Below are 112,162 nucleotides of genomic sequence, written 5' to 3'. Positions count from 1 at the left end.
CCCGGCAGGCCCGCGACCGGGTCCTCACCCTCTTCCCCCGGCTCGCCGAACGCGCCCACCAGCCCGCGGGCCTGCTCTCCGGCGGGGAACAGCAGATGCTCGCCATCGGCCGTGCCCTGATGGCGACACCCCGGCTGCTGCTCCTGGACGAACCGTCGCTCGGTCTGGCGCCGCGGATGGTGCAGCGGATCGCCGAGGTCGTCCGCGAGATCCACGCCCAGGGCACGGCCGTGCTGCTGGTCGAGCAGAACGCCGGCATGGCGCTCTCCCTGGCCGGCCACGCCTACGTCCTGGAGGTCGGCGAGGTCCGGCTGTCCGGCCCGGCCGGCGAACTGGCCCGCACCGACGCCGTACGGCGGCTCTACCTGGGCGACACGGCCGGCACCGGCCCTGCGCCCGCCCTGGACCAGGAGGCCATGTGAACGCCCGCACCACCCGCTCGCGCACCCCCGTCGCCCGATCCCGGCCCGGCGCGCCACCACCCGCGCTCCACGTGCGCGACGTCACCGTGCGCTTCGCCGGTCTCACCGCGCTCGACGAGGTCTCCTTCACCGTGGCACCGGGCTCGGTGCACGCGCTCATCGGGCCCAACGGGGCGGGGAAGTCGACCTGCTTCAACGTGCTGTCGGGCCTGTGCCGCCCGGTGAGCGGCACCGTCACGCTCGGCACCGACGAGCTGACCCGGCTCGCCCCGCACCGCGTCGCGGCGCTCGGCGTGGCCCGCACGTTCCAGAACATCGTCACCACCCGGGGCACGGTCGCCGACAACCTGATGCTCGGCCGGCACGCGCTGTCCCGCGCCGGGTTCACGGCGAGCGCCCTGCGGCTGCCGCGAGCGGTGCGCGAACAGCGCGAACACCTGGCCCGGGTACGGGAGATCGCCGAACTCACCGGTCTGGCCGGGCACCTGGACACACCGGTGGGCCTGCTGTCCTACGGCGACCGCAAACGGGTCGAGTTCGCCCGCGCCCTGTGCCTGGAACCGCGCGTGCTGCTGCTCGACGAACCCGTGGCCGGCATGAACGCGGCCGAACGGGCCCGTACCGCACAGGTCGTCCGGGACGTGCGCGCGCACCTGGGCCTGTCGCTGCTGCTGGTGGAGCACGACATGGGGCTGGTGATGCGGCTCGCCGACGAGGTCACCGTCCTGGACTTCGGACGCCGCATCGCCCGGGGCACCCCCGACGAGGTCCGCCGGGACCCGGAGGTGCTGCGGGCCTATCTGGGCACCGTGGCGGCGGGGGAGGACGCGGCATGACGACCCTCCTCGACACCCTCGTCGGCGGCCTCGCCCTCGGTTCCGTCTACGCGCTGGTCGCCCTCGGCTTCGTCATCGTCTTCAAGGCGTCCGGCGTACTCAACTTCGCCCACGGCTCGCTGCTGCTGCTCGGCGGCTACCTCACCGCCGTCCTGCACGACCGCCTCGGCTTCGCCGGGGCGCTGGCCGCCGCGGTGCTGCTGACGGCGGCCGTGGCCGGCGTCATGGACCGGCTGGTGCTGCGCGGCGGGGGACAGGACGCCGAGTCCGCCCACGTGCGCACCATCGCCACCATCGGGATCGACATCGTCCTGGTGACCGATCTGTCCCGGCGCATCGGGGGCGACCTGCTCTCCCTGGGCGATCCCTGGGGCGATACGGTGACCCGGCTGGGACCGGTGACGGTCGCCGACAGCCGGATCGCCGCGGTCGCCGTGTCGGCCGTGACCATCGGCGCGGTCTTCGCCCTCTTCCGGTTCACCGGCTGGGGCCTGGCCCTGCGGGCCGCCGCCGAGGACGTGGAGGCGGCCGCACTGATGGGCGTACGGCTCGTCCGGGTGCGCACGCTCGCCTGGTGCCTGGCCGGGGCGCTCGCCGCGCTGGCCGCCGTCTTCCTCGCCGCGTTCCCGGCACCCGGCCTGGAGCGGGCCACCGGGCAGATCGCCCTCAAGGCCTTCCCCGCGGCGGTCCTCGGCGGCATGGCGTCACCGGCGGGCGCGCTGGCGGGCAGCCTGCTGATCGGCCTGACCGAGTCCTTCGTCGTCGGCTACCAGGACGAACTGCACGTCCTGGGCGACGGGTTCGGCGACGTCGCCCCGTACGCGGTGATGCTCGTGGTGCTCCTGGTACGGCCGTCCGGGCTGTTCGGCGCGAAGGGAGCGGCCCGTGTCTGAGACCGCCTCGCGGCGCCGGTTCCCCCGCCGGACCGTGACCGCCCTGGCCGCCGCCCTGTGCTGCGCGCTGCCGTTCTACCTCGACGCCTTCTGGCTGCGCGTCGGCCTCTTCTCCATGGCGGCCGCCATCGGCGCCGTCGGACTCGGCCTGCTGACCGGGACCGCCGGACAGCTCTCCCTGGGCCACGCCTTCTTCCTCGCGGTCGGCGCCTACGGGTACGTGTGGCTGGCCGGCGATCCCGGAGCGGGGCTGCCGCCGGCCCTCGCCCTGGTGCTGGCCGTGCTCCTCACCGGGCTGGCCGGGGGGCTGTTCAGCCCGGTCGCCGGACGCGTGCGCGGCGTCTACCTCGGGGTGGCCACCCTCGCGCTGGTCTTCCTCGGCCACCACCTGCTGCTGACCGCGGACTCCGTCACCGGCGGCTTCAACGGCCGCTCGGTCCCGCCGCTGACCCTGGGCGGCTTCGCGTTCAGCTCCGACGACGCCGGCCTCGTCGTCCTGGGCGTGCCCTTCGGCGCCGAGGAACGGCTGTGGTACCTCGGCCTGGCCCTGTTCGCCCTGACCTGGTTCACCGCGCGCGGCCTGCTGCGCGGACGCCCCGGCCGGGCCCTCGCCGCCCTGCGCGACAGCGAGACGGCGGCCGCGGTGATGGGCGTCGACGTCGCCCGCCACCGCGCGGCGGTGTTCGTGGTGTCCTCGATGTACGCGGGCCTGGCCGGGGCGCTGCTGGCGCTGGTCTTCCGCCGCGTCGTCCCCGACTACTTCGGCCTCGCGCTCTCCGTCGACTACCTCGCCATGATCGTGCTGGGCGGTCTGGGCTCGGTCACCGGGGCCGCCGCCGGAGCCGTCTTCGTCACCGCGCTGCCGCTGCTGATGACGCGGTACGCCGACCACCTGCCCCTGGTGACGGCCCCCGGCACCGGCCCGGAGGGCGGGGTCGGCCCCACCGAGGCGGCCCGCTACGTCTACGGAGCCGCGATCGTCCTGGTCCTGCTGTACGCCCCCGCCGGCCTGCACACCCTGCCCGGCCGCCTCCGCGCCCGCGTCGCCCGCCGGCGCCCGCGCGCCCCCGTCCCCGCCCCCGGGTCCGGCCCCGCCGAGCACCCGCCCGCCCCGCCCGCACGAACCAAGGAGCACACCCCGTGAACGTCACACCCCCCGGACGCCTGCGCGCGGCCCTCACCGCCGGCGTGGCGGCCCTGCTGCTGCTCGCGGGCACCGCCTGCAGCTCGAAGGCGGACGGCAAGAGCGCCGCGAGCGCCGCGGACGGCGTCAAGGGCGGCCCCGGCGTCACCGCGACGGCCATCCGGCTGGGCGCGCTGACCGACCTGTCCGGCCCGTACGCCACCCTCGGCAAGAGCATCGTCCAGGCCCAGCAGATGTGGGCCGACCAGACCAACGCCAAGGGCGGCATCTGCGGCCGCACGGTGCACATCGTCGTCAAGGACCACGGCTACGACGTGCAGAAGGCCGTCACCGCCTACGCCGACATCTCCTCCGACGTCGTCGCGCTGCCCCAGGTGATCGGGTCACCGGTCATGGCGGCCCTCCTCGACGACATCGACCGCGACCACATGCTGACCTTCCCGCAGGCCTGGGCCGCCTCCCTGCTCGGCAAGGACTCCGTCCAGGTCCTCGGCACCACCTACGACATCGACATGATCGCCGCGGTGGACTACCTGACCCGGACCCGGAAGGTCGACAAGGGTGACGCGATCGGGCACGTGTACTTCGAGGGCGACTACGGCGCCAACGCCCTGGAGGGCTCCACCTGGGCCGCGAAGCGGGCGGGCCTGAAGGTCGTGGGCCGGCGGATCAAGGCGACCGACACCGACCTGACCGCCCAGGTGTCGGCGCTGCGCAAGGCGAAGGTGAAGGCGGTCCTGATCAGCGCCGGGCCCGCCCAGACGGCCTCGCTGGCCGGTGTGGCGGCCTCCCGCGGGCTGCGCGTGCCGATCGTGAGCAGCGCGCCCGGGTACGCCCCGCAGCTGATGAAGACCCCCGCGGCGGCGGCGCTGAAGGCGATGCTGCACGTGGTGAGCGCGGCCCCGGCCGTCAGCTCCGACCTGCCCGGGGTGCGGCGGATGGTCGCCGCGTACCAGAAGAAGTACCCGGGATCGCTGGTCGACTCCGGTGTCCTCTCCGGCTACAACGCGGCGGAACTGCTCGGCGCCGACCTCAAGAAGGCCTGTGCCGGCGGCAGTCTGGCCCGGGAGGACGTCGTCAGGGCGCACCGTTCCACCCCGCGCGCGGACACCGGCCTCGGCACCCCGCAGGACTTCTCGGACGCCGGCCGCCCGTCGAGCACCCGGACCTACGTGCTGCGGCCGGACGCGAAGGCCGTGGGCGCCGTGGTCGGCGAGGAGGACGCCCACCCGGTGCCGGGAGCCGACGAGTACCTCGCGGCGCACGGCTCCTGACGGTTCGCCGGCCCGGGCGGGGACGTGTCCGCCCGGGCCGGCGAGTGGCCTGGTGACAGCGCCGGTCCGGCGCCGGAGCGTGCGCCGCGGCCGCGGATCGTGAGGAATTCAAGAAGTTCGGTCGACGATGTTGACGTGGCGTTTCGGCGGACGCACATTACTTATCGGTAGAACCGCGCGGTAATCCGCCACCGGTGATCCGCGGCCGCCGGCGTGCGCTGTCCTGCCACGCTCCGGCAGCCGGCACCTGCCCTTCCGCTCGAGCCGCCGCATTCTCGCGAACCAGCAAGCCCGCGGGCCGCCACCGGCCCGCCCGCTCCGCGTCCTCGTCCCGAGAAGAGAGAGCACCCGCCCATGCCTGCTTTTCGTCGTGTCATGACCGCATCAATCGCCGCCGCCGGTGCGCTGACCCTGGGTCTCACCGCGCCCTCCGCCCAGGCCACCACCAGGCTCGACTACGCCGCCCTCGGCGACAGCTACAGCGCCGGCTCCGGCGTGCTGCCGGTCGACGTGAGCAACCTGCTCTGTCTGCGCTCCACGGCCAACTACCCCCACGTCCTCGCCGCCCGCACCGGGGCCCGGCTGACGGACGTCACCTGCGGCGCCGCCCAGACCAAGGACTTCACCGCGTCCCAGTACCCGGGCGTCGCCCCCCAGGTGAACGCCCTCGACGCCGGCACCGACCTGGTGACCCTGACCATCGGCGGCAACGACAACAACACCTTCATCAACGCCGTCCTGTCCTGCGGCACCGCGGGCCTGCTCACCGCCGGACACGGCAGCCCCTGCAAGGACACGTACGGCACCTCGTTCGACGACGCGATCGACGCGAACACCTACCCCGCGCTGCGGTCGGCCCTGGGCAGCGTCCGCGCCAAGGCTCCCAACGCGCGCGTGGCGGTGCTGGGGTATCCCTGGATCACCCCGGCCACCGCCGACCCGTCGTGCTTCGTCAAGCTGCCCATCGCCGCCGGCGACGTGCCCTATCTGCGCGCCCTGCAGACCCACCTCAACGCCGTCGTCCGGCGCGCCGCCGAGGAGAGCGGAGCCGCCTACGTCGACTTCGCGCAGGCGTCCGAGGGACACGACGCGTGCGCGCCGTCCGGCACCAGATGGATAGAACCGCTCCTGTTCGGCCAGAACGTCGTCCCGGTCCACCCCAACACCCTCGGGGAGCAGCGCATGGCCGAGCGCACCATCAGCGTCCTCGGCCTCGGCTGACCTGGCCCACGCCCGCCCCGGACCAGGACATGCGAGAGGGGTGCGGCCCACCGGACGGTAGGCCGCACCCCCCAGGGATGTGCGTGGTGGGCGGTGTCATCCGCCTACGTACCAGCTGAAGCCGCCGTTGCTCGCGGCGACGGCCAGCAGCACCAGCCACAGGACCACGTCGACGATGCCCAGGATGACGCCGGCCTTCGCCATGCCGGCCCCGTTCCTGGCCGACGCCTGGCGCAGCGCGACGGCGCCGAAGACGATGGCCAGCGGGCCCAGGACGATGTTCAGGAAGAACAGCCCGATGATGCCGCAGCACAGGCTCGCGATCGCCAGGCCGTTGGTGCGCGCCCCGGTCGAAGCGGAAGAGGAACCACCGTAACTCGTCATGACCACTCCAGATCGACGGTAGTACGGACCCTGCGGACCGCACGCTCCTTGGTTGTCGCTCGACCGTCCGGATGCCCCTCGGGGGCACTTCCATGTCAACGGTCCGTCAAGTCCGCGTGCGCCCCGCGGCGTTGTCCGCCCGTCGGCGGGCCGCCCTCAGCCGGCCTCGTGCTCGACGCGCATCCGCACCTGCTCCTCCAGGCGCCGCAGGCTGCCGTCGAGGGCCTCGCACACCGCCTGCTCGCCCGGGTCGTGGCTCCCCTCGAAGAACGACAGGTGCACCGTCACCTCGCTGGCCCCGCTGTCGATGCCGGCGACCTGGAGCCAGCCGGCGTAACTGCCCTGCGCGCGGGTGCCCCACTCGATCCGCATCTGATCGCTCTGGGCGCGCATCAGCGCCGGGGTGTCCTGGTCGGTGTGGTCCTCGTGCACCGTGACGGCGGGCGGATCGTCCACCCGCACGTGCAGGGCGCCGGGCAGCCAGGTGTCGAGCTGCCCCGGGTTCGCCGCCTGATCGAAGACGTGCTCGGGCTGGGCGGGCATCGTGCGGGAACGTTCGTACTCGGCCATCGCGGAACCGCTCCTCCGGTCGGGATCGATACCCCGCACGCGTGCCCATTCGGCCACGCCCGAAAAGTCCCGTCACGCGCCGCCTTCGGGCACCGGGGCGAGGGCGCCGGCGCCGAGGCGGGAGCGCAGCCGGGACACCGACGCCGCCGCGGCGTACGCCCCCGCACACGGGGCCGGCAGGTACACCGCCGGCATCGGCGCGCTGCCCGACAGCAGGGCCGGACCCCAGGCCCGGGCCGGGTTCGCGGCGCCGCCGGTCAGCCCGCCGAACGCGGCGATCTGGGCGGTGATCATGGCACCGACCGCCCACGGGGTGAAGCGCGCGAACCCGGGGCGCAGGACACCGGCACCCACCACGGTGACGATCACGAACATGGTGGCCGCCCGCCTCCGGTCGATCCGCGCTGCCGGTCGATTCGACCACACCCGCGCGGGTGCCGGGTGACCGGTGCCGGGCGACAGCGACGGGTTACGGGTTACGGGTGACGGGTGGTGGGCGCGGTGGTCGGTGCCGGTCAGTGGACCGCGGGCCGGTCGCCGAGCGGGGTGAGCCGGGCGTGCCGGCCCCGGCGGCAGTGCACCAGCCGCTCCTCCAGTCCCAGCCCGCGCGCCTCGGTCAGGAAGTCCTCGAGCGGCGAGCGGAAGACCGTGTAGTCGTCGTAGTGGACCGGCAGGATGTGCCGGGGATCGAGACGCCGGGCGAGTTCGGCGCCCTGCGCGCCGTCCATGGTGACCACGAACCCGCCGGGGAGCTGGGTGCCCCCGAGGTGCAGCACCGCCAGGTCGGCGGCCGGGAAGCGCCGGCCGATCTCCTCCAGGCCGTCGTACAGCAGGGTGTCGCCGGAGACGTACAGCCGCAGGCGCACCGGCCCGCCCGCGGGGCCGAACTCCAGCATGCTGCCCATGACCGGCGGTATCAGCCGCCGCAACACGGGCTGGAGGGCGTGCCGTCCGGGCAGCGAGGTCACGCGCACCTGCTGACCGCCCTGCCGCAGGGTGCAGCTCTCCCAGGTGCGCAGGCCGCCCGCCCGGTGGAAGCCCTGCCAGGTACGCAGGTGCCGTGCGGCGTGCGGCGTGGTGACGACCGGCACCGAGCGGTCCAGGCCCGCGCGGGCCCGGCGGTCCCAGTGGTCGCCGTGCAGGTGGGACAGGACGATCCCGTCCAGGCGCGGCAGGTCTCCCGGGTCGAGGGCGGGCTCGGTGAGCCGGCGGCTGACCAGCCCGTATCCCAGGTGCGCGCGCTCACCCCGGTGCAGGAAGTTCGGGTCGGTCAGCAGGGTCAGCTCGCCGTAGCGCAGCAGGACCGTCGCGTTGCCGATGAAGTGGAGGTCCAGCGTGTCGTCGAGGTCGGTCATGGCGGCGGTCCTTGCCCGACGGGTCCGCGGGCCCGTCTGTCGTCGTCGGCACTCGTTCCCTGGGCCCGGGGTACCCCACCCCACCGCTCCGCATACGCGCCGGCCGCCCCCCGCCTCCGCCCGCCCCACCCGCCCCGCGGGCACCGGCGTCCGCTGCTGGCCTGGACGGCGTACTTGCGCTCGGAAGGGGTGCCTGGGCAACCGTTGGGCGGGAACACCCCTCGGGAGACCGGGGCACGACGACGAGGACGACAACAGGAGAAGGAGGCCGGCGATGGCGGCAACCGTGGACGGGGCCCGGGCGGCGACGGCGGCGCCACGGAGCATCCGGCTGCCGGGGATCGTGCTGGGGGTGGGGCTGGGCGGATTCGTCGACGGCATCCTGCTGCACCAGCTCCTGCAGTGGCACCACATGCTCAGCAGCACCAACCACGACCGCATCGGGGTCACGTACTACGACCCCAAGTCCGTCTCCGGCCTGGAGATGAACACCGTGTGGGACGGCGTCTTCCACACCGTCTGCTGGCTCGCCGTGCTGTCGGGCCTCGCCATCCTGTACTCCCGGGTCACCCACAACCGCCGCCGCGTGTGGACCTCACGGGTGCTGTGGGGCTGGACGCTGGTCGGCTGGGGCCTGTTCAACCTCGTCGAGGGCCTGCTGGACCACCAGATCCTCGGCATCCACCACGTCCACGCCGGCCCTCACCAGGCGTGGTGGGACGCCGCCTTCCTGGTCCTGGGCGCCCTGCTGGTCGCGGGCGGCCACCTGCTCCAGCGCGGCGGGCAGTTCTTCGACCCCGACGCCCCGGCCGCGCCGCGTGCGCCCCGGGCCACCTGATGCACCACCACATGTCCGGCCACCATATGTCCGGCCACCACATGTACGACCAGCACATGTCCGGCCACTCCATGGGCGGCACGCTCGCGGAGACGGGCCTGCCCGCGCTCGGCCTGTCGCTCCTCGCCGCCGCCTACCTCCTGCTCGCCCGCCGGGCCCGGCGCCGCAATTCCGCGCAGGGGTGGGCGCCCGCCCGGACGGCGAGCTTCCTCACCGGCCTCGCCCTGACGGCGGCCGCGCTGCTGCCCCCGCTGGGCCCGTGGGCGCACGACGACTTCCGCGGCCACATGACCCAGCACATGCTCCTGGGCATGTACGCGCCGCTCGCCCTGGTCCTGGGAGCCCCGGTCACCCTGCTGCTGCGCACCCTGCCGACCGCGCACGCCCGGCGCCTGTCCGCCGTACTGCACACCCGGCCGGCGCGGTTCCTGGCCCACCCGGGCACCGCGCTGGCACTGTCCACCGGCAGTATGGCGGTGCTGTACTTCACCCCGCTGTACAACGCGGGGCTGCACCATCCAGCCGCCCACTGGCTGCTGCACGCGCACTTCGTGCTGTCCGGCTGCCTGTTCGCCCACGCCGTCGCCGGACCCGACCCGGCCCCCTCCCGGCCGGGCGTCCGGGCCCGCCTGGTCTACCTGGGCGTCGCCGTCGCGGCGCACGCCGTGATCGCCCAGCTCATGTACGGCGGCTTCTGGGCCGACATCCACGCCCCCGTCGACCAGGTGCGGGGCGGCGCGGAGATCATGTACTACGGCGGCGACACGGCCGAACTCCTGCTGGCCGCGGCCCTGGTCTCCACCTGGCGCCCCACCCGCCGGCCACGCCCGCGGCCGCTCGCCGTCCCCGTCCGGTCCTGAACACCGGTCCCCGGGGCAGCGCCCGCTACCTGGATTCCGCGGCGGGCTCCCGTGACACCGGCCGGCCCGGGGCGTCGGCCGGTGCGGCGGCGCGCAGGGCTGCCTCGACGTGGCGGTTGCCGGTCATGGTCGAGGTGACGGCGGTCATGGTGAGCAGGAGGCCGGCGGCGGCGTACAGCGGGGTGCGTACGCCGTAGGCGGTGGCCAGCCAGCCGCCGAGGAAGGCGCCGAACGGGGCGGCGCACATGGCGAGCATGCGCGAGGTGGAGGCGACCCGGCCCATCAGGTGGGCGGGGACGATCGCCTGCCGGAGGGAGGGGCCGAGCACCATCGTGGCGCCCATGCCCGCACCGCAGACGGCGAGCGCCAGGCCGGCGACGTACGGGTCCGGGGCGGCGGCGAGGCCCAGAATGGCGAGTCCCTCGACCGCGGCCGTGCAGGTCAGCGCGGCGCCGGTGCCGAGCCGCCGGCCGAGGAAGGAGGCGATGCCCGCGCCGAGCAGACCGCCGGTCGCCTCCGCCGTGAGGAGCAGGCCGAAGCCGAAGGAGCCGACGCCGAGACGGTCGTGCGCGAACAGGGCGAGGACGGTCTCCACGGCGAGGAAGGCGATGTTCCCGACCGCCGGGCGCAGTGCGAGCCCGAGCAGCAGCCGGTCCCGGAACACGTACGAGGCGCCGGCCCGCGCCTGCCTCAGCAGCGACTCACGGGCCTGCGGTACCGGCCGGGGCGCCGCGGGCAGCGACCGTACGAGCACCGCGGAGAGCGCGAAGGACACCGCGTCGGCGAGCAGCGGGACCGCCCGCCCGAGCGCGAGCAGGGCACTGCCCGCGGGTGGCCCGGCGAAGCCGGACGCGGCGGTCTGGGCGCCGCGCAGACGGGAGTTGGCGCGCTCCAGGAGCGCGGGGTCGCGGCCGAGCAGGTCCGGCAGGTAGGCCGTGGCGGCCGTGTCGAAGAAGAGTCCGCCGAGGCCGAGCAGGAAGGCGACGACCGCGAGCAGCGGAATGCTGAGCACGTCGAGTCCGGCGGCCGCCGCCGGTGTCGCGAGCAGCACCGCACGCGCCGCGTCCATCACCCACATCGTGCGCCGGCGGTCCCAGCGGTCCACCAGCGCACCGCCGAGCACCCCGAACAGCAGCCACGGCAGCGTTCCGGCGGCCGTGACGACGGCGAGCGCCATCGGCTCCCGCGTCAGCGTCAGCGCGAGCAGCGGCAGCGCGGCGTGCGACACCCCGTCACCCAGGGAGGACACCGTCTGCGCGGTCCACAGCCGTCCGAACCCGGTCGTCAACTTGCGTGTCACTAAGCTCACTCGGTCTCCCCTTCGGTCTGCTGGCGCGGCGCCGGACGGAACAGCGCGAAGACGAGCGACGCGTCCGGCAGGGACGGATCGGACAGCTCCCGGTACTCGTCCGCCAGTGCCCGCAGCCGCGCCCCCAGCTCCGTGAACCGCTCCGCGGTGAGCCGGAGATGCGCCATCCCCACGTGCCGCTCGCCGTCGGCCGGAGCCGCCTCCAGGTCCGCCACCGCGTGCCGCATCAGCACGTCCGGCCCTCCCTCGCCCGGGTCCGGCAGCACGATCGACCGCGCGGCCATGGCGTAGTACCGCTCGGTGACTCCCCGGACCTTCCGCGTGCGGACCACCTTCACCAGGCCGGCCCGTTCGAGCAGCCGGACGTGGTAGCTGGAACTCCCTTTCGCGAGGCCCACCTTCTCGGCGATCTGGGTGATCGTCGCGGGCTCGAAGCGGAGCACGGCCATGATCCGGTGACGCGTGAGATTGGAGACCGCGCGCAACTGCTCGTCCGTGGTGACGTGGAACGTCTCGGGTGGCTCATCGGTTGGCATGCCCTAATGGTCAACGATTCTTGACCATTGCGCAATTGCTGTGCGCGCTCGGCTTCGCGAAGGCAACTGCGAGCGGCAGGCGGGCAGTTCGGGGTGCGTCTCGCACCGGCCAGGTGGTGAGGGGTCCGGGCTCACCGCCGCGACGCCCCGGCGCCGGGCGAGCCGCAGTACGGCCGCGGTGTGGAGCAGCATCATCGCGATGTCGAGGGCCGCCCCCGCGGGGCCGTACTGGGGGAACGTCGTGCCGGACAGGATGACGAGCCCGGTGGCCGGCCCGGGCCGTGGGTGCGGTGGGTCAGCCTATGACCAGCGGTAACAGGACAAACGCCTTGCTGGTTGCGGGCGCCGGACGCGGACACGATGGGCGGGCGGGACAGGCCGGGCACGCCGCCGACGGCGCGTGCCGCCGTCCCGCCCCGGGCCCGCACGGCCCGGGCCCCCGATGAACCGCCCTACCCCGCCCCCCCACGAAAGGCAGTGATCCCCTGTGAGCCGGAGCGGACGTCCCGATCCATCCGCCGAGCCCGCGGCCGAACCGCAGCGGGAGCCGCTCGGCCGGTGGCGCTACGCCGGTGTCTTCCTGCTGCTGTTCCTGTTCGGCACGGAGACCTTCCTCGTCTCCCCGCTGCTGCCGACCATCGCCCACGACATCGACGTGTCCGAGTCGGCCGCCGCCCAGAGCGTCACCGCGTACGTCCTCGTCTACGCCGTCAGCGCCCCCTTCCTCGGGCTGCTCAGCGACCGCTTCGGGCGCCGCCGCACCCTGCTCGCCGGCACCGCGGTGTTCCTGCTGTCCAACGGCGCCGCCGCCCTGTCCACCGGCCTGGCCCTGCTGATCGCCTCGCGGGCGCTGGCGGGACTCGCGGCGGCCGCGGCGGGCCCGGCCATCTGGGCGCACATCGCCGAGACCGCCCCCGAGAAGGTGCGCGGCCGGGCGCTCGGGCTGGGCATGGCCCTGTTCTCCTGCGGCCAGGTCGTCGGCGTGCCGCTCGGCGGCCTGCTGGCCGGGGTCGCGGGCTGGCGGTCGGCGTTCCTCGCCCTCGCCATCGGCACCGCGCTGGCCGTTCCGCTGCTGCTGCGTCAGGTGGGCGCCACCGCCCCGGCCGCGACCCAGCCGGGTGGGACCGCGCTCGGCGCCGTGTTCGCGGCGTGGGGCCACCCCGGCCTGCGCAAGGCACTCGGGGTGAACACGCTCTTCCACGCCGCCAACCTGGGCGCGTACACCTTCCTGGGCGTGGTGCTCGGCGACCGGTTCGATCTGTCGGTGTCCGCGCTCGGCCTCGTCGGCGTCCTGGTGGGGGCGGGCAGTGTGGCCGGCTCGCTGCTCGGCGGCCGGCTCGGTGACCGGGCCCGGGAGGCGGGCCGCGACCACCTGCCGCTGCTGCCGGTGTGGGGCCTGCTCCTCGCGGTGGGCATCGCGCTCTCGGCCAAGGGACCCGGCATCGTGCTCGCCCTGGCGGGCGTGGTCGTCTGGTTCGTGGCGAGCGGTGGGTTCGTCACCGACCAGCAGACCCTGGCGGGGACCGCGGCGCCCGACCTGCGGGCCACCTCCAGCGCCTGGCTGACCTCCACGATGTACGCCGGTACGGGCCTGGGCGCCTGGGCCGTCGGCGCCTTCGCGGACGCCGGCACCGGAACCCTCGTCGTCGGCGCGGGCCTCGCCCTGGTGGCGGCCCTCGCGGCCCTCGCCGTCACCGGCGGCCTGCGCCGCACCGCCGGGACGCCGGCCCCGGCCGCCGTGGCGGACCCGGCGGTCGAGCAGCCCGCCCGGCCCTGACGGCGTCCGGCGCTCCGGCGCGGCGGCAGGCGGGGATCAGCCCGCCTGCCGCTCCGCCGCGTCCGGGCCCACCGCCCGCAGCGGCCGCTCGCACAGCGCCGCCATCCGGCCCCGGTCCTGCTCCGTCAGTGGCGTGAACAGCAGCACCAGCGCCGACGGGTCGTCCACCGGGTGGAAGGACGACAGCGACAGCGTCATGGGCGCGGAGCCCGGCGGCCGAACCGTCACCGAACGGGCCGTCAGCTCCGCCACCGAGTGGCAGCCCCACCAGTGGCGCAGCTCCGGCGCGTCCTCCTCGAGCCGCTCGTAGAGTTCCCCGGTGCGCGGGTCGGCGAGCGCCGGGCCCGCCTGGGCGCGGAAGTGCTGGAAGATGTTCATCGCCAGCGGTTCCCAGTCGTGCAGCACGGTCCGCAGCCGGGGGTCGGCGACCATCAGCCACATCAGGTTGCGCCGGTCGGCCGGCACCGACTCCGGGCTGCCCCACAGGGCGCTCCAGGGGGCGTTCCAGGCGAGCAGGTCGAAGTGGCGGTCCAGCAGCGCCGCCGGGCTGCTCGGCCAGGAGTCCAGCACGGGGCGGACGGTGGCGGCCAGCCCGTCCGGCTCGGCGTCGAAGGCGGCCGGTTCGTGGTGTCCCGCCAGCCGCATCGCGTGCCGCAGGCCCGCCGCGTCCAGGCGCAGCGCCTTGGCGACGGCGGTCAGCACCTGCCGGGAGGCGGTGACCCGGCCCTGCTCCAGCCAGGTGTACCAGGCCAGTCCGACGCCGGAGAGCGAGGCGACCTCCTCACGGCGCAGACCGGGGGTGCGCCGGCGCGGCGTGGCCGTCAGGCCCACGTCCGCGGGTTTGAGCAGTTCGCGGTGGGCTCGCAGGAAGGCACCCAGTTCCAGGCTGGGTCCGGGTTCGGGCGTGGACATGGCGACGGCTCCTCGGCCTGCGTCGGACGGTCGGCGGTGGGTGGTCGGTGGGCGGCGGGTGCGGGCGTGCGTGGTGGACGGGCGCGGACAGCGGTGCGCGGGTCCGGACGGCGCCCGTCCGGACCCGCGCTGTTCTCTCACTCTAGGCGGTGCCGCCGGTACGCGGGGTGAGCTTCCACAGCCGCACCGGCATCGCGCTCACCCGGCCCCGCTCGCTCTGCCGGGCCCAGGCCACGCGGCCGACGGCCTCGAAGAACGCGGCCCGCCGGCCCGGTTCGAGCACGGAAGCGTAGTAGTCGCCGAAGGTCGCCGCGTGGAAGTGCTCGTACTGCGCCGCGTCCCGCACGGTGACCACCGCCTCCCGCTCCCACTGGTCCTCGATGACGAAGAACTCCTCCAGGACGGCGGCGAGTTCCGCCGTGGTGCGGGTCCGGGTGGCGATGGGCAGGACGTCGTGGTCGGCGAGCAGCCGGGGCGCGTCGTCGCGGGCGACGCCGAGTTCGGCCAGCGCGTCCCGCACGATCTCGTCCTCCCCGCCGAAGCCTTGCTCGTCGCGCGCCGGGTGATACGTCGTCAGCAGGAAGGAGCCCCCCGGCGCCAGCTGCTCGCGCACCCAGCCCAGGATGCGGTGCTCCACCGGGTACAGCCAGTGCAGCACCGACGTCATGGTCACCACGTCCGCGCGGTAGGGCAGCGGCGCGGGCGCGGTCAGGTCCGCGTGGTGCAGGACGACCCGGCCGCCGTAGGACCGCAGCCGCTCGCCGGCCTCGGCGATGCGGTGCTGCGAACGCTCCAGACCGACCGCCAGCCGCAGCGACGGGTGCCGCTCCAGAGCGGCCTCCAGCAGCTGGCCGATGCCGCTGCCGAGGTCGACGAGCACCTCCGGCTCCCCGGTGACCCGGTCCAGGACCCAGTCGCGGTCGTGCACCTGGCGCAGCCGGCTGGCGTCGTCGTACCCGCCGAGGGTGCGGGCCTGGGCTTCGATGTCGGACAGGGTCACGGGCGCTCCTCGGAGGTGCTGGTGGCGGAGTACGGCGTGGCGATGAAGTCCTCGACGCGGCGCCGTACGTCACTCTGGTCGTACCGCTTGAACAGGTTGATCCGGTTGCGGGCCAGGTCGCCGCGGTGGACGAGCTCGTACAGGTGCTGGCGCTGGCCGAAGCCGTCGCCGGTCAGCTCCCAGGCCAGGCGCAGCAGCCGGGACTTGCGCTCGGCGTCGATGCCGCGCCCGCGCATGTATCGGTCGAGCAGCGGCCGCAGCCGGGGACTGGCGAGGTCCCTCTCGGTGGGCTGCATCAGCAGTCCCGAGGCGCCGATGCGGCGCACGACGTCCACGGCGCTGTCGGCGACCTCCGCGGACCAGACCCGGCTCGCCGCGGTGTCGCCGGGCGCCAGCAGCCCGCCGTCGGTGACGCCGGCGCGGGCCTCGGCGGCGTCGAGGAAGAGTTCCGTCAGCTCCGCGTACGACGCCAGCCGGCCCAGGTCCTCCTGGATGTTGCGGAAGCTGTCCACCCCGATACTCTCGGCGACCAGCGTGGCCGTGGCCAGCAGGGTGCGCAGCCGCTCCCGGTAGCGGACGTGGCCGATGTACGCGGACCAGGCGTTGATCCGGGCCAGCCCGGTGCGGGCCAGTCCGGCGTCGCGCAGCAGGAAGACCCGGTCCCAGGGGACGAGGACGTCGTCGAAGAAGAGCATGGCGTCCTGCTCGTCGTAGCGCGCGCCCAACGGGTGGGCGTGGCCGTGCGGTTCGCTGCCCAGCGGCTCCCGGCACAGCGTGACCAGGCCCGGTGTGTTCAGCGGCAGTGCGAACCACACGACGAACTGCTCGCCGCGGCGCTGCGCGAACGAGGCCGAGAGGTAGACCAGCACCTCGTGGGCGAACGGCGCCAGGGTGGTGAGCTGTTTGGCGCCGCGCACCACGATGCCGGCGTCGTTCTCCGACAGCACGCGCAGGGCCAGGTCCGGGTCGTCCACCGGGTCGGTGGAGCGGTCGATCTGCGGATCGCCCAGCGCGTGCGAGAGGACCAGGTCGTTGGTGGCGCAGTACCGGTACCAGGCCTCCGCGTTGGCACCGAAGCCGGGCCGGGCCGCCTCCAGCCGGTTGCGGAAGTCGTAGACGCCGACGGCGATCGAGGCCATGAAGGCGGGGGAGCGGCCGTGCTGTCCGAACGCCCGTGAGTGCCAGAACTCGGCGCTGCGGCGTTGCAGACGCAGCTCCTCCAGGGTGCGCGGCGGCTGGTAGCCGCGGGCGAGGCGCTGACCGCTCTCGGGGTCCTTGTAGGTGAGCAGGTCCTCGTGCTCGGGGTCGTGCTGGAGGTCCAGCAGGTCGGCGAGGGCGTCGACCGCCGGGCGGAAGGCCGGGTGCCCGGCCGGGTCCGTGACCCGGCGGCCGTCGAGGTACAGCTCGCGTCCGTCGTCGAGTTCGGCGCGGTACCGGTCGCCGGTGAGCAGCCCCCGGCCGGTGTGGGCGGAGGTGTCCAGGAGGGTCATGTACGGGCTCCCGTCGAGGGGATGGGCGGGTGGGCGAGCGAGCGGTAGGCGCCGCCGTGGTAGATCAGCGGCTCCCCGGGCCCCGCGTCCGCGGCGGCGACCCGGCCGACCAGGACCGCGTGGTCCCCGCCGGGCAGCACGGTGTGCAGATGGCAGTCGAACCAGGCCAGGCAGTCCTCCAGCACGGGCGCCCCGGTCGCCTCGGCACGCATGGGCGCGGTCGTGAACAGGCCCAGCGCCCGGCCCGCACCGGGGGCGGCGAAGTGCCGGGCCAGCGGCTCCTGGTGACCGGCGAGCACCGACACCGCGTACCGGCCGCTGCCGCGGACCGCGGCCACCAGCGGGCTGCGGGTGCTCACCGACACCGTGATCAGCAGCGGGTCCAGGGACAGGGTGCACAGGGAGGAGACGGTCTTGGCGAAGACCTCGTCGCCGTGCCGGGCGGTGAGCACGGCGACGCCCGTGGTCCAGTGGCGGGCGGCGTCCCGGAAGGCGTCGGCGGCGGCGTCGCCGCGGACGGCGCGCACCACGTCGCCCGGCGCGCCGTGACCGCCCGCGGACACCCCCACGGCCGCCGCGCCGGGCCCGGTGCGCGCGGCGCCCACCGCGGCCGAGCGCCCGGGACCGGCGCCCGGCCCGGTGCGCGCGGCGCTCACCGCAGCCCCACGCGGTAGGCGCGCAGCCACTCGTCGACCTGCACGAGGTGGTCGAGGCCGCCCACCGGGTTGGGCGCGGTGCGCGGGCTGGGCAGGGTGCGGCCCTCGGCCAGGGCGCGCCGTACGGTGTCCCGGTCCACCAGGTCGAACACCGGGGCCGCCGGGTCGGCGAGCAGCTCCCGGGCGCGCTCGGTGAGCACCTGGGCGTAGCGCACGGCCGGCGTCGACGGGTAGCCGCTCTTGGGCCGGTCGGCGACCTCGGCCGGCAGCAGGTCGCGCACGGCGTCGCGCAGCAGCCCCTTGGCCCGGCCGCCGGGCGCCTTCAGGGCCCAGGGCACGTTCCAGGCGTACTCGATCAGACGGTGGTCGCAGAACGGCACGCGCACCTCCAGGCCGACGGACATGCTGACCCGGTCGACGCGCTCCAGCAGCGGCGGCAGCCAGCGCGTCAGGGCCAGGTGGAACAGTTCGCGCACCCGGCGGTCCGCGCCGCTCTCCCCGGGCAGCGCGGGCGTCCCCGCCACCGAGGCGCGGTACTGCTCGGCGGTGTACTCGTCCGGCCGGACCGCCGCCCGTACCTCCGGACGCAGCAGCTCGGCCGGGGTGGCGCGGCCGTGCAGCCAGGGGAAGGTGTCGGCGGCCCGGGCGGCGGGGTCGTGGAAGTAGGGGTATCCGCCGAAGACCTCGTCGGCGGCCTCTCCGGACAGGGCGACCGTGGAGCGCCGGCGCACCTCGCGGAACAGCAGGTGCAGCGAGGCGTCCATCTCGCCCCAGCCGGGCCGGTCCCGGGCGCGCAGCACGGCCTGCCGGGCGTCCAGGAGGTCGTCGTCGGGGATGACGACGGAGGTGTGCAGGGTGCCGATGTGCTCCGCCGCCGCCTTGACGAACGGGGCGTCGGCGCCGGTGCGCCAGGCGTCCGGCGCCCGGTCGGCACTGCCGGGGAAGTCCACGGAGAAGCTGCTGACCTTGCCCTGCCCGGCCCGTTCGCGGGCGAGCGCCGCCAGCGCGGTGATGGCGCTGGAGTCGACGCCCCCGGACAGCAGCGTGCACAGCGGGACGTCGCTCATCAGCTGGCGCTCGACGGCGTCGCCGAGCAGTTCGCGCACCGTGCGGCGGGTGGTCGCCGGGTCGTCGGTGTGCGGGCGGGAGACCAGCTGCCAGTACCGCGACTCGCGGGTGACCGACCGGCGTACGGAGACCAGGTGGCCGGGGCGCACCTCGTTCAGTCCGCGGAACAGCCCGTGTCCGGCGGTGGGCGCGGCCGGCAGCGCGAACAGCTCGGCGATGCCCTCGTTGTCCAGCTCGGCCCGGAACAGCGGGTTGGCGAGCACCGCCTTCGGCTCCGAGCCGAACAGGACACCGGTGGAATGGGCGTGCCAGTACAGGGGCTTGATGCCCAGGTGGTCGCGGACCAGCAGCAGTTCCTCGGCGCGCCCGTCCCACAGGGCGTAGGCGAAGATGCCGTTGAACCGCCGGGGCGCGTCGGCGCCCCATTGCAGGTGCGCCCGGAGTACCACCTCCGTGTCGGAGCGGGTGCGGAACACGTGGCCGAGGCCCTCCAGTTCCCGGCGCAGCTCGGTGTGGTTGTACAGCTCGCCGTTGTAGCCGAGGACGGTCTCCCGGGCGTCGACGGGCTGCGAGCCGCCCTCGAGGTCGATGACGGACAGCCGGCGGTGGCCGAGCGCCGCGTGCCGGGACAGCCAGGTGCCGGAGGCGTCCGGTCCGCGGCAGGCCAGGGTGTCGGTCATGGCGCGGACGGTGTCGCCGCGGGTGCGCAGGTCGGTCTCCCAGTCGAGCCAGCCGGTGACGCCGCACATCAGCGCTCCCCGGGGGACTCGGCGGAACCGTCCTGGGCCGCGGCGGCAGCGGCGTCGGCCGCGGCGGGGGTGGCGGACTCCCAGCGGCAGCCGTGGCCGGTGGGGCCGGTGCGCAGCTGGTGGGTGGGGACGAAGCCCTTGGCGCGGATGTTCGCGGACAGCGCCTTCGTGCAGTACGTGCACGGGGAGGCCAGGGTGATGCGGACCCCGGAGCGGCGCGCCTTCTCGCGGTAGTCCCAGATCGCGCAGTGCGTGATGGTTAGTGCGGCCCGGGTGGGCCCGTCGGTGTCGATGCCGTCGTCGAACTCGTAGTCGGAGCCGTACAGTTCGGCCTGGCGGGCGATGCGGTGCACCGGGTCGGCGGCGCCCCGGCCGTGGTCGGGCTCCACGTCGCGGTGCACCTCGGCGATGGCCTGGGCCCAGGCGGCGAGCGCCTGTTCGCCGTAGCGGGCGACGAGGAAACGTTCCATCAGGGCCTGGCCGCGGAAGAACACCCGCTGCCAGTCCACGGCCGTCCCGGTCGCCCGGTCCGGCAGGTCGGCGAAGATCTCCGACTGGAGCGCGAACCAGTCGGACAGATGCGTGGTGTTGCTGCGGGCGGCCAGCAGCCGGGTCAGCCCGGACTCCGCCTCGTGCAGCCGTTGGCGCCACAGGGCCGACCGCTCCGCCTCGGGCATGGCCCGGTAGGCGTTGCGCAGGTGGTCGGCCTGGGCCGGGGACGGACCGGCGGCGCGTGGGCCGCCCAGTACGGCGGTGACGGGACGGCCGGCCTCCCGGGTGCCGGCGTCGTCGTCCGCGGCGGGCGCCGGAACCCCGTCGGCACCGCCGCGGGCGATGCCTCCTCTGGGCGCATCGCTCATCTCGGATCTCCTTCGCGGTGGGGGAGCGGACCGGTCGGGTCCTGCTGCCGGCAACGCTACGAAGGCGGCCGACCACCCAAGAAGCCCCGAAAGGCGGCGCCGGCGGCGACCATCGGAGCACCGGGACTACTCCGAAGGTCGCCCTCACGGCGACCGGAAAAACACGGGCGGGCGGGCACCTGTGCGTGCCCACCCGCCCGTGCGAAACGTTTCGGCTCAGCCCGCCAGTCCGTGGCGGTGCGCGTACAGCGCGGCCCGCAGCCGGTCGGACTGCCCGGTCTTGCGCATGGCGTTCGTCAGGTGCTTCTTCACCGTCGCCTCCGCCAGCGCCAGTTCCCGCCCGATCTCGGCGTTGCTCAGACCACGGGCCAGCTGGGCGAGCACCTGGCGCTCCCGCGCGGTGAGCCCGCAGTGCTGCGGCAGCGGCTCCGCGCTCTCCCCGGCCACCGCGACCTGCACCCGGGCCGCGGGCGGAGCCGGCAGGAACACCGAACCCCCGGCGCCGGCGATGCCCACCGCCCTGATGATCCCCTCCTCGGGCAGGTCCAGCGGGAAGCAGCCGCTCGCCCCCGCCAGCAGCACGCGGCTCGCCTCGGCCGTGCTCTCCGCCCGGCGCAGCAGCAGCACCCGTGCCTCGGGCACGACGTCGGGGGCGCGCAGCCGGGCGACCAGGGCCAGATCCTGCGCCAGCGTGCCGCCGCGGCCCAGCAGGACCACGTCCGGCCGTACCCGGCGCAGCGCGTCCGGCAGCCGCAGCGGGTCCCCGGAGCTGCCCACCACCACCGTGCCGGGGTCGGCGTTCAGGACACTGCGCAGACCCGCGCTGGCCACCGGATGCCGCTCGGCGAGGAAGACGCGGGTGACGCCCGCGGGATGGTGGGAGTGCGGCCCGGCGCAGGCGGGATGCCCGCAGTCGCAGCCGGACTGCGCCCAGGGGCGGCGCGGCGCTGCCAGGCCGGGCGACCGCTCCTCGGCCTCGGCCAGCATCTGGTGCCCGGCCATCAGGTCGAGCGGGTTGTCGATCTCGGCGTGCACGGTGTGCGGGTCGCCGAACCGGGACGCGGCGACACCGGCGGTGGTCAGGGTCGTCACCACGAACTCCCGCCTGTGCGCGGGAAGTCGGTATGGCTGTGACGGTACGGCACGTGTGGTCCCCTCAGCGGTGGCGGGGCCGGGACGGCGGCCCCGGCGGCGAGCGCGGGCCCGGTCGCGCACCGCCCGGCAGCCCCGTACCGGCACGAGCCGAGGGGGGAGAGGACGGAAGGCGCCGGACCGGGCCGGACAAGGGAGTGGGCGCCCCGACGGGAAGATCCCGCGGATCAGCGCCCGGTACACGGACGACAGGACTCGTCGAAACACCTGCGGTGCCACGAGCCGCCGATACCGACCAGGGTGAAGCCGGTTCGCCGTTTGACCATGGTGACAGCGTAATTCGGCCCGTCAGAGGGGTCAATGATGGCCGGATCACACGGATATGAGGGAAGCGTGTATTCCGTACGGCTGATCCTATGACCCCGGGTATCAGCATCAACGCCTGGCTGGCTGGGGACTTCGCGCTCCCGCACGCTTCGGTCACAGCGATCCGCGGGCCCCGGTGCCACTCGGCACGCACCCCCGTCGCGTGGCAGACGGGAATTGCCAGACCGGCCCTGGCCCACCAGGTCACCGCACCGCGCCCCCGCCGCACCCACCACACCGCCGCACGGCGCCGCGCCCCGGGCGCCGGCGGCCCGGGGCCGGACCGCGAGAGCCGGCCCTGCCCGGCCGCTCACCCCGAGCACGGATCACCCGAGAGCCGAACACCCCAGGAAGGACACCCCGCATGACCGCCCACCCACGTCCGCCCGCCGGCCGTCCCGGCGCCGCGCACCGGGAGGCCGGCGGATGAGGCGGTACCTCGCACGACGCCTGCTGCTCGCCGTTCCCACGCTCTGGGGCGTCACCGTCGTCGTCTTCGCCGCCGTGGCCCTCGTCCCCGGCGACCCGGTGACCGCGCTGCTGGGTCCCGGTGCGCCCGCCGAGGCCAGGCGCCGGCTCGCCGAGCGGATCGGGACGGGCGAGCCGCTGCCCCTGCGGTACGGGCACTGGCTGTGGCACGCGCTCCAGGGCGACCTCGGCGTCTCCGTCGCGGCGCAGCGGCCCGTCGGCGACCTGCTGCTGCCGGCCCTCGGGCAGACCCTCCTCCTCGCGGGCGCCGCCTTCCTGCTCGTGCTCACCGGGGGCGTCCTGCTGGGCGCCCTGGGCGCCGCCCGCCCCGAGGGGCCCGCGGCCCGGCTGTCGCGAGGACTGAGCACGCTGGCCGTCTCCGCCCCGCAGTACTCGGTGGCGCTGCTGCTCATCGCCGTGTTCGCCGTCGGGCTGCGCTGGTTCCCGGCCGGCGGCACCGAGGACCTGTTCGCCGGGGGCGGCACCGCCGACCGGCTGCGCCACCTGGTGCTGCCCGCCCTCGCCTCGGCACTCGTCCCGCTCGGTCTGACCGCCCGCGTCTTCGGCGCCGCCCTGACGGCCGTCCTGCACTCCGACCTCGCCGACGGCCTGCGCGCCCGGGGCCTGCGCCGCGCGGCCGTACTGCGCCACTGCGTGCACAACGCGGCCCCGGCGCTGCTCACCATCGGCGGACTCCAACTGGCCTACCTGCTGGAGGGGGTGGTGTTCGTGGAGACCCTGTTCGCCTGGCCCGGCGTCGGCCGGCTGCTGTACGACGCCCTCACCGCGCGCGACCTGCCGCTGATCCAGGCCGGCGTCCTGCTGGTCGCCGTCGCCTTCGTCGGCGTCAACATCGTCGTCGACACCGCGCACGCCCTCATCGACCCCCGGCTGCGAGGTGCGCTGTGACCCCGGCCCCCGGCAGGAGTCCCGCCGCGGCGACCGCGAAGGGCGCCGTGAACCCCGCCGACGGCGGCGGCCCCCCCGGCGGCCCGTCCGGCTCCGTGCGCCGGTTCCTCCCGTACGGCGTGCGCCCGGGGCTGCTGATCCCGGCGGTCCTCGCCGCCGTCCTGCTGCTCCTCGCCGTCACCGGCCCGCTGCTGGCGCCCGACGACCCCGACGCCGGGAGCCTGCGGGAGCGGCTGCTGCCGCCGGGCAGCGCCGGGCACCCGCTGGGCACGGACTCCCAGGGCCGCGACGTGCTGAGCCGCCTGCTGGTCGCCGCGGGGCCCTCCCTGCTGGGCGGAGTGCTCCCGGTCGCCGTCGCCACTGTCGCCGGTGCCCTCCTCGGCATCGCCGCCGGACTCGGCGGCCACCTCACCGAACACGCCCTGCTGCGCACCCTGGACGTGCTCTACGCCTTCCCGGGCGTGCTGCTGGCGATCACCGTCGCCACCGTGATGCAGCCCGGCCTGCTCGCCACCGTGGTGTCCCTGTCCGTCGTCCTCACCCCGGCGGTGACCCGCGTCGCCTTCTCCGAGGTACGGCGCATCCGCACCGCCGAGTACCTGGAGGCCGCCCGAGTCAGCGGGGCCGGCGCGTTGAGCGTCGGCCTGCGCCAGGTCGCCCCGGTCGTCGCACCGGTGCTGCTCGTCTACGCGTCCTCCCTGGTGGGGCTGGCCATCGTCTACGCGGCCGGACTGTCCTTCCTCGGCCTGGGCGTACCGCCGCCGGCCGCCGAATGGGGCGCGATGCTCGACGAACTCAGGCCCGCCCTGCTGACCCACCCGGGTGTCGCGGTGCTGCCCGCGCTCACCATCCTCCTCGTCTCCGTCGTCTTCAACACCCTCGGTGAGGCGCTGCGCCGCGGCACCGGCGCCGACCGCACCCCGCGCACGGAGGCCGCACGATGACCGCCCCGCCCCGTGCCCGTACGACGAGCGCTCAGGAGACGGGAGCCCGCGCGGTGAGTGCCCCGGCCCCGGAACGCCTCGAGGTGGAGAACCTGACGGTCACCCACGGCGCGGCGGGCGGCGCGGTGCGGGCCGTGGACGGCGTGTCGCTGACCGTGCCGCCCGGCGAGGCGCTGGTGCTGCTCGGCGAGTCCGGCAGCGGCAAGTCCACCCTGGCCCGCACCGTCCTCGGTCTCGCCGGCCGCGGCGCCCGGGTGAGCGGCAGCGTGCGCCTGTCCGGCACCGACCTGCTCGGCCTCGGCGAGCGCGCCCTGTCCGACGTACGCGGACGCCGCATCGGCTACGTCCCGCAGGACCCCGCCGCCGCACTCGACCCGTTGCGCCGGATCGGTGCGCAGCTCACCGAGGTACTGCTGCGCCACCGCGTCGTCACCGGCCGCCGCGCCGCCCGGCAGGCCGTGCCCGGGCTGCTGGCGGACGCCGGGATCACCGAACCCGACCGGGTGGCCCGCAGCCATCCGCACCAGCTGTCCGGCGGACAGCGCCAGCGCGCCGCCCTCGCCCTCGCCCTGGCCTGCGCACCGGGACTGCTGATCGCCGACGAACCCACCACCGCGCTGGACGCCCTGGTGCGCGCCCGCGTCGTCGACCTGTTCGGCCGTCTGCTCACCGAACGCGGCATCGCCCTGCTGCTGGTCACGCACGACATCGGCGTCGCCCGCCGCATCGGCCACCGCGCGGCGGTGATGCGCGCCGGACGGATCGTCGAGAGCGGCCCCGTGCACCGACTGCTCAGCGCCCCCGAACACCCCTACGCCGCCGCACTGGTGGCCGCTCGGCCGGGAGGAACCCGATGACCCGGACATCCCCGGCGGCCGGACCGGCCCCGGCGGCCGGACCGGCCCCGGCCGCCGAACCGGCCCCGACGGCCGCGCCGACCCGTGACCTCCTGCGCGTCGACCAGGTGTCCAAGCGCTACCGGCACGGACACCTCGCCGTCGACGGCGTCTCCCTCCGCGTGGCGGGCGCCGAGACCGTCGGGCTCGTCGGCGAGTCCGGCTCCGGCAAGTCGACCCTGGCCCGGCTGGCGCTCGGCCTGCTCGCCCCCGACTCGGGCACCGTACGCTTCGACGGCCTGGACCCCCGACGGCTGCGCGGACCCGCGGGGCGCCGCGACCGCGCCCGGTTGCAGTTCGTGCCGCAGCACCCCCGCGGCTCCCTCAACCCCGCGCTGCGCGCAGCGGAAGCGGTCGCGTTCCCGCTGCGTGTCCACGGCACCCCGCGCGCCGAACGGCCCGCGATCGTCGCCGACCTCTTCCGCAAGGTCGGCCTGGACCCCGCCCTGGGCCGCCGCTTCCCGCGCGAGCTGTCGGGCGGGCAGGTCCAGCGCGTGGCCATCGCCCGTGCCCTGGCGACCGGGCCGGACCTTCTGGTCTGCGACGAGCCGACCTCCGCCCTGGACACCACCGTCCAGGCCCAGGTCCTCGACCTGCTCGCCGACCTCCAGCAACGCCTTGGCCTGGCCTACCTGTTCATCTCCCACGACCTGGCCGTCGTACGGCAACTGGCCCACCGGGTCGTGGTGCTGCGCCACGGGCGCGTCGTGGAGGAGGCCGGCACGGCCGAGCTGTGGCAGGCCCCCCGCCACCCCTACACCCGGGCGCTGCTCGCCGCCGACGGCGACGGCAGCCCCGAACCCTCCCAGCCGGCCCCGGCCGGCGAACCGACCACCCGCTGAAGTCCGGACCGCCGCTCCCCGCCGGACCGGCCCACCGAACGCCCGCCAGGGCACGACACCGAGACACCCGCCCGAGCACGACACCGACCGCACCACACCGAGCGCACCACACCGACCGACCCGTGAAGAACGACGAGGACTCCATGACGCACCACCAGCACCCATCCGGCCACCTCGCGGTGCGCCGCCGACGACGCAGCCGCCCGCGCGCGGCCGCCCTGGCCGCCGCGCTGCTGCTGCCGTTCGCCGCGGCCGGCTGCGGCACCGGCTCCGCCGCGGACGGCGGCTCGGGCGGCGCCGGGTCCGGCGGCACCCTCGTCATCGGCGCCACGGGCAAGCTGCCCAACCCCGACACCGTCATCGGCGGCGCCGGCTTCGAGGGCAAGCGGCTCGTCAGCTTCCAGCTGTACGAGGGCCTCACCCGCTACGACCTGTCGAAGACCGACGGCCCGTCCGAGATCACCGGCGCCCTGGCCACCTCCTGGAAGGTCGCGGGGGACCACAGGACCTGGACCTTCACCCTGCGCAAGCATGTGAAGTTCCAGGACGGTACCGCCTTCGACGCCGACGCGGTCCTGTTCAACCTCGACCGCTACCTCGACAAGAAGAGCCCTTACTACACGGACGCCCTCGGCGCGGCCGCCGGTGAGTACGCGGGCGACATCACCTCGTACAAGAAGCTGCCCGGCGACCGCGTACGGCTGGTCACGAAGCAGCCCAACGGGCACTTCCCGCAGGACCTCGCGCACGTCCTCATCGCCAGCCCCACCGCCGTCCGCAAGACCGGATCGGCCACGTTCTCCCAGCACCCCGTCGGCACCGGCCCGTTCCGCTTCGTCCGCCAGCAGGCCGGGGAGCAGATCGAGCTCGCGCGCTTCGACGACTACTGGCGCGGCGCCCCCAAGCTGGACAAGCTCGTGGTGAAGGCGCTGCCCGACGCCGCCGCGCGGACCGCCGCCCTGCGCTCGGGCAGCGTCAACTGGATCGAGTACCCGAACCCCGACGACATCCCGAGCCTGGAGGCCGACGGCGCCAAGATCGTCACCAACAGCTACGACCACCTCTGGTACTGGATCCTGGACACCGCGCAGAAGCCCTGGAGCGACCCCCGGGTGCGCAGGGCCGCGAACTACGCCATCGACCGCGACGTCATCGCGAAGAACCTGCTGCACGGCACCGCCGACCCCGCCCGGCAGGCCGTCCCGCGCGGCACCTTCGCCTACGACCCGGCCGGCGACACCTACGACCACGATCCCGCCAAGGCCCGCCGGCTGCTCGCCGAGGCCGGCTACGCCAAGGGGTTCTCGACCACCGTCACCGTCCCCACCGGCGGTTCCGGCAACCTCGTCCCGGTGCCGATCGCCGAGGCCGTACAGCGCGACCTGGCCGCCGTCGGCATCAAGGTGACGATCCGCACGACCGACTGGTCGACGCTGATCGGCGCGGAGGCCAAGGGCAAGGTGGCCCGGGACTCGCAGGCCATCGCGCAGTCCACCACCCTCTTCCAGTCGGAGGCGCTGCTGCCGCTGTTCATCGGCACCGGCAGCCCGTTCTGGACCGGGCACTACAGCAACCCGCAGGTCGACAAGTTGCTGGCCTCGGCCGGAGCCGCGACCGACCGCACGGCGCGGGAGGCCGACTACAAGCGCGCCCTGCAACTCGTCACCGCGGATGCCCCCTGGCTGTTCGTCGTCAACGACCGCAACCCCCGGGCCGTGTCCCCCAAGGTGCACGGGATCGTCCAGCCGCAGTCCTGGTTCCTCGACCTCACGACCGTATCGGTGTCCTCATGACTCTCTCCCACACCCCCGCACCCGGCCTGCCGCCCAAGTGGGGTCTCACCCTGCCGCTGCCCGGGCTCACCATCGACCGGCACCGCTTCCTCGTCGAGCGGCTGTCCGACCTCGGCTACACCGACGTGTGGAGCGCGGAGGGCGGCGGCACCGACGCCTTCACCCCGCTCGCGACCGTCGCCGCCTGGGCGCCGGGCCTGCGCATCGCCACCGGTATCGTCCCGGTGCACACCCGCGGCCCCGCCGTCCTCGCCCAGACCGCCGCCACCCTCGCCCAGCTCGCTCCGGGACGGCTGCTGCTGGGGCTCGGCGCCTCGGTGCCCGCCCACGTCACGGACATCAACGGCATCCCGTTCGACGAGCCCTACAAGCGCACCCGGGACGTCCTGCGGTTCGTCACCCGCGCCCTGCGCGGCGAGCACATCGCCGGCGACTTCGACACCTTCTCCATCACCGGCTACCGCCTGCCGCACCCGCCGCAGGACCCGGTGAAGGTGATCCTCGGCGCGCTGCGGCCGGGCATGCTGCGCCTGGGCTTCGGCGAGGGCGACGGGGCCATCACCAACCTGCTCTTCCCGCAGGACGTGCCCAAGATCCTGGACGCCGTCGGCCCGCAGCCGCCCGGCAAGGAACTCGTCGTCAAGGTGTTCGTCTGCCCCACCGAGGACACCGACTACGCCCACCGGGCCACCCGGCCCTTCCTCGCCTGGATCCTCAACCGCGAGCCCTACCGCAAGTTCCACGAGTGGCTCGGCCACGGCGAGCTGCTGCGCGAGTCGCACGAGAAGTGGGCCGACGGCGACATCGACGGCGCCCAGAAGGCGCTGCCGGACGAGGTCGTGGACGGGCTGTTCATCAGCGGCTCCCCGGAGGAGTGCCGGGAGAAGATCCTGCGCTACCACCGCCCCGGCGTGACGACGATCCAGCTGTACGTGTCGCTCCCGCCGGAGGTCTTCGTCAGCCGGGCCAAGGTGCTGGACACCCTGACCAGGCTCGGCCCGGCCGCGGCCTGATACCCGTGCTCCCCCGCGGAGGTACCCGGATGGAACTCGACATACGCGGTGGTGTCCGCGCCGCGCCCGTGCGGGGCGACACGCCCGCGCAGCGGCAGGCCCTGCGCTTCGCCCCCGACCCGCCGGAGCGTGACGCCGACCCGGAGCACGTCGCGCGCACCGCCCGCGAGAACGAGGAGGACGGGTTCGACAGCGCCCTCGTGGTGCAGTCGAGTTCGTGGCCCGACCCCTGGCTGGTGGCCGGCTGGGCGCTGGCGGCCACCCGGCGGCTGCGGATCGCGGTGGCCCACCGGGTGGGCACCACCGCGCCCACCGTGGCCGCGCGGACGCTCGCCACCCTGGACCGGCTCTCCGGGGGCCGGGCCGCCGCCCACGTCATCGTCGGCTCCAGCGACGCCGACGTGGCGCGCGACGGCGACCTGCTGGACAAGGCGGCGCGCTACCGCAGGGCGGGGGAGTACCTCGACGTCTTTCGACGCGCCCTGACGGATCATCAGAGCTTTGACCACGAGGGGGAGTTCTACACGGTCCGCGGTGCCCGCTCGGGGGTGCTGCCGCGGCCGGGCGCGGAACTTCTGTCGTTCGGCGGCTCCTCGCCCGAGGGCGTCGAACTCGCCGCCCGGCACGCCGAGGTGTACGCCATCCCCAGCACGCCGCTGACGGCCACGCGCCGGCACATCACCCGGGCCCGTGCGGCGGCCGCGGCGCACGGCCGGACCCTGCGGATCTGGCGGCACGTCACCGTCGTCACCGCGGCCACCGACGAGGAGGCCGAGGCACGGGTCCGCGGCATCCGGCGGGACGCGGTCCGGCTGGCCTCCGGCTCCGGCCGGTGGGTGGACGCCGTCCAACTCGACCGCGACCGCGAGCGCGGGCGCGCCGGCCTGGAGGCCGGCACCCGCCAGCTGTCCGCCTACGTCGACCGGTCGCTGGCCGGCGCCTACGTCGGTTCCCCGGAGACGGTGGCCGCCCGCATCGGCTGGCTGCGCGCGGCCGGGGTGGACATCGTCCAGCTGGACATGGCCGCGGAGACCGACCAGGACCGGGAACTCCGCCGCGACCTGGTCGCCAGGCTCCGCGCCGCCTACCTCCCGCCGCAGCCCCGGGTGTCCGCGCACGGCCGGCGCGGCTGGTGACCTCTGCCGCGCCTTCCCCGCGCCCGCGGGCGCCCGCCGGGGCTCCCGAGGCGCGCGGGGTCCCGGTGCGGGGGGCACCGGCGGCGGCGCCGGTGCGGCCGGTCAGGCGCCGGCGGCCGGGGAGCCGAAGTAGTGCCCCTTGTCGAGGTCGTCCAGCAGGCCGGGCTGGGCCGGGTGCCAGTCGAGCAGGGCGCGGGTGTGGTCGCTGGACGCCGCGAGATCGCGCCCGATGAAGTCGCTCAGCCAGGTGAAGTGCCCGGCGGCCGCCCCGGGGGCCACGGAGGCCACCGGCACCCCGAGGTGGCGGCCCATCACCTCGGCGACGTCACGGATCGCCACCCCTTCCTCCGCCACCCCGTGCAGCACCGACCCGGCCGGGGCCCGCTCGGCCGCCAGGCGGAACAGCCGCGCCGCGTCCAGGCGGTGGACGGCCGGCCAGCGGTTGGACCCGTCGCCGAGGTAGCCGGAGAGGTCCTTGTCCCGGGCGATGGCGGCCAGGCTCGCCAGGAAACCGTTGTCGCCCTCGCCGTGACAGGTCGGGGACAGCCGTACCACGGAGGAGCGGACACCGCGCGAGGCGAGCCCGAGCACCGCCTCGGCGGTGGCCGCCCGGACCGAGAGGGGCGATCCGTCGATCTCCGGCCGGTCCCGCTCGGTCGCCGGCCGCCCGCACGCCAGGCCCATCAGGCCGGAGGCGAGGACGAAGGGCCGGCCGGTGCCGGCGAGCGCGTCACCGAGGGTGTCGACGGCACGCCGGTCGGCCTCGGCGGCGCCCCGGAAGTCGCCGCCGAAGGCGATGTCGTGCTTGAAGGCGAGGTGGATCACGCCGTCCGACGAGGCGGCCGCGTCCCGCAGTACGCCGAGGTCGTCCACGGTGCCGCGGACCACCTCGGCCCCGGCCGCGGTGAGCCGGGCGGCGGAGGCGTCGGAGCGGGCGAGTCCGACGACCTGGTGCCCCGAGCCGATGAGTTCCGGGACGACGGCGGAGCCGATCCAGCCGGACGCGCCGGTCACGAAGATGCGCATGGAGGTTCTCCAGACGGTCGAGCGCTGGTGATGTCAGTTGCTGTCATCGACGCTACACCTGATGTCAGCACCTGTCATCACGTAGGATCTGCGCATGGGCAGATGGGAGCCGGGAGCGCGCGGACGCCTGGCGAAGGCGGCGCTGGAGCTGTACAGCGAGCGCGGGTACGAACAGACCACGGTCGCGGAGATCGCCGGACGGGCCGGCCTCACCGAACGGACCTTCTTCCGGCACTACGCCGACAAGCGCGAGGTGCTGTTCGACGGCTCCGGCGCGCTGCGGGACCTGTTCGTGGACGCGGTCGCCGCCGCCGGGCCGTCGGAAGCGCCGATCGACGCCGTGGCGGCGGGCCTGGAGGCGGTCGCCGGGGCGTTCGCCGGCGGCCGCGCGCACGCCCGGCAGCGGTACGCCGTCATCGCGGCCAACGCGGAACTGCGCGAGCGCGAGCTGATCAAACTCGCCTCGATCTCCGCCGCGCTCACCGAGGCCCTGCGCGGGCGCGGCGTCGCGGAGCCCGCCGCGAGCCTGGCCGCCGAGGCCGGTGTCGCCGTCTTCAAGGTCGGCTTCGAGCGCTGGGTCACGGCGGCCGAGGAGCGCGGGATGGCGGAGCTGATGCGGGAGTCCCTGGCCGAGCTGAGGTCCCTGGCCGGGGGCGGCTGAGCCGCTGCCCGCGGCCGCCGCCCCCGCCGCTGACGGCGCCGGATCCCGCAGACCATCCGGCAGGGCCTATTGTCCAGGCCCGGTGCGCAGGGCCGTGGCCCACGCCTCATCGCAGAGGCCCGTCGTCCAGGGCCCCGGGCGGCGGGCCCCGGGCGGCGGGCGCCGGGCCGGCCGGCCTGACGGTGCGCAGGCCGGCCGTCGGTCAGCCGCCACCGGTCCGGTCCGGCCGTCACCCCGGTGGCGCTCAGGGCGGCGGGCTCACGCCCACAGCTCCCCGCTCTCGCACACCCGCGCCCCCATGTTGCGCTCCATCATGTGCAGCGCGGCGTCCGCCAGGTCCTCGTGGATGTGGGCCACGGCGTCCCGGGGCACGACGACGTCGAAGTGCCGGATGTGGGCGTCGAGGGCCGAGTACAGCACGCACTGCTCCGTCACCTGACCGCACAGCACGAGCCGCTCGATGCCCTGCTGGCGCAGCAGGTAGGTCAGCGGTGTCTCGTAGAAGATCGAGTGGCGGGCCTTGACCACGAAGAGGGAGTTCTCGTCCGGTTTCACCGGCTCGACGAGCTTGGCGTGCGGCCCGGAGAGCGCGTGGTCCAGCATCTCCCCGTGGTGCGAACGCCACTCGCCGAAGTTGTCGTTGACGTAGATGACCGGCGCGTCACTGCTCCGGGCCCGCTCCAGCAGCTCGGTCACCGCCGGCAGGACGGATCCGACCGAGGGGAGCAGCTGTTCGGCATCCTCGAAGTCGTACGTGTTGATCATGTCGATGACGATGAGTGCGGTCTTGCCCATACCGCCACAGTTGCCCCTGATGCGCGCTCAGGCAACTCGTCATCCGTCTCCGGCCGTGATCCGGGCCCGCAGCTGCGCGTGGCATACCCCTGACGAAGCTGACACAGAAGCGGCACACACTCGCGCTAGTGTGCGAGCGTGAGTCTTCATGTGGTTATTGGTTTCGGGCCCGCCGGGGCGGCAACCGCCCGGCTGCTGGCCGAACAGGGTCATTCCGTACGGGTCGTCACGCGGTCGGGGCGAGAACCCGAGCCCGGCATCGAGCACGTCGCCCTGGACGCGACGGACAGCCGCCGGCTGGCCGACGCGGCGCGCGGCGCGGCCGCCATCCACAACTGCGCCGCACCGCCCTACCACCGGTGGGCGAGCGAATGGCCCCCCCTTGCCTCGTCCGTCTGTACGGCGTCCGAGGAGACCGGGGCCGTCCTGGTCATGCTGGGCAACCTCTACGCGTACGGCCCGGTGGACGGCCCGCTGACCGAGGACCTGCCACCGGCGGCCACCGGACCCAAGGGGCGGGTGCGCGCCGCGCTGTGGGAGCAGGCGCGCACGCTGCACGAGCAGGGCCGCATCAGGGCCGTCGAGGTCCGGGCCTCGGACTTCTTCGGACCGGGCGTCACCGACGCCGGACACCTCGCGGCGCGGGTCATGCCCCCGCTGCTGCGCGGCAAGCCGGTGTCCACGCTCGGCAACCCGGACGCCCCGCACAGCTGGACCTACATCCCCGACATCGCCAGGGCCATGGCGGAGGTCGCCACCGAGGAACGGGCCTGGGGCAGCCCCTGGCACGTCCCGACCCTGCCCCCGCTCAGCACCCGGGAGATGGTCGACCGCCTCGCCGCCCGGGCGGGGACGGGGCCGGTCGCGGTCCGCAGGGTGCCTCCGGCGGTCCTCGGCGCCGTCGGCCTCTTCTCCCCGCTGGTGCGCGAACTCAAGGAAGTGCGCTACCAGTTCGACCGCCCGTTCGTCATCGACTCCAGCGCCTACGAAGCGGAGTTCGCGGTCCGCGCCACGCCCCTCGACGAGCAGCTCGAGGCGACCGTGGAGTGGTGGCGCGGACGACTGGCCGCCACCGGGTGACATCCGTGACAGCGAAGGATTCCTCCGTGGGTTCCGTAGTGGATTCCTCAGACCTCTCCCATCCGTCCATACCCTCCTCCCCGTCCGGGCCCCCAGCCGCGGCGCCCGCCGACTCCGGTGCCGCTTTAGCGAGTTCACCGCCGGCGCGCCGGGACGACATCGCCGTCGTGGGCATGGCCTGCCGCTTCCCCGGGGCGCGGGACGTGAACCAGTACTGGCGCCTGCTCACCGATCCGCAGGCGCAGTTCGGTGCCGTCCCCGACTCCCGGTGGCGCTCCGCCGCCTTCCTCAGCGACAACTTCCGCGACTCCTCCGCGGCGTACACCGACACCATGGCGCTGCTGCCGGACGTCGGGCACTTCGACGCCGTGCACTACGGCATCCCGCCGCGCCGGGCCCGCGCGATGGACCCCCAGCACCGGCTGCTGATCGACCTCGCCCGCGAGGCGATCCAGGACGCCGGATGGGAGAGCGAGGGCTTCGACCGCGAGGAGACCTCGGTGATCACCTCGCTCACCGAGAGCGGTTACCGCGAGATCAGCACCATGCACATCCGGATGCGGCAGCTCGGCGGCGGCGAGTTCGGGGCCCGGGCGACCGGCTCCGCGTGGCCGGAGACGATCCGCGCGGTCGAGCCGCTGCACGGCACGTCCGTCGCCGGACTGCTGCTCAACATGGGCCCCAACAGCATCAGTTCGGTGTTCGACCTGCACGGCGAGAGCTACGCCCTGGACTCCGCCTGCTCCGGCGGCCTCATGGCCGTGGCCAACGCCGTGCACGCCCTGCGCGCGGGCCGGTGCCGCATCGCGCTCGCCGGCGGCGCCCAACTGCTGCTGACGCCCGACCTGCTGGTGGGCCTGTGCCGGATCGGCGCCGTCTCGCGCAGCGGGCGGTGCCTGCCGTTCGGCTCGCAGGCCGACGGCTTCGTGCTCGGCGAGGGCGCCGGGGTGCTGGTGCTGCGGCCGCTGGCCGACGCGCTGGCGGCCGGCGACCGCGTCTACGCGGTGCTCCGGGGCGTCGGCACGGCCAACGACGGCACCGTGCACGGCGGCATGGAACCCCAGGCCGAGGGCCAGCTGCGGGCGCTGCGCCGCGCCTACCGGGACGCGGGCCTGCCACCGGGCGCCGTCGACTACCTGGAGGCGCACGGCACCGGCACCACGGTCGGCGATCCGGTCGAGGTCGGGGTCCTGCGCGAACTGCGCGGTGAGCGGGCCGCGCCCGCCTACCTCGGCGCGGTGAAGGCGGTGGTCGGGCACTCGCTGAACGCCTCCGGCATCGCCGGCCTCGTCAAGACCGTCCTGGCCGTGCACCGGGGTGTCGTGCCGCCGCAGCCCGCGTTCGACCTCGCGAACCGCTCCGCGCTCGACGCCGCCGGACTGACCGTCCCCACCGAGCCGACGCCGTGGCCGCGCTCCGGCGGGCCGCGCCGGGCGGGGGTGAGCGCCTTCGGCTTCGGCGGCACCGGCGTCCACGTGGTCGTGGAGGAGTGCGCCGCGGCACCGGCCCGCCCGGAACCGGCCGGGGAGCCGCAGCTGCTGCTGCTCGGCGCCCGCGACCGGGCCGGCCTGGCACGCTACGCGCGCGACCTGGCACGCACCCTCGCCGACGAGCGGCCACCGCTGGCCGGGGTGGCCGACACCCTGGCGCGCCGGACGCCCTCGGCGGAACGGCTCGCCGTGGTCGCTCAGGACACCGCGGACGCGGTCGGCAAGCTGACCGCGGCGGCCGAGGCGGTGGAGGCGGGCGTCGGCGGGGATCTCGGACCGGGGCTGGTCGTGGGCACGGCGGCCGCCGACGGGCAGCCCGCGGCCGCCGTACCGGCGCCGGGTTCGCTGTCCGCGCAGGCCCGCACGGCCGCGCTGACGCGGCTCGCGCAGCGAGCGGTCACCGGTCCCGGCATCCGTCCGGCGGACCGGCGCACACCCCCCTGCACACTGCCGCCCAGCCCGCTCGCCCCACGGCACTACTGGGTGGTGGACGAGTCGGCTCGCGAGCGGGCGGACCGGCCGCCGACCCCGGACGCACCCGAGACGGCGGCGGCGTCCGCCGCGCGAACCGGCACCTCTGGCGCGTCCCCGGCGCCGGACGCGTCCGAGGCCGTGCGCGCGGCCACCGGGTCCGGGGCGTCCATCGTCCTGGAGGAGGTGGCGCGGACCGGCATCTTCCCCCTGTCCGACCTGGACGAGCGGATGGCGCTGGTCGCCGACCTCGGCTTCGACTCGCTGATGCTCCAGGAGCTGGAGGTCGGCATCGGCAAGCGGATACCGGGGTTCCGCACCGAGGAGCTGTTCTCGCCCGGCCTCACCATCGAGCGCCTGATCACCCTGGCCGAACCGGACCTCCCCCGGCAGCCGGGTCCCGGTGCGCCGCCGCCCGGGCAGCGGCAGGCGGACTGGGCCGCCGACACGGCCCTGGTCGACGACTTCCCCGAGGTCCGCCAGTTCGAGCAGCGTCTCGAGTCGATCACCGGCAGCGGCGCCGACTTCCCGTACTTCCGGGTCCACGAGGGCAACATCCGCGACACCACCGTGATCGGAGGCCGGCGCTACCTGTCCTTCGGCAGCTACAACTACCTGGGGCTCTCCGGCCATCCGGCGGTCAACGAGGCCGTGCACCGGGCGGTGGACCGGTACGGCACCTCCGTCTCCGCGAGCCGGCCGCTGTCCGGCGAACGGGACCTGACCGTGCGCCTGGAGCGGGCCCTCGCCGGCTTCCTCGGCGTCGAGGACTGCCTGGCGCTGGTGAGCGGCCACGCCACCAACGTGACCGCGATCGGGCACCTCGTCGGCGCCGGAGACCTCGTGGTGCACGACGCCCTGGCCCACGACAGCATCCTCCAGGGCTGCGCGCTGTCGGGGGCGGCGCGCAGACCGTTCGCGCACAACGACATCGACCGGCTGGAGCACATGCTGCGGCTCAACCGCTCCCGGTTCCGGCGGGTGCTGATCGCCGTCGAGGGCGCGTACAGCATGGACGGCGACCTCGTCGACCTGCCCGCCGTCATCGAGCTGAAGCGGCGCTACGGCGCCCTGCTGATGGTCGACGAGGCGCACAGCATCGGCACGGTGGGCGAACACGGCCGCGGCGTCGGCGAGTTCTTCGGCGTCGACCGCTCCGGGGTGGACCTCTGGATGGGCACCCTGTCCAAGGCCTTCGCCAGCTGCGGCGGTTACCTGGGCGGCTCGGCCCGGATGGTGCGGTGGCTGCGGCACACCCTGCCCGGCTTCGTGTACAGCGTCGGACTGACCCCGGCCAACGCGGCCGCGGCGCTGGCCGCCACCGAGCTGATGACGGCCGAGCCGCACCGGGTGCGCGCGCTGCGGCGCAACGCGGAACTCTTCCGCACGCTGGCCTCCGCGGCGGGCCTGCGGACGGGCTCCAGCGCGCACACCCCGATCGTGCCCTGCGTCCTCGGCGACTCGGCGCGGGTGCTGCGCGTCGCGGACCGGCTGTTCGACCGGGGGGTGATCGCCGACCCGATCTTCCACCCGGTGGTCGAGGAAGGCCTCGCGCGGCTGCGGTTCTTCCTCACCAGCGAACACCAGGAGGACGACGTCCGGCACGCCGTGTCCGTGCTCGCCGAGGAGGTGGCGGCCGCCGGCGGATGACCTCGGCACGTCAGATGAGGGTGCGTTCGATCCGGCTGAGGGTGGCGCTCTTCCCGGCGTCCCTGCCGCCGGCGCCCTCCTCGGCGGGTGCGGGGCCCTGCCGTTCCATGGTGCTGCCCACGCGCTGGGAGAGCAGGTAGGCGATGATTTCCGCCTCCTGCTCCTGGACGTCGTCGTAGGTCGCGCGCAGGAGCATGTCACGCACGAGGTCGGGGTCGAGGTTGGGGAAGAGGAGGCGTGCGGTCGCCTCGTCCAGCCAGCCCGCCCCGCGGTGGCAGCAGATGATGTGGCCCAGCTCGTGCAAGATGATGTGCTCCTGATGCGCGCTGGTCGTGTTGGCGTCGTAGAAGATCAGGTCCTCGTCGCGGGCGGCGACCCACATGCCGCACGGGTGCGAGGCGGGCATCTGGAGCGGGACCAGCGTGATCGGGCGGCCGCGGACCTGCCCGAGGTGGCGGCACAGCTCGGCCACGTCGTCCACCTTCGGCAGGTCGAGTGCGGCGATGCGCCGCGCGCCGGCCTTGCGCAGCTTCTTGAGCTGGCTGCGGCGGTCCTGGTCGGCGGACCGGCCGATCTTGGGGGCCCTCACTCGGGCCCCGACGCGTCGGTGACCGGCGGCAGGCCCTGCAACTGGCGGTACTGGTCCATGATGGCCGTGATGGCCTGGAGGTTCTCCTTCTTCATGCCGGCCGCCCGCATCGCCACCGCGCGGACGCCCGCCTGGCGCAGTGCCTCGATCGCGGCGATCTCGCTGAGGACCGACTCGGCGACCTTTTCGTCGAAGAAGTAGGCGACCGAGACGCCGAAGAACCGGGCGAGGGCGGCCAGCAGATCCGGTGAGGGGTTGGAGCGTTTGCCCGTCCGCAGCTGCGACAGATACACACCCCCGACCTTCAATTCGGGGTTGGCCCGCTTCAGTTCCTCCGCCACCTCGGCGTTGGTCCAGTGTCTGCCCTTGGGCCGGACGGTCTTGAAGAGGTCGTCCAGACGCACTGCGAGCAGAGGCCGGTCGTCAGGTTCGGACACTGCGATTCTCCCTCCCGTCACCTCCTCGGACTTGCCCTCGGCTATCGGCAAGTCTCGCAGATTAGCTGTCAGTTGACAATTGGCCAGGACTCCGCCACCGTGGACCTCGCCAATAGCTGGCAGTTAACTTGGCTCACGGGGGTGGCCGAGTTGACTGCCGGCCGAGGTGGCCTGGCGCGGCCCGCGGGGGATGGGTCGTGCCAGGCCCGGCAACACCACCGGGCACGGCGTCCGCTTCATGAGGACACCGCCGGTGGGCACGGGGGAGCGTCGGCGCGGAAACGGGGGAACGGGAGAGCGGGGAAACGCCGGCGGGGAGAACCCGCCCGGTCCGACGGGGGATGCGGACCGGGCGGGAGTTTCTCAACCCGCCTTGCCGAGCCTACTGTAGGCGGAGGCGACTTTGGTGAGCCAGGCGACCTCGGCGCTGAAGTTGTCCGTATCCCGGTCCTCGAAATCGCCGACGTCCTTGTTGTCGTCGGGAATCGTGCCGGTGCGCTTGGCGAGAAGAGCCTGCCTGATCTGTGCCGCCTCGGCGAAGGCCTGCCGTGACTCCTCGCTCGCGCCCTGCGCGGCCGGTCCGGCGCCGTGGAAGGTGCGGTCGATGTAGGGGCGCAGATCGCGCCAGCCGTCGCGTATCTCCACCACGCGCCGGTGCAGGCGGTAGTTGAGGTCCGAGACGGCGGCGCCGGGCGGCTCCAGCACGATGTCCGGCGAGGACTCGTACAGATCCCGCCACAGCGGATACAGGGCCCGGTACGACCGGTAGCTGTGCACCCACTCCAGCGGCCTGCCCGCGTAGGCCGCCCACGAGGGCATGGTCAGGCTGAGGGAGAGCGTGACGATGCCCGCCGCGCTGAAGACCGACGCGGCCACCTTCCAGGCGCCGATGTCGGTTCCGGCCGCCGCGGTGAGGATGTTGACGGTCCGCGCCAGGCAGTACAGGAAGAGGATCACCGCCGCGACGGACAGCATCCGCAGCGCCTGCCGCAGCGAGGTCTTGTCCGTCATCCGGGCGTAGGGGCCGCACTGGCGGAAGATCGTCACGCACGGCACCGCCTGCGAGACGACGAACAGCAGCAGATAGGTCAGGACCAGCGGTTCCCCGCTGCCGTCGAAGTCCGACGCCGGGCGGCCGGGTCCGTCGGCGACGAAGAACAGCGCCGTCAGCAGCGCGTCCAGGGTGACACCGGTGATCAGCCAGTAGCGGGTCTTGCGCGCGGCCTCCTCGTCGTCGGCCGCCCAGCGCAGCAGGATGATCTGGGCGCTGACGCAGAAGGCGACGGCGGACAGGTGCATCACCAGGATGGCGAGGTTGCCGACGCCGAGGAAGCTGTCGCTGCTCAGGGCTACGGCACCCATGGTGAAGGTGAGGCACTGAAGCAGCAGAGTGATCACCAGGGTGCGGTAGGCACTGTCCCGCCGGCTGCGCCGTGCCTGGCACAGCCGGTACACGAGCGCGGCGTAGGACGACAGCGCCGCGATGACGAAGCAGAGGGTTCTTGTGGTGTTCACGACCTGATTCTCACGGGTGCCGTGGGCGGCGGTGGACGGATCAGTGGCCGGAGGCGCCGGCGGCGGCCGCGTCGGCCAGGGGGACGTCGAGACCGATGCCCTCGGCCGCGACGGCGACGGCGTGGTCGAAGAACACCACCTCGTCGCGGACGCTGTCGTGGGTGCGGCTGAAGACCTGGAACACCAGCAGACCGATGAGGCTGCTCCACAGCACGATGCCGCGCTCGATGATGTCCGAGAACGGTTCCCCGGGCGTCCCGCCGAAGAGTTCCACGGCGGCCGGCAGCAGTACGGACGGCCCGGGCAAGGGCCGCCGCGGCGGGGTCAGTTCGCCGGCCTCCAGCGCCGCGCCCACGATGCCGGCCAGCACGGCGGGGGTGCGAGAGGCGGGCGCTACCGTGTCCTGCGGGGCGTCGTAGCCCGGCACGGGGGAGCCGTACACCAGGGCGAACTCGGCGGGGTGGTCGAAGGACCACTGCCGCAACGCGCGTGCGGCCGCGAGGAGTCGCGCACCCGCCGGCGCGCCGGCGGCCCGCGCGGCCTGATCCGCCTGTTCCATCGCCGCGCCGGACGCGTTGTAGGCGTCGATCAGCAGGGCGGTCAACAGGTCGTCCCGGTGCGGGAAGACGGCCTCCACATCACCGGCGGCCAGATTGCCGCCCTTGGCGACGGCGTCCGACGACAGCCCGCTCGCGCCCAGTTCGGCGAGCAGACGGCGGGCCGTGGCCTTGATGGCCGCCGGGAGACTGGTGTTGTCCTCGGCGGCGCGAGTTCCGGATGCGTCCATGGCCAAACCGTACCGGTCGGTCACGACGGCCAAGAGCACGGCCGACCCGGCGCCACCGCCGAGCGTTGTGATCCAGCCACCTCCGCGAGAGCCCCGGCGGCCGGGACGGGACAACGGCCGGAACGGGTCCCGGCGGTCCGGACTCCCGTGCCACCCGGGAGGGTCAGGCGTCCGCCGTGGCCTGGGAGTCGCCGTGGGAGTCGGCGGGCGTGCCGCGGTCGGCCTCGTCCTGGACCAGCAGCGAGAGCAACGAGGCCACCGTGAGGCCCGCTTCGGCCGGGTGGCGCAGGATCCTGCCGGGGTCTATCCGGTAGTTGTTGGTGCGTCCCTCCCGGGTGTGGGAGAGGTAACCGTCGCGTTCCAGGTCGCCGATGATCTTTTGCACCGCACGCTCGGTCAGCCGGCAGTGCGCGGCGATGTCACGGATGCGGGTGCTCGGGTTGTCGGCGATGGCAGCCAGGACGCGAGCGTGATTGGTCAGAAACGTCCATCCGATGTGCGGCTCGGGCACTCCATCCATGGCTCCACCATAACCCGCCGCGATTCACGATTACAAAAGCACGTACTGTCTTTCGTGTATTGGTTGACGGGAATGGGTGTACCGGTGGAGGCTGGAAGCCGGCAGGAGACCGGTGATCGGGCGAGGGAGAAGGCAATGCCGGAGTCTGCGCCGCGGGCGCAGTCCCGCATCGTGGAGGACGCCGCAGGCAGGGACGGCGGGAGCGGTCGCGCGCCCGTGCCGTGCCGGGCGGCACTCGCGGTGGTGCCGGACGGTGAGCGCACGCGTGCGGTGCTGAGGGGTGAACTGGACTTCGACGCCGCCCGCTGGATCCAGCGCGAACTGGACGACGCGCTCGGCGCCTCGGCCGGGGGCATCGACGTGGACATGAGCGCGGTCGGGTTCTGTGACTGCGCCGGGCTGAACGTCCTGCTCGCCCTGCGCCACCGGGCCCTCGCCCAGGGCAAATGCCTCACCGTCGCGTCACCCGGCCCCGCGGTGCGGCGCCTGCTGGAGCTGACGGGCGCCGCGGATCTCTTCGACCAGCCGGCCCCGCCTCCCGGCCCGCCCGCCGTGCTCTCGCGGACCTGAACCCGGCCCCGGTGGACCTGCCCCGGGCAGCGGCAGGTCGTTCAGCTTTCAAGAGGGGTATGCCGCCGCGCACGCGGTACCTCGTACCTGCTGTCACACCAGCCCCGATCCGCGGAGGCACCCATGCCACGCACCTCCAATATCGTCCTGTGCGCCGTGACCGGCGCTCTGGTTTCGTCCCTGGTCGCCGCCGTCCCGGCCGAGGCCCTCGCCCCGGCGGCCGCCACCGCGCCCGCCTGCAAGAACGTCACCCTCGCGTGGGCCGGCGGCACCGCACGGGCCGGGGGCGGGGGAGACCGGCAGCGGACGGCCGTCGTCCGGGTGACGAACACCGGCCGCCAGGCCTGCGCCCTCCTGGGCGCCCCCGCGGTCACCCTCACCACGAACGGCCGGCCGGAGTCGCTGATGCAGCAGCCGGGCGGCAACAGCGTCTACCTGAGCGCCGGCAGGTCCGCGACGTTCACGATCACCTTCCTCAACGACAGCGGCACGAAGGGCAACCAGACCATCCGGCCCGACCAGGCCGTCGTCACCCTCCCCGGCGGCACCGTCAAGACCCTGCACTGGACGTGGGGCCGGATCACCCGCCAGGAGGCCGCCGCGCGCCCCGGGAACTTCGTCGGCCCCCTCGCCTGACCCGCGCCCGGGGCCACGGCCGGTGCGGCCGCCCGCGGCCCGGGGCGAGATCGCCTCGAGATGCTGGGTGGTCGCCGGACGGCTAGCGTGGAGGGGAAGGCCGCGTTCCGGGCGGTGCGCCCGTCGCCGCCGGCACCGGTCCCGTACGCGGGGGCCGGCAGGCCGGCCGCACAGGCGGCGCCTCCCACCTCGCGCGGCACCCCCTACGACCGCGTCGTGCTCCGTCCACGGCGGTCGCGGCCATCCGTCTCGTACCGGCGAAACCCGACGAGGGGATGGAAGGAAGGTAGACACATGAACACACAACGCGCCAGGCGTCTCGTCGCAGCGTCCGCGGTGGGCCTTCTCATGGCCAGTGGTGCTGCCATCGGTGCAGCAGGTTCGGCCTCGGCGGCCACCCCGGCCGGAGCGACCAGCAACGTGGGCCGTGACTGCTTCAACCGCGGTGGCTGGTGGTACGGCAACTGCAACTACGGACGAGTGGGCGGCGGGGACATCTTCCACAGCGGCCTCGTCGGCACTGGTGTCGTGGTGATCGTGGTGAGCTGACCGACCCACCGGCCGGAGAGCTGGCGCAGGGACGCGGTGGCGCATGCCGCCCGGCCCGGCGTCAGCTCTCTCCGCATGCGGGCGGCCCGGACCGCCCCCACAGTGGGTGTCATGGCCGACGATCAGCTCATCGTGATCTATCCCCCCGCCGAGGACGGCGGCCGCCGGGTCCGCGCCCGGGAGCGCTTCCTGGGGATGGCGTACGGACCACTGGACGTCGTCGAGTTCCTCCGCCTCGCGGGCCTCGACGACGTGGACGAGGACTGGGTACGGCGGTCCGGCGCGATCGAGTGGCGCGGCGGCGGCGCGGAGGTGTGGCAGCACTGAGCGGGGCCCGGTCAGTGCTGCCACCCCATCGCCCCGGCGTGCGGCACGACCGGCCCGGGCGAGAGCGTCCACCAGCTGCGCACGGCTCATGCCGGACCGGCCCGGGACACCCTGCTCGGTGGCCCGCCGGTACAGCTCCGCCTTGCTCAGCCCCCGCAAATCCTTCTTCGGGCGGTCGCCGGCTCCGAGGCCCTGCCCGTCCCCTCCACGCCGGCACCGCCTGCCGTGCCGCGCGCGCCGGGTGCGGCACGCGGAGCAGCCCGGCGCGGACCAGGGCTGTTCGGGAGACGGCCGGGGTGCCGAGCGGTCGGGGCCGTCGTAACGTGGCAGTCGTGCCGCGCGGCGCAGCTGCCCTGGCACAGTGGCCGCAGCGGACCTCCGGGTCCGCGACTTCACCCTTTGGCCGGCCGGACGCTTCGCGCTCCGCGTGAACACCGGCGCCTGTGCCAGGGCAAGCACACACCGGCGCCGCCTCGCCGGAGCGCCGGCACCGGTGTCCGGTTCGTGACGGAGATCCGCTCGAGGACGGGTCCGGGTGCCCTCGGCGACCGGGTGACCCGCGGTGGACGGGAGGTCCGGCCGGCGACACGCGGCTCACCCCGGTGCGCACCGAACGAATCGCCGCGATCCGGCAGCAATCAGCAGCATTGCAGGCCGGCGGGGTGGCGCCGGGGTCGATTTCCCACCACCTCGGGGTTGTTGCTCTCTGGAGTTGAGCGGATTTGGCGTGTAGCGTCGTTCGCAGATGTCGTGGTTCGCAGTACCTGCCCGCGCCGTGGTGCGGGCGTTTTGCTGTGCAAGTGCTTGAGGACCAGGACGATCACCACCCCGGGTCTGCACGGTGCGGACCCGACATCGACTGAGAGGCACGGCATGGCCAGCGGAACCGTCAAGTGGTTCAACTCTGAAAAGGGCTTCGGCTTCATCGCGCAGGACGGCGGCGGTCCCGACGTCTTCGCGCACTACTCGAACATCAACGCCAGCGGCTTCCGCGAGCTCCAGGAAGGCCAGGCCGTCACCTTCGACATCACCCAGGGCCAGAAGGGCCCGCAGGCGGAGAACATCACCCCCGCCTGACCGCGACCGCCTGAGCCGGTCGCGTGATCCTCAGCCCCTGCGCGGGGGGACCGGGTGAGCCCCAGCGGCTCACCCGGTCCCACCCCCAGGGGCTGAGGGCTGTACGGGCACCGGCGGGCAGCCGGCCAGGGACGTGAAGTCCCTTCCCTGTCGCACCTGTTGACGGCGGTCGGTCGTGGTGGTTCAGTGGCTCAGCCACTGAACCACTGACTCGTTGGGGGCCCGGGTGGACGCACTGCCGCGCGAGACGATCGTCGATGTGCTGGAACAGCGCCTGCGCGAGGACATCCTCGCCGGGCGGCATCCGGCCGGGAGCTATCTGCCACCCGAACGGGAACTGGCCGACGGGTTCGGGGTCACCCGCACCACCCTCAAGCACGCCTTCGGCCGGCTGGCGCACGCCGGACTGCTGGAGACGCGGCACGGCGTCGGCACACGGGTGCGGGACTTCCTGCGGCTGGGCGGCGCCGACCTCCTGCCGATGCTGGTGCGGCACAGCCCCGACTGGCTCGACGAGATCTTCGAGGTGCGGCGCGGCATCGGCGCGCTGATCGCCGAACGCGCGGCGGCCCGGGCCACGAAGGCCCAGGTCGCCGAGGTACGGGCGCTGCTCGCGGCCGTGAGGGAGGCGGCCGGCGGCGAGCCGGTGCAGCTGGCGGACGTGGAGGTGCACCGCGCGCTGGCCCGCGCCACCGGCAACCGGGTGTACGTCCTGCTGACCAACACCCTGTTCAACGCCTACCTCCCGCTGCGCTCGGCGCTCGCCGGGCCCTTCCAGGACGCCCGGGCCGCGCACGACCGTCTCGCACCGGTCGTGGAGGCCGTGGCCGCCGGCGACCGGGCGGCGGCGCGCACCGCGGCGGACGCGTACCTGTCGGAGACGGAACGCGTCATGCTCGACGGCCTGGCGGCCGGCCGGGGACACCGGGACGGTGTCCGGTGACCGCGCGCGGGACGGTGTTCCGGGAGACGATGCTGGGCCGGGTACGCCTGGCCGGCGCGGACCGCGAGCGCCCGGTGCGGCTCGACCTGCTGGTCGGCGCCGACGCCGTACCGCTGCCCCGGCGCACGACGCGGGCCCGGATCACCGGACGGGTGCGGATCGCGGGCCGGGCCGACGACGCGGCGGCCGCCGGCGAGATGGAGATATCGCCGCTGGCCCGCCGCAGGATCCGCTACCGGATCACCTTCACCATGGCGGGCCGGCGCCTCACCCTGGACGGCTGGAAGTCCATGTCGCCCCGGCACCCGCTCACCTCGATGACCGTCCTGCCGTACACCCTGTACGACGACGCGGACGGCACCCCCGTCGGCGAGGGCACCCTGCGCTTCCCCGTCACGACCGGCCTGCTGCCCTTCCTGGCGAGCTTCCGCTTCCCCCGCACGGCCGCGCCCACCGCCGTACCCCGGCCGGCGGCCCGCTGGGACGGCCGGCCCGGGCGGACCGAGGTCTGGTACACGACCCTCACCGACCCGGCGACCGGCAGCGGGGTGTGGCTGCACCACGAGCTGGTCGCGCCGTCCGACGGCCGCGCCCCCTACGCGCACGGCTGGGCCGCCGTCTTCCCCCCGGACGGGCCCCCCGAGCACGCGCGCTTCGGACCCCTCCCGTGGGACTCACCCCCGGAGGGCTTCGCCGCCGGCGACGTCAGCGCCCGCCCCGGCCGGCTGACCGGCTCCGCCGGGACGCTGACCTGGGCGCTCACCGAGCGGCCGGAGGGCCCGCCGCTGCACACCTTCCCCCGCTGGTCCTGGCGCCACCCCTGGCTGCCGGCCTCCCACATGTTGCCCGCCACCCACGCCCGCTACAGCGGAACCGTCCGCCACGGCGCCGGCGAACTGCGCCTGACCGGCGCCCGGGGCGCCTCCGCCCGCATCTACGGGCACGGCAACGCCCACCGCTGGGCCTGGCTCCACGCGGACCTGGGCGGCGGCGACGTCCTGGAGATCGTCGCCGCGGTGTCCCGGCGGCGCGGACTGGACCGGCTGCCGCCCCTGGTCTTCCTGCGGCTGCGCCGCGGCGGCCGTACCTGGCCCCGGCGCGCGGAGCGCTCCGCCGTGGGCTGGGCCGGACCCGGCCGGTTCCGCGCGGACATCGGCCTGCCCGAGTGGCGGGTGACGGGCAGGGCGGGCCTGACCCGCATCCGGGTCGCCGTGACCCAGCCGCCGCAACGGACGCTGACCCTCGGCTACACCGACCCCGACGGCGCCACCGCGGTCTGCCGCAACAGCGAGCGCGCGGACGCGGTGATCCGCGTCGAGCGCTGGCGGGGCGGCTGGCGGCCGGCGGCCACCTGGCGGCTGCGCGGCACCGCGCACGCCGAGGTCGGTGAGCGATGAGGACGTCGGACACCACCGCCCTGGCCGGCCTCGCCGCGGCGCTCCTCGCGGACGACGGCACGGCCGCCTGGACGCGGGCCGTGCCGGCGCGGGCCCGGACGCTGCTGGCGGCCATGCCCGCACCCGCCCGGGCGGCGGTGCGCGGCGCGGCCGCGGCGATCGACGCCTACGCCGTGGCCCGCACCGGCAGCCGGCTGGCGGCCCTGGACGCGGCGGGGCGCGAGCGGGTCATGGCGGCGCTCGCCTCCCGGCCGCCCCTGCTGCCGCTCCTCGACGCGGTCAAGCTGCCGCTGCTGCTGGCGGCCGGCACCGAACGGACCCTGCACCTGCGCGGCGCTGCCGCCGCGCCGCCCGCGCCGGGCGACCCGCCGCTGAACTGCACGCCCTCCCGTGAGTGGCCGACGCGGTCCGCCGCCGACGCCGTCGTCGTGGGATCGGGCGCCGGCGGGGCCATGGCCGCCCGGACCCTCGCCCGCGCAGGGCTGCGCGTCGTCGTCCTGGAGGAGGGCGAGCACCACACCACGGCGTCGTTCGCCCGCCGCGCCCCGCTCGACCGCTTCACCGACCTGTACCGCGACGGCGGCGCGACCGTAGCCCTCGGCCGCCCTCCGCTGGTCCTGCCCGTGGGCCGCGCGGTCGGCGGCACCACCGTCGTCAACTCCGGCACCTGCTACCGCACTCCGGAACAGGTCCGCGCGCGCTGGCTGCACCGGTACGGGTTCGCTGCCGCCGAGGGCCTCGACGTCCACCTCGACGACGTCGAACGCACCCTCCGGGTGGCCCCCCAGCCGCCGGCGGTCCTCGGCGAGAACGGACGGCTGACGCTGGCCGGAGCGAGGGAACTCGGCTGGGCGGCGGCCCCGCTGCGGCGCAACGCGCCGGGCTGCGCGGGCTCCTGCCAGTGCGTCGTCGGCTGCCCCACGGGCGCCAAACAGAGCGTCCAGCTGTCCGTGCTCCCCGACGCCTGCGCGGCCGGCGCCCGCATCGTCACGGGCGCCCGGGTCCGGCGGATCCTCACCGACCACGACCGGCCGGGCGGGCGCCGGGCCGCCGGGGTGCTGGCGCACCGCCCGGACGGCAGCGCGCTGGAGATCCTCAGCCCTCTCGTCGTGGTCGCCGCCGGCGCCCTCCAGACCCCGCCGCTGCTGCGCCGCTCCGGCCTCGGACACCACCCACGGCTCGGCCGCAACCTCAGCGTGCACCCGGCGATCAGCGTCGCCGGCCGGTTCGGCCACCCGGTCACCGCCGGGCCGGGCGCCGTGCAGAGCGCCGCCGTGGAGCACCTGCGCGACGACGGCATCCTGATCGAGGCCACCGCGGCACCCCCGGGCATGAGTTCCTTCGTGCTGCCCGGCGTCGGCCGCGCACTGCGCCGCGAGCTGGAAGGGGCGGACCGGCTGGCGACCCTCGGCGCCATGATCGCCGACCGCCCCTCGGGCCGCGTCCTCGGACGGGAGCGCACCCTGCCGCGCTACGACCTGGCGCCGCGTGACGCCGGCCGCCTGCTGCGCGCCCACCGGGCCATGGGCAGGCTGCTGTTCGCCGCGGGCGCCGAGGAGGTGCTCACCGGCGTCCCGCACGCGCCGCGCGCCCGGACCCCGGCCGAACTGGACGCCCTCCTGGGCACGGTCACCGTGCGCCACCTGCACCTGTCGGCGTTCCACCCCACCGGTACGGTCGCGGCCGGCGCCGATCCCGAGCGGTCACCGGCCGACCCGCACGGCCGGCTGCGCGGCGTGCGCGGCGTGCTGATCGCCGACGGCTCCGTGCTGCCCAGCTGTCCCGAGGTCAACCCGCAGCTGAGCATCATGGCGGCCGCCCTGGCCGTCACCGGCGCCGCCGTGCGGGAAGCCGGCGGCGAGCCCCAGGGCAGGTCTCCGGCCGTGAGCCCGAGGAGGTGACGGTGGTTCAGTCGCCCTCGCAGGCCCGGGCTTCGAACTCCGCGAGCGGCACGGTGCGGGCGATCTCGTCGCCGTCGGCCGAGACGTCCTCGTAGCGGACCGTTCCCGGGGTGAGCCGGTCACGGTCGGCCGCGCTGAAGGAGACACTGCTCGACGACCACGCGTTGTCCTCGGTCCAGCCGTAGAGGCTGTAGGTGACACCGGCCCGGAGGGGGGCGAGGGACCGCTTCGCGGCCCAGCCGCCGGAGGGGGACTCCAGGTTCCAGGTGGCCAGTCCGCCGGTGCGGGGCGGGTTCGCCGTCCAGGAGCCGACCGTCACCGACCGGTCGGAGCCGGTGTCCCGGTACAGGGTCGCGCCGTCGATCCGGTGCCCGCACACCATCAGGACGCCGAGCAGCCGGCCGTCACCGGTCACGGAGATGCCCGCGACGGCGTCGACGGGGACCGTGCACCCCGAAGCGCCGGTCAGCGCCACCCCCACCGCGACGGCGCCGGCGAGACGCCCGTACCTGCTCCCGGACCCGGCCGACCGCACCGACATGGAGTCTTCCCCCCTCCGGGGACCCCCAAGTGCCCCCGTCTCCCCGATGGTAGGAAGCCTCCGGGCCCGTGGGCGCCGGCGCGGGTCATCCCGTTGCGGCCTCGTTGCGCAACCGTGGCCACCCGCGCCGCCACAGTGCCCGGCCTCCTAGACGACCGGCTCGCCGATGCCCAGCAGGTTCCCCTCGCTGTCGCGGAACCAGGCGCCGCGCTCCCCGCGCGCGCCCTTGCTCGGGTAGTTCCCCTCGACCTCGGCGATCCCGTCCCGCGTCCGGAACCCGGGTGCGTCGACCTCCTCGAACACCACGCCCCGCCGGCGCAGCTCCGCCACGACCACCTCGATGTCGTCGACCGTGAAAGCCATCTGGGTGAAGGTGCCGGGTGAGACCCCCGTCGACCTGAAGAGCACGAACTCCGTGCCGGAGCAGCGGTACAGCAGCCCCCCGGGCCGTTCGTCGACGGGCTCCAGACCGAGCTGTTCGCGGTAGAAGCGCCGCGCCCGGCCGAGGTCCTGGGCCGGCAGCCTGGTCGCCACGTGGGCGCGGGCCAGAGCGTCGCTGTCGTCTGTGTCCATGCCCTCACTGTGCCGTGTGCGGCGGCCCGCGGGGCGCCGGCGACCGGCGCGTGCCGCACCCGCCGGCGGCGTCCGGACGGTCTCGGTCGGTCACCGGTGGGCAGGAGGTGTCAGACTGTGGATGCACAATGGGTACGACCGACACGGTGGCCGCGAGCCCGTGAACGAGGGGGGACGAGTGTGGACAGCCCGCACGGCCCGGGCAGAACCCTGCCCGCGATGCCGGACGCCCCGCCCGGACTGCGGTTCCAGCCCCTGCCCGAGCCGCCCGGGGTGCGCGCGATCGGGGAGATCAGCATGACCACACGCGCCACCTGGCGGCAGGCCCTGGGGGAACTGGTGAGCAGCCCCACCGACGTGCTGCACATGGACCTGTCCCAGGTCCGGTTCGTGGACGTCGCCGGGGTGACGGACCTCGCGGTCGCCGCGCAGGGGCTGCCGGACGGGCGGCGCATCCTCGTGCGGCAGCCTCCGCGTCAGCTGACGCGCATCCTGGACCTCTTCTGGCCCGGACTTCCCTCGATCGAGGTGGCACGGTGACGCAGACAGCCACCGCACATGAGCCGTTCGTCCATCCCGCGCTGTTCTACGGCGGGGACAGCGCGTACGTCAAAGGCACCGTGCCGTTCCTGCTGGAGGGCCTGGAGGCCGGTGAGCCGGCCGCCGTCGCCGCCCCGCCGGACCGGCTGGAGCTGATCCGCGACGGGCTCGGCCCCCGTGCGGCGGACGTCACGCTGGTCGACATGACGCAGGCCGGCCGCAACCCCGGCCGGATCATCCCCGACGTCCTGCGCAGGTTCGCCGACGCCCAGGCACCCGGCCGGGTGCGCATCATCGGCGAGCCGATCTGGGCGGGCCGCTCGGACACCGAGTACCCGGCCTGCGTCCAGCACGAGGCGCTCATCAACGCGGCGTTCACCGGCCGGGAGGTGACCATCCTGTGTCCGTACGACACGGATGGACTCCCGGAGCGGGTCATCGCGGACGCCCGGGCCACCCATCCCGTCGTCATCGACGGCACGCGCGCGCAGGCCTCGGCCGACTACGACCCCGAGCGGGTGATAGCCCGCTACAACCAGCCCCTGCCGCACCCGCCGGGCGTCCCCTCGCGGTCCTTCACCGCCGAGACGCTGCCCGAGGTGCGCTCCTTCGCCGTCGCCGAGGCGCGGCGACTGGGCCTGTCGGGCCTGCGACTGGACGATGTCGCCCTGGCGGTGGCGGAGTTGACGACCAACAGCGTCGTGCACGGCGGCGGCGTCGGAACGCTGCGGATCTGGGCCGAGGACGGGCAGACCCTCTGCGAGGTCCACGACGCGGGCCGGCTCACCGACCCCCTCGCCGGCCGCCGGCCGCCGCACCGGACGGAGCCGGGTGGGCGCGGACTGCTGCTCGTCAACCACATCGCCGACCTCGTCCGGGTGCACACCGGCGCCGACGGCACCACGATCCGTTTCTATGTCGGCTGCTGAAAGACCGGCATGCGCGGCGGAAGTCTGGGTAGCAGCGTGGGCGTCGGCCCGTGCCAGACAGGCAGGGCGAGTCTCGGGAGGTATTCATGACGGCGGTGACCACAGCGCGGACGGACGTGCCCATGGCTGAGCTGCCGGAGGTCGCCGACCCCTCCAGGATGGCTCCCAAGGACGCCCGTGAACTGTCGAAGCTGTTCTTCGACCAGCTGGCCGTGCTGGAGGAGGGGACGCCCGGATACCAGTACGCGCGCAACACGCTGATCGAGATGAACATGTCCCTCGTCCGCTTCGCGGCGGCCCGGTTCCGCAGCCGGGGCCGGGACGAGATGGAGGACATCGTCCAGGTCGGCATGATCGGCCTGATCAAGGCGATCGACCGGTTCGAGCTGACCCGCGAGGTGGAGTTCACCTCCTTCGCCGTGCCCTACATCGTCGGCGAGATCAAGCGCTTCTTCCGCGACACGTCCTGGGCGGTGCACGTGCCGCGGCGCCTGCAGGAGGCCCGGGTCCAGCTGGCGCGCGCCACCGAGGAACTGCGCAGCCGGCTCGGGCGCAGCCCGTCGGTCAGGGAACTGTCGGAACTGATGTGCCTGTCCGAGGAGGAGGTCATCGAGGCCCGGCTGGCCTCCAACGGCTACAACTCCTCCTCCCTGGACGCCGCCCTCGGTGGCAGCGAGGACGGCGAGACCGCGCTCGCGGACTTCATCGGCACCGACGACACCGCGCTGGAGCTGGTGGAGGACTTCCACGCCCTGGCCCCCCTGATCGCCCAGCTCGGCGAGCGCGACCGGCAGATCATCCACATGCGGTTCGTTGAGGAACTGACCCAGGCCCAGATCGGCGAGCGCCTCGGCGTCTCCCAGATGCACGTCTCCCGCCTGCTCTCCCGCACCCTGGCCCGGCTGCGCGAGGGCATGCTCACCGAGAGCTGACACCTCCCGTCCGCCGCGAAGGGCCCGCCGGTCACGGCGGGCCCTTCGCGCGGTGCGGCGGACGGCGGTCAGGACTTGCGGCGCCGGCCCGGCGCCCTGGACGCCGACTTCATCCCGCGCACCACGGACTTGACCTCCCGGCGCGGCGGGTCCTCCTCGCCTGGGTCGAGTACGTGGTCGCCGTACAGGTCCTGGAGCCAGTTGGTCTGGTAGATGGTGTCGAGGTAGCGCTCGCCGAGGTCGGCTGCGATGGCCACGGCGGTCAGGCCCTGGGTGTTGTGCCGGGCTAGCCAGTTCGTGGCACCGCTGACCACCGTGCCCGTGGAGCCGCCGAACAGGAAACCGCCGCGGGCCAGCCGGTGGCAGGTGCGGATGGTGTCCGCCTCCTCCACCCGGATCACCTCGTCCACGTACGACTCGTTCAGCAGCGGCGGGCGCATGCTCATGCCCAGGCCCGGGATCATCCGGCGGCCGGGCGGGCCGCCGAAGGCCACCGAGCCCACGCTGTCCACGGCGACGATCCGCACCGGCCGGTGCCACTGCCGGAACCAGCGGGCGCAGCCCATCAGCGTGCCCGTGGTGCCGGCGCCGACGAACAGGACGTCCAGCCGCGGGAACTGGTTCGCGATCTCGGGTGCCGTCGTACGGTAGTGCGCCCGCCAGTTGCCTGCGTTGGTGTACTGGCTGAGCCATACGTACCGCTCGTCGGACGCGCACAGGCCGCGGACGTATTCGATGCGGGTGCCGAGGAACCCGCCGTTGGCGTCGAGGTCGGCCACGACGTGGACCTGGCTGCCGAGCGCCTCCATGAGCAGCCGGGTGGAGAGATTGCAGCGGGAGTCGGTCACGCACAGGAACCGGTAACCCTTGCTCGCGGCGATCATGCTGAGCGCCACTCCCAGGTTCCCGGACGAGGATTCGACCAGGATGGAGTCCGGCGTCAGGGTTCCGTCACGCTCGGCGCTCTCCACCATCTCCTTGGCGGCCTTCAGCTTGATGGAACCCGCGAAGTTGAAGCCCTCGCACTTCAGGTAGAGCGGATGTCCGAAGATCGACTCCAGGTCGACGAAGAGATGGCCTTCGTTGAAAGCATCGGGGGTGGATATGACGGGCACGGTGGACCTCCTGTCACCGGGCTGAGGACGGCCTCAGCCGTAGCGGCGCAGGTCGTGGAAGAAGTCGTCGATGAGGCGGAGCCGGCCCGCCCGGGCCACTTCGTCGTAGACGTACTTGCCGACGGCGAGGTCGAGGACGCCCAGCCCGAAGGGCGAGAAGATCACCGGGCGGTCCGCCGGCGGGACGGCCCGGCCGGTCATGACGTCGTCGAGGGTGCCGTCCAGGAAGTCCCGGTTGCCGGTGCGCTGCTCGACGAGATGGGGGGAGGTGTCGGCCTTCAGGCAGTGCTCGACGTCATCGACGTAGTTCGCCGAGGCGAGCAGGATCTCGGGGGCCAGGTCACGCAGGGACACGTGCAGCACCAGCGGGTTGTGGCCGAACCAGTCCGGGTCGCTCACGTGCGGTGAGCCGGCCACGGTGGCGAAGACCACCAGGTCGCTGGAGCGGACGAGGCTCTCGGCGCTGTCGTGGACGGTGACCTGTCCGGGGGCGCCGGCCTGCTCCAGGTAGCCGCGGAAGCCGGCCGCGCTGTCCGCCGAGACGTCGTGCACGCCGACGTCGTCGAAGGTCCAGCCGGTGCCGGTGAGGAAGGTGTGGATGTAGCGGGCGATCAGGCCGGTGCCGAAGAACCCGACGCGGGTCGGCCGGGCCCGGGTGCGGCTGAGCCGGTCGGCCGCCAGCGCCGCCGAGGCGGCCGTCCGGGTCGCGCTGATGATGGAGCTCTCCAGGCAGGCGAAGGGGTAGCCGGTGTCGTGGTCGTTGAGGACCAGGACCGCGGAGGCCCGGGGCAGCCCGGCACCGACGTTCTCGGGGAAGCTGGAGATCCACTTCAGGCCGTCCACGGGGTCCGGCCCGCCGAGGGAGGCGGGCAGCGCGATGATGCGCGACGCGGGACGGTCGGGGAAGCGCAGGAAGTACGACGGCGGGTTGACGGAGTCCCCGGCCCCGTGCAGCCGGTAGGTGGCCGCGACCAGCTCCACGATCTGCTTCTCGCGCCCGCGCAGGGCCTGCTGGACCTGCTCGCCGGAGATCACCGCGAACGTCGGGGGCGGAGCGGGCCGCGAGCCGGCCGGCTGGGTGGGCTCGGACAGCACGTGGGTCATCGCCGGCTCGCTTCCGGGGTCGGGCACCCGTCGGGCAGGCGCTGCGGCTCGGCCATGCCGACGAGGACCTGGCGCTCCCCGGTGTAGGCCTCCCTGCTGTGCGCGGTGCGGATGTTGTCCACGAGCAGCAGGTCACCGGCCTGCCACGGCTCGCGCCTGGTGTGCTCCTCGTAGGTGGCGTTGAGCAGCTGGACCACCTCCTCGCCGATCGGACTGCCGTCGCCGTAGCGCGTGTTGAACGGCAGGCCGTCCTCGCCGTAGACGTCGGTCAGGTACTCGCGCACCTCCGGCGCCAGCGTCCACTCGTTGAGGAAGGCGATCTGGTTGAACCAGCAGCGCCGCCCGGTGAGCGGGTGCCGCACCACCGCGCTGCGGCGCTGCTCGGTGCGCAGGGAGCCGTCGGGCCGCCAGGTGGCGTCGATGCCGTGGGCCCGGCAGTAGCGGTCGATCTCGGCGCGGTCCTGCGTGCCGAACGACTCCGCCAGGGAGGCGCCGATCTCGTCGTTGTAGGAGCGGGTCAGCAGCCAGCCCTCCCGCTCGAACCGCTCGGTCAGCGCGCTGGGCAGCGCCTGGAGCACCTCTTCGGCGTCGGCCACCGCCGTCGCCCCGCCCTGGCCGGGCGCCGTCAGGCAGGCGAACAGCAGCAGGCCGGGCACCTCCAGCAGGTAACTCAGCTCGTGGTGCATGCACATCGGCTGGTTGGCGGGCCAGCTGGTGGAGGAGTACAGCCCGGGGCCGTAGGTGTCACGGGTGGCGAAGGCCTCCCGTTCCGTCATCAGCCCGCCGGCCAGCTCCGTGAACACCGCACCGGCCCGGGACGTCTCGCGCAGGTCCAGGCCGCGCACGACCAGTGCCCCGTGCTCGGTGACCCGCGCCCGCAGCGACTCGCGGTGGGCGGCCGCCCAGCCCGCCGCGTCGCCGGGCGGGTCGACGTGCAGGATCGCGGGTCTGTCCGGCCGCAGCTCCACGTCGAGCGGTGGTGCCAGAGGTGAGGACGACATCTCGGTTTCCTTTCGGTAGCCGGTCCCGAGGCTCGGTGAGGCTCAGGAAGGGGCCAGTGGTACGACGGCACCCAGGACGGCCTGTGCTGCCCCGGCGGGGCGGGTGCGCGGGAAGTAGTGACCGCCGTCCGGCAGTTCGTGCAGGTCGACGTGGTCGGCCAGCAGCAGCCAGTCCCGGTGGCGGCCGGGCGGCCCGGCCGTGTGCGGGTCGTCGGCGGCGAGCACCACCGTCACCGGCGCGGACAGCTTCACCGGCGGCGGCCCTTCCATGGCGGCCAGGAAGTAGCGGTGGGCGCCGATGCAGTCATGTCGGTAGGCGGCCCCGATGTGCTCGGCGTGCCGCGTGTTCAGCTCGGCGAGTTCGGTGTGCCCGCTGTCCGCGGTGAGCCGCGCGGCGATCTCGGCGTCGCTGCGGGCCGTCAGCTCGGTCACGGCGGCGCGCCGGCCGGCCGCGGTGCCGAGCAGCTGCGCCCCGAGGAACACCCGCGTCACCCGCACGCCGCGCTCCTGCAGCTGCCTGGCTGTCTCCAGGGCCGGTGCGGCGCCCGAGGAGTGCCCCCACAGCATCACCCGGGTGAGGCCCCGTGCGGTGATCTCGTCGGCGACCCGCGACGCCACCTGACGGATCGGCGCGAACGGCTCCCGGTGGGCCGCCAGGTCGTGGCCGGGCAGGTCCACCGCGAGGACGGCCGTGCCGCTGCCGGCCAGCGCGCTCGCCATCGGCTGGTAGTTGACCGCGTTGCCGCCCGCGTAGGGGAAGCACACCAGTGCGCGCTCGGGGGTGCCGTCCGCTTCCGACAGGGGTTGCAGCAGCCCCTGGTGCGGCCGGGCGGTGCCGTCGAGGACGGCGGCCAGGTCGGCGAGCACGGGGTGCCGGGTGATGTCCTTGAGGGACACCGCGCGGTCCAGGGCGATGGTGAGCCGGACCGCCGTCAGCGAGGTGCCGCCGATGTCGAAGAAATGGGCCGTCCGGCCGAGCTGCCGCTCGGGCAGGCTCAGCAGGTCGGCCCAGACGGCCGCGAGCCTGCGTTCGGCCGGGGTGAGCGGGAGTTCGCCGGGTCCGCCGGTGCCCTGCGCGTCGCCGGCGCCGTCGCCCTCCGCGGTGGGCGCCGCCTGTTCGGCCGCGGCGGTCAGCGCCTTGCGGTCCGTCTTGCCGTTGGCGGTCAGCGGCAGCTCGGGCCGCCAGTGGAAGGCGGCGGGAACCATGTAGCCGGGCAGCACGGCACCGAGGGCGGCCCGCAGTTCCTCCGCGTCGGGCCGCTCGCCGGTGTGGAAGGCGATCAGCTGCTTGCTGCCGGCCGCCCGCTCGGCGACGACCACCGCGGCGTCCCGGACCCCGGGCACCCGCAGCAGCGCGTTCTCGATCTCGCCGATCTCGATGCGGAAGCCGCGGATCTTGACCTGGTTGTCGCGGCGGCCCAGGAACTCCAGCTTGCCGCCCGGGTGCCAGCGTCCCCAGTCACCCCCGAGGTAGAGCCGCTCGCCCGGCCGGTAGGGGTTCTCCCGGTAGGCCTCGCGGGTCCGCTCGGGGTCGTTGACGTAGCCGCGGCCCACGCAGACACCGGAGAACGCGATCAGCCCCGGGGCGCCCAGGGGCACCAGCGACAGGTCCTCGTCCACCACGTGGACGTGCACGTTGTTGACGGCACGCCCGAGCAGCACGCGCTCCGGCACCGACGTCATCACTTCGTGGTTGGTGTCGTCCGACGTCTCGGTCAGCCCGTAGGCGTTGACGAGCCGGATGCCGGGCTGGACGGCGAACCAGCGCTGGATCAGCTCCCGCTTCAGTGCCTCGCCGGTCACCGAGACGCACCGCAGGTCCGCCAGCGTGCGGGGGTGCCGCTCCAGGTAGGAGACCACGACCTCCAGGTAGGAGGGCACGAGCTGGGCCACGGCGACCCGGCCGCGCACGAGCGTGTCGACGAACCGGGCCACGTCGACGACGACGTCCTGGCCGACCAGCAGGGTCCGGCCGCCCACCAGCAGCGCGGACACCAGCTGCCACAGCGAGATGTCGAAGCACTGCGGGGCGGTCTGCGCCACCACGCAGCCCTCGTCGATCCCCAGGTCGTCGATCTTGGCGTAGAGATGGTTGAGCAGACCGGCGTGCTCGCACATGGCCCCCTTGGGCTCGCCGGTGGAGCCGGACGTGAAGTAGATGTAGGCCAGCTGACCGGCGTCGACCCGCACACCGAGGTCACCGTCGGCGTGCGGCTCCGCGTACGCGGCCTCGATCAGCAGCTTCTCGGCGCCGCCGGGCAACGTCGCCAGCGCCTGGTCGAGGGTGGCGTCGCTGCCGTCCTCGCTCAGCACCAGCCGGCATCCGGCGCGCGCGAGGGTGGTCGCGATCCGGCCGGCGGGGAAGTGCGGCTCGATCGGCAAATAGGTGCCGCCCGCCTTGAACACCGCCAGGGTCGCCGCCAGCCAGTCCAGGGTGCGCTCGGTCACCACGGCGACCACGTCCTCCCGGCCCAGGCCCCGCTCCAGCAGCGCCCGCGCCAGCCGGTTGGCGCGCCCGTTGAGTTCCCGGTACGTCCACCGCCGCTCACCCTGCACCGCGGCCACCGCGTCCGGATGCGCCCGCACCCGCCCCTCGAACAGTTCGTGCACCCGCGCCTCGGGCAGCGGCCGCCTGGGACCGGCGAGACCTTCCAGCTGCTCGCGCACCTCCTCGTCCGACAGCAGGCTCTGGCCGGTGTGCCCGGCGTCCACGTCGGCCGTCAGCAGCCGCAGCGCCGTGAGGTGGTAGCCGCCGATCCGCGCGGCCGCCTCGGCGTCCAGCACGTCCGTGCGATAGCGCAGCCGCAGCGTCAGGTGCCCGCCGCGGTCGCACCAGTGCACGTGCAGCACGCCGTGCCCGCCCAGCGGGACCGCGCTCTCCATGGGTCCGAACACGACCTCGTACGGCGGCTGTTCCCGGCCCAGTTCCCGCCGCAGCGCCGCCACCCGGAACTCCCGGTGGGCGAGCAGGTCGGCCTCGGCGTGGCGCGCGGCCGTCACCAGGTCGTGCCAGGAGCCCGCGGGGACGGTCAGCCGGCACGGCAGCGGCTCGCCGTGCGCGCCGGCGGCGTAGCCGGTCACCACCTCCGGCTCGGCGGACAGCACGGCCAGCACCTTGGCGTGGGCCGCCAGCAGCAGCGCGCCGGCCGGCACCTCCAGCCGCTGGACCAGCTCCCGCACCCCGGCCGCCACGTCGTCCGGCACCGTTACCGTGTGCTCGGCCGTGCCCGGGGCCGGCGTCCCCGCCCACCGCGGCACCGCCGTGGTCCCGCCGGCGGTCAGCACCCGGCTCCAGAACTCCCGGTCCGCATCCACGCGCGCTCCCATCGACTGACCTCTTCTCAACTCACCGGCAGGGCGGGGCCGTCGGCCGGCCGCCGCGGTGCCGCGCCGCCGGGGGACTGGTCGGCGGCATCGGGCATGTCCACGGCCGGGTTGCCGCCCCACCGGGCGTGCGGGGGCACCTCCTCGCCCTTCATCAGGAAGGAGTCGGCCACCAGCACCGCGCCCTCGCCCAGCGTCACGCCGTAGTGGACGTGGGCGGCGACCCCCAGCGTGCAGCCCGCGCCCAGCGTGGTGCCCTCGGACTTGAAGGTGCCGTCCTCCTGCGAGTGGCACTGGATCTTGCTGCCGATGTTCAGGGTGCAGTCGTCGCCGATGGTGGCGAGGGTCCGCTCCGTCAGGTAGCAGCCGTCGTCGAACACCCGGCTGCCGATGCGCACGCCCAGCAGCCGCCACACGAGGCTCTTGAAGGGGGTCCCGTTGTACACGTTGAGGTACTGGTCCGGCATCTTCCACAGCCGCTCGTGCCGCCAGAACGTCCGGTCGTAGATGGAGCACAGCTGCGGGCGCAGCCTGCCGAACGACAGGGTGCAGCGTTCCACCAGGACGTAGTACGCGGTGGACAGGGCGAGCGTCAGCGCCAGGTACCCGGCGATCACCACGTGCCCGAGCACGCCGTACAGGTCGACGGAGGCCAGGGCGAGCAGCGTCAGCGCGAAGGTGTGCAGCCACCGCACCAGGAGCATGCCGGCCATCGAGCGCAGGTTGTAGCGGTTCTTCGCGGCGAGACGGCGGCGCAGCGTGTCACCGGTGCGCAGGTCGTCGAAGCGGGAGTCACGCTCCACCGAGCGGGGGATCTCGAAGCACGGCGAGCCGAGCAGCCCTACGCCTTCGCGCACCTCCCCGTCGAGGGGGATCATCACCTTCGTCGCGAGCAGGCAGTTCTCGCCCGTCCTGCCGCCGGGCGGGTAGGCGATGTTGTTGCCCAGGAAGTTGCGCGGCCCGATCGCCGTCCGGCTCAGCCGGAAGGAGGTGCTGGAGACGTCCGCGTTGATGACCGAGAGACCGTCGGCCACCATCGTCCCGGTACCCACGGACACCAGGAAGGGGCTGTCGTGCTGCATCTCGGTGCCGAAGTTCGATCCGGTCTGCTCCACCCGTGACAGGTCGTACCCGAGCCCGCTGAGGTAGTGCACGATGTAGGAGCTGTCACCGAACAGCCAGGCGAAGAACTTGATGTTGGTCAGGCGGGCCATGGCCCGGTGCGCCGCGTAGTGGAAGCCATAGAGCGGATAGACCCGGCCGGGCTTGACCGCCAGGTGCATCACCCGCGGAACGGTGTACATGACCACGAGGCCTCCGACGACGAAGCCGAAGAACAGCACGAGGGAGAGGCCCAGCGCGTCGGGGATCAGCTCCGACCGCTTCAGCACGGCCGTCTGCGGGTCCAGCCGCGCACCGAGCGCCGGCACCTGCGTGAACAGCATGTACACGCCGCCGACGGTCACCGGGACGTACAGCAGGAACAGCTGCACCAGCGTGACGACGGCGAACCAGGCCCGGCGCGGGGTGCCGCACCTGGCCGGCGGGACCCGCACGTGGTCGACTCGCGTGGGCTGCCCCGGGGAGCCGTGCCAGTGCTCACCGTCCGGCACGGCCTGGCCGCGGTGCAGGGCGGAGGAGTGGCCGAGCTGGGTGCGGTCGCCCATCGACGTGTCGATGTCCAGGACGGTCTTCTCACCGATGTACACGTCGCGGCCCAGGGTGACCCGGCCGGTCTGGATGCGCCCCGCGTGCGCCCGGTAGCCGAGGAAGTACGACTCCTTGCGGATCACCGTTCCGGCGCCGATCGTGATCAGGTCGGTGCAGACCGGGACGGAGCGGGAGAGGATCGTGACTCCCTTTCCGATCCGCGCGCCCAGCGCCCGCAGATAGAGGACGTAGAGCGGATTGCCGACGAAGAAGACCATCGGGTTGGCGTGGAGCAGTACCTTGACCAGCCAGAAGCGCGCGTACGTCAGGCCCCAGACGGGGAATTCACGGGGTTTCCAGCGTCCGACGAGAATCCATTTGGCGAGCACCGGGAACGCGCACAGGGCGATGAATCCGATACCGCCGAACGCGAGCGAGCGCAGATAGGTGTCGACCAGTCCGACGCCGTCGGCGATCCACCGGTATCCGCCGTCGGCGGCGAATCCGGCGACGAAGGAGTAACCGAGGAACACCAGCAGCTGGAACGTCCCGCACAGGACGTGGTTCAGCTTTCCGGGGCGGTCCGCGGGTTTCGCCGGCGCCGCGGGCGCGGGCGGCGCCGGGGCGGCCGACGGCCCGTCGGCGGGCGGATCGGGCTGCGCGAGGGCCGCCGCCAGGCTGCGGACCGTGGGATACCGGTAGATGTCCCTCATGGACGGGGACGGCAGGTCGGCCCGCTTGCGCACCCGGGCGCAGAACTGGGCCATCACCAGGGAATTGGCGCCGAGATCGGTGAAGAAATGACCGTCCGGCGACACCTGCGCGACGCCGACGACGTCGGCCAGCGCGGCCGCGAACTCCTTCTCGGTGTCCGTCCTCGCCGCACCGGCGTCGTTCCGTCTGGTGACGGCGCCTTCTTCCGGCCCTGTTATGGGGGCCTCGGAGGACTGCTGCACCATTCGATCTCCTGGAGGACGAGTGGATCGCGGCGACAACCCGGTGGCTGGTCCGGATTCCCGGGGCTTCAGAAGACGGTCCGGTGCGTTCCGAGAGCCCGGGGTGTGGTGTTTCCTGATCACGGACCGTCGGCTTCAGTCTGTGTCGGCCACCGCCACATTGCCACTTCGAACAACCCGTCCCGCGGACCGGAAATACCCCGTGGGCCCGTACTCCCTGGTTTCCGGCCGCCGCCGCGAGCGGAAAGTGGATCGCCCGAATGGGCGCTGCCGGGGGGCGGCGGGAGTACGGCCGGGCCGGTCAGGACCCGAGGAAGTGCAGCAGGTCCCGGTTGAACCGCTCCTTGTCGCCCGGCACCATCGCGATGCCGTGGGAGCCGTGCTCGTAGACCTTCAGCTCGGCGCCCGGCACGAGCCCGGCGGTCTTGCGGCCGGCGGCGTCCAGGGGGACACCTGGATGCCGGCCTTGATGTCGTCGAACACCGACTGAGGCACGCCCTCGGAATTGCCGGGTCCCTGGAGCATCAGCGGGGTGATCGCCGACAGCAGGACCGCGGAGCGGACCCGCTCCGTGCCGTGCCGGCCGATGTACGGGCCGGCTCCCCGCCGCCGGTGGAGTGCGCCACCAGGGTGACGTCCCGCAGGTCGAGGCCGGTGATCTGGTCGGCGAGGTCGTCGGCGAAGGTGTCGAAGTCGTAGCCGTCGTAGACGGGCGTGGAGCGGCCGTGGCCGCGGCGGTCGTGGGCGATGCCCCGGTACCCGGCGTCGGCCACCGCCTTCAGCTGGTCCTGCCAGGCGTCGCCGTTCAGCGGCCAGCCGTGGCTGAACACCACCGGCCGGCCACGGCCCCAGTCCTGGTAGAAGATCTCAACACCGTCGCGGGTCGTGCACGTGGGCATGCCGGCGTCCTTTCGCGGGGGAGGGGAGCCGGGCCGGGGACCTGTGCCGCGAGGGGGAAGGGCGAGCCCGCGACCTGGAGGGAGCGGGCCGTCGACACGCCGCTCCACCGACCATCGTCCTCGCCCCGTCCCGCGGCGCAATCCGAGCCGTGCGCCCCACCGCGCCGGATGCCCTCCGGGCCTTGCCTGCGCCGGGCGGCCGGCGCACGCTGGCCCTATGGGAGCCCCGGACGGTCCCACGCTCATCTCGTCCGTGCAGCGGGCCTTCCGCCTGCTGGAGGTGGTGAGCGGGCACGACAACGGCGCACCGGCGAAACAGCTGGCGCGCGAGGCCGGGCTGCCCCTGGCCACCACCTACCACCTGCTGCGGACCCTGGTCCACGACGGCTACCTGCGGAAACTGGACGACGGCGGCTTCGTCCTGGGCGACAGGCTCCAGACGCTTCGGACCACGAACAGCGCGCAGGTCCTGCTCAGCCGGGTCCGTCCCACGCTCACCACCCTGCGCGACGAACTGGCCACCGCCGCCTACCTCACGTTCTACGAGGAGGGCGAGATCCGGGTCGCCGAGATCGTCGACGGCCCCCGCGCGCCCCGGGCCGAGCTGTGGGTGGGGTTCGAGGACGCCGGACACGCCACCGCGCTCGGCAAGTCCGTGCTGCGGGAACTGGACGACGAGGGCCGCCGGGAGTACCTCTCCCGGCACTCGCTCGCCGACCTCACGCCCCGGACCATCACCAGCCCCTGCGAGCTGCTGCGCCGGATCGACTCCGCGCCCACCGCTCCGGCCGTGATGGACATGGAGGAGTACACCCTGGGCACGGTGTGCGTCGCCGTGCCGGTGTACTGGGGCGACACGATCGGCTCGCTCGGCGTCTCGCTTCCGGCCGACCGGCTCGCCCGGGTCCGGGAGATCCGCTCCCGGCTGATCCCGGCCGCGGGCCGGGTCACGAGGGGCCTGTCGTTCACTATCTGAAAATCCGCTTCTTGTGGGGGCCTCGCCCTGCATCTTTCCTGGATGGAACGGAGGAAGCAGGAGTGACCCCACCCACGTGAGGACTACTGAGGCGACATGAAGCGGGTGCACGACCATGGGGGCGACCACCGGCCGACGCGGCCGTTCGGGAGCCAGGAGCACGGCTCCGGCGCTCCGGTCCGCAGGCTGGCCGCCGCGCGGCTGGCCGGCGGGATGCCGGTGCTGACCGCCGGGCTGCCCATGCTGCCGGTGCTCTTCGTCTCCGGCGTCGTCCTGACCGACGTCGTCGGCGGCACCGGGACGCTGTGCCTGCCGCTGCTGGCGGCAGGGCCCGCGCTGGCCGCCACCACCAACGGACCGCGCGGTGTCCTCTGCGTGGGCCTCCTCGCCACCGTCCTGGGCACGACCCTCGGCATCCGGCACGGCGGCCCGGTCACCGCACTGGCCGCCACCATGTCGGCCCTGGTCGCCGTGACCCTGGCCGGCGCCCTGGCCAGCGCGCTGCGGGAACGCCGGGACCGGGTGCTCGCCGCCGTCCGCTCGGTCGCGGAGGCCGCCCAGCAGGCGCTGCTGAAGCCGGTGCCCGCGACCGTCGGCCCGTTCCAGGTCGCCGTCCGCTACAGCGCAGCGGCCGCCGAGGCCCGCATCGGCGGAGACCTCTACGCCCTGGTGCCCACCCCGTTCGGGGTGCGGCTGATCGTCGGCGACGTGCGGGGCAAGGGGCTTCCGGCCGTGGGGACCGCCGCGCTCGTCCTCGGTGTCTTCCGGGAGGCCGCCTACGACGAACCGGATCTGCTCCGCGTCGTCGACCGCATCGAACGGAGCCTGGCGCGCAACCTCGGCACGGACGACTTCGTCACCGCCGTCGTAGCCGGGCACACCGGGTCAGGGCATCTGGAGGTCGTCAACTGCGGGCACGCGCCGCCGTTGCTGATATCCGGCTCCGGGAGCGTCTCACCGGTGGAGCTCGCCCACCCGGCTCCGCCGCTCGGGCTGCGCGCCCTGTCCGGCGAGGTCCCCGCCCTCCAGGTGCTGCCCTTCGCCGACGGGGACCAGCTGCTGCTCTACACCGACGGCGTCACCGAGGCCCGCGACCGGGACCGGGCGTTCTACCCGCTGGCCGAAGGGGTGGCGCGGCATGTCACCGACGAACCGGCGCACACGCTCACCGCGCTCACCGACGAACTGCTGGCGCACGTCGGAGGCCGGCTGCACGACGACGCCGCGCTCCTGCTGCTGCGCAAGCGCACCGCGAGCGAGCCCGGCCCACCGGCATCCGTCCCGCCGGAGTCCGCTTCCGCCCCGCGGGCACTGGCCGCGGCGGCCGCGCCGGAACCCTGCTGCGCGCCCCCGCGGTAAGCGTGCGGCCGGCTCAGGACGCGACCAGTTCCGCCCACCGGGTGATCCCGTGGGCGTGCACCTGTATGCCGTGCTGGACGGCCAGCGCGTGCACGATGTCCTCGCCCCGGCCGTGCTCGTCCGGGTCGACGCCCGCGGGGCACTGCCCGGCCGGCCGTACGGGGCCGGCGTCCGTGACCTCGACGCGCAGGCTGTCGAGCCCCTCGCCCCGCACGCAGGACAGCCGCAGCTCCGCCGGGGGCAGGGCGTGCACGATCGCGTTCGTGACCAGCTCGGACACCACCAGCAAAGACTCCTCGACGACCTCCGGGCACACCTGCCAGCCGGCCAGCACCGCGCACACCCGCCGGCGTACGGCCGAGACGGCCTGGGGGACGGGCGGGATCGGACAGACGTGCTCGGACGTCTCCGGAAGCAGTGTGGTGAGCTGTACCGCCATGTTCACTCCTCCGGTGAGCGCTGTGGGCCGCTGGTCGGGCACGGCGGGGAACCGGGCCTGGATAGACGCTAAGGAGTCCGCTCAAATCGGTCAATGAACGCAGGTCGGCATTACCGAACGGCAGCACGGCGGCGGCTGCGGAGACGTCCCCCGCCCCGTACGGCGGACGGCCGACGCCGGTAATACGCTCGAGACATGACCGGCCCAGTCCAGTCGATCGAACGGGCGGCAGCGATTCTGCGTCTGCTGGCCGGCGGACCCCGTCGGCTGGGGCTCGGCGAAGTGGCGGCCTCGCTCGGGCTGGCCAAGGGCACCGCCCACGGCATCCTGCGCACACTCCAGCACGTGGACTTCGTGGAACAGGACGCGGCTACCGGGAAGTACCAGCTCGGCGCCGCGCTGCTGCACCTGGGCACCAGCTACCTAGACGTCAACGAGCTGCGGTCGCGGTCCATCAACTGGGCCGACGCCCTGGCGGCGCGCAGCGGGGAGGCGGTCCGGCTGGGCACCCCGCTGGAAGGCCGGGTCCTCATCGTCCACCATGTCTTCCGGCCCGACGACACGCTCCAGACCCTCGACGTGGGCGCGCTGCTCCCGTTGCACGCCTCCTCGCTCGGCAAGATCCTGCTCGCCTACGGGGCCGCGTCCGTGGAGGAGGCACTCGGGTCGGGTCCGGAGACCTACACCCGGCACACGCTCACCGCCCCGGAGCAGCTCACCCGGGCCCTGACCGAGGTCCGGGACCTCGGCTGGGCCGCCGAGATCCAGGAGATGAGCATGGGCGAGGCCGGTGTCGCGGCACCGATCCGGGGCCACGGCGGGCTGGTCGTGGGCGCCATCGGACTGTCCGGGCCCGTCGAGCGGATCTGTGACAACAGGTGCCGCCCCCGGACCGACCTCGTGACCCTGCTCCGTGAGGCCGCGCGCGCCGTCTCCAGGGACCTGGGCGCCGCCCGCTGGTGAATCCCCACCGCCCCCTCGACACGTCGGAAGGCAGATCCCGTCATGGTTGAGCGGTACGTGATGTCGATCGACCAGGGCACCAACTCCACCCGGTGCATCCTTTTCGACCACCAGGGGCGGCTCGTGTCGGTGGCCCAGCGGGAGCACCAGCAGCACTTCCCGAAGCCGGGCTGGGTCGAGCACGACGCCGCGGAGATCTGGCGCAACCTCCAGCGGGTGGTGCCCGACGCGCTGTCCTCCGCCGGTGCCGACGTCACGGACATCGTCGCCGTCGGGATCGCCAACCAGCGCGAGACGACGGTGCTGTGGGACCGGCGGACCGGCGCCCCCGTCGGCCGGTCCCTCGTCTGGCAGGACACCCGCACCGCATCCCTCGTCGAGGACCTCGGAAAGGACCCCGGGGACGCCTTCTTCCTCGAACGCTGCGGCCTGCCGCCCTCGACCTACTTCTCGGCGCTGCGCATCCGCTGGCTCTTCGACCACGTCAAGGGGCTGGAGCAGCGGGCCAGGGACGGCGAGGTGCTGTTCGGCACGATGGAGAGCTGGCTGGTCTGGAACCTCACCGGCGGCGCCGACGGCGGCCTGCACATCACCGACGCCACCAACGCCAGCCGCACCATGCTGATGAACATCCGCACGCTCGCCTGGGACGAGGAGCTGCTGGCCTGCTTCGGTGTGCCCCGCCCGATGCTGCCCGCGATCAGACCCTCCGCCGGCTGTTACGGCACCGCCCGCGCACTGCTGCCGGGCGTCCGCATCACCGCCGCCCTCGGCGACCAGCAGGCGGCCCTCTTCGGCCAGACCTGCTTCTCCCCGGGCGAGGCGAAGTGCACCTACGGCACGGGCAGCTTCCTGCTGCTCAACACCGGTACCGACGTGGTGCGCTCCCGGCACGGGCTCCTGACCACCGTCGCCTACCAGATCGGCGACCAGCGCCCCGTCTACGCGCTCGAGGGCTCGATGGCCGTCACCGGCTCCCTCGTCCAGTGGTTCCGGGACCGCCTGGGACTGATCAGCAGCGCGCCGGAGATCGAGACACTCGCCCGGACGGTCGAGGACAACGGCGGCTGCTACATCGTCCCCGCCTTCTCCGGCCTCTTCGCGCCCCGCTGGCGCAGCGACGCGCGCGGGGTGATCGTCGGCCTCACCTCGTACATCACCAAGGGCCACCTGGCCCGGGCCGTGCTGGAGGCGACCGGCTGGCAGACCCGGGAGGTCGTGGACGCCATGAACGCCGACTACCCGGTCCCCCTGAAGGAGCTGAAGGTGGACGGCGGCATGACGTCCGACAACCTGCTGATGCAGTTCGTCGCGGACGTGCTCGACGTGCCCGTCGTACGGCCCATGGTCGCCGAGACGGTCTCCCTCGGCGCCGCGTACGCCGCCGGGCTCGCGGCGGGCTACTGGCCGGACCTGGAGGTGCTGCGCCGCAACTGGCACCGGGCCGCGCAGTGGCTGCCTGACATGGACCCCGGCCGGCGCGAGGCGGAGTACGAGGACTGGCAGCGGGCCGTGGAACGTTCCCTGGGCTGGGCCGGGCGCCGCCCCGCCTGACCGGTCCCGCGTTTCCCGGGCCGGCCCGTGTGTCACGTGGCCGGGCGGGCGTGGGGAGGGGCGGCGGGGACGCCGAGGGCGAGCAGGGCCGTGTCGTCGTCCAGACCGTCGCCGAAGCTCTCCAGCAGCGCGGTCAGGGAGGAGATCACCTCGTGCGGGCGGGCCGGTGCCCGGTCGGCCGCGAAGGTGAGCAGGGCGTCCTCGCCGAAGAGGGTGGTGCGGGTGTGTCCGGTACGGGCCTCGGTGAGACCGTCGGTGTACAGCAGCAGGGTGTCGCCGGGAGCCAGGGTGGTCTCCGTGGCGGCGAACGGGGCGTCGGGCAGGATGCCGACCAGCATGCCGCCCGGGGTGGGCAGGTAGTCGGTGTGCCCGTCGGCCCGCAGGACGAGGGCCGGCGGATGGCCGCCGGAGGCGAGCCGGACCACCGCGGACCCGTCGTCCCCGCCGGGTTCCACGATGCCGAACAGGCAGGTGCAGTAGCGCGGGTCGCCGCCGGCCGTGTACCGCTCCTGCAGGGCGGCGTTCAGCGTGGTCAGCGCGGTCACCGGGTCCGGGTCGTGGTGGCCGGCGGCGCGCAGGGTGTAGCGGGTGAGGGAGGTGACGGCCGCCGCCTGCGGCCCCTTGCCGGAGACGTCACCGAGGAAGAACGCCCAGCGCCTGCCGTCGACGGGGAACAGGTCGTAGAAGTCGCCGCCGAGCCGGTCGGGACCGGCCGGGCGGTAGTGGAAGGCCGTCTCCATGCCCGGGACGGCGGGCAGCGAGGTCGGCACCAGGGAGTCCTGGAGGACGGCCAGGGCCTCGGTCATCCGCGCCCGGTCGGCGTCGGCCTGCCCGCGTGCCTCCTCCGCCTCGGCGCGCGCCCGTTCGGCCTCGGCCCGGGCCTGTTCGGCCTCGGCCCGGGCCCGCTCCGCTTCCGCGCGCGCCCGCTCCGCCTCGGTGCTGGCCTTCTCCGCTTCCGCGCGCGCCCGGTCCGCCTCGGCGTGCGCCTGCTCGGCGTCCTGGCGGCGGCGCAGCAGCTCCTCCTCGTAGGTACGCCGGTCGGCGGCGTCGAAGACGGTCGTGCGGATCAGCAGCGGCTCGCCGTCGCTGCCGTGCTTGACCACGGAGGACACCAGCACGGGCAGCCGGCCGCCGTCCCGCGTCTTCAGCTCCAGGGCGATGCCGCGCAGCTCGCCCTGCATGCGCAGCAGCGGGGCGAAGTGCGTCTCGTGGTAGAGCCTGCCGCCCACGGTCAGCAGATCGGCGAACCGCATCTTGCCCACCACGGCGTCCCGGGGGAGGCCGAGCCAGTCCAGCAGGGTGGCGTTGATCTTGGCGATGGTGCCGTCCATCAGCGTGGAGAGGTAACCGCAGGGCGCCGCCTCGTACAGCTCTATGGCGCTGTCCTCCAGCAGGGCGGTGAACGCCGCCTCCCCGCCGGGCTCGTCGCCGCCGCCGGCCGGGTCGGGTTCGCCGCCCGTACGGCACATCACTGATGGTCCGCCAGGAAGTCGAGGACGGCCTGCGCGGTGGCCTCCGGGGCGCTGAGCTGGGGGCAGTGGCCGGTGGCGGGCAGGGTGACCAGGCGGGAGGCGGGGATCGCGGCGTGCACGTAGGCGCCGACCTCTCTGGGTGCGATGGCGTCCTGGGCGCACTCGAGCACCAGGGTCGGCACGCGCACGCCCGCCAGGTCGCCGCGGCTGTCGGTCAGGAACGTGGTGCGGGCGAAGACCCGGGCGATGTCGGGGTCGGTGGCGCAGAAGCTGTTGGTCAGCTCCTGGCCCAGCTCCGGGCGGTCGGGGTTGCCCATGATCACCGGGGCCATCGCCGAGGACCAGCCCAGGTAGTTCGACTCCAGGGACGCCAGCAGCTCGTCGATGTCCTCCGCGCTGAACCCGCCGCGGTAGCCGTCACCGTCGATGTAGCAGGGCGAGGGCGCCACCATCACCAGCGCCCCGATCCGCTCCGGCACCGCCCGCGCCGCCAGCACCCCCACCATGGCACTGACCGAGTGCCCCACGAACACCGCGCGCTCCAGTTTCAGCGCCTCGCAGACCTCGACCACGTCCCGGGCGTACCCCTCCAGGGAGGAGTACCGCTCCTCGTTCCACGACGCCAGGTCCGAGCCGCCGGAGCCGACGTAGTCGAACAGCACCACCCGGTAGCGCTCGGCCAGCGCCGGCACGATCAGCCGCCACATGTTCTGGTCACAGCCGAACCCATGCGCAAGCACCACCACCGGGCGGCCCTCGGGACCGACGACCGTCACGTTGTTCCTGCGCTGGATGTCCATGCCAGCCATCCTCGCACCTGTCCGCAGGGCCCCGCGAAGTCAACCTGATTCCCCCACCCGGGGCGACAGAAGCTGCCGCAGGGTGACCGGCTCCGACCGTCCCCGTCCGGGTGCGGGCGGAAAACCGGACCCAGGGGCTGTCCGACAGGGCCGAGGGGTGGCTGTGCACGACGACGTACCAGCCTCCGGCGGCCGCGCCAACGCAGGCGAGGCCCCGGACGATCAGCTCAGTGGCGGGACGTTCCGGGGGTGCGCCGCACGCCGGCCGCGGCCAGCACGGCGCCGAGGACACCCAGCGCGCCGGCGACCAGCACGGCGGTGTGCACGCCGTTCATGAACGCCTGGTGGCTCCCCTGGGCGACCGCGGCCCGCAGCTGGGCCGGCATGGTGCCGGAGACGGGGGCGACGCCCATCGCCACGGCGTCCTTCGCCTCGCCCAGGCCCGCCGCGGCGCGCACGGGCACACCGGCGGAGGTCAGCTCACCGGTCAGCGTGGAGCCGACCCGGCCGCTGATGAGGGAGACGAGCACGGACGTGCCCAGCGCGCCGCCGATCTGCAGCGCGGTCGCCTGCAGGCCACCCGCCACGCCGCCGTCGCTGACCGGCGCGTTGCCGACGATCGCGTCGGACGAGGACGACATCACCATGCCCACACCCAGGCCCAGCGCGATGAAGGGCGGCCACATCGTGGCGTAGGAGGAGTCGGCCGTCCAGCTCAGCATCACGAAGCAGGCGATCGCCTGGAGTGCCATGCCGAGCGGCATGGTGAACCGGGGGCCGAACCTGTCGGTGAGCGCCGCGCCCAGCGGGGAGGCGACGACCGAGGCCAGGCTGAGCGGCAGGGTGCGCACCCCGGCCTCGACGGGGCTGAACCCCCGTACGTTCTGGAGGTAGAGCATGACGAAGAAGATCACGCCGAGCAGGATGAAGAAGTTCAGCGCGGTGATGACCGTGCCGATGGTCAGCGCCGGGTTGCGGAACAGGCGCATGGGCAGCAACGGCGCCGCGACCCGGCTCTCGTACAGTCCGAAGACCAGCAGGACGACCACGCCGGCCGCCATGGAACCCAGGGTGCCGCCCGAGGTCCAGCCCCAGCTCTCGCCCTTGACGACACCGAACACGACGGCGAGCAGCCCCACGGCCAGCAGGAGCACGCCGGCGATGTCGAACCGGTCACCGGCGGCGGCGTCGCTCCTGCTCTGCGGAAGGACGACGGCGCTGAAGACGAGCGCGGCGATGCCGATGGGCGCGTTGACGTAGAAGACGGACTCCCAGTTCACGTGCTGCACGAGCAGGCCGCCGACGATGGGGCCGAGAGCGGTGGAGACCGAGGAGACCATGGCCCAGACGCCGACGGCCATGCCGAACTTCCTGGGCGGGAAGACCGCCCGCAGCATGCCGAGCGTGTTCGGCATCAGCAGCGCGCCGAAGAAGCCCTGCAGGGCGCGGAAGGCGATGACGCCCTCGATGGACCCGGCGAGGCCGATCGCGACGGAGGAGGCGGTGAACCCGGCGACGCCGGCCAGGTAGAAGGTACGGCGCCCGAACCGGTCACCCAGCTTGCCGCCGAGGATCAGCGCGGCGGCCAGGGCCAGCAGGTAGGAGTTGGTGACCCATTGCAGGTCCGCGGTGGACGCGTGGAGGTCCCGGCCGATCTCGGGGTTGGCGATCGAGACGACCGAGCCGTCGAGGCCGACCATGAAGAGGCCGAACGCCACGGCGACCAGGGTCAGCCACGGGTTGGCCCGCCGGCCTTGCGGGCGGTCGGCGGGCGGGGCCTGGGGGGACGGGGTGGAGGGATTCGTGGCCACGGAGGGCATGGCTGTGCTGTCCTTCGTCTGTCATGAGGAGGCGTGGGCGGGCGCGGCGGCCCGCTCCACGAGGGCACGGGGGTACGGTGACCGAGGACCGCGGACCGCGGACCGCGGACCGAGGGAGGTCTCGGCGCGGCAGTGCCGCGTACCCGGTCGCGCGGGGCCGGACCGCGCGGTCAGCGGGCGCGGAGGTGCAGCTGCTCGTTCAACGCGTGGAGCGCGCCCAGGGCGGAGCCGATGGCGCCCAGCTCACCTTCGGTCAGCGCCCCCAGGGCCCGTGTGACGTGCGCGCTCATCACTCGCGTGACCTCGGCCAGTTCCCGCCGGGCGGTCGCGGTGAGGTGCAGGTGTGCGACCCGCTTGTCGGCCGGGTCCTGGCGACGTTCCAGCAGTCCCTGCTCGGTCAGCTGGGTGACCAGGGCGCTGACGTTGTTCGGCTTCATCAGCAGCGCTTCGGCGGTCGCCCGCACGGTGACACCGTCGTGGGCCTCGACGTGCCGGAGCACGGCGATCTGCGCATCGGAGGGCTTGGGGCGCGCGTAGTCCAGGCCGACCTGCCGGTCGAGCGTCCGGGACAGCGCGGGCAGGCACGACACGAGGCCGGCGGCCACCCGGTCGAGGTCCTGGACGGACGCGCTGGACGGAGACATGTCTACGAGTATAGGTATGCCTTCATATCTACGTCAAAGTCCGCACTCCGGCGCCTCGGTGAAGAAGTCGGCCAGCGAGGAGGCGAGCGCCTCCGGCGCCTCTTCGGCCACGTGGTGCCCGGAGTCGATCCCGTGCCCGCGTACGTCCGCCGCCCACTCCCGCCAGACGGCGACCGGATCGCCGTACAGGTCCTCCAGGTCGTCCCGGAGCGACCAGAGGATCAGCGCGGGGCACCGGACACGCGCTCCGGCGGCGCGGTCCCGCTCCTCGTGGCGCCGGTCGACGGTGAGACCGGCCCGGTAGTCCTCCAGCATCGCCCGCACCACGTCGGGGTTCCTGGTGGCCTGGCGCCACTCGTCGTAGTTCTCCTGTCCCATGCTCAGCGGATCCCCGCGGTACCAGCTGTCCGGGTCGGCGCTGATGACCCGCTCGGGTGTCTCCGGCTGGGCGAAGAAGAACCAGTGCCACCACTGGGTGGCGAACTCGGGGGTGATGCGGGACAGGTGCTCCGTCAGCGGCAGGCAGTCGATCAGGGCCACCCGCGAGACGGCGTCCGGGTGGTCGAGGGCCAGGCGCAGCGCGACGCTGCCGCCGCGGTCGTGCCCGGCGAGCGCGAAGCGGGTGTGGCCGAGGGAGCGCAGCACCGCGACGACGTCGGCCGCGACGGCCCGCTTGGCGTACCCGGTGTGGTCGGCCGTGGGCGCCGGTCCCCGGGAGCGGCCGTAGCCGCGCAGGTCGGGGCAGACGACGGTGAAGCCGCGCGCGACCAGGAGCGGGGCCACCCGGTGCCAGGTCGCGGACGTCCTCGGATGACCGTGCAGCAGCACCACCGGCGGGCCGTCCCCGCCGTGGCGCACGAACACGGATGCCTCGTCGACCTCGACCTGTGTGGCCGTGAAGCCTTCGAACACGGCTCGCCCCTCCCGTCCGCGCCGGCACCTCTCACCCGTCGGTGCCGGCACCCGTCACCGTCCGTGCCGGCACGGCTCGTCCGACCGTGCCGACAGACCGACGCCTGCCCCTGACGGCCGTGGGCAACCCTCTGCCTCACGGCCGGGCCGGCGCGCCGAGGAACCCTTCGGTCACGCGGCGGACCGCGTCCACCGCGTCCACCGCGCCCGCCCGGCCCAGCCGCAGCGCGGTGTTGGCGGCGACGAGCACCGCGTCGATCTGGAAGGCCGCCAGGTCGGCGTCGAGGCCGGCGATCTCACCGGTAGCGGCGGCGTGCCGCAGCTCGGCGGCGAGGAGACCGCGCCAGTTCTCCTGGCACCGGAACAGGGCGTCGCGGACCGGCCCGGGGCGGCTGTCGAAGTCGGCCTGGTTCGCCGCCCAGAAGCAGCCGCCCGGGAAGAGGGGCTCGCGCGCGTAGTCGATCCACCGCTCGACGAGCGCCCGCAGCCGCGCCGCACCGCGCGGCGCGGTCCCGGCGGGCTCGATCACGGCCCCGGTGAAGGCGACCCGGGCGTGTTCGACGGCGGCGACCTGGAGGTTCTCCTTCGTCCTGAACAGGGTCTGCACCCCGCTCTTGCTCAGTCCGAGGTCCGTGGCCAGGCGGCCCAGGCTGAGCCCGCTCAGCCCTTCCAGCGAGGCCAGGTCGACGGCGTGAGCGAGGATCAGCCGCCGTGAGCGCGCCCCGCGCAACAGGCGCTGGTCCGTCGTGGCCGCCTCGGGGCCGCCGCCCGCGGGGAGGGTGGCGGGGACGCCGGTACCGGTCCGGGAGTGCTGCTCGAATCCGCTCATCACCCTGATCCTGCCATGACCTCTTGCCAAAGCATACGTCCGGTCGTACGTTTACTTTCCATGAACGCCGCACGGAGGTCCACATCAGCCCGCGACCGTGCCGGTGTCCCCGGGGCGGCGACCGGAGGTGACACGGTGAACAGCCGACGTATGGTCGAACTCGCGCAGGCGCTGGCCGCCGCCAAGGGCCGCCAGGACGTGCCCGCGGCCCTGGAACTGCTGCACCCCGACATGGTGCTGGAGGCTCCCGCGCTGGGCACGGCGGTGCGCGGCCGCGCCGCGAACGAGAAGGCGCTGCGCCGGTTCTTCGCCTCCTTCCCGGACTACGGCGTCACCCTCGAAGGCCACGCGGACGACGGGGAGAACCTCGTCTGCTGGGGCACCGCGCGCATGACGATGACGGGCGACCGGTTCGGGGTGACGCCCAACGGCAGGCGCGCCGAACTGCCGGTGTTCATCCGGTTCGCGTTCGCGGACGACCTCATCGCCGCGGAGCGGTTCTTCTTCGACCTGTCCGTGCTCTGCGCCCACTCGGGCGTCTCCACCGACGCCGTGCGACGCAGCATCTTCGCGGTCACCGATCCGTCCGGGCCACCGCCACTGTCACTGCCACTGCCACCGCCACCGCCTCGGACCGGTGCGGCGGCCGGCGGCCATGGCCGGGCCGACGGCGAGGGGTGGTGGCCGTGGCGGCGGACCCACGGGTGAAGGCGGTCGCCGGCATCAGGACCGAGCCGCTGTTCGACATCGTCGTCGACCTCGCCCCCCGGCTGGACATGGGGGACGGGCCGAGCGGCCGGCGCGTGCTGTTCGGCGCGGCCGGCGGCACCTTCGAGGGCCCACGGCTGCGCGGCACGGTCCTGGCGGGCGGCGGCGACTGGGCGCTGTTCCGCCCCGACGGCGTCATGCGGCTCGATGTCCGGCTGACCCTGCGCACGCACGACGACCACCTCGTGCACATGACCTACGACGGCCGCTGGGTCACGCCGCCCGGACTCGGCGCCGAGCTGGCCGATCCCGCCGTGCGGCACCACGTCGACCCGTCCCGCTACTACTTCCGCACGGCTCCGTTCTTCGAGACCGGCGCGCGCCCGTACACCTGGCTCAACGACATCGTGTGCGTGGGAACGGGCTACCTGGTCGACGGGGGGATCGCCTACGCGGTCTCCCGGGTCCTGTGAACGGCTCGCCGGTCCCGTGCCCAACTCCCCCTCGCGGAAGGGGTGGACGGAGCCCGTGGGCGCCTCGGCACCGGAAATCCGTTTCTCACGCGAGTACCGGCCTGATGGAATGATCTCCGCGTCCGGTCACTACGATCGGATCCGATGACAACCATTCGACCGGCCCACGGGAGAGTGCCGGTCGGGGTCGCCGATGCCAGGGTCCGCTCCCCGGGCTGCGGTGATCTTCCTACCAGGAGGACCCCCCGCATGTTCCGACGCATTGGGAACGCTGTCGTCCGACATCCTGTCTGGACGATCGTGGCATGGCTGATCGCGGCGGTGGCGATCGTCGCCACCGCACCGAGCCTGCCCTCGAACAGTGACGAGAGCAGTTTCCTGCCGAAGAGTTACCAGTCCATCAAGGCCGCGGAGGTGCAGCAGAAGGCGTTCCCCAGTGCCTTCACCCCGTCCGCCATCGCGCTCTACCAGCGCACCGACGGCGGCAAGTTGACCGCCGCCGACCAGAAGGACATCGCCCGGATCACCTCCGAGCTGGGCAAGAAGCACATCGACCAGGTGCAGAAGGTGGTCCCCGGGCAGCCGTCCAAGGACGGCAAGTACGCCCTGACCCTGGTCCAGATGGACAGCAAGAACGCCGGCCAGCCCAAACAGGCGGACGCGGCCAAGGTGGTGCGTGACGACGTCAAGGCGCTCGCCAAGGGCACCGACCTCGACGTCAAGCTCGGTGGTTCCGCCGCCCAGGCACTGGACCAGCAGGACTCCTCCAAGCGCGGCCAGGCGCTGATCGGCATCGGCACCTTCGTGATCATCCTGGTGACGCTGCTGATCATCTTCCGGGCGCCGATCCTGGCGTTCCTGCCGCTGATCCTGATCGGCCTGGTGTCGGCCATCGCCAACGGCCTCATCGCGTACGCCACCAAGCTGTTCGACCTCCAGGCCAACAGCTCCATCTCGTCGATCCTGATCGTCGTGCTCTTCGGTGTGGGAACGGACTACTTCCTGTTCCTGATGTTCCGCTACCGAGAACGCCTGCGCCTGGGCGACGAACCCAAGGAGGCCATGATCAACGCGGTCGGCCGGGTCGGCGAAGCCATCGCCTCGGCCGCCGGAGCGGTCATCATCGCCTTCCTCGCGCTGGTGCTGTCCACGCTGGGCTTCCTCAAGCAGATGGGCCCGGCGCTCGCCATCGCGGTGGCCGTCACCCTGGTCGCGGGTCTGACCCTGATTCCCGCGGTGGTCTCGCTCATCGGACCGAAGGTCTTCTGGCCCTCCAAGTCCTGGCAGAGCGAGCCGGAGAACGCCCGCTTCGCCGCCTTCGGCCGCGGCGTGCAGCGCCGCCCCGCGCGCACCGCCGCGGTGTCCGGCCTGATCCTGGTCGCGCTGTCGATCGGCGTGTTCGGCTACCACGCCACCTTCGACCTGGCGTCGGGCTCGATGCCGAAGACGAAGGAGTCGATGGTCGTCCAGGACCAGATGCAGAAGGCGTACTCGGCGGGCGCCGCGGCACCCACCGACGTCTACCTCTCCGCGACCGACGGCAAGCCGCTCGACACCTCCGCCTTCGACGCGTACGCCCGCAAGCTCGGGGCCGTGGACGGAGTCGCCGGCGCCCGCATGACCCAGGTGAACAAGGACGGCACCACCGCCGACTTCACCGTCACCCTCAAGTACGAGGCCTCCACGGACAAGGCGATCGAGACCGTGGGCCGGGTCCGCGACGTCGCCCACGACTCCGCGCCCGACGGCACCGAGGCCCTCGTCGGCGGCATGTCGTCGATCTACAAGGACATCAACGCCGCGGTCAACCACGACTACCGCACGGTCTTCCCCGTCGCGGCCGTGCTGATCATGCTCATCCTGGGGCTGCTGCTGCGCAGTGTGGTCGCTCCGCTGTACCTGATGGCCTCGGTGGGCCTCGGGTTCGGCGCCACGCTCGGGGCGACCGTCTGGATCTTCCAGGAGGGACAGGGCCACTCGGGCCTGATGTTCATGCTCCCGGTGATCATGTACCTGTTCGTGGTCGCCATCGGCACCGACTACAACATCCTCATGATCGCCCGGCTCCGTGAGGAGGCCCGCGAGGGCCGCGATCCGCGCGAGGCGGCGGGCATGGCCCTGCGACACGCCGGGCCGACCGTGGCCGCGGCGGGCTTCATCCTGGCCGCCACCTTCGCCACGATGATGCTCGCTGGCAACGCGCTGCTCACGGAGATGGGATTCGCCGTCTCCTTCGGCATCGCGGTCGCCGCCTTCGTGATGGCGATGTTCTTCACCCCCAGCCTCACCGCGCTGATCGGCCACGCCGCGTGGTGGCCGGGCCACGGAGACCGTGCGGCCACACCGGCGGCCGGCACCGCCGGAACGTCCACCGCCTCCGCGCCGGCCGCTTCCGGGGAAGCCGAGGACACGGTCGCACCCGATTCACTGGGCCGCCGCAACTAGGGCGAAAGGGAGCGACAAGCAGCGACAAGGCGGGTCTGCCGGGCCGTACGGTCCGGCGGGCCCGCCTTTCCGTGTGCCCGGAGGCAGAGCAGCCCTCCGCGCTGGCCTGCGCCTTAAGTCAAGTCAAAAGAAAAGGCTGCGCAACTCCTTGACCGATGCATGACCGCCGGGCATGGTGCGGGAGAGCGCTCTCCCGTCGCGCTCCCGACTCCTCCCCCCAAGGAGACCCCTCGTGTCCGCAGCCGGTACGTCCGTGGCGACGATGCCACCGGGCAGCAGCCCGTCCATCTCCGAGGGCCCCGACGGCCCCGACCGGTCACCTCCGGCTGAGCCGGCCACGCTGCCCACCGGCCCGCGGCCGACGGGCTTCCGCCCCTGATCCACCCGAGATCAACCCCGCGGGTCCGCGCCCTCCCCGGCGGACCCGGCACCCACACTCCCCTCCGGGCCGGAGACGCCCGCCCCGCACCCCCGGCCCGGAGGGGCACCACCGCTCACCTCCCGCGTACATGGACGGCCCCCTCCACCGGAGCGCGGCCGACGCAACCCGCCACCGTCGCCGAACGGGGGCGAAGGGCCCGGGCCACCGCGCGCCCCTCCGCCAGCACACCTCCCCCCGGCGATACGACCCGTCAGGAGCACCCGTGCCCAGACCGACGTCCACGACCCCGTGTCCGGCGAGGTCCACGACCGCGCCACGCCCGAGCCGCGCCGCGATCCCCCTCCTCGCGCTCGGTGCCCTCCTCGCCTCGACGATCACCTTCACGCTCGCCCCGAGCGCGCACGCGGCCGACGCCCTGCTCTCCCAGGGCAAGACCGCCACCGCCTCCTCGTCGGAGGGCGCCGGCTACTCCGCGGCCGCCGCCGTGGACGGGGACCTGACCGGCACCCGGTGGGCCAGCCAGTGGAGCGACCAGCAGTGGCTTCAGGTCGACCTGGGCCGGCAGTCGGACCTCAGCCGGGTCGTGCTCACCTGGGAGTCCGCCTACGGCAAGAGCTACGAGATCCAGGCGTCCGACAACGGCACCGACTGGCGCACCCTGAAGTCCGTCACCGGCGGCGACGGCGGCACCGACGACCTGGCCGTGTCCGGCGGCGGCCGCTACGTCCGCATGCAGGGCCTGGCCCGCTCCAGCGGCTACGGCTACTCCCTGTGGGAGTTCCAGGTGTACGGCTCCACCGGCGACACCACCACCCCGCCCCCCTCCTCCGGCGCCGTCAAGGTCGAGGGCAGCCAGGGCAACTGGCGGCTCACGGCGGGCGGGCAGCCGTACACCGTGAAGGGAGTGACCTGGGGGCCGGCGATCTCGGACGCGCCCAAGTACCTGCCGGACGTGAAGGCCATGGGCGCCAACACGATCCGCACCTGGGGCACCGACGGCGGCACCAAGCCGCTCCTGGACGCCGCGGCCGCCAACGGGATCCGCGTGGTGAACGGCTTCTGGCTCCAGCCGGGCGGCGGACCGGGCGCCGGCGGGTGCGTCAACTACGTCACCGACACCACGTACAAGAACAACTCCCTGACGGAGTTCGCCAAATGGGTGGAGGCCTACAAGAGCCACCCCGCGACGCTGATGTGGAACGTCGGCAACGAATCCGTCCTCGGCCTGCAGAACTGCTACAGCGGCACCGAGCTGGAGGCGCAGCGCAACGCCTACACGAGCTTCGTCAACGACGTCGCCAAGAAGATCCACAGCATCGACCCGGACCACCCGGTGACCTCCACCGACGCCTGGACCGGCGCCTGGCCGTACTACAAGCGCAACGCGCCCGACCTCGACCTGTACTCGATGAACAGCTACAGCAACGTGTGCAAGGTCCGCCAGGACTGGATCGACGGTGGTTACACCAAGCCGTACCTCATCACCGAGACCGGTCCGGCGGGGGAGTGGGAGGTGCCCGACGACGTCAACGGCATCCCCGACGAACCGACCGACGTGCAGAAGGCGGACGGGTACACCAAGGCCTGGAACTGCGTCACCGGCCACCAGGGCGTCGCCCTCGGCGCCACCCTCTTCCACTACGGCACCGAGCACGACTTCGGCGGCATCTGGTTCAACCTCGTGCCCGACGGGCTGAAGAGACTGTCGTACTACGCCGTCAAGAAGGCCTACACCGGCTCGTCCGGCACCAACACACCCCCGGTCATCAGCAACATGACCGTCAGCCCCGCCTCCTCCGCCCCGGCCGGCGGCGAGTTCAGCGTGCACGCCGACGTCCGCGACCCCGAGGGCGACGCGATCACCTACAAGGTCTTCCTCAGCGGCAACTACGCGAGCGGTGACAAGAGCCTCGTCCCGGCGCAGTGGCGCTCCACCGGCAACGGCACCTTCGCCGTCACGGCGCCTCAGAAGCTCGGTGTGTGGAAGGTGTACATCCAGGCCGAGGACGGCCACGGCAACGCCGGCATCGAGACGAAGTCCGTCAAGGTCGTCGCCCCGCCGGTGAGCGGCACGAACCTCGCCCTGAACCGGCCCGCGACCGCCTCGTCCTCCCAGCAGTCCTACGGCGACTGCCCCTGCACCCCGGCCCTGGCCGTCGACGGCCGCGCGGACACCCGCTGGGCCAGCGACTGGAGCGACCCGCAGTGGATCCAGGTCGACCTGGGCGCGTCGAAGACGCTGCGCAAGCTCCAGCTCGTCTGGGACCCGGCCTACGCCAAGGCCTACCAGGTCCAGGTGTCCGACGACGCGAGCACCTGGCGGTCGGTGTACTCCACCACCGCCGGCGACGGTGACGTCGACACCCTCGACGTCTCGGCCACCGCCCGCTACGTGCGCCTTCAGCTGACGGCGCGCGGCACCGGCTGGGGCTACTCGCTGCACGAGATCGGCATCTACAGCTGACGGCTGTCCGGCCGGCGGTGGCGCGGCCCGCACCACGCCCCGCCACCGCCGCACCGGTCGCACCAGCCGCGTGCCGCCCTCCCGCGCGCGCGGTCCCTCTTCCCACCCCACGGGCAGGAGATCCCATGAGATCGAGTCCGAAACGACTCCCCGCACTCCTCCTCGGCACCGCGCTGCTGGCCGGCGTCCTCGGTGTCGGCACCATCGCCTCCGCCGGCACCGACACCGGCCGGGGCGCTGCCGCCACGGCGTCCGTCGCCCACGCCGGGCACCTGATGGCGGTGTCCACCCAGGCGTCCGGCGACGACCCGGACGGCGACGGCTACATCCCGGCCGTCCCGCAGGTCACCGGCGTCACACCGTCCACGGCCACCCCGCCCTCGCGCTACTTCCACGAGTTCCAGGCCAACTGCTCGGTCACGCACACCGCTGCGGACGACCCGATCGTCTACCCGGGCCAGCCCGGCAAGTCCCACGACCACACCTTCATGGGCAACACCTCGACGAACGCGGGCAGCACCACGGCCTCCCTGTACGGCGGCGGCACCACCTGCAAGGCGCCCGCCGACGCCTCGGGCTACTGGATGCCCTCGCTGTACAAGGGCGACCAGAAGATCCTGCCCGTCGGTCCCCAGACGATCTACTACAAGGCCGGCGTCACCGACTACACCAGCGTGCGGCCCTTCCCCAAGGGCCTGCGGTTCGTCGTGGGCAACCCGATGCAGAGCGCCGACGAGTTCCGCCACCACCGCGGCTTCGTCGAGGGCTGGGAGTGCGGTGACAGCTACTTCAACACCGACTTCCCCGCCAGTTGCCCCAACCGGGCCGACGTACAGCTCAACATCCGCTTCCAGGCCCCGAGTTGCTGGGACGGCAAGTACCTGGACACGCCGGACCACAAGAGCCACATGGCCTACCCGGTCGTCAAGCCCGGCACCAACGACAACATGTGTCCCGCCGACCACCCGGTGGCGCTGCCGATGATCGAGTTCAAGATGGCGTTCCCGGTCAACGGCGACATGTCCCAGGTGCGCCTGGCCAGCGGCCGCGGCTACTCCTTCCACTACGACTTCTTCAACGCGTGGGAGGAGCGCACGCTCAAGGCCATGGTCGACCACTGCATCGTGGGCGGCCTCCAGTGCGACGCCCGCGGGTACGACCAGACGCACCCGGAGGCGGGCGCGGCCCTGAACACGGACTACCGGCTGCCGTAACCTCCGCTCCGGTCCACCGCGCTCCACCGAGCAAGGCCCGGTCGTCCCGGTCGGCACAGGGGGCGGCCGGGCCGTCCGGCATCGCGGGGGGAGTGCGGTGGGGCGGCTATGCCGATTCCCGTACGACGAGTTCCGGCTCGAAGACGACCGACGCCGGCTCGGTGCGCCGTCCCCGGACGTGCTCGTCCAGCAGCCGGGCCATCTCCGCGGCCATCAGCTCGACCGGCTGGCGGACGGTGGTGAGCCGGGGGCGGCAGGACAGGGCGACGCCTGAGTCGTCGAAGCCGATCACCGCGACGTCCTCGGGCACCCGCAGTCCCCGCTCCAGCAGCACCTGGCAGGCGCCCTGGGCCATGAGGTCGTTGGCGGCGAACACGCCGTCCACGTCCGGGTGTTCGCCGAGCAGCCGGGTCATGGCGGCGATGCCGCTGTCGAGGGTGAAGCCGCCCTCGGCGACCGGCACGCTCGCATGGCCGTCGCGGGCCAGGGTGTCGCGGAAACCGGCGAGCCGCTGCCGGCTCGCGGCCACGGCGAGCGGGCCGGTCACGGTGGCCGGCCGGCGGCAGCCCCGCGCCAGCAGGTGCCGCGCCGCGAGCCGGCCGCCGTTCCAGTGGTCCAGATCCACGTGGCTCAGCGGGACCGGGTGCCCAGGACGGGCGAACAGGACGGTCGGCAGCCCGGCCCCGGCCAGTAGGGCGGGCAGCGCGTCGTCGGGGTGCGTGGAGACCACCAGCGCGCCGTCGGCGCGGCCCTGGCGCAGATAGGTGAGCACCTCCTGCCGGTCCTCGGCCGACTCCGCGAACATCAGCACCGGATGCATGGAGCGCGGCCGCAGGAACCCGACGACGCCGCTGACCACGCGCCCGAAGAAAGGGTCCGACAACACCCCGGCGGCGAAGTCGGTCGCGCTCCCGCCCGGTCCGCCGCCCGATCCGGAGACGACCAGCGCGACGGTCTCGGTGCGCCGGGTCACCAGGGACCGGGCGGCCCGGTTGGGCGCGTAGCCGGTCTGCTCGATGGCCCGGTGGACCACTTCCTGGATCGCGGGATCCACGTTGCGCACGCCGTTCACCACCCGGGAGACGGTCGCCCGGGACACCCCCGCCTCCCGGGCGACATCCTCCAGGGTCGGCCCCCGTCTGTTCATGCCCGCACCCTAACCGCCTGCCGCTGATGAGGCATAGAGCGCTCTCCCGGCCCCGTCCGTGCCGACGGCGCCCCCGCACGGCCGACGCCCCGGATCGTCATTCGTGGGGGGTACGGACGCATGGTCGGCCGCAGCGGTGGCAAGCGGGAAGTGATCGAAGCACACCCGGGAGCCCGGCGGTCGTCCCGCCCGGTGTCCCGCCGCACGCAGGAGGAGAACGAAGATGTCTCAGGTCGAGGAATCCGTAGAGGTCGACGTCCCCGTCCGCACGGCCTACAACCAGTGGACCCAGTTCGAGTCCTTCCCCGAGTTCATGGACGGTGTCGAGCGCATCGAGCAGCGCACCGACACCCTCACCCACTGGGTGACGAAGATCGGCGGTGTCGCGCGCGAGTTCGACGCGGAGGTCACGGAACAGATCCCCGACGAGCGGGTCGCCTGGACCACCGTGAACGGCGAGGCCAAGCAGGCCGGTGTGGTCACCTTCCACCGCCTGGACGAGGCCCGCACCAAGGTGATGCTCCAGCTGGACTACGACCCCGAAGGCCTGGCGGAGACCGTCGGCGACAAGCTGGGTTTCGTGAAGCGGCAGGTCACCGGCGACCTGAAGCGGTTCAAGGAGTTCATCGAGACCCGCGGCGGCATGGAGACCGGCGCCTGGCGCGGCGAGGTCTGAGCCGGTCCGGTGACACGGAGGCGTCGCCTCCCGGCCCGGGCGACCCGGTCGTGCCACAGTGGCGGCGTTAACTCCAAGCGCTCCCATCGGAGTGGCTGTGCGAGGCCCCCGGCGCGGTAGCCGCATACCGCGCCGGGGGCCTTCGCATGCGCGGCACAGCGGACTCCCGCCGGTCCGCCGGGTGCGACCGATCGGCGTGCGTTCATGCCGTTTCAGCCGCCCAGAAGGTGATACTCAGCCCTTGTCCCCTTACTCACGGACTTCGGGAGGACTCATGGCAACCGGTGAAACCGGATTCAGCGACGTGGTGTTCGACCTCATCTCGGTGCAGTACCACTCCCTGAAGGCCGGACACGACTACGGCCAGTACGTGCGTGACGCGGAGAACGCGAACAAGAAGGAGATCGCCGAGTTCTTCCGGACGGTCATGGAGCAGGACTCGGAGCGCGCGGCCCGCTGTCACCAGTTCCTGGCCGAGCTGTCCGGCACGGAAGAAGCCGGCCCGGCCGCGAGCTGAGGCGGGCACGGCAGAGCGGCGGTACTGGAAAGCTGCCTCGGCCGGGTCACCGGGTGCTGTCGCCCCGGTGACCCGGCCGTCGCTCAGTGAGGCCGAGCGGTCAGCCGCGGCCCGGCGGGAAAGAGGACGACGACGACATGCCGCGCCGTCCCTTCGACGCCTCCGCCGCCCGTGCGGCCGCTGCGGCGGCCAGGGCCAGCAGGAAGGCCACCGCTCCGGTGATGATGTTGTTCACGACGGTCCTCGTGGTGCTGACGTCACCGGCGACGACCCAGGGCGCGAAGATCGCCCACACGCCGAGGGCGCACGCCGCCCAGGCCATGCTGTGGGTCCGCTCGTAGGCGCGGCCGAATCCACCGCTCATGAGCAGCGCGTAGGCGATGCCGGTGACCAGGTTGGTGACGGCCAGGGTCGACAGGCCGTTGAACCCGACGATCCAGGGCGACGCCGCGAGGTACAGACCGGTGAGCAGGGCCAGCGTCTCGATGGCCTGGCCCTTGGGGGTGCTCGTCGCGCGCTCGGCCATCTCGTGGCGGAGGCGCATGTCGACGATGTCCGGATGCGTCTCCATCGATGGCTGGGGAGAAGTGGTCATGGGGCTCACCTTCATGGAGTGTGCTGGGCAACTCGTTGTGCCGGTGGCCGGCCGTCTCGGTGCCTGCCGGTCGCCGCACCACGAGTCCCCCCAGGAAGCGAGTCATCACCCGAAAAGTCCGTTTCATCCGGACTGTGCCGGGGGACGCCGTCACCAGCAGCGGAGCGACGATCCAGAAGGGGCGTGACGCGCAGCGAAGAGCCACCACTCGGTGGGGCTGTCGGGCATGGGGCGAGCCGGAGCCATGGTCACCGTGTGCGCGAGGGCCCCGGGGAGCAGACGGCTCCGTGTCCGGGGAGCTGCCGGGCCCAACCGCGCTCCGTCGCGGCCCAGTTCACCGGCCGGCGCTCCGTCCTGCCCGGCCGTCGCGAGTGACCGCGGCCACTACGGTGTTGCGATGGACTACTGGAACCACAACGTGCACTATCACCCGCTGGTCCTGCGAGCCGTGCCGGAGGCATGCGGTGCGGCCCTGGACATCGGGTGCGGTGAGGGGCTGCTGGTACGCGAACTGGTGCGGCGCGCTCGTGTGGTGATCGGCGTGGACACCTCCGGCGAGATGATCCGCCGGGCCCGCCGGCAGGGCGCGCCGACGGGTCAACCGGTCTTCGTGGAGGCGGACTTCCTGGGCGACCCGCACGGCGGCGACTCGCACGAGTTGCTCGCGCCCGGTGCCTTCGACTTCGTCAGTGCCGTTGCCGTGGTCCATCACGTCGACTTCTCGGCGGCGGTCACGGCGATGGTCCGCCTGCTCGCCCCGGGCGGACGCCTGGTGATCGTCGACCTCGCCCGTGAGCGGACGCCGCTGGACTGGATCGCCGGCGCCGCCGGTGTCCCGGCGGCCGCGCTGCACGCCCTGCGCCACGGCGGCAAGACCGACCCGGAGGGCATGCCCCTGCGGCCGCCCACCATGAGCTGGGGCGAGGTGCGCCGGGAGACGGGCCGCCTGCTGCCCGGGCGCCCCTACCGCCGGCATCTGCTGTGGCGCTACTCGGTGGTCTGGGACAAGCCCGCCGGGTGAACGGCCCGCCGCGCACCCGGGTCAGGTGGCGATGGTGGCCAGTCCGGCGATGCCCACGAGGTAGACGACGATGGCGGTGACGCTGTCGATGCCCATACGGGCGTACTGGCGCCGGGGCCGGAAGACGAGTCCGGCCATGTAGACGACGGTGAGGATGATGCCCAGCGCGGTGAGGTAGACGTCGGTGGCGTGGGCGGCCGGCAGGACCGGCTTGCCGGAGACGAGGGTGGCCGGCAGGAACAGCACGGGCAGGAAGGCGTTGCCGCCGAAGATGTCGCTGACGGCGAGCTGGTAGTCACCGAGCCCGGTGGAGGTCAGACCGGTGCTGACCTCGGGCAGGGAGGTGGCCGCCGCCAGGACCGTGGCACCGAACAGGACACCGCTGAGTCCCTGCCGGGCGAAGAACTCCTCGCCGCTGCGCTCGATGAACACACCCGCCACCAGCGTGGCCACGGCCGCCGCGCCGAAGACGAGGGCGGCGCGCCGGGTGCTGACGCCCTGGTCGGTGGCTGCCTTCTCCTTCTTCCCGCGCGAGTGGCCGCGGGGCTCGGGCTGGCCTTCCGGGGCGTCCCCGCCCTCCCGCCAGGGCAGCCCCCGGCCGGCCCGGTTCAGCAGCACCAGCCCGACCACCCACAGCACCGCGATCACCACGGACGCCGGGGCCAGCCGGCCGGCGTGCAGGCCGGCCGGGAGCTGGGTGCCCATGACGACCACGGCGAGGATCGCCACGACCAGCGCGCCCTCCAGCACCAGCTGGAGGCTCGCGGCCAGCCGGGTCAGCGGAGCGCGGGGGCGGACCCCGGCCGCGTCGAGGACGGCCAGCACGACCGTCTGGATGGCGATGCCGCCGAGGATGTTGCCGACCGCGACGTCCAGCTGACCGGCCAGGGCGGCCGAGACGGTGATCGCGATCTCCGGCAGGTTGGTCGCGATCGCGAGGAGCACGAGGCCGCCGAGGGCGCTGCCGAGACCCAGGCGTTCGGCGAGCACGTCGGTGGTGTCGGACAGCTTGACGCCCGCGTACCAGATCACGGCCGCACTGGCCGCGAACGACAACAGCAGTAGTGGAGAACTCCAAGATCCCATACGTCGCGGCTACCCCGTTCCGGCGCCGCTGTTGCCGCCGGTCGCGGTGCCGGACGCCACGGGCCCGGCCTGACCCGAACGAAAGGCCCTAGGCGGGGCGGTGGTGTTCGGGGCTCGGGCCGGCGGGGGCGTCCAGGCGCGAGATACGGGCGGTGACGCGCTTGCCGACCGGCTCCTGCCGGACCTCGAAGCCCTGGACCACCGCCATCACGATCTCGAGACCGTGCTGCCCGACCCGTCCCGCGTCCGTCGCCCGGGCCACCGGCAGCGCGGGGGCGGTGTCCCGGACCATGACCTCGATCACGTCGTCGGCGATCCGCAGCTCCATGAGCAGCGGGCCGGGAGCGTACTTGCAGGCGTTGGTGACCAGTTCGCTGACCACCAGCTGGGTCAGGTCCATGGCGCGCTGCGAGACGTGCAGTCCGTGGTCGGTCCGCACCCCGGCCAGGAAGTCCGCGGCCAGATGGCGGGCCCGGGCGATGCACGCCCCGTCCCCGTCCAGCGCTACCGCGGTCCGCGGGAGCGGCGCGGCGGCCGACCGGGTCCGCTCGCCGGTGTGCACGGGCGGTTCGGCGGCCTGTACGGCGGGCTGTGCGGCGCGTATGCCGGGCTCGGTGGGGCGGGTGCCGGGCCCGGCGGTGCGCAGCTCGGCGGCGGGCCGCGGGCCGGGCTCGCCGGGCTGCGGGGTCTGTTCGTCCGGCGCGGTGCTGTCCTCACCAACCGGGACTGATTCCACGCCTACCGCCTTCGCTCACCCGTCCGTACCCCGCGCGTGCCTGCGCCTACGCGGTGCACGCTTCACGCCCTTCTGTCGGCCACCCCGCACAAGGGCATCACCGTACCGTGCTGGGCGGCACCCCGGGCGAGGGTCTTGATGTGCAAGTATCACCGACATGGCAGAGGAACGAACGGCGGATACCGAACCGGACGAGCGGGGCCACCGGCCCGGCGGGCTGTCCATCGTGTCCCACGCCGCCGACGGCGTCCGCGTGCTGACCCCGGCCGGGGAGATCGACCACCACACCGGCGACCGGCTCCGGCAGGCCCTGGACGTCTACGGCAGCGCCCGCCCCCGCCTGGTGGTGGACCTGAGCCAGGTCACCTTCATGGACTCCAGCGGTATCAACATCCTGATCGCCGCGCACCGTGCCGTGACGGAGGCGGGTGGCTGGCTGCGGCTGGCGGCGCCCACCGACACGGTGCTGCGCACCCTGCAGATCGTCGGCATCGACGCCGTGATCGACTGCTGTCCCACCGTCGAGCAGGCCCTCACGGGGCAGGACGGCCCGGCCGGCGAGGCCTGAGCGCGGGCCGGACAGCGAGCGGCGGCCCCCTCACGCGGGAGTCGCCGCCGCTCGCCGCGCCGGATCGGCGTCAGCCGTGGTACGTGATGTAGCCGTTGCCGTCGGGGTCGTCGTGGCCGGCGGTGTAGGCGTGGGTGTCCGCGTGGGCGCCGGACGGCTTGTACAGGTAGATGGTGTCCTTGTCGTTGTTCCAGATGAAGTTGCAGTTCTGGCGGTACACGACGTTGTGGGTGTCGGAGTCGGTGCCGTGGCCGCCGCGCAGCTTCACGTAGTCACCGGGCTGCAGGTAGTGGTTGGCCGGGAAGGTGAAGCGGTTGCCCACCGCGTCCTTCACGACGTAGCCCTTGAGGTTGACGGTGCTGCTGCGCGAGTAGTTCTTGATCGTCAGGTACTCGCTCCTGGTGTTGCCGCCCGAGCAGCGGTTGGAGTCGGGGCCGGGTGCGTCGTACTGCACGCCCTTGATCTTCAGGGCGGAGCTGTACTCGGCGGCCTGCGCCGGTGCGGCGGTGAGCACGGCGGTGGCGGCGGCGGTGGCGGCGAGCGCCAAGGTGTAGCGGGTACGCATGAGGTCCCCCCTCGATGATGCGGATGGAGCGGGTGGAGCTTACACAGATCGCGTACGCCGCGTGACGACTTCGTGAAGAAGGAGTGAAGGGGGTGTTGCGTCGTACGGCTCGCTCCCCGGGCCCGACCGCCGCCACGCCTGATCACGCGACCGCCCGATCTCCTCACCCCGGTCGGCGCCGGATGAGAGAGTGGCGGCATGTGCGGCCGTTACGCAGCCACCCGCAGCCCCCAGGATCTGGTGCAGCTCTTCGGGGTCACCGACTGGCATCCCGAGGAGGCGCTCGCCCCGAGCTGGAACGTGGCCCCGACCGACGAGGTGTGGGCCGTCCTGGAACGCACCGCCCGGGAGGAGCCCGAGACCGCGCCCGTCGCGCGGCAGCTGCGCCCGCTGCGCTGGGGGCTGGTGCCGTCGTGGGCCAAGGACGTGAGGATCGGCGCGCGGATGATCAACGCCCGCGTGGAGACCGTGCACGAGAAGCCCGCCTTCCGCGGCGCCCTCGTCAAGCGCCGCTGCCTCCTGCCGGCCGACGGCTTCTACGAGTGGCAGCAGGCCCAGGACCCCGCCACGGGCAAGGCCCGCAAGCAGCCGTACTTCATCCGGCCCGAGGACGGTACGGTCATGGCGCTCGCCGGGCTGTACGAGTACTGGCGCGACCCGCAGGTCGAGGACGGCGACCCGGCCGCCTGGCTGACGACCTGCACCATCATCACCACCGAGGCCACCGACGCCGCCGGCCGCGTCCACCCCCGCATGCCGCTGGCGCTCACCCCGGACCACTACGACGCCTGGCTCGACCCCCGCCACCAGGACCCGGCGGAACTGCGCGCCCTGCTGACCCGCCCCGCCGACGGTCACCTGGACGTCCGCCCGGTCTCCCCCGCGGTCAACAACGTCCGCAACAACGGCCCCGAACTCCTGGACGGGTTCACCCCGTAGCCGCCGTCCGGAAGGTCACTCCAGGGCACTCCACGCCGGGCGGCACCGTGCCTGGTACGGCGCTCGCCGAGCAGCTCGTCGGCTCACGCGCCCGGTGGGTCGGAGGTGGAGGTGCGGGCCGTGATGGTCATGACGGTGTCGAGGCCGAGTCGCTGGAGCAGGCAGTAGAGGTGGACGTCCACTCCCTCCACCCGGAGCGTGCCGTCCAGTCCGTCCAGGCGCCGGTACCAGGTGATGAGGGCCGTGATGCCGGTGGAGTCCAGGTGCAGGGTCCGGGAGGCGTCCAGGGTGAAGTGGCGGCAGCCCTCGTCGATGATGCGGTCGGCCAGGGCCCGCAGGCCCGGTGTGGTGAAGAGGTCCACGTCCACGGGGAGCCGGGCGGTCACGTGGTCGCCCGTGCGCGCCGTGACGTGCAGCACAGTCGTACCTCCGCATCCGCGGTGAGAGCCTGCCCGGGAACAACCCGCCGGCGCTCGGAGCCGGGGGACCGGATGACCAGATTACTCGGGTCGGCACCGGTCCAGGACCGCATGCCCCCTCGTGCGTTTTATCACCTGATCCGAGCGGTGAATGTGCGGTTTGAGTGTGGCTTTCCGGGGCGGGTTGCATCGACGGAGTGGGTGCGCGATGGTTGCCGAAGGACAATTGTCTGACTCAGTCGGAAGGTGGTGGGGTGCGCACGATGCGTGCCTTCATTTGTGTGTGCTACTCGCAGTCCCTCAGCCAGTCCGCACGACGCTGACGTCACGGTCGGTGCCACCTGGGGTGACGCCCCTTGTCCCGTGCTGGTCGTCGACCGGTGCGGCGGCCTGCTGCAGATGAACGAGGCTGCCCGGCTGCTCCTGCCGCAGGCGGCGAGCGGAGACCCGCTGCACGGCACGGTGCCGTCCTGGCTCTCCGAGGCACACCGGCACATCAGCGACGGCTCGCAGGGCTTCCCCGCGAAGCCGCTCACCGGATCCATCCACGACCGGCTCTTCGAGGCGCACCCCACGGCCGCGGCCGACGGCGACGTGGTGTGGTGGCTGGTCGACGACACCGACCGCCGCCTCGCCGAGGCCGCCCTGCACAGCGCGCGGATGCGTTCCACCATCCTGTCCGACGTCTCCTCCACGCTGCTGTCGACGCTCAACGTGGCGCGCTGCATGGAGGTCGTCGCGGCCATGGCCGCGGAACACCTCGCCGAGGGCGCCGTGCTCGTCGCCCCGGCCCAGGGCCGCCGCCACCCCCTGACCCACGCCCGCCGCAACGGGCCCGTCACCCAGGTCCTGCGGCAGGTCGACGCGCACGGCGTGCCCGGCCTCGCCGAGGCGCTGCAGGGCTTCCCGCCCGTCCCGGCCCGCTGGATCAACCCCGACGACATCCCGGACTGGATGATCCCGGACGGCTTCACCGGACCGGTCGGCTCGGTGATCGTCAATCCGCTGCCCGGCCACGGCGTACCGGCGGGCGCGCTGATCCTGCTGCGCTCCAGCACCGAGCAGGCCTTCACCGAGGACGAGGAGGTCTTCGCCCGCCTCTTCGCCGCCCGGGCCGGTGCCGCCCTGTCCGCCGCCCACCTGTACACCGAACAGGCCACCATCACGGCCACGTTGATGCGGGAGCTGCTGCCACCGGCCCTGCACCGGGTGCACGGTGTGGAGTACGCGGGCAGCTACCGCACCGCCAGGGACCACGAACGGGTCGGCGGCGACTTCTACGACGTGCACGCCGGCTCCGACCCCTCCCAGGAGACCCTCGTCGTCCTCGGGGACGTGTCCGGCAAGGGACTGGACGCGGCGGTGCTGACCGGCAAGATCCGCAACACCCTGCACGCCCTGCTGCCGCTGGCCGCCGACCACCAGCGGGTGCTCAACCTGCTCAACGGGGCGCTGCTCAGCTCCGAGCACACCCGCTTCGCCACCCTGGTGCTCGCCTCGGTGCGCCGCCGGGCCGGTGGCGCACAGCTGCGGCTGACCAGCGCCGGACACCTGCCGCCGCTCATCGTCCGCGCCGACGGCACGGTGGAGACGGTGCCCACCCGCGGCACCCTGGTGGGAGCCCTGCCCACCGTGACGGCCCGCACCGTGGAGACCACGCTCGGACCCGGGGAGACCTGTCTGCTGTACACCGACGGCATCACCGAGGCCCGCGGCGGTCCGCTGGGCGACGAGCTGTTCGACGAGCACCGCCTGCGGCGGGCGCTCGCCGACTGCGCCGGAATGCCGTCGGAGGCGATCGTGGAACGGGTGCAGATGCTCGCCGCCCAGTGGCTCGGCGCGGGACGCCACGACGACATGGCCGTCGTCGCGATCAGCGCGCCCAAGGCCGGCCCCCTGTCCGGCCCCTTGTCGGTGATCAACGGGCGCGCGAGCGGCAGCCACGGCCGGAGGACCAGGTGAGCGCGTCCGCCGTGTCGGGGAAGCTGCGGGACCGGCTGTGGGACGCGGTGATCGCGGGCGACGAGTACACCGCGGTCGAGGTGGTCCACGAGGCCCTGGACGAGGGCTACGACGACGAGGCCCTGCTGCTGGACGTGATCGCCCCGGTGCAGGAGAAGGTCGGCGTCGAGTGGGCCGCGGACCGCATCAGCGTCGTCCAGGAGCACGTGGCCACGGCCATCAACGAACGGGTCATGGCCGCGCTCGCCCACCGTCGCCGGCAGGGCGCATGTCCCGGCGCTCACCGGGGCCGGGTGGTGGTCAGCTGCGTCGACGGCGAGTGGCACGCCTTCCCCGCCCGGCTCGTCGCCGAGATCCTGCGGCTGCGCGGCTGGCGGGTCGACTTCCTGGGTGCCCAGACACCCACCGCGCACCTGGTCGCCCACCTGCACCACACCAACCCCGACGCGGTGCTGCTGTCCGGGTCGATCCCCACGCACCTGCCCGCCGCCCACGCCGCCATCACCGCCTGCCAGGCCGTCGGCGTCCCCGTCATGGCGGGCGGGCGCGCCTTCGGGGCCGACGGCCGGTACGCCCGGTCGCTGGGCGCCGACCGCTGGGCCGCGGACGCCCGCGGCGCGGCACACGCGCTGGAGGAAGGGCTTCCCCGGCCCGATCCGACCGCGATCCGACAGGTGGTGGACGACCTTCCGCACCTGGCCGACCAGGAGTACACGATGGTCGTCCAGACCCGTGCCCAGCTGGTCAAACAGACCCTGGTGGACCTCGAGAGCCGGTTTCCCGCGATGCGCGCGTACACCGACGCCCAGCGCGAGCGCACCGCGGAGGACATCGCCCACATCATCGACTTCCTCGCCACCGCGCTCTACGTCGACGACGGCGACCTGTTCACCGACTTCCTGACCTGGACCGCCGGCATCCTCGGGGCCCGGGGAGTCCCCGCCGGCTCGCTGATCGGCGGCCTCGACGTCCTGTCCGGCCGGCTGCGCGACTTCCCCCGCACCCTAGACCTGATCCACCAGGGCACCACCGCCCTGAACCACCGTCCTGTCCCCGGCCCAGATGCGCACGCATGACCACTCTGCCTTCCGTCCCGTTCAGACTCACCGTTCACTGCGAGCCCCCCACGCTGACCGTGCGGGTGGCCGGTGAACTCGACTACGACACCAGCGGCGAACTGATCGACACCGTCACCCGGCACCTGTCCGGGAACGCGGCCCTGCACGCGGTGCGCCTGGACTTCCATGAGCTGGCATGGCTCGACTCCTCGGGCCTGTCCGCCCTCCTGATGATCCACCGGCGCACCACCGCCGAGGATGCGGTGCTGCACCTGGACCGGCGGCCGGACGTCCTGGAACGCATGCTCGACATCACCAACGTCCGCGACCACCTGACGGGGTCCGGCGGCGGCGTCACGGCCCACGGCCTGCGGGACGACGACCGGATCACCGGCATCCAGGAGGTCGGCGACGCCGGCGCCACCTGAGCGGCGGGCCGTCAGCGCGTGCGGTCGGCGGCGCCGGAGGAGGACACGGCCGGCGCCGCCTCCTCCTCGCCCCGCGCCGCCCCGCTACCCCGCCGCCGGCTCAGCCGCCCCGGCCACCACGCGACGGCGCCGAGGTCCCGCACCAGGGCGGGAACCAGCAGGGACCGCACCACCAGCGTGTCCAGCAGCACGCCGAACGCCACGATGAACGCGATCTGCGCCATGAAGGCGAGCGGGATGACGCCGAGGGCGGCGAAGGTCGCGGCGAGCACCACGCCGGCCGCGGTGATCACCCCGCCGGTCGACACCAGGCCCCGCAGCACCCCTTGGCGCACCCCGTGGCGCAGCGACTCCTCCCGCACCCGGGACATCAGGAAGATGTTGTAGTCCACCCCCAGGGCGACCAGGAAGACGAAGCCGTACAGCGGCACCGACGGGTCGGTGCCGGTGAAGCCGAAGACGTACCGGAACACCAGCGCGGACACCCCGAGCGTGGCGCCGAAGTTCAGTGCCACACTCGCCACCAGCAGGGCGGGCATGAGCAGTGACCGCAGCAGCACCGTCAGGATGACGAAGATGATCGCGAGGACGACCGGCACGATGAGCGTGCGGTCCCGCTGGGCCGTGCGCAGGGTGTCGTACTGCTGCGCGGTGTAGCCGCCCACGCGGGCCCCGGCGCCCGGGACGGCGTGCACGGCCGTGCGCAGCCGGGCCACCGTCCCCTCGGCCGCTTCGCCGTCCGGCGCGGAGCGCAGCGTGGCGTCGATGCGGACGCGGCCGCCGACGACCAGCGGTGTGCCGCCCGGGCGCCCGGTCGCCGACACCGCGGCCGCCGACGCCACGCCGTCGGTGCGCCGGACGGCGGTGAGGACCTGCTCCAGCCGGCCGGCGTCGGCGATCACGACGGCCGGGTTGCCCGCGCCCGCGGGGAAGTGCCGGGCGAGGGTCTGCTGCGCGGCGACGGACGGGGCGTCGTTGACGAAGATCTCGTCGAAGGGAACGCCCTTGGAGGTGAGCATCGGGGAGAATGCGGCGCAGGCCAGCAGGCCGGTCAGGGCGACCGTCCAGACCTTGCGCGGGGCACGGTCGACCAGAGCGGCGACGCGCTGCCACAGGCTCCCGCCGGCGCGCGGGTCGCCGGCGGCGCGCAGCTTCGCCGGCCAGTAGGCGGCGCGGCCGAGCAGCACCAGCACGGCGGGGAGGAAGGTGAGCGCGCTGAGCGCGGCGCAGGCGATGCCGACGGCTCCGACCGGGCCGAGGGCGCGGTTGTTCGGCAGGTCGCTCAGCAGCAGCGCGAGCAGGCCGAGCGCGACCGTCGCCGCACTGGCCACGATGGGTCCCCAGGAGCGCCGTACGGCCGCCCGGACGGCGGTGAACCGGTCGGCGCGGGCGGTCAGCTCCTCCCGGAACCGGGCCGTCAGCAGCAGCGCGTAGTCGGTGGCCGCGCCGATGACGAGGATGGACAGGATGCCCTGGACCTGCCCGTCGACGCGGACCACGCCGTGGTCGGCCAGGGCGTAGACCACCGCGCAGGCCAGCCCCAGCGCGAAGACGGCCCCGAGGATCACCACCAGGGGGAGCAGCACGCTGCGGTAGACCAGCAGCAGGATGACCAGGACGGTCACCAGGGCGACGCCGAGCAGCAGGCCGTCGATGCCGGAGAAGGCGTCGGACAGGTCGGCCTGGGTCGCGGCGGGCCCCGCCAGCCGCACCGTGGTGCCGGGCACCCGCTCCGCGGCCGCCCGCACCGCGGCGAGGGTGTCGGGGAGCTTCTTGCCGAGGTCGGGCCGCAGCTGCACCACGCCCTGCAGCGCCTTGCCGTCGGCGGAGGGCAGCGCGGGGGAGGCGCGCCCGACCAGGCCGTCCGTGCCCGCGAGTGACGCCAGCGCCTGGCCGGCCGCGGCCTGCCGGCCGCGTACCGGCGCGTCACCGTCGGCGGTCCACACGACGATCGCTGGCAGCGTGTCGTCCTTCTGGAAGGCACGCTGCTGCGCGATGACCGCGGTCGACTCGGCGCTGCGCGGCAGGAAGGCCGCCTGGTCGTTGGTGGCGACCTCGCCGAGGCGGCCGGCGAAGGGCCCGAAGACACCGCCGACGACGAGCCACAGGACGAGCAGGGCGAACGGCAGGAGCAGCCGCGTGCGACGGACGGTGGGGGGCATCGTTCTCCGGCCTCCGGGTGGTTGGCTCAACCGACGAGAATCTCGATGGTCGAGATATATCAGTGCGGCGAGCCGCGGGTGATCGTTCTTCCCCCCGGGACCGGTCGCCGGATGCACGCGGTACCGGCCGTCCTCACGGTGGCTACGGCCGGCCGAGTTCCTCGTTCAGCGCCGCCAGGAAACGGATCACCACCGCCAGTTCGTCCTCGGTGAACCGTGCCCGGGCGGCCTCGGCGGCCCGCGCCAGGGGGCGGATGTGGGCGCGGGCCGCCGAGCGGGCGTCGTCGGCGTACCGCAGGTGCACCACCCGGCGGTCGGCGCTCTCGCGGACCCGGTGTATGTGACCGGCCTGCTCCAGCCGGTCCACGCACGCCGTGACGGCGCCCGAGGTGAGTCCGAGGTGGGTGCGGAGCCGGCCCGGGGTCATCGGCTCGTCGGCGTCCAGGATGGCCGCAAGCGCCTGTACGTCCGTCGGGTGCATCCCCTGGTCACCGGCGAAGCCCTGCACGACGCGGTTGATCCCGCCGTGCAGCCGGCGCAGCTGGGCGGCGAAGGAGTGCGGGTCGGTGGCTGCCGGACCGGGACCGCCGGACTGCGCGTGCGGCCCGCGGCCGTCTGTCATGGGCACGCGCCCAGCGTATAGAACCCGGCTCGGCTCCCCGTCCGGGTGGCCGGAGACCCCTCGTGGCCAAAATCTGGACAAAGGCGGTCAATGGTTTTAACTTGAATAAACCCTCTGCCGGGTGGACAACACGCGAATCGTCGGACGACGCGGGCGGCCGTACGGCCGCCGCCCGCGGCTGTCCGCTGGACCCGGGTGGAGGACACCGTGAACTGGCGTGAACTGGCCGCCTGCCGCTCCGAGGACCCGGAGCTGTTCTTTCCGATCAGTGAGGACCGGCCCTTCCTGCCGCAGATCGAGCGGGCCAGGCGGATCTGCCGCCGCTGCCCGGTCGTACGGGACTGCCTGATCTGGGCGTTCCGGTCGGGCGAGACCGACGGCGTGTGGGGCGGGCTCACCGCGCGGGAGCGCCGGGCCCTGTCCCCGAGCCGGACCCCCATCGAGCGGCTGCTTCCCGCTGACGAGGCCGCCCCCGGCTGAGAGGCGGCCCCGGGCGGCGGACGTCAGTCGGAGGCCGGGGACGCCGGGGAGCGCCGGTCGTGCCACCGCGCCTCCCGCGCCTTCACCTGCTGGGGGAAACCGGCCGCGGGGGCCGCGAGCGGGCGGGCGGCGGCCCGGGACCCCGCCTCGAAGCGGCTCGGGAACGGGTACTTGCGCTCCAGGAAGCGGTGGATGGCCGCCCGGGCCGCGTCCCTCGCCGCCGGAGCGGTGTCCACGTCGTTGAGGCAGAAGAAGTCGACGTCCTCGCCCGCCGTGAGGCGGGCCAGGCGCCGCTCCATGTCGGGCGTGCCCAGCTGCACGTAACGGAAGCGGTAGTCGCCCGGCACGGCCCGGCCGGTCGCGATCGCCCAGTGGTGGTGGAGCGTGGAGGCCGGCGCCACGTCGGAGGTGGAGCGGAAGCGGGAGTAGGCGGTCCGCTCCAGTTCCTCGATCCGCAGGTCCTCCATCTCCCGCATCACCGACAGCAGTTGCGGATGCGGGGTGTGCAGCGACTTGTGCGCGATGTCCCGGCCGTGGAAGCGGCTGATCACCGCGCGGGCGTTCTTGCCGGCGGAGTTCGGAGCCGGCTCCAGCGGGTGCGGGGCGCCGACGCCGAGCTTCAGCGGCGACAGCGGGATGCGGGCGATGCCGTTGCCGTGGAAGAAGTGCTCGGCGCGCACGGGGCGGTTGACGAAGACGTCGTCGTTGAAGTAGAGGTAGCGCTCCGACAGGCCCGGTATGTGGTGCAGCCGGCTCTCTATGGCGTGCGAGTTGAAGACGGGCAGCGCGTCGGCCGGGAGGATGTCCCGGTGGTCGACCACCGTCAGGCCCGGCGCGTCCGGGTCCAGCCAGGCCGGGAGCTGCGCGTCGGTGACCAGGTACACGTGCCGGACGAACCCGGCGTACATCTCCAGTGAGCGCAGCGCGTACTTCAGCTCGTCATGGCTGGTGTACCGGGAGGCCCCGGTCTCGCGCGGGGCGATCACGCCGGCGCGCAGCCCCTCGTGCGCACGGCGCTTCGCGGCCAGCGCCGGGTCGTCGCCGTCCACCCAGGTGTACACGGCGTCGACGGGGAAGCGGACCTCGTCGATGCCCGGCTCGGCGAACACGGCGAACGTCGGCACGGTGCGGCGGCGGCCCGGAGCCACGGCCGGCCGCTGGGCGGTCGCGGGCACCACCTCCGCGACCGCGTTGCGGCGCGGCGCGACCAGCGCCGGGCCGAAGACGTCCTCCAGCCGGCTGCCGGGCACGGTGACCCAGGACGGGTCCGCACCGGCGGCGGTGCCCAGGTCCCGGCCGTGCCGCCAGAACTCGATGTCGCACCCCGCCTCCAGCCCGCTGAGCACCTGCCCCTGCGGGCCGAGGCGCACCACGCCCGTGCGCAGCACCGCGGCCCGCCGCAGCGCCCGCGGCAGCCTGCCGTCGGCCCACAGCACCGCGTTCGTCACGGCACCGTCCGCGCCGACGGCGCCCACGTACCCGGCGGTGCCGGCGAAGCGCTGCGCGGCCCGGGCGAGGACCGTGCCGCGGTGGGTCTCCTCGACGCCGATCACCTGCCGCGGCGCGTCGGGCCCCTGGCCCGCGGGGACCAGGAAGTACGGCACACCGGCCGCCTCCAGCAGGGTGCACACCCACTCCAGGTCGGCCTCGGCGGCGTCCGCGGCCGTGTACCCGGCGACCGTGCGCCCGTACAGCCGCACCGGTCCGAAGGCGGTCCGGCGCAGCCCGGGAACGGCGGAGCGCAGGCGCCGCCGGGCCGGGGCCGCGCGCAGCGCCCACAGCCGGGCCGACAGCCAGTGTCCGAGGCGCACCAGCAGGTCCCGGGCGGCCCGGGCGCCCCCGGGCCCCGCGAAGCGGTGACGGATGTCCATGTCCCCCGGCCCCCGTCAGCTCTGCTTCTCGAAGGGGCTCGGGAAGGGGAAGTACTCCTCCAGGAACCCGTTCATCCGGACGCTGACCTGCTCCCGCTCCTCGGGCGGCACGTCGACGTCGTTGAGGCAGAAGAAGTCGAAGCGGCGGTTGCGGCGCAGGTCGGCCAGGCGCGCCTCGGCGTCCGGCCGGCTGATGTTGACGTAGCGGAAGCTGAACCTGCCCGGCACACCGCGGCCCGTCATCAGCGCGTACTGGTAGAGCAGCGGGGCCGTCAGGGCGATGTCCTGGGGCGAGCGGAAGCGGGACGCGGTGGTGCGGCGGATGTCCTCGGGGAACAGTTCCTCGAGCGCCTGGAGCGTCGGGCGGTGCTGCGGCAGCGGGGTGTGCATGAAGTTGTTCGTCGTCATCCGGCCGAACTTCTCCAGCAGCAGCCGCCGTACGTTCTTGCTGGCGGAGTTGGTGGCCGTCTCCTCGGCGTGCGGCTTGCCGACGCCGATCTTGAGCGGGGAGACGGGGATCTTCATCAGGCCGCTGCCGTGGAAGAAGTGGCCGGCGGTGACCCGGCGGCCGACGAACACGTCGTCGTTGAAGTACAGGTAGTGCTCCGACAGGCCCGGTATGTGGTGCAGGCGGGTCTCGATCGCGTGGGAGTTGAACACCGGCAGCACGTCCGCCGGGAAGATGTCCCGGTGGTCGACGACCGTGATCCCGGCGGCCCGGTCGTCGAGCCAGTGCGGCTTCTGGCCGTCGGTCACCAGGTAGACGTGCCGGACGAAGTCCCCGTACATGGCCAGCGAGCGCAGTGAGTACTTCAGCTCGTCGTGGCTGGTGTAGCGGGAGGCGCTGGTCTCCTTGGCCAGGATCTCGGCGGTGCCGTGCTCCTGGTACCGGGCCCGCTTCGCGCGCATCTCCGGTTCCTCGCCGTCCACCCAGGTGTAGACGACGTCCACCGGGAAGGTCACGTCGTTCACGGTGGGCAGGGTGAGCGGGACGAAGCTGGGCAGCTCCCGGTCGCCGACCCGTACCGTGGCCGGCCCCTGCTCGGACACGGGCAGGACGTCGGTGATGCCGTTGTTGCGCGGCGCGACGAGGGACTCGGCGAAGATGTCCTCGGACGCCTGCGGCTGCACCGCGGCCAGTCGCCGGGGCCCCTCGGGGGACGCGAGGAGCTGCGCCCCGTCCTGCCAGAACTCGACGTCGCAGGCGAGTTCCGGTCCGGCGAGCAGCTGGCCGGAGGGGCCCAGGTGGTTCTCGCCGATGCGCAGCACGGGGGCCGTGCGCAGCGCGGCCGGCAGCACACCGTCCAGGAACAGCGCGGGGTGCTTGAGCTTTCCGCCGGGCAGCGGCCGGCCGATGAACACGGCCTTCCCCGCGTTGCGTTCCTCCAGTGCGGTGAGGAGGCGTTCCCGGTCGACGGCGTTCACCCCGACCGTGTGACGGGTGGCGGACGCCGGCACGAGGAAGTACGAGATGCCCTCCTGTTCCAGGGCGGCGACGACCAGGGCCAGGTTGGCCGCGGCCGCCTCGGCGGCGCTGAACCGGGTCACGACCCGGCCGTAGAGCAGCTGGCCGCGGACCGCGACCGGACGCAGCACGGGGTCCGTGACCGCGGCCATGCGGCGTCGCCGCATCGTACGCAGCTGCCACACCCGCTCGGCTGCCTTCCGCTCGACGCGCGGCCGCATCCTGCGGGCAAAAGAACGCACGGTCACGTACGGGACTCCTCATCCTGTGCACCCACGACTTCCTGCGTTATCGAGACAGGCGCGCATGGCGAATGGTTGTAGAAGATTTCGCCAAGAGTTGATGCGGTGAAAACGGTCCGTACGGCTGGTCCACTGTTCGGTGTGATAGAGGGCGGGACCGGATCGCCGGCCGGAGGGACATCGGGCAGGTCCGGGGTCCGGAGGTCCGGCGCGGCGGGCTCGGCCGGTGAGCCGGGTCGGCGTGCCGCCGAAAGGCACCGCATACGATCGGCACGGTCCACGTCAGGAGCGCAGATGTGGCTGAATCCGATCGGTTCCGACCGTGTCGGCCCCGCGGGGGAAGCACACCGATGCGGACCGGACCCTTCTGACGCACCGTCACCCGCCCCCACACCCGAGCTTTGTCATGACCCTGGACAGCGGCCGGGGGTCGTGCTGTCATGCCTGAGGCCGCCTTTCCAACGCTGTAAAGCGCGGAGCGGCGAGCCGCCACCCTTCCTCAGTCAAGGAGGACCGTGCGCACCGGAACACTGAAACAACGCCTGTCGCTGCTGGTAGCGGCCGCCCTCGGCCTGGCCGGGCTGGCCGCGGCGCCGACGGCCACGGCCGCGGCGGACCCCGTCGAGGTCCATGGCCTCAAAGGCGAGTACTACACCCAGTCCGCCCCCGGAGCATTCGACTTCGACCGGCTCAAGGCCACGGGCTTCGACCCCCGGCTGGACTTCGACTCCCTCGAATCGCGCCTGAACTCGGCCACCGGGCAGTCCGACGACGTCAGCGTCCGCTGGACCGGCCGCATCGTGCCCGAGGCGACCGGGGCGACCACCTTCTCGGTCACCGGTGACAACGGGTTCCGCCTCTGGGTCGCGGACCGGCTCGTCATCGACCACTGGGTCGACGACTGGGACCGCGAACAGACCAGCCCCCCGGTCGAGTTGACCGCCGGCCAGGCCTACGACATCAAGGTCGAGTACTTCGAGCACTACGGAGGTTCCAACCTCCACCTGCGCTGGACCCCGCCCGGCGGCACCAAGGCCGCCGTACCGCAGTCGGTGTTCCTGCTGCCCGAGGGCTACGCCTACGACGGCGCCATCGCCACCACCGTCCTGGCCGACGGCCGCACCCTGCGGCTCGACTTCGCCCAGCCGCTCGCCCCGCCCGGCGCGGCACTGAGCGACCACCTCGACGCCGTGATCGGCGGCGCCTCCTGGCCGCTGGGCGCCGCGCGCCTCGACCCGGCGCGTCCCACCTCCCTGCTGGTGGCGCTGAAGGAACCCGTCGTCGGCAACAGGACCGGCACCGCGCCCGGCCTGGCGGACGTCCGCTACGACGGCCAGGGCGGCCTGAGCGGCCAGGACGGCAACGTTGTCAGCGCGTTCTGGAGCAGCGGCGCCAACCACTCCACCCACGAGCTGCGCACCCGGTGGGCCGACGACGTGACACCGGCCAACGCCCACCGCGAGTACCCCAGGCCCCAGCTCACCCGGGACGCCTGGCGCAACCTCAACGGCAGCTGGCAGTTCGCCGCGGCCGAGGAGGGCGAGCGGCCGCCCGTGGGACGCACGCTGGGGGAGAGGATCCTCGTCCCCTACCCCGTCGAGTCCCAGCTGTCCGGCATCGAGCGGCACGAGGACCGCATGTGGTACCGCCGCACCTTCACCGTCCCCGCGGGCTGGCGGATCGGCCACCACAAGCGCCTCCAGCTGAACTTCGGCGCCGTCGACTGGCAGGCCACGGTGTACGTCAACGGCACCGAGGTCGCCGAACACCGGGGCGGCTACGACAAGTTCGGTGCCGACATCACCGACGCGCTGAAACCGGGCCGCACCCAGGAGCTGATCGTCGGCGTCCACGACCCCACGGACGACGCGAACGGCGAGAACCCGCCCATGGGCAAGCAGCGCCTGGACCCCAGCGGCATCTGGTACACGCCGTCCTCCGGCATCTGGCAGACGGTGTGGATGGAACCCGTCGCCGCCGACCACGTCGACGGGCTCAAGCTGACCCCGGACGTCGAGGGCGGCACCCTCGCCGTCGAACCGCAGGGCGTGCGCGACGGTCTGAGGATCACCGCGACGGCGTACCGGGGCCACCACCGAGTCGCCACCGCCACCGGGCGCACCGGCCGGCCCCTCACCCTCCCGATCCCGCACGCCCGCCTCTGGTCACCGGACGACCCGTTCCTGTACGACCTGAAGGTGAGCGTCGGCGGTGACCGCGTCGGCAGCTACTTCGGCATGCGGTCCATCGCGGTGCGCCAGGTCGACGGGGTCCCGCGCACGGTGTTGAACGGCCGACCCGTGTTCATGATGGCCACGCTGGACCAGGGCTTCTGGCCGGACGGCCTGCACACCGCGCCCACCGACGAGGCACTCGCCCACGACCTGAGGATGCACAAGCGGATGGGCTTCAACGCCGTCCGCAAGCACATCAAGGTCGAACCCGACCGCTGGTTCTACTGGGCCGACCGGCTCGGCCTGCTGGTCTGGCAGGACATGCCGGCCATGGCGGCGGGCGTGAACCCCTCGACGCAGGCCCGCGCCGAGTACGAGCGCGAGATGAAGCAGATGATCGACGAGCACATCAGCAGTCCGTCGGTCGTCATGTGGGTCGTCTTCAACGAGGGCTGGGGCCAGTACGACGTCGGCCGCGTCGCCACCCAGGCCAAGTCCTGGGACCCGACCCGCCTGGTGAACAACATGTCCGGCCTCAACCTCGGGGCCGACGGCGGAGCCGGCGACATCATGGACGAGCACGGCTATCCGAGCCCGGCCCTGCCACCGCATCCGGACGGCCGGCGGGCCCTGGTCAGCGGCGAGTACGGCGGCCTCGGCCTCGCGGTGCCCGGCCACGCCTGGCCGGTGCAGCAGTCGTACGTCGACGTGGACCCCACCACCTACACGGACGACTACCTCCAGAAGCTGGACGAGGTGCACGCGCTCGCCTGCCGCGGCGGCAACGGCGCGGTGTACACGCAGATCTCCGACGTCGAGGGCGAACTCAACGGCCTGATGACGTACGACCGCACGGTGGTCAAGCCCGATGTGGGGCGCCTGAAGGCGGCGCAGGACGCGCTGATCGACGACGCCTCGCGGGCCGCCCCGGCACACTGCGCCTGACCCGGGAACCGACCGGCTCCGGTCCGTCCCCCGTACGGCCCCGGCCGGGTCCGCCCACCGCTCCGGCGGAGGACGGATCCGGCCGGTCCTCGGACTTCTTGACGGGCGCGCGGCAACCGCCTTAGCGTCGGCCTCTGCAACATTCGGCCGACCGTCCCGAAAGTTTCGCTAGTCCGCAGCCGGAGGATCTCGCGGCCGGCCGCCGTCTCCCGTCCCGCGGCGCAGAGGAGTCCCAGCGGTGCCCACCGACCCGCCCGCCCCCGGCCTGCCGGACCCGCGGCCCGCCGGACGCGGGTACGCCAACCCGGTCGTCCCCGGCTTCCACCCCGACCCCAGCGTCTGCCGCGTCGGCGAGGACTACTACCTCGCCTGCTCCAGCTTCGAGTACTTCCCCGGCATCCCGCTCCTGCACAGCCGTGACCTGGTGCACTGGCGCCAGATCGGCAACGTCCTCGACCGGCCCGGGCAACTGCCGCTGCCGCCCGGCACCCGGGCCTCCGGCGGAATCTACGCCCCCACCCTGCGCCACCACGACGGCCGCTTCTGGCTCATCACCACCAACGTCTCCGCCGGCGGCAACTTCATCGTCACCGCCGAACACCCCGAGGGCCCCTGGTCGGACCCGGTCTGGATCGACCTGCCCGGCATCGACCCGGACCTGGCCTGGGACGACGACGGCACCTGCTGGTGCGCCTGCTCCGGCGTCACCGTGGCGCGCATCGACCCCGAGGCCGGGACCGTCCTCGAAGGACCGCTGCCCGCCTGGTCCGGCACCGGGCTCCAGCACCCCGAGGCGCCGCACCTCTACCGCGTCGGCGACTGGTGGTACCTGATGATCGCCGAGGGCGGCACCGAACGCGGACACAGCGTCGCCATGGCACGCGCCCGCTCGCCGCGCGGCCCCTGGGAGGCCGCCCCGGCCAACCCGATCCTCAGCCACCGCGGCACCGGCCACCCGATCCAGAGCACCGGTCACGCCGACCTCGTCACCACCCCCGAGGGCGACTGGTGGATGGTGCTGCTCGCGACCCGGCCGCGTGGGTTCACCCCCGGCTTCCACGTCCTGGGCCGGGAGACCTTCCTGACCCCGGTGCGGTGGGCCGACGGCTGGCCCCGGGTCGGCCCGGTCGGCCTGACGCACGACGCGCCCCGCGCCTGGCACCCGTGGGAACCGGCGCCCGTCCGCGACGACTTCGACACCCCCGACCTCGCACCCCAGTGGATCTCACCCCGCGCGCGTCCGCTCGACTCCTGGTCGCTGACCGAGCGGCCCGGCCGGCTCACCCTGCGCGCCACCGGCGCCACCCTGGACCGCCCGGGCGCCACCTTCGTCGGCCGCCGCCAGCAGCACCCGGACTGCCGGGCGGCCGCCCGCCTCGATCCGGGCACGGGCCGCGCCGGACTGTCCGTACGCCTGGACGAGGCCCACCACTACGACGTCGAGGTGGCGGACGGGAAGGTCACCGTCGTCGCGCGGATCGGACCGCTGCGCCGGCAGGTCGCCGAACGCCCGCTGGCACCCGGACCGGTGACGCTGACGGTGACCGTCCGCACCCCCGCCCAGGGCGCCGTCGCCGAGGGGCACCCGGAGGGCGGGCTGCCCCCGGGCGTACCGGGACCCGGACCGGACCTGGTGGGCTTCCACGTCGACGGCGACCCCGCCCCGCTGGCCGAACTGGACGGCCGCTATCTGTCCACCGAGGTGGCGACGGGCTTCACCGGGCGGGTGATCGGCATGTACGTCACCGAGGGCACCGCGTCCTTCGACTGGTTCGAGTACGCGCCCACGGATCCGCCCCCGGCCCTGCCCTGAGTCGTTCCCGGCGCGCGGCGACCGCCCCGGTCAGTGCGCGGCGGCTGCCGGGAAGGCCGGCGGGAGGGCGGAGCGGCGGAAGAGGTCCGCGGGGACGGCGCCCGCGAGGGCCGCGTATCCGGCCGGGGTGAGGTGGAGGTGGTCGCCGGTGTCGTAGGCGGGGGAGAGGCGGCGGGGGTCGGCGGGGTCACGGACGGTCCGGTCGAAGTCCACGACCCCGTCGAACCGGCCGCTGCCGCGGATCCACCGGTTGACGGCCTGCCGGGCGGCCTCGCGGACGCCGGCCGGGTCGTCGTAGCCGTTGCCGCCGAAGGGGGTGAGCGTGGCGCCGTAGACCCGGATGCCCTGGGCATGGGCGCGGGTGATCAACTGCTCGTAGGCGCCGACCAGTTCGGCCGTTGCCTTCCGCGCGGCGGCTTTGGTGGCGTCGGCGGTGCCGATGTCGTTGACGCCTTCGAAGACGAGCAGCCACCGCACACCGCTCTGGGCCAGCACGTCGCGGTCGAAACGGGCGAGGGCGTTGGGGCCGAGCCCGTCGTTGAGGACGCGGTTGCCGCCGGCCGCCTGGTTGAGGACCGCGACGCCCGACGTGCCGGGCCGGGACCGCAGTCCGGCCGCCAGCCGGTCGGGCCACCGGTCGTTCAGGTTGGTGGTGGACCCGCGGCCGTCGGTGAGCGAGTCGCCGAGCACGACCGCCGCGGAGGTCGTGCTCCGGGACCACACCTCCAGACCGCTGAGGAAGTACCAGTGGTCGACCGCGGTGGCGCCGGGCAGGTCGGTGTCGTCGCGGTGGTCGCCGGAGATCAGGTAGGAGGTCGTGCGCGAGCCGGGGTGGGAGGTGACGGAGGTGGAGGCCTGCCCGTCGGCGAGGTAGAGGGTCACGGAGAGGTTCGCGCCGGGCCGGACGGCGAAGTCCAGCGGGTCGCTGACCGCCTGGGCGCCCTTGGGGATGTCGATGCCCGCCCGCCCGCCGAACGTGACCGGCCGGGAGCTGCCGGGCACGGTCGCGCTGACGCCCGCCCCGCCCCCGTCGGGCCGTGCCACCGAGACCCCGGTGACCGGCAGATCCGTACCGCCGAAGGCGTTGGAGAAGCGCAGGCGCACGTACCGGCCGCCGACGGAGACGTGCACGGTCTGGCGCAGAGTGGCGTGCGCGAGGACCGCGTCGCCCTGGGTGAACGGCGCCGGCGGCATGTTGGCCGGTTCCGTCAGCTGCGGCATGGCCGTCCAGGTGTTCACCCAGTGCGCGCCCGCGGTGTCCGGGCGGGCGTACCCGGAGCCTGCGGCGCCGCTCGGAGCGGTGGCGGCGCTGTCGATGCTGTGCGCGCTCGCTCCGGTCGCCGCGGGAACGACGAGGGCGGCCGTCGCGACGAACAGCGCCACCGCCAGGCCGGCCGGCGATGAGATCCGCTTCACGGTGAAGTCCTCCGTCACTGACCCAGAGGCTGACCTCCAGGCCGGTCCGAAACATTCGATCAACATGTCGAAGTGTTCGGAAGTATGGAAGGGGCCCAGGTGTGCGCACAACCCCCGTGCGGGAAAGGCTTTCCGGTGGACGGCAGACGCGCCACGATCCGCACTGAGCCTCAAAAGTCAGGGCGTACGCGCATCTTGACCGCCCCGGGAGCGCGGCTCTAGGTTCCGTCGGGCGGTTCGTCACTCTGACGGTCGTTCATGTATGTGATCGTCGATCGAGCGAGGCTCCATGTTCGAGGGTGTTCTGTTCGTCCCGGTCACGCCATTCGACTCGAATGATTCGGTCAACCTCCGAAAGTTTTCGGAGCAGGTGGAGCGCGGGGTGCGGGCCGGCGCGGGCGGCGTGTTCGTGGCCTGCGGGGCCGGGGAGTAATCGGCTTCCGCGCCGGAGCGGTCGCCGTCCCGCGCACCCCGGGCCTCGGCGTCGAACTTCTCCGACCCGCGGACCGACGCCGCACCGGGCGCCCCGGTCCCGGCGGCGGAGCGGGCCTGACGGCACCCGCCCGTCCCGCACACCCCCCACCTCCCGTCCTCCCGTCCGGCCGCACCCCTACCGTCCCGCCAACCACAAGGAGCCCCCGTGGACGACAACACCAGACAGCCGGTGAGCAGGCGATCGGTCCTGGGCTGGGCCGTGGGCGCGGCCGCGCTCGCCGGACCCCTCGGACCGCTGCTGGGACCGGCCGGGCAGGCACACGCCGCCCAGCCCTCCCCGCGGCCGACCGACCCCGGGGCGTACCTCACCTTCACACCCGGCCCCGGCGCCTTCCCGCTGGTCCGCTCCGGCCGCGCGGTGCCGCTGGTGGTCAGCGCCGACGACTGGCCGGGCGTGGTACGGGTCGCCGGTGACCTCCAGGCCGACATCGAGCGGGTGACCGGCGTCCGTCCGGCCCTCACGAGAGACACGGCGCCGGACGAGCCGCAGATCACGATCATCGGGACCATCGGCCGCAGCCCGCTCGTCGACGGCCTCGTCGCCGCCGGGAAACTCGACGTCAGCGGGATCGAGGGGGCCTGGGAGACGTCCCTGCAGACCGTGGTGGACAACCCGCTGCCGGGCGTGCGACGGGCGTTCGTGATCGCCGGCAGCGACCAGCGCGGCACCATCTACGGCGTCTACGACGTCTCACGCGGCATCGGCGTGTCCCCCTGGCACTACTGGGACGACGTACGGCCGGTCCACCGCGACGCCCTCTACGTCTCGCCCGGCCGCCACACCCAGGGCACGCCCGCCGTGAAGTACCGCGGCTTCTTCGTCAACGACGAGGGCCCGGCCCTGAGCACCTGGGCCGCCGCGACGTTCGGGGAGGGCAAGGCGCCCGGCTATCCCGGGGGGTTCACCTCCGCGCTCTACGAGAAGGTCTTCGAGCTGCTGCTGCGGCTGAAGGGCAACTACCTCTGGCCGGCCGTCTGGGGCCGGGCCTTCGCCGAGGACGACCCGCACAACCACGCCACCGCCACCCGCTACGGCGTCGTCATGGGCACCTCCCACGAGGCACCCATGATGCGCGGCATCGAGGAGTGGAACCGCCACGCGGTCGCCGCCGTGCGCGACGGCAACGGCAACGTCACCACCCCCGGCCACGACCCCTACGGCGGCACCGGCGAATGGTCCTTCCGCCACAACGCCGAGGCGCTGAAGGCGTACTGGCGCGAGGGCATCCGGCGGATGACCGACGAGGGCTTCGAGGGCGTCGTGACCCTCGGCATGCGCGGCAACGGCGACACCGCGCTGAGCGACGGCGACGGCATCGAGCTGATGCGGCAGATCATCGCCACCCAGCGACAGATCATCGCCGACGTCACCGGCAGGGACGTCACCTCCGTGCCGCAGGTGTGGACGATGTACAAGGAGGTGCAGCGCTACTGGGACGAGGGCCTGCGCGCCCCCGACGACGTCATCGTGGTGTTCACCGACGACAACTGGGGCAACGTCCGCAAGCTGCCCGACACCGCCGCCGAACCCCGCACCGGCGGCTACGGGCTCTACTACCACTTCGACTACGTCGGAGCCAGCCGCAACTACAAGTGGGTCGACACCAACTCCCTGCCCAACGTGCAGGACCAGCTGCACCAGACGTACGCCTACGGCAGCCGCAGCCTGTGGGTCGCCAACTCCGGTGACGTCAAGGGCAACGAGCGCCCCACCCAGTTCTTCCTCGACTACGCCTGGAACCCGGCGAGATGGGGCCCGGACCAGCTGCCGGAGTGGGATCTGCGCTACGCGCGGCAGAACTTCGACGGCCGGCTCGCCGGCGCGATCGCGGACGTGCTGCGGACGTACGAGCGGTTGCAGGCGCGCCGCAAGCCGGAACTGCTCAACCGCCGCCAGACCCTCGACCCGGCGAAGGACCCCGCCGGAGCCGCGGCCGTCATCACCGACGACCGGGCCACCCCCTTCAGCCAGACCGGCCACCGGGAACTGGACCGCGTCACCCAGGAGTGGCAGGACCTGGCCGCGAAGGCCGACCGGGTCGCCGCCCGGCTGCCCGGCAGCGACCAGGACGCCTGGTTCGAGCTGGTCGGCTACCAGGTGCGGGCCACCGCCAACCTCTATCTGCTGCGCCAGGCGGAGTTCACCAACATCCGCTACGCCGCGCAGGGCAGGGCCGCCACCAACGAGCAGGCCGACATCGCCGAGGCCCGGTTCGCCGACGACCGCGCGCTCGCCGACCGCTTCAACCACCGGGTCGCGGGCGGCAAGTGGAACGGCTTCCAGATCCAGACCCACATCGGCTACGGCGACAAGGACCGCTACGGCAGCGACGCGTCCTGGCAGGAGCCCCCGTCCCCCGACAAGATCTACCCAGCCCTCCAGCGGATCACCCTGCCCGAGGCGGCGGGGATGGGCGTGGCCGTCGACGGCTCCGACGGCTGGTGGCCCCACGACCCCGGCACGGCCGTACTGCCCGTCCTCAGCCCCTTCCAGACACGGCCCGCCCAGTACATCGACGTCTTCAACCGCGGCGCCACCCCCTTCGACTACCGCCTGCGCACGGGCGCTTCGTGGCTGACCGCGAACCACACCGGCGGCACGGTCACCACCGAGCAGCGCGTCGTCCTCACCGTCGACTGGCACGCGGCCCCCAAGGGCACCAGCCGCGTCCCCGTGACCATCACCGGCAGCGAGGGCACGACGGTCACCGTCCAGGCGGTCGTCGACAACCCCGACCTGCCCCGCTCCCGCCTCACCGGCTTCGTCGAGGCCGGCGGCTACGTCTGCGTCGAGGCCGCGCACCACTCCCGCAACGTGCCGGTACCGGGCGTCGCCTGGAAGCGGGTTCCCGGCATCGGGCGCACCGGCGACGGCATGGAGCCGTTCCCCGTCACCGCGTCCTCCCGGCCCGCGGGCTCGGGCCCCCGCCTCGAGTACGACCTCACCCTCTTCACCACCGGACCCGTCACCGTCTGGGCCCACCTCTCGCCGCGCAACGCCGCACTGCCCACCGCGGGCCTGCGCTACGCCGTCTCCTTCGACGACCGGACGCCGCAGACCGTGGACATCATCGCCGCCACCGGCTCCAGCGACCTCACCATGAACACCCAGTGGGGCCGCAACACCGCGGACAACGTCAACCGCACGGCCACGACCCATCACATCGACACCCCCGGACACCACGTGCTGACGTTCTGGATGGTCGATCCGACGGTCGTGCTCCAGAAGCTCGTCATCGACACGGGCGGCCTGACCTACACCTACCTGGGCCCCCAGGAAAGCAGGCACCTGACCTGACCTGACGCGGCCCCATCCCACCCCGGCGCACCGGCGCCATGCGCACCGGTGCGCCGGGTGCACCATCGATCCGGAGGCCAGGGGATGGGTGGCGGACAGGCGTGATGCGATAACGATCTCGGCTCACGGGTTGTGCGAAGCCAGGTTCCGCCTAGCCTCCCCGCATGGCATTCCTTTCAAGCCGCCGCACAAAGGTACGACTTGTCCCGGAACTGGACGATCAGGACCTGGGCAGGCTCCTGAAGTCCCTCCGGGCGACGACGCGGAGCGGCACCATCGCGACCACGGACCTGTGTGTCGCGCAGATCTCCCGGCTGCTGGACCAGGAACCGGGGGACTGGGACCGGCGGACGCACCGCATGTCCGTCCTGGCGGACTACCTGTCCGCCTCGCGTCTCCCGGGCCACTGGGCCGCGCGCGAACCCCGCAACGCCACCGCGCTCGTCCTGCACTCCTGGACCCGGCTGGCCCGCGGCCGCTCCCAGGGCCGGCTGGAGGACGCGGCCGCCGCCGTCGACGACTGCCTGCACGCCGCCGAACTCGACGCGGAGGACCCCACCCCCTGGGTGGTCCTGCTGGGTGTGGCACGTCAGGAGCGCTGGGAGCAGCCCAGGACGTTCGGCGTGTGGAACGAGGTGCTCGCGCGTGACCGCTGGAACCGTGAGGCCTACCTGGACATGCTGGGCTACCTCGCGCCGGAGGAGGTGGGCTCGCGGATCCAGGTCATGGAGTTCGTGGACGCGCTCACCGCGCGGATGCCCGCCAACGCACCCTGCGCGGCGGTCGAGCTGACCGCACAGGTCGCCCAGTACCAGGCCGTGCTCGCCCGGGGCGGGTTCGAAGCGCTCACGGCACGCAGCCACTGGTCCCGGGCGTCGGCCGTCCAGGCCCTCGACCGGGCGGCCCACGCCTGGGCGCAGCCGGGTTTCCTGCGCCACGCCCGGGCGCTCGCCGACCTCAACCTCCTCGCCTACGTGCTGATGGCCGCCGACCGGCGCCACGAGGCGCGGCCGCTGTTCGAGGCACTCAACGGCGTCGTCACCCCGTGGCCCTGGAACATCGGCGGCGACCCGCTCACCGAGTTCGACCAGGCGCAGCGCCGGGCGACGGCGGGGCAGTGAGGGCGGGGTGGGGACGGCGGCGCGGTGCCGGTGTGCCCGCCGCCCGCGTCCGTCAGCCGGGCCACCCGTGGTTCGCGGGGCCGGTCGCGCCCGGGGCGGCCGGCGGTCCGCCGTGGGCCGGGAGCGGGCGGTGCACGGTCGGCACGAGCGCCGAGGCGGCCACGATGACGGCACCTCCGGTGCGCAGGACGGCGTCGTAGGCGTCCGCGGGACCGGTCTCGGGGGTGAGCGGGGTGACCAGGAAGACGGTCACCGCGTAGGTGGCGTTGCGGAGGAGGCGGAAGTCGACCAGCGGATGCGGACAGGCGCGCTCCCGCAGTACGAAGCCCGTACCGCTCAGCACGGCGACGCCCAGGACGGCGAGGGTGCGGGGGTGGTCCCGGCCCCAGGCGCTGCCCCGTTCGACGGCGAGGGTCGGGCTCACCAGGGCGAGGACGACGGCAAGGCAGCCGGGCGATCACCAGGGCGAAGCCGCTGAGCGGGGCCGGCAGCCAGAAGATCCAGCGCCAGCCGGGCCCGTCGGTGAGCCCGCCGCCCACGAACGGCCCCGGATCGGTACCCGCGTTGGCGATGGCGAAGGCCGCACCCAGCGCGCGGGCCCGCGTGGCGTCCGGGAAGGCGTTGGTGACGACGGAGACCGGCACCGGGAAGAGCAGCGCGGCGCCGATCCCCTGGACGACCCGGGCCCCGACGAGCGCCCCGGCCGAAGGCGCGAGCGCGCAGCCCGCCGAGGCCGCGCCGAACAGCGCGATGCCGGTCAGCAGCACGGGACACCGGCCCAGCAGATCGCAGCCGTCCGCCGACGATGAACAAGCAGCCGATGGCCGGCATGTAGGCGGAGAGCGCCCACTGCGCTGCCGAGACGCTGAGGCGGAAGTCCTCGGCGATCCCGGGAATCGCCAGGTTCAGCGCGAAGAAGCCGAGCTGGACGCAGAACAGCGCGAGGGCGACGGCGACGAAGGCCCCGGCGGGCCGCCGTGCGGTGCGCGGCGCGTCGTCGGAGGCGCGGGGTGCCTTCCCGGCGGCCGTCCGTCCCCTGCAACCAGGACACGCCAGGAGCGCCTGGGCCGCCGGCGCAGGCCGCCCCCGCCGCGCCGGCGGCCGCCGTGGTGACGGCCACGATCGGCGGGGGCGGCCGGGCTCGGCGGTACGGCGCGGACGGGTGAGCGTACGCGCCGCGGTGACCGCGGGCCCGGCCGGATCACTCGTCGGCCGGACCCGCCTTGCCCTGCTCCTCCGGCCGCGCGGTCTCCCGGCTCTGCTTCTGGTCCTGCTTGCGGTCCTGCTTC

The 112,162-nt window shown here is 73.5% G+C and carries 101 protein-coding genes and 2 pseudogenes (2 of these 103 only partly in view); 54 read left to right on the top strand and 49 right to left on the bottom strand.

Going from position 1 to position 112,162, the window contains the following annotated elements:
- The 6 genes from ACZ6CZ_RS19220 to ACZ6CZ_RS19195 form a co-directional block, all read left to right on the top strand.
- Window positions 1-422: the 3' portion of an ABC transporter ATP-binding protein gene (locus ACZ6CZ_RS19220; RefSeq protein WP_469022282.1), read on the top strand. The gene continues 382 nt to the left of window position 1, outside the view; the window shows 422 of its 804 coding nt (coding positions 383-804); its start codon lies off the left edge, out of view; the stop codon is at window positions 420-422.
- Complete coding sequence (locus ACZ6CZ_RS19215) at window positions 419-1,258, top strand: ABC transporter ATP-binding protein (protein WP_469022279.1); 840 nt, start codon at window positions 419-421, stop codon at window positions 1,256-1,258. Before ACZ6CZ_RS19220 ends, ACZ6CZ_RS19215 begins: the two co-directional genes overlap by 4 nt.
- Window positions 1,255-2,151, top strand: coding sequence for a branched-chain amino acid ABC transporter permease (locus ACZ6CZ_RS19210; RefSeq protein ID WP_469022277.1), 897 nt, complete (start codon window positions 1,255-1,257; stop codon window positions 2,149-2,151). Before ACZ6CZ_RS19215 ends, ACZ6CZ_RS19210 begins: the two co-directional genes overlap by 4 nt.
- Window positions 2,144-3,295 (top strand): branched-chain amino acid ABC transporter permease, encoded by a 1,152-nt coding sequence (locus ACZ6CZ_RS19205; protein ID WP_469022274.1) that lies wholly within the window; start codon window positions 2,144-2,146, stop codon window positions 3,293-3,295. The genes ACZ6CZ_RS19210 and ACZ6CZ_RS19205 overlap by 8 nt, the downstream gene beginning before the upstream one ends.
- Window positions 3,292-4,569, top strand: a complete 1,278-nt coding sequence (locus ACZ6CZ_RS19200; RefSeq protein ID WP_469022272.1) for an ABC transporter substrate-binding protein — start codon at window positions 3,292-3,294, stop codon at window positions 4,567-4,569. Before ACZ6CZ_RS19205 ends, ACZ6CZ_RS19200 begins: the two co-directional genes overlap by 4 nt.
- Before the next feature lie 375 nt (window positions 4,570-4,944).
- On the top strand, window positions 4,945-5,790 hold the full coding sequence (locus ACZ6CZ_RS19195) for an SGNH/GDSL hydrolase family protein (protein ID WP_469022270.1): 846 nt from the start codon (window positions 4,945-4,947) through the stop codon (window positions 5,788-5,790).
- Window positions 5,791-5,886: 96 nt separating this feature from the next.
- Here the strand turns inward: ACZ6CZ_RS19195 and ACZ6CZ_RS19190 are convergent, their stop codons facing one another.
- From ACZ6CZ_RS19190 to ACZ6CZ_RS19175, 4 genes are all read right to left on the bottom strand, one after another.
- Window positions 5,887-6,174: a DUF4190 domain-containing protein gene (locus ACZ6CZ_RS19190; RefSeq protein WP_469022267.1), complete on the bottom strand. Its 288-nt coding sequence runs from the start codon at window positions 6,172-6,174 to the stop codon at window positions 5,887-5,889.
- A gap of 156 nt (window positions 6,175-6,330) precedes the next feature.
- Complete coding sequence (locus tag ACZ6CZ_RS19185; RefSeq protein ID WP_469022264.1) at window positions 6,331-6,744, bottom strand: SRPBCC family protein; 414 nt, start codon at window positions 6,742-6,744, stop codon at window positions 6,331-6,333.
- Window positions 6,745-6,816: 72 nt separating this feature from the next.
- Window positions 6,817-7,119: an aquaporin gene (locus ACZ6CZ_RS19180; protein ID WP_469022262.1), complete on the bottom strand. Its 303-nt coding sequence runs from the start codon at window positions 7,117-7,119 to the stop codon at window positions 6,817-6,819.
- Window positions 7,120-7,259: 140 nt separating this feature from the next.
- Complete coding sequence (locus ACZ6CZ_RS19175; protein ID WP_469022259.1) at window positions 7,260-8,099, bottom strand: MBL fold metallo-hydrolase; 840 nt, start codon at window positions 8,097-8,099, stop codon at window positions 7,260-7,262.
- 274 nt (window positions 8,100-8,373) lie between these two features.
- Between ACZ6CZ_RS19175 and ACZ6CZ_RS19170 the strand changes: the two genes are divergently transcribed.
- Both ACZ6CZ_RS19170 and ACZ6CZ_RS19165 read left to right on the top strand, forming a co-directional pair.
- Window positions 8,374-8,937: a DUF2243 domain-containing protein gene (locus tag ACZ6CZ_RS19170; protein WP_469022256.1), complete on the top strand. Its 564-nt coding sequence runs from the start codon at window positions 8,374-8,376 to the stop codon at window positions 8,935-8,937.
- 71 nt (window positions 8,938-9,008) lie between these two features.
- On the top strand, window positions 9,009-9,797 hold the full coding sequence (locus ACZ6CZ_RS19165) for a cytochrome c oxidase assembly protein (RefSeq protein ID WP_469022622.1): 789 nt from the start codon (window positions 9,009-9,011) through the stop codon (window positions 9,795-9,797).
- Between the two features lie 25 nt (window positions 9,798-9,822).
- Here the strand turns inward: ACZ6CZ_RS19165 and ACZ6CZ_RS19160 are convergent, their stop codons facing one another.
- Window positions 9,823-11,085 carry an MFS transporter gene (locus ACZ6CZ_RS19160; protein ID WP_469022619.1) on the bottom strand — a complete coding sequence of 421 codons (1,263 nt, stop codon included), beginning with the start codon at window positions 11,083-11,085 and terminating at the stop codon, window positions 9,823-9,825.
- A 17-nt stretch (window positions 11,086-11,102) separates the two neighbouring features.
- A complete protein-coding gene (locus ACZ6CZ_RS19155; RefSeq protein ID WP_469022254.1) occupies window positions 11,103-11,642 on the bottom strand; it encodes an ArsR/SmtB family transcription factor in 540 nt (179 codons plus the stop codon).
- A 487-nt stretch (window positions 11,643-12,129) separates the two neighbouring features.
- Here ACZ6CZ_RS19155 and ACZ6CZ_RS19150 point away from each other — a divergent pair, with 487 nt between their 5' ends.
- Entirely contained in the window at window positions 12,130-13,419 is a 1,290-nt protein-coding gene (locus ACZ6CZ_RS19150) for an MFS transporter (protein WP_469022251.1), read from the top strand.
- 36 nt (window positions 13,420-13,455) lie between these two features.
- Here ACZ6CZ_RS19150 and ACZ6CZ_RS19145 read toward each other — a convergent pair whose 3' ends face one another.
- From ACZ6CZ_RS19145 to ACZ6CZ_RS19115, 7 genes are all read right to left on the bottom strand, one after another.
- Window positions 13,456-14,331, bottom strand: a complete 876-nt coding sequence (locus ACZ6CZ_RS19145) for a helix-turn-helix domain-containing protein (protein WP_469022249.1) — start codon at window positions 14,329-14,331, stop codon at window positions 13,456-13,458.
- 142 nt (window positions 14,332-14,473) lie between these two features.
- On the bottom strand, window positions 14,474-15,331 hold the full coding sequence (locus ACZ6CZ_RS19140) for a class I SAM-dependent methyltransferase (RefSeq protein WP_469022246.1): 858 nt from the start codon (window positions 15,329-15,331) through the stop codon (window positions 14,474-14,476).
- Window positions 15,328-16,821: a 4-hydroxyphenylacetate 3-hydroxylase family protein gene (locus ACZ6CZ_RS19135; RefSeq protein ID WP_469022243.1), complete on the bottom strand. Its 1,494-nt coding sequence runs from the start codon at window positions 16,819-16,821 to the stop codon at window positions 15,328-15,330. The genes ACZ6CZ_RS19140 and ACZ6CZ_RS19135 overlap by 4 nt, the downstream gene beginning before the upstream one ends.
- Window positions 16,818-17,477, bottom strand: a complete 660-nt coding sequence (locus tag ACZ6CZ_RS19130) for a flavin reductase family protein (protein ID WP_469022241.1) — start codon at window positions 17,475-17,477, stop codon at window positions 16,818-16,820. Before ACZ6CZ_RS19130 ends, ACZ6CZ_RS19135 begins: the two co-directional genes overlap by 4 nt.
- Window positions 17,474-19,294: an asparagine synthase (glutamine-hydrolyzing) gene (asnB, locus tag ACZ6CZ_RS19125; protein ID WP_469022239.1), complete on the bottom strand. Its 1,821-nt coding sequence runs from the start codon at window positions 19,292-19,294 to the stop codon at window positions 17,474-17,476. The genes ACZ6CZ_RS19130 and asnB overlap by 4 nt, the downstream gene beginning before the upstream one ends.
- Entirely contained in the window at window positions 19,294-20,154 is an 861-nt protein-coding gene (locus ACZ6CZ_RS19120) for a hypothetical protein (RefSeq protein WP_469022236.1), read from the bottom strand. The genes asnB and ACZ6CZ_RS19120 overlap by 1 nt, the downstream gene beginning before the upstream one ends.
- Window positions 20,155-20,370: 216 nt before the next feature.
- A complete protein-coding gene (locus ACZ6CZ_RS19115; protein WP_469022234.1) occupies window positions 20,371-21,246 on the bottom strand; it encodes a response regulator transcription factor in 876 nt (291 codons plus the stop codon).
- Window positions 21,247-22,038: 792 nt separating this feature from the next.
- Between ACZ6CZ_RS19115 and ACZ6CZ_RS19110 the strand changes: the two genes are divergently transcribed.
- From ACZ6CZ_RS19110 to ACZ6CZ_RS19080, 7 genes are all read left to right on the top strand, one after another.
- On the top strand, window positions 22,039-22,989 hold the full coding sequence (locus ACZ6CZ_RS19110) for an ABC transporter permease (protein ID WP_469022232.1): 951 nt from the start codon (window positions 22,039-22,041) through the stop codon (window positions 22,987-22,989).
- On the top strand, window positions 22,986-23,933 hold the full coding sequence (locus ACZ6CZ_RS19105) for an ABC transporter permease (protein WP_469022229.1): 948 nt from the start codon (window positions 22,986-22,988) through the stop codon (window positions 23,931-23,933). Before ACZ6CZ_RS19110 ends, ACZ6CZ_RS19105 begins: the two co-directional genes overlap by 4 nt.
- On the top strand, window positions 23,930-24,790 hold the full coding sequence (locus ACZ6CZ_RS19100; RefSeq protein WP_469022227.1) for an ABC transporter ATP-binding protein: 861 nt from the start codon (window positions 23,930-23,932) through the stop codon (window positions 24,788-24,790). Before ACZ6CZ_RS19105 ends, ACZ6CZ_RS19100 begins: the two co-directional genes overlap by 4 nt.
- Window positions 24,787-25,671, top strand: coding sequence for an ABC transporter ATP-binding protein (locus ACZ6CZ_RS19095; RefSeq protein ID WP_469022224.1), 885 nt, complete (start codon window positions 24,787-24,789; stop codon window positions 25,669-25,671). Before ACZ6CZ_RS19100 ends, ACZ6CZ_RS19095 begins: the two co-directional genes overlap by 4 nt.
- 122 nt (window positions 25,672-25,793) lie before the next feature.
- Window positions 25,794-27,464 (top strand): ABC transporter substrate-binding protein, encoded by a 1,671-nt coding sequence (locus tag ACZ6CZ_RS19090; RefSeq protein WP_469022222.1) that lies wholly within the window; start codon window positions 25,794-25,796, stop codon window positions 27,462-27,464.
- On the top strand, window positions 27,461-28,477 hold the full coding sequence (locus ACZ6CZ_RS19085) for an LLM class F420-dependent oxidoreductase (protein WP_469022220.1): 1,017 nt from the start codon (window positions 27,461-27,463) through the stop codon (window positions 28,475-28,477). The genes ACZ6CZ_RS19090 and ACZ6CZ_RS19085 overlap by 4 nt, the downstream gene beginning before the upstream one ends.
- Before the next feature lie 29 nt (window positions 28,478-28,506).
- Entirely contained in the window at window positions 28,507-29,613 is a 1,107-nt protein-coding gene (locus ACZ6CZ_RS19080) for an LLM class flavin-dependent oxidoreductase (protein ID WP_469022217.1), read from the top strand.
- A 102-nt stretch (window positions 29,614-29,715) separates the two neighbouring features.
- On the opposite strand, the gene ACZ6CZ_RS19075 is transcribed toward ACZ6CZ_RS19080, so the two are convergent.
- On the bottom strand, window positions 29,716-30,639 hold the full coding sequence (locus ACZ6CZ_RS19075) for an SDR family oxidoreductase (RefSeq protein WP_469022212.1): 924 nt from the start codon (window positions 30,637-30,639) through the stop codon (window positions 29,716-29,718).
- Between the two features lie 94 nt (window positions 30,640-30,733).
- On the opposite strand from ACZ6CZ_RS19075, the gene ACZ6CZ_RS19070 reads away from it, so the two are divergent.
- Window positions 30,734-31,300, top strand: coding sequence for a TetR/AcrR family transcriptional regulator (locus ACZ6CZ_RS19070; RefSeq protein WP_469022209.1), 567 nt, complete (start codon window positions 30,734-30,736; stop codon window positions 31,298-31,300).
- A 258-nt stretch (window positions 31,301-31,558) separates the two neighbouring features.
- Here the strand turns inward: ACZ6CZ_RS19070 and ACZ6CZ_RS19065 are convergent, their stop codons facing one another.
- Entirely contained in the window at window positions 31,559-32,095 is a 537-nt protein-coding gene (locus ACZ6CZ_RS19065; RefSeq protein WP_469022206.1) for a cysteine hydrolase family protein, read from the bottom strand.
- 138 nt (window positions 32,096-32,233) lie between these two features.
- On the opposite strand from ACZ6CZ_RS19065, the gene ACZ6CZ_RS19060 reads away from it, so the two are divergent.
- Together ACZ6CZ_RS19060 and ACZ6CZ_RS19055 are read left to right on the top strand one after the other, a co-directional pair.
- Window positions 32,234-33,175 carry an NAD-dependent epimerase/dehydratase family protein gene (locus tag ACZ6CZ_RS19060; RefSeq protein ID WP_469022203.1) on the top strand — a complete coding sequence of 314 codons (942 nt, stop codon included), beginning with the start codon at window positions 32,234-32,236 and terminating at the stop codon, window positions 33,173-33,175.
- Between the two features lie 26 nt (window positions 33,176-33,201).
- The gene (locus ACZ6CZ_RS19055; protein WP_469022200.1) at window positions 33,202-36,786 is read left to right on the top strand and encodes an aminotransferase class I/II-fold pyridoxal phosphate-dependent enzyme; all 3,585 of its coding nucleotides are present in this window, start codon (window positions 33,202-33,204) and stop codon (window positions 36,784-36,786) included.
- A gap of 10 nt (window positions 36,787-36,796) precedes the next feature.
- Here ACZ6CZ_RS19055 and ACZ6CZ_RS19050 read toward each other — a convergent pair whose 3' ends face one another.
- The 5 genes from ACZ6CZ_RS19050 to ACZ6CZ_RS19030 form a co-directional block, all read right to left on the bottom strand.
- Complete coding sequence (locus ACZ6CZ_RS19050) at window positions 36,797-37,375, bottom strand: toxin (RefSeq protein WP_469022197.1); 579 nt, start codon at window positions 37,373-37,375, stop codon at window positions 36,797-36,799.
- Window positions 37,372-37,812, bottom strand: coding sequence for a helix-turn-helix domain-containing protein (locus ACZ6CZ_RS19045; RefSeq protein WP_469022194.1), 441 nt, complete (start codon window positions 37,810-37,812; stop codon window positions 37,372-37,374). The genes ACZ6CZ_RS19050 and ACZ6CZ_RS19045 overlap by 4 nt, the downstream gene beginning before the upstream one ends.
- Before the next feature lie 363 nt (window positions 37,813-38,175).
- Window positions 38,176-39,327 (bottom strand): MAB_1171c family putative transporter, encoded by a 1,152-nt coding sequence (locus tag ACZ6CZ_RS19040; RefSeq protein WP_469022190.1) that lies wholly within the window; start codon window positions 39,325-39,327, stop codon window positions 38,176-38,178.
- 40 nt (window positions 39,328-39,367) lie between these two features.
- Window positions 39,368-40,114 carry a TetR-like C-terminal domain-containing protein gene (locus ACZ6CZ_RS19035; RefSeq protein ID WP_469022187.1) on the bottom strand — a complete coding sequence of 249 codons (747 nt, stop codon included), beginning with the start codon at window positions 40,112-40,114 and terminating at the stop codon, window positions 39,368-39,370.
- A gap of 163 nt (window positions 40,115-40,277) precedes the next feature.
- On the bottom strand, window positions 40,278-40,634 hold the full coding sequence (locus ACZ6CZ_RS19030) for a helix-turn-helix transcriptional regulator (RefSeq protein WP_469022185.1): 357 nt from the start codon (window positions 40,632-40,634) through the stop codon (window positions 40,278-40,280).
- 135 nt (window positions 40,635-40,769) lie between these two features.
- Here ACZ6CZ_RS19030 and ACZ6CZ_RS19025 point away from each other — a divergent pair, with 135 nt between their 5' ends.
- The 8 genes from ACZ6CZ_RS19025 (at window position 40,770) to ACZ6CZ_RS18990 (ending at window position 48,034) form a co-directional block, all read left to right on the top strand.
- Window positions 40,770-41,204, top strand: coding sequence for an STAS domain-containing protein (locus tag ACZ6CZ_RS19025; protein WP_469022183.1), 435 nt, complete (start codon window positions 40,770-40,772; stop codon window positions 41,202-41,204).
- A gap of 123 nt (window positions 41,205-41,327) precedes the next feature.
- Window positions 41,328-41,840: a DUF4232 domain-containing protein gene (locus tag ACZ6CZ_RS19020; protein WP_469022180.1), complete on the top strand. Its 513-nt coding sequence runs from the start codon at window positions 41,328-41,330 to the stop codon at window positions 41,838-41,840.
- A gap of 294 nt (window positions 41,841-42,134) precedes the next feature.
- Window positions 42,135-42,389, top strand: a complete 255-nt coding sequence (locus ACZ6CZ_RS19015) for a hypothetical protein (protein WP_469022177.1) — start codon at window positions 42,135-42,137, stop codon at window positions 42,387-42,389.
- A gap of 111 nt (window positions 42,390-42,500) precedes the next feature.
- Window positions 42,501-42,716 carry a hypothetical protein gene (locus tag ACZ6CZ_RS19010; protein WP_469022175.1) on the top strand — a complete coding sequence of 72 codons (216 nt, stop codon included), beginning with the start codon at window positions 42,501-42,503 and terminating at the stop codon, window positions 42,714-42,716.
- Window positions 42,717-43,589: 873 nt separating this feature from the next.
- On the top strand, window positions 43,590-43,793 hold the full coding sequence (locus ACZ6CZ_RS19005) for a cold-shock protein (RefSeq protein ID WP_059190954.1): 204 nt from the start codon (window positions 43,590-43,592) through the stop codon (window positions 43,791-43,793).
- Between the two features lie 226 nt (window positions 43,794-44,019).
- A complete protein-coding gene (locus tag ACZ6CZ_RS19000) occupies window positions 44,020-44,736 on the top strand; it encodes a FadR/GntR family transcriptional regulator (RefSeq protein ID WP_469022172.1) in 717 nt (238 codons plus the stop codon).
- Window positions 44,733-46,133 (top strand): hypothetical protein, encoded by a 1,401-nt coding sequence (locus ACZ6CZ_RS18995; protein WP_469022170.1) that lies wholly within the window; start codon window positions 44,733-44,735, stop codon window positions 46,131-46,133. Before ACZ6CZ_RS19000 ends, ACZ6CZ_RS18995 begins: the two co-directional genes overlap by 4 nt.
- A complete protein-coding gene (locus tag ACZ6CZ_RS18990; RefSeq protein WP_469022167.1) occupies window positions 46,130-48,034 on the top strand; it encodes a GMC family oxidoreductase in 1,905 nt (634 codons plus the stop codon). The genes ACZ6CZ_RS18995 and ACZ6CZ_RS18990 overlap by 4 nt, the downstream gene beginning before the upstream one ends.
- Before the next feature lie 7 nt (window positions 48,035-48,041).
- Here the strand turns inward: ACZ6CZ_RS18990 and ACZ6CZ_RS18985 are convergent, their stop codons facing one another.
- Both ACZ6CZ_RS18985 and ACZ6CZ_RS18980 read right to left on the bottom strand, forming a co-directional pair.
- Entirely contained in the window at window positions 48,042-48,575 is a 534-nt protein-coding gene (locus tag ACZ6CZ_RS18985; protein WP_469022164.1) for a hypothetical protein, read from the bottom strand.
- A 147-nt stretch (window positions 48,576-48,722) separates the two neighbouring features.
- Entirely contained in the window at window positions 48,723-49,148 is a 426-nt protein-coding gene (locus ACZ6CZ_RS18980; protein WP_469022162.1) for a VOC family protein, read from the bottom strand.
- A 180-nt stretch (window positions 49,149-49,328) separates the two neighbouring features.
- Here ACZ6CZ_RS18980 and ACZ6CZ_RS18975 point away from each other — a divergent pair, with 180 nt between their 5' ends.
- The 3 genes from ACZ6CZ_RS18975 (at window position 49,329) to ACZ6CZ_RS18965 (ending at window position 51,549) form a co-directional block, all read left to right on the top strand.
- The gene (locus tag ACZ6CZ_RS18975; RefSeq protein ID WP_469022159.1) at window positions 49,329-49,688 is read left to right on the top strand and encodes an STAS domain-containing protein; all 360 of its coding nucleotides are present in this window, start codon (window positions 49,329-49,331) and stop codon (window positions 49,686-49,688) included.
- Window positions 49,685-50,617 (top strand): anti-sigma factor RsbA family regulatory protein, encoded by a 933-nt coding sequence (locus ACZ6CZ_RS18970; RefSeq protein ID WP_469022157.1) that lies wholly within the window; start codon window positions 49,685-49,687, stop codon window positions 50,615-50,617. The genes ACZ6CZ_RS18975 and ACZ6CZ_RS18970 overlap by 4 nt, the downstream gene beginning before the upstream one ends.
- An 86-nt stretch (window positions 50,618-50,703) precedes the next feature.
- A complete protein-coding gene (locus tag ACZ6CZ_RS18965) occupies window positions 50,704-51,549 on the top strand; it encodes an RNA polymerase sigma factor SigF (RefSeq protein ID WP_469022154.1) in 846 nt (281 codons plus the stop codon).
- A 68-nt stretch (window positions 51,550-51,617) separates the two neighbouring features.
- On the opposite strand, the gene sbnA is transcribed toward ACZ6CZ_RS18965, so the two are convergent.
- From sbnA to ACZ6CZ_RS18935, 6 genes and pseudogenes are all read right to left on the bottom strand, one after another.
- Window positions 51,618-52,664, bottom strand: a complete 1,047-nt coding sequence (gene sbnA / locus ACZ6CZ_RS18960; RefSeq protein WP_469022152.1) for a 2,3-diaminopropionate biosynthesis protein SbnA — start codon at window positions 52,662-52,664, stop codon at window positions 51,618-51,620.
- 33 nt (window positions 52,665-52,697) lie between these two features.
- Window positions 52,698-53,768, bottom strand: coding sequence for a 2,3-diaminopropionate biosynthesis protein SbnB (sbnB, locus tag ACZ6CZ_RS18955; RefSeq protein ID WP_469022149.1), 1,071 nt, complete (start codon window positions 53,766-53,768; stop codon window positions 52,698-52,700).
- Window positions 53,765-54,769, bottom strand: a complete 1,005-nt coding sequence (locus tag ACZ6CZ_RS18950) for a TauD/TfdA family dioxygenase (RefSeq protein WP_469022145.1) — start codon at window positions 54,767-54,769, stop codon at window positions 53,765-53,767. The genes sbnB and ACZ6CZ_RS18950 overlap by 4 nt, the downstream gene beginning before the upstream one ends.
- A gap of 42 nt (window positions 54,770-54,811) precedes the next feature.
- Window positions 54,812-58,096 (bottom strand): non-ribosomal peptide synthetase, encoded by a 3,285-nt coding sequence (locus ACZ6CZ_RS18945; protein ID WP_469022142.1) that lies wholly within the window; start codon window positions 58,094-58,096, stop codon window positions 54,812-54,814.
- 14 nt (window positions 58,097-58,110) lie between these two features.
- A complete protein-coding gene (locus ACZ6CZ_RS18940; RefSeq protein ID WP_469022137.1) occupies window positions 58,111-60,702 on the bottom strand; it encodes a Pls/PosA family non-ribosomal peptide synthetase in 2,592 nt (863 codons plus the stop codon).
- Window positions 60,703-61,000: 298 nt separating this feature from the next.
- Window positions 61,001-61,598: pseudogene (locus ACZ6CZ_RS18935) on the bottom strand (alpha/beta fold hydrolase).
- A gap of 217 nt (window positions 61,599-61,815) precedes the next feature.
- Here ACZ6CZ_RS18935 and ACZ6CZ_RS18930 point away from each other — a divergent pair.
- Entirely contained in the window at window positions 61,816-62,574 is a 759-nt protein-coding gene (locus tag ACZ6CZ_RS18930; RefSeq protein WP_469022133.1) for an IclR family transcriptional regulator, read from the top strand.
- A gap of 96 nt (window positions 62,575-62,670) precedes the next feature.
- Window positions 62,671-63,933, top strand: a complete 1,263-nt coding sequence (locus tag ACZ6CZ_RS18925; protein WP_469022129.1) for a PP2C family protein-serine/threonine phosphatase — start codon at window positions 62,671-62,673, stop codon at window positions 63,931-63,933.
- Window positions 63,934-63,946: 13 nt separating this feature from the next.
- Here the strand turns inward: ACZ6CZ_RS18925 and ACZ6CZ_RS18920 are convergent, their stop codons facing one another.
- Window positions 63,947-64,372 (bottom strand): ATP-binding protein, encoded by a 426-nt coding sequence (locus ACZ6CZ_RS18920; RefSeq protein WP_469022126.1) that lies wholly within the window; start codon window positions 64,370-64,372, stop codon window positions 63,947-63,949.
- Window positions 64,373-64,567: 195 nt separating this feature from the next.
- On the opposite strand from ACZ6CZ_RS18920, the gene ACZ6CZ_RS18915 reads away from it, so the two are divergent.
- Together ACZ6CZ_RS18915 and glpK are read left to right on the top strand one after the other, a co-directional pair.
- Entirely contained in the window at window positions 64,568-65,335 is a 768-nt protein-coding gene (locus ACZ6CZ_RS18915) for an IclR family transcriptional regulator (RefSeq protein WP_469022124.1), read from the top strand.
- 42 nt (window positions 65,336-65,377) lie between these two features.
- Window positions 65,378-66,889 carry a glycerol kinase GlpK gene (gene glpK, locus ACZ6CZ_RS18910; RefSeq protein WP_469022121.1) on the top strand — a complete coding sequence of 504 codons (1,512 nt, stop codon included), beginning with the start codon at window positions 65,378-65,380 and terminating at the stop codon, window positions 66,887-66,889.
- A 32-nt stretch (window positions 66,890-66,921) separates the two neighbouring features.
- Here glpK and ACZ6CZ_RS18905 read toward each other — a convergent pair whose 3' ends face one another.
- From ACZ6CZ_RS18905 to ACZ6CZ_RS18880, 6 genes are all read right to left on the bottom strand, one after another.
- The gene (locus ACZ6CZ_RS18905; RefSeq protein ID WP_469022118.1) at window positions 66,922-68,358 is read right to left on the bottom strand and encodes a PP2C family protein-serine/threonine phosphatase; all 1,437 of its coding nucleotides are present in this window, start codon (window positions 68,356-68,358) and stop codon (window positions 66,922-66,924) included.
- A complete protein-coding gene (locus ACZ6CZ_RS18900) occupies window positions 68,358-69,161 on the bottom strand; it encodes an alpha/beta fold hydrolase (RefSeq protein ID WP_469022618.1) in 804 nt (267 codons plus the stop codon). The genes ACZ6CZ_RS18905 and ACZ6CZ_RS18900 overlap by 1 nt, the downstream gene beginning before the upstream one ends.
- Before the next feature lie 227 nt (window positions 69,162-69,388).
- A complete protein-coding gene (locus tag ACZ6CZ_RS18895) occupies window positions 69,389-70,981 on the bottom strand; it encodes an MFS transporter (RefSeq protein ID WP_469022116.1) in 1,593 nt (530 codons plus the stop codon).
- Between the two features lie 170 nt (window positions 70,982-71,151).
- Window positions 71,152-71,625 carry a MarR family winged helix-turn-helix transcriptional regulator gene (locus tag ACZ6CZ_RS18890; protein ID WP_469022114.1) on the bottom strand — a complete coding sequence of 158 codons (474 nt, stop codon included), beginning with the start codon at window positions 71,623-71,625 and terminating at the stop codon, window positions 71,152-71,154.
- 33 nt (window positions 71,626-71,658) lie between these two features.
- A complete protein-coding gene (locus ACZ6CZ_RS18885) occupies window positions 71,659-72,537 on the bottom strand; it encodes an alpha/beta fold hydrolase (protein WP_469022111.1) in 879 nt (292 codons plus the stop codon).
- Between the two features lie 136 nt (window positions 72,538-72,673).
- Complete coding sequence (locus ACZ6CZ_RS18880; protein ID WP_469022109.1) at window positions 72,674-73,366, bottom strand: TetR/AcrR family transcriptional regulator; 693 nt, start codon at window positions 73,364-73,366, stop codon at window positions 72,674-72,676.
- Window positions 73,367-73,501: 135 nt separating this feature from the next.
- Between ACZ6CZ_RS18880 and ACZ6CZ_RS18875 the strand changes: the two genes are divergently transcribed.
- From ACZ6CZ_RS18875 to ACZ6CZ_RS18850, 6 genes are all read left to right on the top strand, one after another.
- Complete coding sequence (locus ACZ6CZ_RS18875) at window positions 73,502-74,074, top strand: nuclear transport factor 2 family protein (protein WP_469022107.1); 573 nt, start codon at window positions 73,502-73,504, stop codon at window positions 74,072-74,074.
- Window positions 74,053-74,547 (top strand): DUF3237 domain-containing protein, encoded by a 495-nt coding sequence (locus ACZ6CZ_RS18870; protein ID WP_469022104.1) that lies wholly within the window; start codon window positions 74,053-74,055, stop codon window positions 74,545-74,547. Before ACZ6CZ_RS18875 ends, ACZ6CZ_RS18870 begins: the two co-directional genes overlap by 22 nt.
- 249 nt (window positions 74,548-74,796) lie before the next feature.
- Complete coding sequence (locus ACZ6CZ_RS18865; RefSeq protein ID WP_469022101.1) at window positions 74,797-76,992, top strand: MMPL family transporter; 2,196 nt, start codon at window positions 74,797-74,799, stop codon at window positions 76,990-76,992.
- 232 nt (window positions 76,993-77,224) lie between these two features.
- Window positions 77,225-77,371, top strand: a complete 147-nt coding sequence (locus tag ACZ6CZ_RS18860; protein ID WP_469022098.1) for a hypothetical protein — start codon at window positions 77,225-77,227, stop codon at window positions 77,369-77,371.
- A gap of 337 nt (window positions 77,372-77,708) precedes the next feature.
- A complete protein-coding gene (locus ACZ6CZ_RS18855) occupies window positions 77,709-79,838 on the top strand; it encodes a discoidin domain-containing protein (protein ID WP_469022616.1) in 2,130 nt (709 codons plus the stop codon).
- Between the two features lie 125 nt (window positions 79,839-79,963).
- On the top strand, window positions 79,964-81,052 hold the full coding sequence (locus tag ACZ6CZ_RS18850; protein WP_469022096.1) for a DUF1996 domain-containing protein: 1,089 nt from the start codon (window positions 79,964-79,966) through the stop codon (window positions 81,050-81,052).
- Window positions 81,053-81,158: 106 nt separating this feature from the next.
- Here the strand turns inward: ACZ6CZ_RS18850 and ACZ6CZ_RS18845 are convergent, their stop codons facing one another.
- Window positions 81,159-82,199, bottom strand: coding sequence for a LacI family DNA-binding transcriptional regulator (locus tag ACZ6CZ_RS18845; RefSeq protein WP_469022093.1), 1,041 nt, complete (start codon window positions 82,197-82,199; stop codon window positions 81,159-81,161).
- A 223-nt stretch (window positions 82,200-82,422) separates the two neighbouring features.
- Between ACZ6CZ_RS18845 and ACZ6CZ_RS18840 the strand changes: the two genes are divergently transcribed.
- On the top strand, window positions 82,423-82,875 hold the full coding sequence (locus ACZ6CZ_RS18840; RefSeq protein WP_469022090.1) for an SRPBCC family protein: 453 nt from the start codon (window positions 82,423-82,425) through the stop codon (window positions 82,873-82,875).
- A gap of 274 nt (window positions 82,876-83,149) precedes the next feature.
- Window positions 83,150-83,392 carry an acyl carrier protein gene (locus ACZ6CZ_RS18835; RefSeq protein ID WP_469022087.1) on the top strand — a complete coding sequence of 81 codons (243 nt, stop codon included), beginning with the start codon at window positions 83,150-83,152 and terminating at the stop codon, window positions 83,390-83,392.
- A 100-nt stretch (window positions 83,393-83,492) separates the two neighbouring features.
- On the opposite strand, the gene ACZ6CZ_RS18830 is transcribed toward ACZ6CZ_RS18835, so the two are convergent.
- Window positions 83,493-83,987 carry an SPW repeat protein gene (locus tag ACZ6CZ_RS18830; RefSeq protein WP_469022084.1) on the bottom strand — a complete coding sequence of 165 codons (495 nt, stop codon included), beginning with the start codon at window positions 83,985-83,987 and terminating at the stop codon, window positions 83,493-83,495.
- A gap of 397 nt (window positions 83,988-84,384) precedes the next feature.
- Between ACZ6CZ_RS18830 and ACZ6CZ_RS18825 the strand changes: the two genes are divergently transcribed.
- Complete coding sequence (locus ACZ6CZ_RS18825; RefSeq protein ID WP_469022082.1) at window positions 84,385-85,008, top strand: class I SAM-dependent methyltransferase; 624 nt, start codon at window positions 84,385-84,387, stop codon at window positions 85,006-85,008.
- Window positions 85,009-85,029: 21 nt separating this feature from the next.
- Here the strand turns inward: ACZ6CZ_RS18825 and ACZ6CZ_RS18820 are convergent, their stop codons facing one another.
- Complete coding sequence (locus ACZ6CZ_RS18820; protein WP_469022080.1) at window positions 85,030-86,064, bottom strand: sodium:calcium antiporter; 1,035 nt, start codon at window positions 86,062-86,064, stop codon at window positions 85,030-85,032.
- Between the two features lie 118 nt (window positions 86,065-86,182).
- Entirely contained in the window at window positions 86,183-86,656 is a 474-nt protein-coding gene (locus tag ACZ6CZ_RS18815) for an ATP-binding protein (protein WP_469022613.1), read from the bottom strand.
- 331 nt (window positions 86,657-86,987) lie between these two features.
- Here ACZ6CZ_RS18815 and ACZ6CZ_RS18810 point away from each other — a divergent pair, with 331 nt between their 5' ends.
- Window positions 86,988-87,398: an STAS domain-containing protein gene (locus ACZ6CZ_RS18810; RefSeq protein WP_469022077.1), complete on the top strand. Its 411-nt coding sequence runs from the start codon at window positions 86,988-86,990 to the stop codon at window positions 87,396-87,398.
- A gap of 70 nt (window positions 87,399-87,468) precedes the next feature.
- Here ACZ6CZ_RS18810 and ACZ6CZ_RS18805 read toward each other — a convergent pair whose 3' ends face one another.
- The gene (locus tag ACZ6CZ_RS18805; protein ID WP_469022074.1) at window positions 87,469-87,963 is read right to left on the bottom strand and encodes a lamin tail domain-containing protein; all 495 of its coding nucleotides are present in this window, start codon (window positions 87,961-87,963) and stop codon (window positions 87,469-87,471) included.
- A gap of 198 nt (window positions 87,964-88,161) precedes the next feature.
- Between ACZ6CZ_RS18805 and ACZ6CZ_RS18800 the strand changes: the two genes are divergently transcribed.
- The gene (locus ACZ6CZ_RS18800) at window positions 88,162-88,902 is read left to right on the top strand and encodes an SOS response-associated peptidase (protein WP_469022071.1); all 741 of its coding nucleotides are present in this window, start codon (window positions 88,162-88,164) and stop codon (window positions 88,900-88,902) included.
- An 83-nt stretch (window positions 88,903-88,985) separates the two neighbouring features.
- Here ACZ6CZ_RS18800 and ACZ6CZ_RS18795 read toward each other — a convergent pair whose 3' ends face one another.
- Window positions 88,986-89,321, bottom strand: coding sequence for an STAS domain-containing protein (locus ACZ6CZ_RS18795; RefSeq protein WP_469022068.1), 336 nt, complete (start codon window positions 89,319-89,321; stop codon window positions 88,986-88,988).
- Between the two features lie 399 nt (window positions 89,322-89,720).
- On the opposite strand from ACZ6CZ_RS18795, the gene ACZ6CZ_RS18790 reads away from it, so the two are divergent.
- From ACZ6CZ_RS18790 to ACZ6CZ_RS18780, 3 genes are read left to right on the top strand one after another with little or no spacing between them, the layout of a single operon-like run.
- Window positions 89,721-91,283, top strand: a complete 1,563-nt coding sequence (locus ACZ6CZ_RS18790; protein ID WP_469022611.1) for a PP2C family protein-serine/threonine phosphatase — start codon at window positions 89,721-89,723, stop codon at window positions 91,281-91,283.
- Window positions 91,280-92,359 (top strand): cobalamin B12-binding domain-containing protein, encoded by a 1,080-nt coding sequence (locus ACZ6CZ_RS18785; protein WP_469022065.1) that lies wholly within the window; start codon window positions 91,280-91,282, stop codon window positions 92,357-92,359. Before ACZ6CZ_RS18790 ends, ACZ6CZ_RS18785 begins: the two co-directional genes overlap by 4 nt.
- Entirely contained in the window at window positions 92,356-92,769 is a 414-nt protein-coding gene (locus ACZ6CZ_RS18780; protein WP_469022063.1) for an STAS domain-containing protein, read from the top strand. Before ACZ6CZ_RS18785 ends, ACZ6CZ_RS18780 begins: the two co-directional genes overlap by 4 nt.
- Window positions 92,770-92,780: 11 nt before the next feature.
- On the opposite strand, the gene ACZ6CZ_RS18775 is transcribed toward ACZ6CZ_RS18780, so the two are convergent.
- Window positions 92,781-94,931 (bottom strand): MMPL family transporter, encoded by a 2,151-nt coding sequence (locus tag ACZ6CZ_RS18775; protein ID WP_469022061.1) that lies wholly within the window; start codon window positions 94,929-94,931, stop codon window positions 92,781-92,783.
- A 142-nt stretch (window positions 94,932-95,073) separates the two neighbouring features.
- Window positions 95,074-95,553, bottom strand: coding sequence for a MarR family winged helix-turn-helix transcriptional regulator (locus ACZ6CZ_RS18770; RefSeq protein ID WP_469022608.1), 480 nt, complete (start codon window positions 95,551-95,553; stop codon window positions 95,074-95,076).
- 207 nt (window positions 95,554-95,760) lie between these two features.
- On the opposite strand from ACZ6CZ_RS18770, the gene ACZ6CZ_RS18765 reads away from it, so the two are divergent.
- The gene (locus tag ACZ6CZ_RS18765; protein ID WP_469022060.1) at window positions 95,761-96,033 is read left to right on the top strand and encodes a WhiB family transcriptional regulator; all 273 of its coding nucleotides are present in this window, start codon (window positions 95,761-95,763) and stop codon (window positions 96,031-96,033) included.
- 23 nt (window positions 96,034-96,056) lie between these two features.
- Here the strand turns inward: ACZ6CZ_RS18765 and ACZ6CZ_RS18760 are convergent, their stop codons facing one another.
- Entirely contained in the window at window positions 96,057-97,904 is a 1,848-nt protein-coding gene (locus tag ACZ6CZ_RS18760) for a stealth family protein (RefSeq protein ID WP_469022057.1), read from the bottom strand.
- 15 nt (window positions 97,905-97,919) lie between these two features.
- The gene (locus tag ACZ6CZ_RS18755; RefSeq protein WP_469022054.1) at window positions 97,920-99,617 is read right to left on the bottom strand and encodes a stealth family protein; all 1,698 of its coding nucleotides are present in this window, start codon (window positions 99,615-99,617) and stop codon (window positions 97,920-97,922) included.
- Window positions 99,618-100,126: 509 nt separating this feature from the next.
- On the opposite strand from ACZ6CZ_RS18755, the gene ACZ6CZ_RS18750 reads away from it, so the two are divergent.
- Together ACZ6CZ_RS18750 and ACZ6CZ_RS18745 are read left to right on the top strand one after the other, a co-directional pair.
- The gene (locus ACZ6CZ_RS18750) at window positions 100,127-102,730 is read left to right on the top strand and encodes a PA14 domain-containing protein (RefSeq protein WP_469022052.1); all 2,604 of its coding nucleotides are present in this window, start codon (window positions 100,127-100,129) and stop codon (window positions 102,728-102,730) included.
- A gap of 238 nt (window positions 102,731-102,968) precedes the next feature.
- Window positions 102,969-104,543 carry a glycoside hydrolase family 43 protein gene (locus tag ACZ6CZ_RS18745; protein ID WP_469022049.1) on the top strand — a complete coding sequence of 525 codons (1,575 nt, stop codon included), beginning with the start codon at window positions 102,969-102,971 and terminating at the stop codon, window positions 104,541-104,543.
- Window positions 104,544-104,573: 30 nt separating this feature from the next.
- Here the strand turns inward: ACZ6CZ_RS18745 and ACZ6CZ_RS18740 are convergent, their stop codons facing one another.
- Complete coding sequence (locus ACZ6CZ_RS18740) at window positions 104,574-105,959, bottom strand: SGNH/GDSL hydrolase family protein (RefSeq protein ID WP_469022046.1); 1,386 nt, start codon at window positions 105,957-105,959, stop codon at window positions 104,574-104,576.
- Window positions 105,960-106,248: 289 nt separating this feature from the next.
- Between ACZ6CZ_RS18740 and ACZ6CZ_RS18735 the strand changes: the two genes are divergently transcribed.
- The 3 genes from ACZ6CZ_RS18735 (at window position 106,249) to ACZ6CZ_RS18725 (ending at window position 110,873) form a co-directional block, all read left to right on the top strand.
- A complete protein-coding gene (locus ACZ6CZ_RS18735; protein WP_469022044.1) occupies window positions 106,249-106,392 on the top strand; it encodes a dihydrodipicolinate synthase family protein in 144 nt (47 codons plus the stop codon).
- A 207-nt stretch (window positions 106,393-106,599) separates the two neighbouring features.
- Window positions 106,600-109,752 carry a glycosyl hydrolase 115 family protein gene (locus ACZ6CZ_RS18730; RefSeq protein WP_469022041.1) on the top strand — a complete coding sequence of 1,051 codons (3,153 nt, stop codon included), beginning with the start codon at window positions 106,600-106,602 and terminating at the stop codon, window positions 109,750-109,752.
- A 164-nt stretch (window positions 109,753-109,916) separates the two neighbouring features.
- On the top strand, window positions 109,917-110,873 hold the full coding sequence (locus tag ACZ6CZ_RS18725) for a hypothetical protein (RefSeq protein WP_469022038.1): 957 nt from the start codon (window positions 109,917-109,919) through the stop codon (window positions 110,871-110,873).
- A gap of 52 nt (window positions 110,874-110,925) precedes the next feature.
- Here ACZ6CZ_RS18725 and ACZ6CZ_RS18720 read toward each other — a convergent pair whose 3' ends face one another.
- The 3 genes and pseudogenes from ACZ6CZ_RS18720 to ACZ6CZ_RS18710 all read right to left on the bottom strand — a co-directional run.
- Window positions 110,926-111,297, bottom strand: coding sequence for a hypothetical protein (locus ACZ6CZ_RS18720; RefSeq protein ID WP_469022632.1), 372 nt, complete (start codon window positions 111,295-111,297; stop codon window positions 110,926-110,928).
- A 16-nt stretch (window positions 111,298-111,313) separates the two neighbouring features.
- Window positions 111,314-111,640, bottom strand: a pseudogene (locus tag ACZ6CZ_RS18715) (MFS transporter); the annotation flags it as partial.
- A 434-nt stretch (window positions 111,641-112,074) separates the two neighbouring features.
- On the bottom strand, window positions 112,075-112,162 hold the final stretch of the coding sequence (locus ACZ6CZ_RS18710) for a hypothetical protein (RefSeq protein ID WP_469022036.1). 749 nt of this gene lie beyond the right edge of the window; 88 of the gene's 837 nt are visible here — the last part of the coding sequence; its start codon lies beyond the right edge, outside the window; it ends in the stop codon at window positions 112,075-112,077.

Source organism: Streptomyces sp. NPDC041135 (genome assembly GCF_055592085.1).
This window is presented reverse-complemented; position numbering and strand designations above follow the sequence as displayed.

What these genes read in the sequence shown, in the direction of transcription:
- ACZ6CZ_RS18835 (WP_469022087.1), top strand. Translation starts at nt 83,150, where the DNA reads ATGGCAACCGGTGAAACCGGATTCAGCGACGTGGTGTTCGACCTCATC.
- ACZ6CZ_RS18930 (WP_469022133.1), top strand. Translation starts at nt 61,816, where the DNA reads ATGGGAGCCCCGGACGGTCCCACGCTCATCTCGTCCGTGCAGCGGGCC.
- ACZ6CZ_RS18985 (WP_469022164.1), bottom strand. Translation starts at nt 48,575, where the DNA reads ATGTCGGTGCGGTCGGCCGGGTCCGGGAGCAGGTACGGGCGTCTCGCC.
- asnB (WP_469022239.1), bottom strand. Translation starts at nt 19,294, where the DNA reads ATGTGCGGCGTCACCGGCTGGCTCGACTGGGAGACCGACCTGCGCACC.
- ACZ6CZ_RS19005 (WP_059190954.1), top strand. Translation starts at nt 43,590, where the DNA reads ATGGCCAGCGGAACCGTCAAGTGGTTCAACTCTGAAAAGGGCTTCGGC.
- ACZ6CZ_RS18825 (WP_469022082.1), top strand. Translation starts at nt 84,385, where the DNA reads ATGGACTACTGGAACCACAACGTGCACTATCACCCGCTGGTCCTGCGA.
- sbnB (WP_469022149.1), bottom strand. Translation starts at nt 53,768, where the DNA reads ATGACCCACGTGCTGTCCGAGCCCACCCAGCCGGCCGGCTCGCGGCCC.
- ACZ6CZ_RS18845 (WP_469022093.1), bottom strand. Translation starts at nt 82,199, where the DNA reads ATGAACAGACGGGGGCCGACCCTGGAGGATGTCGCCCGGGAGGCGGGG.
- ACZ6CZ_RS19135 (WP_469022243.1), bottom strand. Translation starts at nt 16,821, where the DNA reads ATGACCCTCCTGGACACCTCCGCCCACACCGGCCGGGGGCTGCTCACC.
- ACZ6CZ_RS19165 (WP_469022622.1), top strand. Translation starts at nt 9,009, where the DNA reads ATGGGCGGCACGCTCGCGGAGACGGGCCTGCCCGCGCTCGGCCTGTCG.
- ACZ6CZ_RS19145 (WP_469022249.1), bottom strand. Translation starts at nt 14,331, where the DNA reads ATGTCCACGCCCGAACCCGGACCCAGCCTGGAACTGGGTGCCTTCCTG.
- ACZ6CZ_RS18950 (WP_469022145.1), bottom strand. Translation starts at nt 54,769, where the DNA reads ATGTCGTCCTCACCTCTGGCACCACCGCTCGACGTGGAGCTGCGGCCG.
- ACZ6CZ_RS18880 (WP_469022109.1), bottom strand. Translation starts at nt 73,366, where the DNA reads ATGAGCGGATTCGAGCAGCACTCCCGGACCGGTACCGGCGTCCCCGCC.
- ACZ6CZ_RS19100 (WP_469022227.1), top strand. Translation starts at nt 23,930, where the DNA reads ATGACCGCCCCGCCCCGTGCCCGTACGACGAGCGCTCAGGAGACGGGA.
- ACZ6CZ_RS19170 (WP_469022256.1), top strand. Translation starts at nt 8,374, where the DNA reads ATGGCGGCAACCGTGGACGGGGCCCGGGCGGCGACGGCGGCGCCACGG.
- ACZ6CZ_RS19210 (WP_469022277.1), top strand. Translation starts at nt 1,255, where the DNA reads ATGACGACCCTCCTCGACACCCTCGTCGGCGGCCTCGCCCTCGGTTCC.
- ACZ6CZ_RS19120 (WP_469022236.1), bottom strand. Translation starts at nt 20,154, where the DNA reads ATGAGCGATGCGCCCAGAGGAGGCATCGCCCGCGGCGGTGCCGACGGG.
- ACZ6CZ_RS18805 (WP_469022074.1), bottom strand. Translation starts at nt 87,963, where the DNA reads ATGCGTACCCGCTACACCTTGGCGCTCGCCGCCACCGCCGCCGCCACC.
- ACZ6CZ_RS18900 (WP_469022618.1), bottom strand. Translation starts at nt 69,161, where the DNA reads ATGGACATCCAGCGCAGGAACAACGTGACGGTCGTCGGTCCCGAGGGC.
- ACZ6CZ_RS18790 (WP_469022611.1), top strand. Translation starts at nt 89,721, where the DNA reads ATGAACGAGGCTGCCCGGCTGCTCCTGCCGCAGGCGGCGAGCGGAGAC.
- ACZ6CZ_RS18780 (WP_469022063.1), top strand. Translation starts at nt 92,356, where the DNA reads ATGACCACTCTGCCTTCCGTCCCGTTCAGACTCACCGTTCACTGCGAG.
- ACZ6CZ_RS19185 (WP_469022264.1), bottom strand. Translation starts at nt 6,744, where the DNA reads ATGGCCGAGTACGAACGTTCCCGCACGATGCCCGCCCAGCCCGAGCAC.
- ACZ6CZ_RS18940 (WP_469022137.1), bottom strand. Translation starts at nt 60,702, where the DNA reads ATGGTGCAGCAGTCCTCCGAGGCCCCCATAACAGGGCCGGAAGAAGGC.
- ACZ6CZ_RS18810 (WP_469022077.1), top strand. Translation starts at nt 86,988, where the DNA reads ATGGCAGAGGAACGAACGGCGGATACCGAACCGGACGAGCGGGGCCAC.
- ACZ6CZ_RS18980 (WP_469022162.1), bottom strand. Translation starts at nt 49,148, where the DNA reads ATGGACACAGACGACAGCGACGCTCTGGCCCGCGCCCACGTGGCGACC.
- ACZ6CZ_RS18925 (WP_469022129.1), top strand. Translation starts at nt 62,671, where the DNA reads ATGAAGCGGGTGCACGACCATGGGGGCGACCACCGGCCGACGCGGCCG.
- ACZ6CZ_RS18840 (WP_469022090.1), top strand. Translation starts at nt 82,423, where the DNA reads ATGTCTCAGGTCGAGGAATCCGTAGAGGTCGACGTCCCCGTCCGCACG.
- ACZ6CZ_RS18945 (WP_469022142.1), bottom strand. Translation starts at nt 58,096, where the DNA reads ATGGGAGCGCGCGTGGATGCGGACCGGGAGTTCTGGAGCCGGGTGCTG.
- ACZ6CZ_RS18865 (WP_469022101.1), top strand. Translation starts at nt 74,797, where the DNA reads ATGTTCCGACGCATTGGGAACGCTGTCGTCCGACATCCTGTCTGGACG.
- ACZ6CZ_RS19085 (WP_469022220.1), top strand. Translation starts at nt 27,461, where the DNA reads ATGACTCTCTCCCACACCCCCGCACCCGGCCTGCCGCCCAAGTGGGGT.
- ACZ6CZ_RS19015 (WP_469022177.1), top strand. Translation starts at nt 42,135, where the DNA reads ATGAACACACAACGCGCCAGGCGTCTCGTCGCAGCGTCCGCGGTGGGC.
- ACZ6CZ_RS19070 (WP_469022209.1), top strand. Translation starts at nt 30,734, where the DNA reads ATGGGCAGATGGGAGCCGGGAGCGCGCGGACGCCTGGCGAAGGCGGCG.
- ACZ6CZ_RS19025 (WP_469022183.1), top strand. Translation starts at nt 40,770, where the DNA reads ATGCCGGAGTCTGCGCCGCGGGCGCAGTCCCGCATCGTGGAGGACGCC.
- ACZ6CZ_RS19175 (WP_469022259.1), bottom strand. Translation starts at nt 8,099, where the DNA reads ATGACCGACCTCGACGACACGCTGGACCTCCACTTCATCGGCAACGCG.
- ACZ6CZ_RS19075 (WP_469022212.1), bottom strand. Translation starts at nt 30,639, where the DNA reads ATGCGCATCTTCGTGACCGGCGCGTCCGGCTGGATCGGCTCCGCCGTC.
- ACZ6CZ_RS19110 (WP_469022232.1), top strand. Translation starts at nt 22,039, where the DNA reads ATGAGGCGGTACCTCGCACGACGCCTGCTGCTCGCCGTTCCCACGCTC.
- ACZ6CZ_RS18770 (WP_469022608.1), bottom strand. Translation starts at nt 95,553, where the DNA reads ATGACAGACGGCCGCGGGCCGCACGCGCAGTCCGGCGGTCCCGGTCCG.
- ACZ6CZ_RS18905 (WP_469022118.1), bottom strand. Translation starts at nt 68,358, where the DNA reads ATGTGCCGTACGGGCGGCGAACCCGACCCGGCCGGCGGCGGCGACGAG.
- ACZ6CZ_RS19035 (WP_469022187.1), bottom strand. Translation starts at nt 40,114, where the DNA reads ATGGACGCATCCGGAACTCGCGCCGCCGAGGACAACACCAGTCTCCCG.
- ACZ6CZ_RS18895 (WP_469022116.1), bottom strand. Translation starts at nt 70,981, where the DNA reads ATGCCCTCCGTGGCCACGAATCCCTCCACCCCGTCCCCCCAGGCCCCG.
- ACZ6CZ_RS18920 (WP_469022126.1), bottom strand. Translation starts at nt 64,372, where the DNA reads ATGGCGGTACAGCTCACCACACTGCTTCCGGAGACGTCCGAGCACGTC.
- ACZ6CZ_RS18890 (WP_469022114.1), bottom strand. Translation starts at nt 71,625, where the DNA reads ATGTCTCCGTCCAGCGCGTCCGTCCAGGACCTCGACCGGGTGGCCGCC.
- ACZ6CZ_RS18830 (WP_469022084.1), bottom strand. Translation starts at nt 83,987, where the DNA reads ATGACCACTTCTCCCCAGCCATCGATGGAGACGCATCCGGACATCGTC.
- ACZ6CZ_RS19195 (WP_469022270.1), top strand. Translation starts at nt 4,945, where the DNA reads ATGACCGCATCAATCGCCGCCGCCGGTGCGCTGACCCTGGGTCTCACC.
- ACZ6CZ_RS19190 (WP_469022267.1), bottom strand. Translation starts at nt 6,174, where the DNA reads ATGACGAGTTACGGTGGTTCCTCTTCCGCTTCGACCGGGGCGCGCACC.
- glpK (WP_469022121.1), top strand. Translation starts at nt 65,378, where the DNA reads ATGGTTGAGCGGTACGTGATGTCGATCGACCAGGGCACCAACTCCACC.
- ACZ6CZ_RS19065 (WP_469022206.1), bottom strand. Translation starts at nt 32,095, where the DNA reads ATGGGCAAGACCGCACTCATCGTCATCGACATGATCAACACGTACGAC.
- ACZ6CZ_RS19030 (WP_469022185.1), bottom strand. Translation starts at nt 40,634, where the DNA reads ATGGATGGAGTGCCCGAGCCGCACATCGGATGGACGTTTCTGACCAAT.
- ACZ6CZ_RS18965 (WP_469022154.1), top strand. Translation starts at nt 50,704, where the DNA reads ATGACGGCGGTGACCACAGCGCGGACGGACGTGCCCATGGCTGAGCTG.
- ACZ6CZ_RS19080 (WP_469022217.1), top strand. Translation starts at nt 28,507, where the DNA reads ATGGAACTCGACATACGCGGTGGTGTCCGCGCCGCGCCCGTGCGGGGC.
- ACZ6CZ_RS19010 (WP_469022175.1), top strand. Translation starts at nt 42,501, where the DNA reads ATGGCCGACGATCAGCTCATCGTGATCTATCCCCCCGCCGAGGACGGC.
- ACZ6CZ_RS18915 (WP_469022124.1), top strand. Translation starts at nt 64,568, where the DNA reads ATGACCGGCCCAGTCCAGTCGATCGAACGGGCGGCAGCGATTCTGCGT.
- ACZ6CZ_RS18800 (WP_469022071.1), top strand. Translation starts at nt 88,162, where the DNA reads ATGTGCGGCCGTTACGCAGCCACCCGCAGCCCCCAGGATCTGGTGCAG.
- ACZ6CZ_RS19020 (WP_469022180.1), top strand. Translation starts at nt 41,328, where the DNA reads ATGCCACGCACCTCCAATATCGTCCTGTGCGCCGTGACCGGCGCTCTG.
- ACZ6CZ_RS19155 (WP_469022254.1), bottom strand. Translation starts at nt 11,642, where the DNA reads ATGCCAACCGATGAGCCACCCGAGACGTTCCACGTCACCACGGACGAG.
- ACZ6CZ_RS18735 (WP_469022044.1), top strand. Translation starts at nt 106,249, where the DNA reads ATGTTCGAGGGTGTTCTGTTCGTCCCGGTCACGCCATTCGACTCGAAT.
- ACZ6CZ_RS18760 (WP_469022057.1), bottom strand. Translation starts at nt 97,904, where the DNA reads ATGGACATCCGTCACCGCTTCGCGGGGCCCGGGGGCGCCCGGGCCGCC.
- ACZ6CZ_RS18725 (WP_469022038.1), top strand. Translation starts at nt 109,917, where the DNA reads ATGGCATTCCTTTCAAGCCGCCGCACAAAGGTACGACTTGTCCCGGAA.
- ACZ6CZ_RS19095 (WP_469022224.1), top strand. Translation starts at nt 24,787, where the DNA reads ATGACCCGGACATCCCCGGCGGCCGGACCGGCCCCGGCGGCCGGACCG.
- ACZ6CZ_RS19180 (WP_469022262.1), bottom strand. Translation starts at nt 7,119, where the DNA reads ATGTTCGTGATCGTCACCGTGGTGGGTGCCGGTGTCCTGCGCCCCGGG.
- ACZ6CZ_RS18850 (WP_469022096.1), top strand. Translation starts at nt 79,964, where the DNA reads ATGAGATCGAGTCCGAAACGACTCCCCGCACTCCTCCTCGGCACCGCG.
- ACZ6CZ_RS18775 (WP_469022061.1), bottom strand. Translation starts at nt 94,931, where the DNA reads ATGCCCCCCACCGTCCGTCGCACGCGGCTGCTCCTGCCGTTCGCCCTG.
- ACZ6CZ_RS18990 (WP_469022167.1), top strand. Translation starts at nt 46,130, where the DNA reads ATGAGGACGTCGGACACCACCGCCCTGGCCGGCCTCGCCGCGGCGCTC.